Origin of the sequence: Streptomyces sp. NPDC058326, from assembly GCF_042879855.1 — a bacterium.
In the GTDB taxonomy this organism is placed as follows: domain Bacteria; phylum Actinomycetota; class Actinomycetes; order Streptomycetales; family Streptomycetaceae; genus Streptomyces.
Window position 1 is genome coordinate 1 of the sequence record NZ_JBHVZO010000010.1, and the last position, 112835, is coordinate 112835.

General features: G+C 73.4%; 95 protein-coding genes and 4 pseudogenes (1 of these 99 running past the window's edge). 40 read left to right on the top strand and 59 right to left on the bottom strand.

What is annotated here, in order from left to right; genetic code table 11:
- Together ACFVYX_RS19410 and ACFVYX_RS19415 are read right to left on the bottom strand one after the other, a co-directional pair.
- A pseudogene (locus tag ACFVYX_RS19410) lies at window positions 1–3145 on the bottom strand (hypothetical protein); the annotation flags it as partial.
- A gap of 291 nt (window positions 3146–3436) precedes the next feature.
- The gene (locus ACFVYX_RS19415; protein ID WP_389682610.1) at window positions 3437–7858 is read right to left on the bottom strand and encodes a HEAT repeat domain-containing protein; all 4422 of its coding nucleotides are present in this window, start codon (window positions 7856–7858) and stop codon (window positions 3437–3439) included.
- Window positions 7859–7931: 73 nt separating this feature from the next.
- On the opposite strand from ACFVYX_RS19415, the gene ACFVYX_RS19420 reads away from it, so the two are divergent.
- Window positions 7932–8270 (top strand): thioredoxin family protein, encoded by a 339-nt coding sequence (locus tag ACFVYX_RS19420; RefSeq protein WP_389682611.1) that lies wholly within the window; start codon window positions 7932–7934, stop codon window positions 8268–8270.
- A 58-nt stretch (window positions 8271–8328) separates the two neighbouring features.
- On the opposite strand, the gene ACFVYX_RS19425 is transcribed toward ACFVYX_RS19420, so the two are convergent.
- Window positions 8329–9240 carry an SDR family oxidoreductase gene (locus ACFVYX_RS19425; RefSeq protein WP_389682612.1) on the bottom strand — a complete coding sequence of 304 codons (912 nt, stop codon included), beginning with the start codon at window positions 9238–9240 and terminating at the stop codon, window positions 8329–8331.
- Entirely contained in the window at window positions 9237–10037 is an 801-nt protein-coding gene (locus tag ACFVYX_RS19430) for an SDR family oxidoreductase (RefSeq protein WP_389682613.1), read from the bottom strand. The genes ACFVYX_RS19425 and ACFVYX_RS19430 overlap by 4 nt, the downstream gene beginning before the upstream one ends.
- A 78-nt stretch (window positions 10038–10115) precedes the next feature.
- On the opposite strand from ACFVYX_RS19430, the gene ACFVYX_RS19435 reads away from it, so the two are divergent.
- Genes ACFVYX_RS19435 through ACFVYX_RS19450 form a run of 4 tightly spaced genes read left to right on the top strand, consistent with a single transcriptional unit; the run spans window position 10116 to window position 13622 of the window.
- On the top strand, window positions 10116–10931 hold the full coding sequence (locus tag ACFVYX_RS19435; RefSeq protein WP_389682614.1) for an enoyl-CoA hydratase family protein: 816 nt from the start codon (window positions 10116–10118) through the stop codon (window positions 10929–10931).
- A gap of 14 nt (window positions 10932–10945) precedes the next feature.
- Window positions 10946–11794: a CoA transferase subunit A gene (locus tag ACFVYX_RS19440; protein ID WP_389682850.1), complete on the top strand. Its 849-nt coding sequence runs from the start codon at window positions 10946–10948 to the stop codon at window positions 11792–11794.
- Window positions 11791–12561, top strand: coding sequence for a CoA-transferase subunit beta (locus tag ACFVYX_RS19445; RefSeq protein WP_389682615.1), 771 nt, complete (start codon window positions 11791–11793; stop codon window positions 12559–12561). Before ACFVYX_RS19440 ends, ACFVYX_RS19445 begins: the two co-directional genes overlap by 4 nt.
- Complete coding sequence (locus ACFVYX_RS19450) at window positions 12558–13622, top strand: NAD(P)H-dependent flavin oxidoreductase (RefSeq protein WP_389682616.1); 1065 nt, start codon at window positions 12558–12560, stop codon at window positions 13620–13622. Before ACFVYX_RS19445 ends, ACFVYX_RS19450 begins: the two co-directional genes overlap by 4 nt.
- Window positions 13623–13715: 93 nt before the next feature.
- On the opposite strand, the gene ACFVYX_RS19455 is transcribed toward ACFVYX_RS19450, so the two are convergent.
- From ACFVYX_RS19455 to ACFVYX_RS19470, 4 genes are read right to left on the bottom strand one after another with little or no spacing between them, the layout of a single operon-like run.
- The gene (locus ACFVYX_RS19455; RefSeq protein ID WP_389682617.1) at window positions 13716–14873 is read right to left on the bottom strand and encodes an acetyl-CoA C-acetyltransferase; all 1158 of its coding nucleotides are present in this window, start codon (window positions 14871–14873) and stop codon (window positions 13716–13718) included.
- Between the two features lie 28 nt (window positions 14874–14901).
- Window positions 14902–15501: a TetR/AcrR family transcriptional regulator gene (locus ACFVYX_RS19460; RefSeq protein WP_389682618.1), complete on the bottom strand. Its 600-nt coding sequence runs from the start codon at window positions 15499–15501 to the stop codon at window positions 14902–14904.
- Window positions 15498–16289, bottom strand: coding sequence for an SDR family oxidoreductase (locus tag ACFVYX_RS19465; protein WP_389682619.1), 792 nt, complete (start codon window positions 16287–16289; stop codon window positions 15498–15500). Before ACFVYX_RS19465 ends, ACFVYX_RS19460 begins: the two co-directional genes overlap by 4 nt.
- The gene (locus tag ACFVYX_RS19470) at window positions 16286–17452 is read right to left on the bottom strand and encodes an acyl-CoA dehydrogenase family protein (RefSeq protein ID WP_389682620.1); all 1167 of its coding nucleotides are present in this window, start codon (window positions 17450–17452) and stop codon (window positions 16286–16288) included. Before ACFVYX_RS19470 ends, ACFVYX_RS19465 begins: the two co-directional genes overlap by 4 nt.
- 45 nt (window positions 17453–17497) lie before the next feature.
- Here ACFVYX_RS19470 and ACFVYX_RS19475 point away from each other — a divergent pair, with 45 nt between their 5' ends.
- The 4 genes from ACFVYX_RS19475 to ACFVYX_RS19490 all read left to right on the top strand — a co-directional run bounded on the left by ACFVYX_RS19475 (window position 17498) and on the right by ACFVYX_RS19490 (window position 21682).
- Window positions 17498–18388: an enoyl-CoA hydratase gene (locus ACFVYX_RS19475; protein ID WP_389682622.1), complete on the top strand. Its 891-nt coding sequence runs from the start codon at window positions 17498–17500 to the stop codon at window positions 18386–18388.
- Window positions 18388–19557 carry an acyl-CoA dehydrogenase family protein gene (locus tag ACFVYX_RS19480; protein WP_389682623.1) on the top strand — a complete coding sequence of 390 codons (1170 nt, stop codon included), beginning with the start codon at window positions 18388–18390 and terminating at the stop codon, window positions 19555–19557. The genes ACFVYX_RS19475 and ACFVYX_RS19480 overlap by 1 nt, the downstream gene beginning before the upstream one ends.
- A complete protein-coding gene (locus ACFVYX_RS19485) occupies window positions 19557–20546 on the top strand; it encodes an acyl-CoA dehydrogenase family protein (RefSeq protein WP_389682851.1) in 990 nt (329 codons plus the stop codon). The genes ACFVYX_RS19480 and ACFVYX_RS19485 overlap by 1 nt, the downstream gene beginning before the upstream one ends.
- Before the next feature lie 62 nt (window positions 20547–20608).
- Window positions 20609–21682 (top strand): acyl-CoA dehydrogenase family protein, encoded by a 1074-nt coding sequence (locus ACFVYX_RS19490; RefSeq protein WP_389682624.1) that lies wholly within the window; start codon window positions 20609–20611, stop codon window positions 21680–21682.
- 156 nt (window positions 21683–21838) lie between these two features.
- Here ACFVYX_RS19490 and ACFVYX_RS19495 read toward each other — a convergent pair whose 3' ends face one another.
- The 8 genes and pseudogenes from ACFVYX_RS19495 to ACFVYX_RS19530 all read right to left on the bottom strand — a co-directional run.
- A complete protein-coding gene (locus ACFVYX_RS19495) occupies window positions 21839–23167 on the bottom strand; it encodes a peptide ligase PGM1-related protein (RefSeq protein WP_389682625.1) in 1329 nt (442 codons plus the stop codon).
- A gap of 243 nt (window positions 23168–23410) precedes the next feature.
- Window positions 23411–24958: a PP2C family protein-serine/threonine phosphatase gene (locus tag ACFVYX_RS19500; protein ID WP_389682626.1), complete on the bottom strand. Its 1548-nt coding sequence runs from the start codon at window positions 24956–24958 to the stop codon at window positions 23411–23413.
- A gap of 53 nt (window positions 24959–25011) precedes the next feature.
- Window positions 25012–26487 carry an aminotransferase class I/II-fold pyridoxal phosphate-dependent enzyme gene (locus tag ACFVYX_RS19505; RefSeq protein ID WP_389682627.1) on the bottom strand — a complete coding sequence of 492 codons (1476 nt, stop codon included), beginning with the start codon at window positions 26485–26487 and terminating at the stop codon, window positions 25012–25014.
- 143 nt (window positions 26488–26630) lie between these two features.
- Complete coding sequence (locus ACFVYX_RS19510; RefSeq protein WP_389682852.1) at window positions 26631–27425, bottom strand: metallophosphoesterase; 795 nt, start codon at window positions 27423–27425, stop codon at window positions 26631–26633.
- Between the two features lie 71 nt (window positions 27426–27496).
- Window positions 27497–27748 (bottom strand): BON domain-containing protein, encoded by a 252-nt coding sequence (locus tag ACFVYX_RS19515; protein WP_389682628.1) that lies wholly within the window; start codon window positions 27746–27748, stop codon window positions 27497–27499.
- Window positions 27749–27883: 135 nt separating this feature from the next.
- Window positions 27884–29287, bottom strand: a complete 1404-nt coding sequence (locus ACFVYX_RS19520; protein ID WP_389682629.1) for an FAD-dependent oxidoreductase — start codon at window positions 29285–29287, stop codon at window positions 27884–27886.
- 37 nt (window positions 29288–29324) lie between these two features.
- Complete coding sequence (locus ACFVYX_RS19525; protein ID WP_389682631.1) at window positions 29325–30002, bottom strand: HAD family hydrolase; 678 nt, start codon at window positions 30000–30002, stop codon at window positions 29325–29327.
- Window positions 30003–30270: 268 nt separating this feature from the next.
- Window positions 30271–30729 (bottom strand): annotated as a pseudogene (locus ACFVYX_RS19530) (SRPBCC family protein); the annotation flags it as partial.
- A 297-nt stretch (window positions 30730–31026) separates the two neighbouring features.
- Here ACFVYX_RS19530 and ACFVYX_RS19535 point away from each other — a divergent pair.
- From ACFVYX_RS19535 to ACFVYX_RS19550, 4 genes are all read left to right on the top strand, one after another.
- Window positions 31027–31752: a HemK2/MTQ2 family protein methyltransferase gene (locus ACFVYX_RS19535; RefSeq protein WP_389682632.1), complete on the top strand. Its 726-nt coding sequence runs from the start codon at window positions 31027–31029 to the stop codon at window positions 31750–31752.
- A 64-nt stretch (window positions 31753–31816) separates the two neighbouring features.
- Window positions 31817–32254, top strand: a complete 438-nt coding sequence (locus ACFVYX_RS19540; RefSeq protein WP_389682633.1) for a CDGSH iron-sulfur domain-containing protein — start codon at window positions 31817–31819, stop codon at window positions 32252–32254.
- Window positions 32251–33291: an iron-containing redox enzyme family protein gene (locus ACFVYX_RS19545; protein WP_389682634.1), complete on the top strand. Its 1041-nt coding sequence runs from the start codon at window positions 32251–32253 to the stop codon at window positions 33289–33291. The genes ACFVYX_RS19540 and ACFVYX_RS19545 overlap by 4 nt, the downstream gene beginning before the upstream one ends.
- A gap of 60 nt (window positions 33292–33351) precedes the next feature.
- Window positions 33352–33831 carry an Lrp/AsnC family transcriptional regulator gene (locus tag ACFVYX_RS19550; protein WP_389682635.1) on the top strand — a complete coding sequence of 160 codons (480 nt, stop codon included), beginning with the start codon at window positions 33352–33354 and terminating at the stop codon, window positions 33829–33831.
- A 170-nt stretch (window positions 33832–34001) separates the two neighbouring features.
- Here the strand turns inward: ACFVYX_RS19550 and ACFVYX_RS19555 are convergent, their stop codons facing one another.
- Window positions 34002–36062, bottom strand: coding sequence for a SpoIIE family protein phosphatase (locus ACFVYX_RS19555; RefSeq protein ID WP_389682636.1), 2061 nt, complete (start codon window positions 36060–36062; stop codon window positions 34002–34004).
- Between the two features lie 269 nt (window positions 36063–36331).
- Window positions 36332–37603, bottom strand: a complete 1272-nt coding sequence (locus ACFVYX_RS19560) for a Tm-1-like ATP-binding domain-containing protein (protein ID WP_389682637.1) — start codon at window positions 37601–37603, stop codon at window positions 36332–36334.
- A 346-nt stretch (window positions 37604–37949) separates the two neighbouring features.
- Between ACFVYX_RS19560 and ACFVYX_RS19565 the strand changes: the two genes are divergently transcribed.
- Together ACFVYX_RS19565 and ACFVYX_RS19570 are read left to right on the top strand one after the other, a co-directional pair.
- On the top strand, window positions 37950–38480 hold the full coding sequence (locus tag ACFVYX_RS19565) for a carboxymuconolactone decarboxylase family protein (protein ID WP_389682638.1): 531 nt from the start codon (window positions 37950–37952) through the stop codon (window positions 38478–38480).
- 304 nt (window positions 38481–38784) lie between these two features.
- Complete coding sequence (locus tag ACFVYX_RS19570) at window positions 38785–39894, top strand: ABC transporter substrate-binding protein (protein WP_389682639.1); 1110 nt, start codon at window positions 38785–38787, stop codon at window positions 39892–39894.
- Between the two features lie 165 nt (window positions 39895–40059).
- Here ACFVYX_RS19570 and ACFVYX_RS19575 read toward each other — a convergent pair whose 3' ends face one another.
- Window positions 40060–40656 carry an isochorismatase family protein gene (locus tag ACFVYX_RS19575; RefSeq protein ID WP_389682640.1) on the bottom strand — a complete coding sequence of 199 codons (597 nt, stop codon included), beginning with the start codon at window positions 40654–40656 and terminating at the stop codon, window positions 40060–40062.
- Window positions 40657–40764: 108 nt separating this feature from the next.
- Entirely contained in the window at window positions 40765–41394 is a 630-nt protein-coding gene (locus ACFVYX_RS19580) for a TetR/AcrR family transcriptional regulator (protein ID WP_389682641.1), read from the bottom strand.
- Between the two features lie 99 nt (window positions 41395–41493).
- Between ACFVYX_RS19580 and ACFVYX_RS19585 the strand changes: the two genes are divergently transcribed.
- The 3 genes and pseudogenes from ACFVYX_RS19585 to ACFVYX_RS19595 form a co-directional block, all read left to right on the top strand.
- The gene (locus ACFVYX_RS19585; protein ID WP_389682642.1) at window positions 41494–41904 is read left to right on the top strand and encodes a nuclear transport factor 2 family protein; all 411 of its coding nucleotides are present in this window, start codon (window positions 41494–41496) and stop codon (window positions 41902–41904) included.
- Entirely contained in the window at window positions 41901–42374 is a 474-nt protein-coding gene (locus ACFVYX_RS19590; protein WP_389682643.1) for an anthrone oxygenase family protein, read from the top strand. Before ACFVYX_RS19585 ends, ACFVYX_RS19590 begins: the two co-directional genes overlap by 4 nt.
- Before the next feature lie 617 nt (window positions 42375–42991).
- Window positions 42992–43135 (top strand): annotated as a pseudogene (locus tag ACFVYX_RS19595) (LuxR C-terminal-related transcriptional regulator); the annotation flags it as partial.
- Here the strand turns inward: ACFVYX_RS19595 and ACFVYX_RS19600 are convergent.
- A complete protein-coding gene (locus ACFVYX_RS19600) occupies window positions 43075–43536 on the bottom strand; it encodes an STAS domain-containing protein (protein WP_389682644.1) in 462 nt (153 codons plus the stop codon). The pseudogene ACFVYX_RS19595 and the gene ACFVYX_RS19600 sit on opposite strands and share 61 nt — an antisense overlap.
- A 124-nt stretch (window positions 43537–43660) precedes the next feature.
- Window positions 43661–44458 (bottom strand): SGNH/GDSL hydrolase family protein, encoded by a 798-nt coding sequence (locus ACFVYX_RS19605; RefSeq protein WP_389682645.1) that lies wholly within the window; start codon window positions 44456–44458, stop codon window positions 43661–43663.
- Window positions 44459–44566: 108 nt separating this feature from the next.
- Between ACFVYX_RS19605 and ACFVYX_RS19610 the strand changes: the two genes are divergently transcribed.
- Window positions 44567–44977 carry a nuclear transport factor 2 family protein gene (locus tag ACFVYX_RS19610; RefSeq protein WP_389682646.1) on the top strand — a complete coding sequence of 137 codons (411 nt, stop codon included), beginning with the start codon at window positions 44567–44569 and terminating at the stop codon, window positions 44975–44977.
- A 60-nt stretch (window positions 44978–45037) separates the two neighbouring features.
- On the opposite strand, the gene ACFVYX_RS19615 is transcribed toward ACFVYX_RS19610, so the two are convergent.
- Window positions 45038–46450, bottom strand: a complete 1413-nt coding sequence (locus tag ACFVYX_RS19615; protein WP_389682647.1) for an aminopeptidase P family protein — start codon at window positions 46448–46450, stop codon at window positions 45038–45040.
- A 148-nt stretch (window positions 46451–46598) separates the two neighbouring features.
- On the opposite strand from ACFVYX_RS19615, the gene ACFVYX_RS19620 reads away from it, so the two are divergent.
- Entirely contained in the window at window positions 46599–47582 is a 984-nt protein-coding gene (locus ACFVYX_RS19620) for a LuxR family transcriptional regulator (RefSeq protein ID WP_389682648.1), read from the top strand.
- On the opposite strand, the gene ACFVYX_RS19625 is transcribed toward ACFVYX_RS19620, so the two are convergent.
- Entirely contained in the window at window positions 47530–49677 is a 2148-nt protein-coding gene (locus tag ACFVYX_RS19625; protein WP_389682853.1) for a prolyl oligopeptidase family protein, read from the bottom strand. The genes ACFVYX_RS19620 and ACFVYX_RS19625 overlap by 53 nt on opposite strands.
- Before the next feature lie 16 nt (window positions 49678–49693).
- Window positions 49694–49984: pseudogene (locus ACFVYX_RS19630) on the bottom strand (iron chelate uptake ABC transporter family permease subunit); the annotation flags it as partial.
- Window positions 49985–50039: 55 nt separating this feature from the next.
- Between ACFVYX_RS19630 and ACFVYX_RS19635 the strand changes: the two are divergent.
- Window positions 50040–51164 carry an NAD(P)-binding domain-containing protein gene (locus ACFVYX_RS19635; protein ID WP_389682854.1) on the top strand — a complete coding sequence of 375 codons (1125 nt, stop codon included), beginning with the start codon at window positions 50040–50042 and terminating at the stop codon, window positions 51162–51164.
- Window positions 51165–51177: 13 nt separating this feature from the next.
- Here ACFVYX_RS19635 and mltG read toward each other — a convergent pair whose 3' ends face one another.
- Both mltG and ACFVYX_RS19645 read right to left on the bottom strand, forming a co-directional pair.
- Entirely contained in the window at window positions 51178–52077 is a 900-nt protein-coding gene (gene mltG / locus ACFVYX_RS19640; RefSeq protein WP_389682649.1) for an endolytic transglycosylase MltG, read from the bottom strand.
- Between the two features lie 299 nt (window positions 52078–52376).
- Window positions 52377–54245 (bottom strand): ABC transporter ATP-binding protein, encoded by a 1869-nt coding sequence (locus ACFVYX_RS19645; protein ID WP_389682650.1) that lies wholly within the window; start codon window positions 54243–54245, stop codon window positions 52377–52379.
- Window positions 54246–54331: 86 nt separating this feature from the next.
- Here ACFVYX_RS19645 and ACFVYX_RS19650 point away from each other — a divergent pair, with 86 nt between their 5' ends.
- The 3 genes from ACFVYX_RS19650 to ACFVYX_RS19660 all read left to right on the top strand — a co-directional run bounded on the left by ACFVYX_RS19650 (window position 54332) and on the right by ACFVYX_RS19660 (window position 59416).
- On the top strand, window positions 54332–54880 hold the full coding sequence (locus ACFVYX_RS19650) for a MarR family winged helix-turn-helix transcriptional regulator (RefSeq protein WP_389682651.1): 549 nt from the start codon (window positions 54332–54334) through the stop codon (window positions 54878–54880).
- A 39-nt stretch (window positions 54881–54919) separates the two neighbouring features.
- Window positions 54920–57844 carry an FAD-binding and (Fe-S)-binding domain-containing protein gene (locus ACFVYX_RS19655; protein ID WP_389682652.1) on the top strand — a complete coding sequence of 975 codons (2925 nt, stop codon included), beginning with the start codon at window positions 54920–54922 and terminating at the stop codon, window positions 57842–57844.
- A 159-nt stretch (window positions 57845–58003) separates the two neighbouring features.
- The gene (locus ACFVYX_RS19660; RefSeq protein ID WP_389682653.1) at window positions 58004–59416 is read left to right on the top strand and encodes a Gfo/Idh/MocA family protein; all 1413 of its coding nucleotides are present in this window, start codon (window positions 58004–58006) and stop codon (window positions 59414–59416) included.
- 47 nt (window positions 59417–59463) lie between these two features.
- Here ACFVYX_RS19660 and ACFVYX_RS19665 read toward each other — a convergent pair whose 3' ends face one another.
- On the bottom strand, window positions 59464–61071 hold the full coding sequence (locus tag ACFVYX_RS19665) for a peptide-N4-asparagine amidase (RefSeq protein ID WP_389682654.1): 1608 nt from the start codon (window positions 61069–61071) through the stop codon (window positions 59464–59466).
- Between the two features lie 205 nt (window positions 61072–61276).
- On the opposite strand from ACFVYX_RS19665, the gene ACFVYX_RS19670 reads away from it, so the two are divergent.
- Both ACFVYX_RS19670 and ACFVYX_RS19675 read left to right on the top strand, forming a co-directional pair.
- Window positions 61277–63097, top strand: coding sequence for an ABC transporter transmembrane domain-containing protein (locus ACFVYX_RS19670; RefSeq protein WP_389682655.1), 1821 nt, complete (start codon window positions 61277–61279; stop codon window positions 63095–63097).
- Window positions 63094–64875: an ABC transporter ATP-binding protein gene (locus tag ACFVYX_RS19675; RefSeq protein ID WP_389682656.1), complete on the top strand. Its 1782-nt coding sequence runs from the start codon at window positions 63094–63096 to the stop codon at window positions 64873–64875. Before ACFVYX_RS19670 ends, ACFVYX_RS19675 begins: the two co-directional genes overlap by 4 nt.
- Before the next feature lie 95 nt (window positions 64876–64970).
- Here ACFVYX_RS19675 and ACFVYX_RS19680 read toward each other — a convergent pair whose 3' ends face one another.
- The gene (locus ACFVYX_RS19680; RefSeq protein WP_389682657.1) at window positions 64971–65762 is read right to left on the bottom strand and encodes a metal-dependent hydrolase; all 792 of its coding nucleotides are present in this window, start codon (window positions 65760–65762) and stop codon (window positions 64971–64973) included.
- Window positions 65763–65893: 131 nt separating this feature from the next.
- Here ACFVYX_RS19680 and ACFVYX_RS19685 point away from each other — a divergent pair, with 131 nt between their 5' ends.
- Both ACFVYX_RS19685 and ACFVYX_RS19690 read left to right on the top strand, forming a co-directional pair.
- On the top strand, window positions 65894–68407 hold the full coding sequence (locus ACFVYX_RS19685) for a DEAD/DEAH box helicase (protein ID WP_389682658.1): 2514 nt from the start codon (window positions 65894–65896) through the stop codon (window positions 68405–68407).
- A 12-nt stretch (window positions 68408–68419) separates the two neighbouring features.
- Entirely contained in the window at window positions 68420–69283 is an 864-nt protein-coding gene (locus ACFVYX_RS19690) for an acyl-CoA thioesterase (protein WP_389682659.1), read from the top strand.
- 13 nt (window positions 69284–69296) lie between these two features.
- Here ACFVYX_RS19690 and ACFVYX_RS19695 read toward each other — a convergent pair whose 3' ends face one another.
- On the bottom strand, window positions 69297–70367 hold the full coding sequence (locus tag ACFVYX_RS19695; protein ID WP_389682660.1) for an RNA ligase (ATP): 1071 nt from the start codon (window positions 70365–70367) through the stop codon (window positions 69297–69299).
- 148 nt (window positions 70368–70515) lie between these two features.
- On the opposite strand from ACFVYX_RS19695, the gene ACFVYX_RS19700 reads away from it, so the two are divergent.
- Window positions 70516–71244, top strand: a complete 729-nt coding sequence (locus ACFVYX_RS19700; RefSeq protein WP_389682661.1) for a hypothetical protein — start codon at window positions 70516–70518, stop codon at window positions 71242–71244.
- A gap of 33 nt (window positions 71245–71277) precedes the next feature.
- Here the strand turns inward: ACFVYX_RS19700 and ACFVYX_RS19705 are convergent, their stop codons facing one another.
- On the bottom strand, window positions 71278–71505 hold the full coding sequence (locus ACFVYX_RS19705; protein ID WP_389682662.1) for a DUF6011 domain-containing protein: 228 nt from the start codon (window positions 71503–71505) through the stop codon (window positions 71278–71280).
- A gap of 36 nt (window positions 71506–71541) precedes the next feature.
- Here ACFVYX_RS19705 and ACFVYX_RS19710 point away from each other — a divergent pair, with 36 nt between their 5' ends.
- The 3 genes from ACFVYX_RS19710 (at window position 71542) to ACFVYX_RS19720 (ending at window position 74433) form a co-directional block, all read left to right on the top strand.
- Complete coding sequence (locus tag ACFVYX_RS19710; protein ID WP_389682663.1) at window positions 71542–72024, top strand: glutathione peroxidase; 483 nt, start codon at window positions 71542–71544, stop codon at window positions 72022–72024.
- Between the two features lie 73 nt (window positions 72025–72097).
- Complete coding sequence (locus ACFVYX_RS19715; RefSeq protein WP_389682855.1) at window positions 72098–72805, top strand: putative protein N(5)-glutamine methyltransferase; 708 nt, start codon at window positions 72098–72100, stop codon at window positions 72803–72805.
- A 260-nt stretch (window positions 72806–73065) separates the two neighbouring features.
- Entirely contained in the window at window positions 73066–74433 is a 1368-nt protein-coding gene (locus tag ACFVYX_RS19720; protein ID WP_389682664.1) for a PQQ-binding-like beta-propeller repeat protein, read from the top strand.
- Window positions 74434–74450: 17 nt separating this feature from the next.
- On the opposite strand, the gene ACFVYX_RS19725 is transcribed toward ACFVYX_RS19720, so the two are convergent.
- The 7 genes from ACFVYX_RS19725 to ACFVYX_RS19755 all read right to left on the bottom strand — a co-directional run bounded on the left by ACFVYX_RS19725 (window position 74451) and on the right by ACFVYX_RS19755 (window position 82832).
- Window positions 74451–75782 carry a cytochrome P450 gene (locus ACFVYX_RS19725; protein ID WP_389682665.1) on the bottom strand — a complete coding sequence of 444 codons (1332 nt, stop codon included), beginning with the start codon at window positions 75780–75782 and terminating at the stop codon, window positions 74451–74453.
- 153 nt (window positions 75783–75935) lie between these two features.
- Window positions 75936–77369 (bottom strand): MFS transporter, encoded by a 1434-nt coding sequence (locus ACFVYX_RS19730; RefSeq protein WP_389682666.1) that lies wholly within the window; start codon window positions 77367–77369, stop codon window positions 75936–75938.
- 60 nt (window positions 77370–77429) lie between these two features.
- A complete protein-coding gene (locus ACFVYX_RS19735; protein WP_389682667.1) occupies window positions 77430–78272 on the bottom strand; it encodes an SAM-dependent methyltransferase in 843 nt (280 codons plus the stop codon).
- A 56-nt stretch (window positions 78273–78328) separates the two neighbouring features.
- Entirely contained in the window at window positions 78329–79930 is a 1602-nt protein-coding gene (locus tag ACFVYX_RS19740) for a serine hydrolase domain-containing protein (protein ID WP_389682668.1), read from the bottom strand.
- 2 nt (window positions 79931–79932) lie between these two features.
- Window positions 79933–80958 carry an LLM class flavin-dependent oxidoreductase gene (locus tag ACFVYX_RS19745; protein ID WP_389682669.1) on the bottom strand — a complete coding sequence of 342 codons (1026 nt, stop codon included), beginning with the start codon at window positions 80956–80958 and terminating at the stop codon, window positions 79933–79935.
- A complete protein-coding gene (locus tag ACFVYX_RS19750; protein ID WP_389682670.1) occupies window positions 80955–81611 on the bottom strand; it encodes an HAD-IA family hydrolase in 657 nt (218 codons plus the stop codon). Before ACFVYX_RS19750 ends, ACFVYX_RS19745 begins: the two co-directional genes overlap by 4 nt.
- 54 nt (window positions 81612–81665) lie before the next feature.
- A complete protein-coding gene (locus ACFVYX_RS19755; RefSeq protein ID WP_389682671.1) occupies window positions 81666–82832 on the bottom strand; it encodes an aminotransferase class I/II-fold pyridoxal phosphate-dependent enzyme in 1167 nt (388 codons plus the stop codon).
- Between the two features lie 486 nt (window positions 82833–83318).
- On the opposite strand from ACFVYX_RS19755, the gene ACFVYX_RS19760 reads away from it, so the two are divergent.
- The 4 genes from ACFVYX_RS19760 to ACFVYX_RS19775 are packed head-to-tail and all read left to right on the top strand — an operon-like array spanning window position 83319 to window position 87042.
- Complete coding sequence (locus ACFVYX_RS19760) at window positions 83319–83771, top strand: phosphopantetheine-binding protein (RefSeq protein WP_389682856.1); 453 nt, start codon at window positions 83319–83321, stop codon at window positions 83769–83771.
- Between the two features lie 18 nt (window positions 83772–83789).
- Window positions 83790–85172: an alkaline phosphatase family protein gene (locus tag ACFVYX_RS19765; RefSeq protein ID WP_389682672.1), complete on the top strand. Its 1383-nt coding sequence runs from the start codon at window positions 83790–83792 to the stop codon at window positions 85170–85172.
- On the top strand, window positions 85169–85618 hold the full coding sequence (locus tag ACFVYX_RS19770; RefSeq protein WP_389682673.1) for a type II 3-dehydroquinate dehydratase: 450 nt from the start codon (window positions 85169–85171) through the stop codon (window positions 85616–85618). Before ACFVYX_RS19765 ends, ACFVYX_RS19770 begins: the two co-directional genes overlap by 4 nt.
- A 50-nt stretch (window positions 85619–85668) precedes the next feature.
- Window positions 85669–87042 (top strand): alkaline phosphatase family protein, encoded by a 1374-nt coding sequence (locus ACFVYX_RS19775; protein WP_389682674.1) that lies wholly within the window; start codon window positions 85669–85671, stop codon window positions 87040–87042.
- Window positions 87043–87062: 20 nt separating this feature from the next.
- Here ACFVYX_RS19775 and ACFVYX_RS19780 read toward each other — a convergent pair whose 3' ends face one another.
- The 12 genes from ACFVYX_RS19780 to ACFVYX_RS19835 all read right to left on the bottom strand — a co-directional run bounded on the left by ACFVYX_RS19780 (window position 87063) and on the right by ACFVYX_RS19835 (window position 98684).
- Entirely contained in the window at window positions 87063–88004 is a 942-nt protein-coding gene (locus tag ACFVYX_RS19780) for an ROK family protein (RefSeq protein WP_389682675.1), read from the bottom strand.
- Window positions 88005–88022: 18 nt separating this feature from the next.
- Entirely contained in the window at window positions 88023–88421 is a 399-nt protein-coding gene (locus ACFVYX_RS19785; protein ID WP_389682676.1) for a VOC family protein, read from the bottom strand.
- Window positions 88422–88483: 62 nt separating this feature from the next.
- Window positions 88484–88852 (bottom strand): MmcQ/YjbR family DNA-binding protein, encoded by a 369-nt coding sequence (locus tag ACFVYX_RS19790; RefSeq protein WP_389682677.1) that lies wholly within the window; start codon window positions 88850–88852, stop codon window positions 88484–88486.
- A 205-nt stretch (window positions 88853–89057) separates the two neighbouring features.
- Complete coding sequence (locus ACFVYX_RS19795; protein ID WP_389682678.1) at window positions 89058–89990, bottom strand: transglutaminase domain-containing protein; 933 nt, start codon at window positions 89988–89990, stop codon at window positions 89058–89060.
- Window positions 89991–90004: 14 nt separating this feature from the next.
- Window positions 90005–90376 carry a hypothetical protein gene (locus tag ACFVYX_RS19800; RefSeq protein WP_389682679.1) on the bottom strand — a complete coding sequence of 124 codons (372 nt, stop codon included), beginning with the start codon at window positions 90374–90376 and terminating at the stop codon, window positions 90005–90007.
- 26 nt (window positions 90377–90402) lie between these two features.
- Window positions 90403–91506 (bottom strand): LLM class flavin-dependent oxidoreductase, encoded by a 1104-nt coding sequence (locus ACFVYX_RS19805; protein WP_389682680.1) that lies wholly within the window; start codon window positions 91504–91506, stop codon window positions 90403–90405.
- Window positions 91503–92720 (bottom strand): Gfo/Idh/MocA family protein, encoded by a 1218-nt coding sequence (locus tag ACFVYX_RS19810; protein WP_389682681.1) that lies wholly within the window; start codon window positions 92718–92720, stop codon window positions 91503–91505. The genes ACFVYX_RS19805 and ACFVYX_RS19810 overlap by 4 nt, the downstream gene beginning before the upstream one ends.
- Entirely contained in the window at window positions 92720–93493 is a 774-nt protein-coding gene (locus tag ACFVYX_RS19815; protein WP_389682682.1) for an SDR family NAD(P)-dependent oxidoreductase, read from the bottom strand. Before ACFVYX_RS19815 ends, ACFVYX_RS19810 begins: the two co-directional genes overlap by 1 nt.
- Window positions 93493–95811: an AMP-binding protein gene (locus tag ACFVYX_RS19820; protein ID WP_389682683.1), complete on the bottom strand. Its 2319-nt coding sequence runs from the start codon at window positions 95809–95811 to the stop codon at window positions 93493–93495. Before ACFVYX_RS19820 ends, ACFVYX_RS19815 begins: the two co-directional genes overlap by 1 nt.
- Window positions 95804–96916 (bottom strand): radical SAM protein, encoded by a 1113-nt coding sequence (locus tag ACFVYX_RS19825; protein WP_389682684.1) that lies wholly within the window; start codon window positions 96914–96916, stop codon window positions 95804–95806. The genes ACFVYX_RS19820 and ACFVYX_RS19825 overlap by 8 nt, the downstream gene beginning before the upstream one ends.
- A gap of 92 nt (window positions 96917–97008) precedes the next feature.
- Window positions 97009–97752, bottom strand: a complete 744-nt coding sequence (locus ACFVYX_RS19830; protein ID WP_389682685.1) for a PIG-L deacetylase family protein — start codon at window positions 97750–97752, stop codon at window positions 97009–97011.
- A complete protein-coding gene (locus tag ACFVYX_RS19835) occupies window positions 97749–98684 on the bottom strand; it encodes a glycosyltransferase family 2 protein (RefSeq protein ID WP_389682686.1) in 936 nt (311 codons plus the stop codon). The genes ACFVYX_RS19830 and ACFVYX_RS19835 overlap by 4 nt, the downstream gene beginning before the upstream one ends.
- Before the next feature lie 497 nt (window positions 98685–99181).
- Here ACFVYX_RS19835 and ACFVYX_RS19840 point away from each other — a divergent pair, with 497 nt between their 5' ends.
- The 4 genes from ACFVYX_RS19840 to ACFVYX_RS19855 are packed head-to-tail and all read left to right on the top strand — an operon-like array spanning window position 99182 to window position 103989.
- On the top strand, window positions 99182–100726 hold the full coding sequence (locus tag ACFVYX_RS19840; RefSeq protein WP_389682687.1) for an alkaline phosphatase family protein: 1545 nt from the start codon (window positions 99182–99184) through the stop codon (window positions 100724–100726).
- A 29-nt stretch (window positions 100727–100755) separates the two neighbouring features.
- Window positions 100756–101034, top strand: a complete 279-nt coding sequence (locus ACFVYX_RS19845) for an acyl carrier protein (RefSeq protein WP_389682688.1) — start codon at window positions 100756–100758, stop codon at window positions 101032–101034.
- A 31-nt stretch (window positions 101035–101065) separates the two neighbouring features.
- Entirely contained in the window at window positions 101066–102907 is a 1842-nt protein-coding gene (locus tag ACFVYX_RS19850) for a B12-binding domain-containing radical SAM protein (protein WP_389682689.1), read from the top strand.
- The gene (locus ACFVYX_RS19855; protein ID WP_389682690.1) at window positions 102901–103989 is read left to right on the top strand and encodes a hypothetical protein; all 1089 of its coding nucleotides are present in this window, start codon (window positions 102901–102903) and stop codon (window positions 103987–103989) included. The genes ACFVYX_RS19850 and ACFVYX_RS19855 overlap by 7 nt, the downstream gene beginning before the upstream one ends.
- 66 nt (window positions 103990–104055) lie before the next feature.
- Here the strand turns inward: ACFVYX_RS19855 and ACFVYX_RS19860 are convergent, their stop codons facing one another.
- The 9 genes from ACFVYX_RS19860 to ACFVYX_RS19900 form a co-directional block, all read right to left on the bottom strand.
- Window positions 104056–104607, bottom strand: coding sequence for a hypothetical protein (locus tag ACFVYX_RS19860; RefSeq protein ID WP_389682691.1), 552 nt, complete (start codon window positions 104605–104607; stop codon window positions 104056–104058).
- Complete coding sequence (locus ACFVYX_RS19865) at window positions 104604–105368, bottom strand: phytanoyl-CoA dioxygenase family protein (protein ID WP_389682692.1); 765 nt, start codon at window positions 105366–105368, stop codon at window positions 104604–104606. Before ACFVYX_RS19865 ends, ACFVYX_RS19860 begins: the two co-directional genes overlap by 4 nt.
- 52 nt (window positions 105369–105420) lie before the next feature.
- A complete protein-coding gene (locus tag ACFVYX_RS19870; RefSeq protein ID WP_389682693.1) occupies window positions 105421–106260 on the bottom strand; it encodes an LLM class flavin-dependent oxidoreductase in 840 nt (279 codons plus the stop codon).
- The gene (locus tag ACFVYX_RS19875; RefSeq protein ID WP_389682694.1) at window positions 106257–107813 is read right to left on the bottom strand and encodes an aldehyde dehydrogenase family protein; all 1557 of its coding nucleotides are present in this window, start codon (window positions 107811–107813) and stop codon (window positions 106257–106259) included. Before ACFVYX_RS19875 ends, ACFVYX_RS19870 begins: the two co-directional genes overlap by 4 nt.
- A gap of 42 nt (window positions 107814–107855) precedes the next feature.
- Window positions 107856–108551, bottom strand: coding sequence for a 4'-phosphopantetheinyl transferase family protein (locus ACFVYX_RS19880; RefSeq protein WP_389682695.1), 696 nt, complete (start codon window positions 108549–108551; stop codon window positions 107856–107858).
- Window positions 108552–108583: 32 nt separating this feature from the next.
- Entirely contained in the window at window positions 108584–109792 is a 1209-nt protein-coding gene (locus ACFVYX_RS19885; protein WP_389682696.1) for a cytochrome P450, read from the bottom strand.
- Window positions 109789–111231, bottom strand: coding sequence for a hypothetical protein (locus ACFVYX_RS19890; RefSeq protein ID WP_389682697.1), 1443 nt, complete (start codon window positions 111229–111231; stop codon window positions 109789–109791). The genes ACFVYX_RS19885 and ACFVYX_RS19890 overlap by 4 nt, the downstream gene beginning before the upstream one ends.
- On the bottom strand, window positions 111228–111575 hold the full coding sequence (locus tag ACFVYX_RS19895; RefSeq protein ID WP_389682698.1) for a hypothetical protein: 348 nt from the start codon (window positions 111573–111575) through the stop codon (window positions 111228–111230). The genes ACFVYX_RS19890 and ACFVYX_RS19895 overlap by 4 nt, the downstream gene beginning before the upstream one ends.
- 64 nt (window positions 111576–111639) lie before the next feature.
- A protein-coding gene (locus ACFVYX_RS19900) for an alkaline phosphatase family protein (protein WP_389682699.1) crosses the window boundary here: on the bottom strand, window positions 111640–112835 show its 3' portion. The gene runs 145 nt beyond the window's last position; only the last 1196 of its 1341 coding nucleotides appear in the window; the start codon falls outside the window, past its right edge; the stop codon is at window positions 111640–111642.

Below are 112835 nucleotides of genomic sequence, written 5' to 3' on the forward strand. Positions count from 1 at the left end.
CGAGGCCCTTGCGGTAGTCGTCGACACAGGTCTGGCCGCAGGCGTCGAGGAGGATCTGCTCCTCGCGCTGGCCGAGCACGGGCCAGTTGCTCGCGCCGCCCTTGATGGGCGTGACGCCCTCGGCGAGCGCGTCCTGGTGCGCGGCCTCGTTCTTCTCGCGCTGTTCCTGCTCGGCCTTCTTCGCGGCCTCCTCGGCGGCGGAGCTGTTCCCCTCCGCGTCACCGGCCTTCGTCTCGGCGTCCTTGGCCTCCTGCTCCGCCTCGGCCGCCTTGCGGGCGGCCTCCGCGGCGGCCTCGGCCGACCGGCCGGCCTTCTCGTTCGCCTCCGCGGCGTGCCGCTCGGCGTCGGTCGCCTCGCGGTCGGCCTCGGCGGCGACACCGCTCGCCTCGTCGGCGGTGAGACGGGCGCTCGCGGCGTCGTTCCCCGCCTGCTGAGCGTGGCCGGCAGCGGCGTCGGACGCGGCCTTCGCGCCCTTCTGGGCTTCGGTGGCCTCCGTCGAGGACGCCTGGGCACGGGTCACCGCCTCGACGGCACGCACCGAATCACTCGCCGCGCGTGCGGCGGCCTCGGCGGCGAGCTTCGCATCCCCGGTCGCCTGCGCGGCCGTCTGCTGCGCGGACTCCGCGGCGGCTGCCGCCTCCGTCGCCTTCGCCTCGGCGGCGGCCGCCTGCTGCTCGGCCAGCGTCTTCGACGACTGACCGACAAGCACGGCGAACGCGGCCGAACTGTCCTTCTCCCGGTACGGGCTTCCCGCCGCCACGGCCTCGCTGGAGGCGGCGATCGCCTCCTTCGCGGCGTCACGGGCGGACAGCGCGGCCTGACCGGCGGCGTAGGCACGGCCGACGACCGTGGCGGCCGACTTCACCGCCTCGGCTGCACTGGCCCCCGCGGCGACGGACTCCTGCTCGGCCTTCTTGGCCAGAGTGGTGGCGTTCTCCGACGCCGTCGCGGCGTTGTCCGCGCGGAACGCCGCGTCCTGCGACGCGTCAAGCGCGGTCGCCGCCGCCACGTGCGCGGTGGACGCCGCACCGAGGGACGTACGGTACGCCGACCACGCGCTGCTCGCGCTCGCCTGAGCCCGCTCGGCGGCACCCTCCGCCGTGGTCGCGGCGGCGCGCGCCGAGACAGCGGCGGTGGTCGCCTGGTCAGCGGCGGTCTGCGCGGCAGTCGCCGCCGTGGCAGCCTGGTTGGCGGCCGCACGGGCGCTGGTGGCGGCCGTCCGCGTCTCGGCGGCGGCCTCGGTGCCCTCCGCCGCCGCGGCCGCGGCCTCCAGAGCGGCGGCACGGGCCGCGGTCGCCTGCTTCGCCCGCAGCGCGGCGATCGCCTCCTCCCGCGCGCTCTGCGCGGCCTTCGCCCGCTCGTCGGCGACCTTCCGCTTCGCCGACGCCTCAGCGGTCGCCGTCCCCGCGGACGTGTCGGCGTTCCTCGCCGTCATCTGCTGAGCGGTCGCGCGCTCCTCGGCCTCCTTCGCCTTGGTCCGCTCGGTGGCCGCCTTCGCCCGGGCGGCGACCGCGGTCGCCTGCTCCGCCTGCGCCTTGACCCGCTCGGCAGCGGCGGTCGCGGCGGCCGTCTTCGCCTTGTCCCGCTTCTGCTCCGCCGTCGTCCGCGCGGCCTTCGCCGTCGCAGCGCTCCCGGCAGCGGCCGTGGCGTTCGCCTCGGCACTGTCGGCAGCGGCCTTCGCCTGCGCGGCCGCCTCCTCCGCCGCGACCCGACGGAACTCGGTGTTGATCGCGTGCGACTCGGTCTGCGCCTTCGCGAGCAGCGCGTCCGCGTCGGCGACCGTCGCGTTGGCAGCGGCAAGGGCGGTCTCGGTCGCCTTCGCCGCGGCCGCGGTGGCGGCCGCGGAGGCACGGGTGACCTGGACCGACTGCTGCGCGTACATGAGGCCACGGCCGCGCGGGACGTGAGTCGTGTCGGCGACGGCCCAGGCCTCCTGCTGCGCGTTCGCCGCCGTCTGGGCGGCGGCCTTCGCCTTGGCGGCCTGCGACTTGGCCGAGACGACGAGGGCCGCCGCCTTGGTACGGGCCTGGGCAAGGTCGGCATCGGCCTTGTCGTAGAACGCCTGGTCCGGCTTCTCGAAGATCGTGTCCGGGTCGTTGGCGAGGTGGTCCAGCCAGAACTTGCGCCAGGTCAGGATCTGCTCGGCGAACCACGCCTGCCGGATGGCCTCGATCATGTCGTCGGTGGCGGCGCGGGTCGCCGCGGCGGCGTCCGCCTCCGCCTTGATGATCGTGGCGCGCTGGGCGGCCTGTCCGGCGTACTCCAGCTCCCACTCGATCATCGCGGTCATGACGGGGGCGTTGAGCATGCGCCGTGGATCGACCGGGTTCTGCCAGTCACAGCCGGCCCAGGCCTGCTTGAGGTCCTCGACCTCGACGCGGTACTCGGCGGAGTCCTTGGCGGGCGCCGTGGTGGCGTAACCGCCGCGCCGCAGATAGCTCGCGATGTCGCTGGACGTGGTGCCGCCGGAGTAGTCGTACCCGACCTCCCGCAGCATCCAGTCGGCGGCCATGTCGTGCCAGTCGTCCTTGCCGCGGTTCTCCTCGGTGACGGCCTTGGCGCGGGCGACGGCATCCGTACTGGCCTCGCTGTGGCTGTCCCAGCCGAGCGGGGAGGCCAGCTGGACCTGGGCGAGCGCGGTGAAGTAACTGACGTCCGCGCCGAACTGGGGCGCGTGCCACTCCATGTCGTCGCTGGGCCACGCCGATTCGCGGTAGGGCTTGTTGGCCTCGTCGAGCTCCTGGGTGCGCCGCGTGCCGGCTTCGCCGTGGGCGCTTCCCTCCTCCTTGTCGGCGTCGCCGGCCTGGCCCAGGGGGCCGTACCCGATCCAGCCCACGTCGCCGACGGTCTCGCGGAGCTGTTCCGCGGTGCCGGTCAGGCCCTCGATGGCCTTGGCCTTCATGGCGGGTCCGCCGACGTGCAGCGCCACACCGGTGAGACAGCGGTCGCGCCGCAGGTCCTGGCCGATGCTGTTGCGGGTGACGCCGGTGTCCTCTTCGGGCACCGGGTCGGCGAAGGCGGGGGCGGCCTGGATCACGCCGGCCAGTACGGCGGCGGCGGTCGCGAGCGCCGTCGCACTCGTGGCCCTGGTGAGAACCGACCGTATGCGACGCCGGCGTCTGCCGACGTCTCTGAACAATGACATGGTGTGCCCGACAATCTGTCGATCCATCGACAGGCTGTTCATGGGCATGCCAAGGCGGGCGGCTCACCGCTCAGGCCCCCGCGCCCAGTACGGCATGCGTCAGCGCGGCCGCCCCTCCCCATGAACCAGCGCCGCCGCTTACCCTGCGACGATGTCATGTGCGGGTCCGCACGTGAAGATCAAATAATCTTCACCAAGGCCCCACGGGGCGCCAGGAGCGGACAAAGCCATCCGCGAGTAGATCATCTTGTTACCCGGCGTAAGTCGACCCGTGGCGACGACCCGGCCCGTTCAAGTCAGTGACCGCCCAAGGCCGTTCTCCTCCTCCTGCTCCTGTTGCCGGATCCGGGTGAGCAGCGCTTCGTAGGCGGGCCGGCGGTCCGGTCGGGCGTGGGAGGCGGCTCGGCGCAGCGCGGGGACGGACGCCTGGCCGGCGTGCAGCAGGGCCGCCTCCGCCGACCGCCGCACCGTCACGTGCCCGTGGTCGAGGAGTGCGACGAGCGCGGGGACCGCCGACCGCCGGCGCGCCCGGGAAAGCACCCGGATCGCGCCGCGCACCACGTCGGGCTGCGCGTCGTCGAGCAGGATCTCGGTCAGCCGGAGGTGGGTGTCCCGGTCGAGCAGCGCGCGCGACGTGCGGTGCGCGTGCAGCCGTACGCCGGTGTCGCGATGCGTCAGCAACTCCCGCAGGGCTGCTTCGAGGTCCGTCCCGTCGAGGTCGGCGGGGTGCTCGGTCAGCCGGGCCAGGGCACGGCGGATCCGCCGGGGCTCGGCCGACCGCAGCAGGGCCGTCATCGCCTCGGCCGTGGGCGGGGCGGTGGCCGATGAGGTGCGCGGGTCCGGGAGCGGTGCGCGCTCACGGAGGGCGTGGAGCGCGGCCGCCTGCCGGTCGGCGTCTTCCGGGCCGCGCAGCGGCCCGTCGACGAGGACGAGCCCGGCTCCGGGGTGGCGCTCGTCGAGCCGGGTGAGCGCCGGTGTGCGCAGCAGGGGGCGGCCGGTGAGCAGATCGAGCAGCCCCGTCGCACCGGTGGCGATCCGGCCCTCCAGATGGCGGGCCAGCACGTCGGCGGGTACGCGCCGCAGGGCGGCCGAGGCGTCGGGCCGTACGGTCTTCGGCCCGTGCTCCCAGAGGCGCAGGAGGACAGGCAGCAGAGGCTCCAGCCGCCGGCCGTCGAGGCCCGCCGCGATCCGGGCGACACGGTCGGCACGCCTCCCGTCGCCGAGCAGGGCCTCCGGGGTGGCGTCCGCCAGCGCGAAGCCCAGCGCGGCCCGGAGCCCGGAGCCGTCGGGAATGTCCACCCGTCCGCGCAGGTACGCGTCGAGTACGGCGGCGCGTGTGTCCGGCTCCGGCCAGGTCAGCAGGGTGCGCGCTGCCGTGGTCCGGCTCTCCTGGACGTCGGAGTCCAGCATGGCGAGCAGGCGCGCGCGCTGCGCCCCGGACCGGGGCTGGTCCAGATCGGTGACCTGGATGCGGCGCGGCGCGGGCCCTGACCGGGCGGTCCGTGCGGTTTCCGCGAGCGTCCATGGCGGGGCGCCCAGGGGCTGAAGGTCTGTCATCCAGTCGACGAGCGCGGCGCGTACGTCCGGTGGCGCGTCGGCCTCGAGGTCGGTCAGCGCGGCGAGCAGTTCACGCGAGTCCGCCGCTGCGGGCCGCCTGCGGTAGGCGGTGAGCGCCTCCATGTCCCGTACGGCGGAGGCGAGTTCGGCGTGCCACGGCGGGCGGCCCTGGCGGGTTTCGACGCCGAACGTCGCGCGGAGCAGCCGTACGCGGGCGGCTTCCGGGTCGGGAGCCAGGGCGGTGGCCGTCAGTTCGCGGTCGAGGTCGGCGCGGACGACGACCGCGCCGGTGAGCCGGAGGAGGGGCAGGGTGGAGCGGCGGCCGGGCCGCCGGGGCGGCAGTGCGCGCACGGCGGCGGTGACCTGGGCGGAGACGGGTGGACGCAGGTGGGGTGCGACCGCTTCCAGGACCTCGATCAGGGCGTCCCTGCCCTCCGCCTCGGCCTCCGTCAGGCCGTCGAGGAGCACCGTGACGTGCCGGGTGAACGCGGCGCGTTCGTGCGGCGCCCACGGGCCGGGGCAGACTCCGGTGGTCAGCACGGCAAGCACCGCCCGGCGGGCGGGCGCCGAGGTGGCGGCGAGTTCGAGCCAGTCGGCGAGGTACGGCCGCAGGGCACGCAGCCGTACGACTCGCCGTTCCGCGCCCGGGCCGCCCGCGCCCGCGTGCCGGGCGAGGAGACGGAGGGCGGTGTCAGGGTCCCAGCCGTGTTCCGTCAGGCGGCGGAGGTCTGCTTCGTCCTGGTCCGGGCCGGGCCCTTCGGAGAGGGCGGCCAGGAGCCTGGCGCGGACGCTTCGGTCGGTCTGCCGGGCCGCCGTGGCGGTGATCGTGGCAGGCAGGGTGTCGCCGAGCAGGGCGCGGAGGGCGTCGAGGAGCAGGGCGCGCAGGCCCGGGTTGTCGTCGTGCCCGAGGCGGTGGAGCAGGTGCGGTACGGCCTGGGCCGTACCGGCGGTGGCGAGGGCGCGGGCCGCCGTCTTGCGGACGTTCATGACGGGGTGGCCGAGGCAGCGGGCGATCGTGTCCGACGACCATCGGGCCCCGGCGTCGCCGAGGGCGGCCAGGGTCTGGCGTACGGTCTGGGGGTCCCGGTCCTGGCCGGTCAGTGCGATCAGCGTCGCGGACACGGCCTCGACGCCGTCGCCCGTGGTGTCCCGTGCGAGCAGGGCGACGACGTGCTTGCGTACGTGACGGTCGGGGTGGCGCAGGAACCGGTGCAGCCGGGAGCGGATCCGCCGGTGCGGCGCGTGCGGCAGGTCGAGCAACACGCGGAGCAGGATCCGCTGTTCGCCCGCGGTGAGGTCAGGGCGGTCGAGCAGGTCGAGGGCCAGCTCCGCGGCGAGGGCCTGCCCTGCGGCCTCGGCGTCGGGGGCTTTCAGGAGGCAGACCGGTCGGATGCGGCCGCGTGCGTACAGCCGCCGTCCGAGGCCGCTCAACGCGTCCAGGACCTCCTGCGGCACGACCGGTTCCGCGTCGGGCACGGTCCCCGTCCCGCCGGGTTCCCAGGCCGCCGCGAGGTCATGGGCGATCCGCAGGAGCAGGTCGGCGAGGACGGGCAGGGTGCCGGGACTCCCGTACGCGGCGAGGCGGCACAGCGCGGCGACGGGCTGCTCCGGGTCCAGGCGGGCGGCGAGCAGGGCCAGTTCACGCTCGTCCGGACCGCCGAGGTCCGCGACCACCCGGGCGGGCAGCTCTCCGGCATCGACGCCGGCGAGCAGCCGCCGCCGTAGCTCCGGGTCCCGGGCGAGCAGCCAGACCAGTTCCAGGGCCCGGTGCCGCAGACCTCGCAGAGCTCCCTCGACGCACGCCGGCCCGGGAACGGCGGGGGCGGGGCCGGGGTGTGGCGCCGGGAGACCGACGGGTTCCCCGGTCCGTGGGGCGGTGGGCTCGGCGGGTCCGACCGGTTCCCCGGCTCGTGGGGCGGTGGGCTCGGCGGGTCCGACCGGTTCCCCGGCTCGTGGGGCGGTGGGCTCGGCGGGTGTGACGGCGTGGAGGCCGAGGGCCTCCGCCAGGACGTGGACGGTACGGTCGCCGCCGACCGCCTCAAGTGCGTCGAGCGCGTCGGCGGGCGCGTGCGGGAGGGCGGCGAGGACGGCGTCCTCGGTCTCCGGCGCCGACAGGTCGCGCAGGGCACGCAGGAACGGGCCCGGCGCGGACGCGAGCGGCAGGACGCGGGCGATCTCCGCGGCCACCGGCAGGCCCGCGACGCCCTGTGCGTCCAGGGCGACGAGCAGGTCGAGCCGGCGGGGCCAGCCGGGATCGTCGGGGGCGGTGCCGGCCAGCAGACGCAGTACCTCGCGCCGACCGGTGAAGAGGACCGTCGCCACGGTGCGGGCCGGGATCCGGTGGTCGGCGAGGGCGAGGGCGAGTACGGCCGGGACGTCCGTGTCGGTGACGAAGTGACCGCGGCGGTGCATCGCGCGCAGGCAGTCCACCGCCGGTCCGCCGAGCAGCAGCGGGTCCTGCCCGGCGAGCGCGAGGATGCCCGGCACGTCGTCCCGCGTCGCGGTCCCGCCGTACAGGGCGAGGGCCCGCCGCCGTACCCGTGGTGGCAGCTCCGGGTCCGCGGCCGTGTCCCGCAGCAGTGCGCCGTGCCCATGGGCGGCGGCCGTCGTGAGCGCGGCGTCGGCGGTGGCGCGTCCGAGGAGCCCGGTCAGCCGGGCGGCCGGGAGCGGTTCCACCGAGGCCCAGGGCTCGGCGAGTCCGGCGAGCGCGCCGGTCACCACGGTGTCGGCGGCCGACTCGAGCAGGCCGGTCAGCACCTCACGCACCAAGGCGGACCCGAGGACCCCCGCGCGCAGGCCGTCCCGGGCCAGCCGCAGCGCCTCGCCCTCAAGCACCGCGTCACCGGTGCCCGCGAGGGCTGCGACGAGCGCCGCCGGGTGCGCGCCGGCACGGGCGTCCGTGCCCCGTACGGCCTGGTAGAGCAGCTCTTCACGGTCCTCGCGCAGCAACGCGGCCGGATCCCGTACGAGCTCCGCCCGCAGCAGGGCGACCCGCACCGGCGGCACCAGCACCTCGGCAGGCCACTCACGCCACGAGGGCAGCGGCCCGCCCACGAGGGCGGCGTCGGCGAGGGCGAGCGCCGCCTCGGGGCTCGCGGGCACGTGGGGGCCGGCGGAGCCGGGGCGGGCCGGGGTCGCGGGCGGCGTCGGGGTCACCACAGGATCGTACGGCCATCCCCCGCGGGGGATGATGGGGCCGGAACGACGGAACACGAGGTCAGGAGCTTCCATGGCGAAGCGGGTCCACCAGCCCCGTGAGGACGCGGAATTCAGTTTCATCCTCGGGATGAGCGGAGTTCCGGTCCTCGCGTACTTCATCGGGACATGGCCCAAGGCGATCGAGAACTGCAGGGCGATGGACCTCGTCGTGGGGGACATCGCCGACGAGTACGCGAGCCGCCTGACGGTCGTCCGCGCCGACATCACGCGCTGTCCGGCCGCGACCGAGCGGTACGGGATCACCGGAGCCCCGTCCTGCGTCCTGCTGAAGGAAGGAGAGGCGGTGGCACACGGCACAGGGCCCATGACCACCGCCGAGGTAAGGGAGTTCGTGGACCGCCACCTCTGAGACGACGCGGGGGGCGCACGCACGCGGGGCCCGCACGGGGCCGCACGCACAGGGGGGCTCAGCGGGTCCCGTACGTCGGCTGCGGGGGCTCCGCGGCCGCGAGGAGTTTCCTGGTCGTCTCGCCCGCCTCCGTCGGGGTCCAGCGGGCTCCCTTGTCGGCCGTCGGCCCGGGTCGCCAGCCCTCCATGACGGTGATCCGCCCGGCCTCCGCCTCGAAGACCCGCCCCGTGACCCCGTCCGAGGCCGCGGAGCCCAGCCAGACGACGAGCGGGGAGACGTTCTCCGGAGCCATGGCGTCGAAGGCGGCGCCTCCGGGCGCGGCCATCGTCTCGGCGAAGGTCTGCTCGGTCATGCGGGTGCGGGCCGCGGGGGCGATGGCGTTGACCTGGACGCCGTACCGGGCGGTCTCGGCGGCCGCGACGAGGGTGAGGCCGACGATCCCGGCCTTGGCGGCGGCGTAGTTGCCCTGTCCGACGCTGCCGAGCAGGCCGGCCCCGGAGCTGGTGTTGACGACGCGCGCCTCGGGCGTGCGTCCGGCCTTCGCCTCGGCGCGCCAGTGCGCGGTGGCGTACTTCAGCGGCAGGAAGTGGCCCTTGAGGTGGACGCGCATGACGGCGTCCCAGTCCTCCTCTTCGAGGTTGACCAGCATGCGGTCGCGCAGGAAGCCGGCGTTGTTGACGAGGGTGTCGAGGCGGCCGAACGTGTCGAGGGCGACGGCGATCAGCGAGGCCGCGCCGCCGGCGGTGGCGATGTCACCGCCGTGGGCGACGGCCGTGCCGCCGGACGCCGTGATCTCGTCGACGACGCGCTGGGCGGGCCCCGCGCCCGCGCCGGTGCCGTCCAGGCCGACGCCGAGGTCGTTGACGACGACGTGGGCGCCCTCGGCGGCGAAGGCGAGCGCGTGGGCGCGGCCGAGGCCGCGGCCCGCTCCGGTGACGACGACGACGCGTCCGTCGCAGAGTCCGGTCATGGTGTGTTCCCTTCGCTGGGTGTGTGGTTGACGGTCGCGGCGTCGAGGAAGGCGGGGCGTTCCCCGCCGCCGTGCACGGGCAGGCTGGCGCCGCTGATGTACGCGGCGCGGTCGGAGGCGAGGAAGACGCAGGCGTCGCCGACGTCGGCGGGCTCGGCGAGCCGGCCGAGCGGCACGGTGCGGCCGACGGCGGCGATGCCGTCCTCGTCGCCGTAGTGCAGCGGGGACAGCTCGGTGCGCACCATGCCGAGGACGAGCGTGTTGACCCGTACCTTCGGCGCCCATTCCACCGCCATGGACCGGGCGAGGTTGTCCAGGCCCGCCTTGGCCGCTCCGTACGCCGCGCTGCCCGGTGAGGGGCGGGTGCCGCTGACGCTGCCGATCATGATGATCGTCCCTCCCCCGCTCTGGTGGCGCATCACCTCGTACGCGGCGAGGGAGGTGGTCAGGGGGGCGAGGAGGTTCAGCTCGACGACCCGGGCCTGCTGCCGGGCTCCGCCGTCGCGGAGCATCCGGAAGGGGGTGCCGCCGGCGTTGTTGACCAGGAGGTCGAGCCTTCCGTGGTCGGCGCGTACCCGGTCGAAGAGGTCCGTGACCGCCGCCGGTTCGCGCAGGTCGACGGGGAGGAAGCGTGCGGTGCGGCCGGCTGCCTCGGCGGGCTCGTCCGGGGCTCTTCGCGCGCAGGTCACGACCTCCGCGCCGGCTTCGAGCAGGGCCCTGGTGATTCCGGCGCCGACGCCCCGCGTACCGCCGGTGACGACGGCGACGGATCCCGACAGATCGGTGATGACTGCCAATGGACACCTCCCGCAGCGTGCGAACCGCTGCTATGTTCCGCCTAACAAACGTTTGGTGGAAAGGTAGCTGATCTGCTCATGGGTGTCTCCACCTCCGCCCCCGACGAGGGCGTCGCCGTCGTCACCGTCGACTTCCCCCCGGTCAACGCCCTCCCCGTGCGCGGCTGGTACGACCTGGCCGCCGCGGTTCGCGCCGCGGGGTCCGACCCCCGGGTGCGCTGCGTCGTGCTCACCGCAGCGGGCCGCGGCTTCAACGCCGGCGTCGACATCAAGGAGATCCGGCGCACGGCCGGGCACGAGGCCCTCCTGGGCGCCAACCGCGGCTGCTACGAGGCGTTCGCCGCGGTCTACGACTGCGAGGTGCCGGTCGTCGCCGCCGTGCACGGCTTCTGTCTCGGCGGCGGAATCGGCCTCGTCGGGAACGCCGACGCCATCGTCGCCTCCGACGACGCGACCTTCGGCCTGCCCGAACTGGACCGCGGCGCGCTCGGCGCGGCCACCCACCTCGCCCGGCTGGTCCCCCAGCAGCTGATGCGGACCCTCTACTACACCTCGCGCACCGTCACCGCCCGGGAACTGCACCGGCACGGCTCGGTGTGGCGGGTCGTCCCGCGCGGGGAACTGGCGGCCGCGGCCCTCGGACTGGCCCGGGAGATCGCAGCCAAGGACGGACAGCTGATCCGGCTCGCCAAGGCCGCGATCAACGGCATCGACCCGGTGGACGTCCGCCGGAGCTACCGCTTCGAGCAGGGCTTCACCTTCGAGGCCAACCTCAGCGGCGTCGCTGACCGGGTCCGCGACACGTTCGGCGCCGCGAACGAGGCCGTCGACAAGGACGACACCGCCGGCGGCGGGAACGACGCCTTGGACGAGGACAAGGAGCAGCAGTCGTGAGCAAGGACAAGACGATGACCGCCGAGGAGGTCGTGGGCCGCCTCCGGAGCGGGATGACCATCGGCATCGGCGGCTGGGGCTCCCGGCGCAAGCCGATGGCCCTGGTCCGGGCGCTGCTGCGGTCGGACCTCACCGGTCTGACCGTGGTCTCGTACGGCGGCCCGGACGTCGGACTGCTCGCCGCCGCCGGGAAGATCCGCAAGCTGGTCGCGGCCTTCGCCACCCTCGACTCGGTCCCCCTGGAACCCCACTTCGTCGCGGCCCGGCAGCGCGGCGCCTTCGAACTGGTGGAGCTCGACGAGGCGATGGTCATGTGGGGCCTGACCGCCGCCGTGCACCGGCTGCCCTTCATGCCCATCAGGGCCGGGCTCGCCTCGGACGTCATGACCGTCAACCCGTCCCTCCGGACCGTGACGTCCCCGTACGACGACCGTGAGGAGCTCGTCGCCGTCCCCGCCCTCCGGCTGGACGCCGCGCTGGTCCACCTCAACCGCGCCGACGCCCACGGCAACGGCCAGTACCTCGGCCCCGACCCGTACTTCGACGACCTGTTCTGCGAGGCCGCCGACACCGCGTACGTCTCCTGCGAGCGGATCGTGGAGACCTCGGAGCTGCTCAAGGACGCGGGACCGCAGTCCCTCCTGGTCAAGCGCGCGTTCGTCGACGGTGTCGTCGAGACCCCGAACGGCGCGCACTTCACCTCCTGCGCCCCCGACCACGACCGGGACGAGGCGTTCCAGCGCGCCTACGTCCGGGCGGCCCGCGACCCGGACGCCTGGCGGGCCTTCACCACACGGTTCCTCTCCGGCGACGAGGACGCGTACCAGGCCGCGGTGGCGGCCTTCCACGAGGAGGAAGCATGAGCGGCACCCGTACGAGCGAGGCGACGCGCGCCGAGTACTGCGTGGTGGCCTGCGCCGAGGCGTGGCGCGGCGCGGGCGAGGTCCTGGCCAGTCCGATGGGCACCGTCCCGATGATCGGCGCCCGGCTCGCCCGGCTCACCTTCTCCCCCGACCTGCTGCTCACCGACGGCGAGGCACTCCTCATCGACGACGTGCCGGCGGTCGGCGCCGCGCCCCGGGTGGTGGAGGGCTGGCTGCCGTACCGGCAGCATCTGGCCCTGGTCGCCACCGGACGGCGGCACGTCATGATGGGCGCGAGCCAGCTCGACCGGTACGGCAACCAGAACATCAGCTGCGTCGGCGACTGGGCACGTCCCAGGCGTCAGCTCCTCGGCGTGCGGGGCGCACCCGTCAACACCCTCAACAACCCGACCAGTTACTGGGTCCCCAAGCATTCGACGAGGGTCTTCGTCGAGCGGGTCGACATGGTCTGCGGGGTGGGACACGACCGGGCCGCCGCGGCCGGCCCCTCCGCGACCCGCTACCACCGCCTGCCCGACGTCATCAGCGACCTGGGCGTCTTCGACTTCGAGACCCCGGACCGCGGCATGCGGCTGCGCTCGCTGCACCCCGGCGTCACGGTCGCACAGGTCACGGAGGCCACCGGCTTCGCGCTCACCGTCCCCGAGGAGGTGCCGTTCACCCGCGAGCCCACCCCCGAGGAACTCCGGCTGATCCGCGAGGAGATCGACCCGCGGGGGCTGCGCGACCGCGAGGTCCCGTCATGAGCGACCCCACGATCGCCACCCCGCTCACCGAACTGGTCGGGGTCCGGCATCCCGTCGTGCAGACCGGCATGGGGTGGGTGGCCGGCCCCCGCCTGGTCTCGGCGACCGCGAACGCGGGCGCGCTCGGCATCCTCGCCTCGGCGACGATGACCGTCGAGCAGCTCCGCTCAGCCGTCCGCGAGGTCAGATCCCGTACCGACGCGCCCTTCGGCGTGAACCTGCGCGCGGACGCCGGGGACGCGGCCGAACGCGTACGGATCATCATCGACGAGGGCGTCGGGGTCGCCTCCTTCGCGCTCGCCCCGTCCCGCGAGCTGATCGCGCGGCTCAAGGACGCCGGCGTCGTCGTCATCCCCTCCGTCGGAGCCAGACGGCACGCCGAGAAGGTCGCCGCGTGGGGCGCCGACGCGGTCATCGTCCAGGGCGGCGAGGGCGGCGGCCACACCGGGAGCGTCGCCACCACCGTCCTGCTCCCGCAGGTCGTGGACGCCGTCGACATCCCCGTCGTCGCCGCCGGCGGCTTCCACGACGGACGCGGCCTGGTCGCGGCCCTGGCGTACGGCGCGGCCGGGGTCGCCATGGGCACCCGCTTCCTGCTCACCTCCGACAGCACGGTCCCCGACACGGTGAAGGCCCGCTACCTGGCCGCGGCGGTCGGCGACGTCACCGTCACCACGAAGGTGGACGGACTGCCGCACCGGATGCTCCGCACCGAGCTCGTCGACGCGCTCGAACGCTCGGGCCGGGCCGCCTCGCTGGTACGGGCCGTCCGGCACGCCGCCGCGTTCCGGCACGAGACCGGCATGAGCTGGGCGCGCATGGTCCGCGACGGCCTGGCGATGAGACACGGCAAGGAGCTGACCTGGAGCCAGGTCCTGCTGGCCGCCAACACCCCCATGCTGCTCAAGGCGTCCCTGGTCGAGGGCCGCACCGATCTCGGCGTGATGGCCGCCGGACAGGTCGCGGGGCTCATCGACGACCTGCCGTCCTGCGCCGAACTGGTCGGCCGTGTCATGGCCGAGGCGCGGGCCACGCTCGACGCGCTGCCCGCCACGGGCTGACCGGCCGTCCGCCACGGGGCCGGCCGGCCCGTACCCCGTACCTCTCCAGGCCTCCCTCTCATCCCCTGCGGAGTCGAACCACGCGTGCCCGCGTCACAGCCGCTCGATGATCGTCACGTTCGCCTGGCCACCGCCCTCGCACATCGTCTGCAGGCCGTAGCGGCCGCCCGTGCGCTCGAGTTCGTGGAGCAGGGTGGTCGCGAGCTTCGTGCCGGTCGCGCCGAGCGGGTGGCCCAGGGCGATGGCGCCGCCGTTGACGTTCACCTTCTCCGGGTCGGCGCCGGTCTCCTTGAGCCAGGCCAGGACGACCGGTGCGAACGCCTCGTTGATCTCCACCAGGTCGATGTCGTCGATCGTCATCCCGGCCTTCTTCAGCGCGTACGCCGTGGCCGGGATCGGGGCGGACAGCATGCGGATCGGGTCCTCGCCCCGTACGGACAGGTGGTGGACCCGGGCTCGCGGTGTCAGACCGTGCTCGCGTACGGCACGCTCCGAGGCGAGCAGCATCGCCGAGGCGCCGTCGGAGACCTGCGAGGAGACCGCCGCGGTCAGTCGGCCGCCCTCCACCAGGGGGCGCAGGGCGGCCATCTTCTCCAGGGTGGTGTCGCGGCGCGGGCCCTCGTCGGTGGTCACCTCCCCGTACGGCACGATCTCGCGGTCGAAGCGGCCCTCGTCGATGGCCCGGAGCGCCCGCTGGTGCGAGCGCAGGGCGAACTCCTCCATGTCGCGGCGGGAGACGTCCCACTTGCTCGCGATGAGTTCGGCACCGTGGAACTGGTTGACCGGCTGGTCGCCGTACCGGGCCCGCCAGCCCTCGGAGCCGGCGTACGGGCCGTCGGTGAGGCCGAGGGGCACGGCGGCCTGGCGGCCGGCGAAGGCGATGGGGACCTGGGACATGTTCTGGACGCCGCCCGCGACGACCAGGTCCTGGGTGCCGGAGAGGACTCCCTGCGCGGCGAAGTGCAGGGCCTGCTGGGAGGAGCCGCACTGCCGGTCCACGGTCACACCGGGAACCTCCTCGGGGAGTCCGGCGGCCAGCCAGCAGGTGCGGGCTATGTCACCGGCCTGCGGGCCGACGGTGTCGAGGCAGCCGAGGACGACGTCCTCGACGGCGGCCGGGTCGACGCCCGAGCGTTCCATCAGCGCCTTCAGCACGTGCGCTCCGAGGTCGGCCGGATGGACGGCGGAGAGGCCGCCGTTCCGCCTGCCGACCGGGGTACGTACCGCGTCCACGATGTATGCCTCGGCCATGGCCACTCCTTCTTCGATGTCCACGATGTCATGTCTTGTACGGGTGTCGAAAGGCGATGCCCTCCAGGACCATGGACAGGTACTGGCGGGCGATCTCCTCGGGGCTGTGCCGGCCGCCCGGCCGGTACCAGGACGCGGCGACCCAGACGGTGTCGCGGACGAAGCGGTAGGTGAGCCGGACGTCGAGATCGGCGCGGAAGACCCCGGCCGCGACACCCCGCTCCAGGGTCCCCAGCCAGGCCTTCTCGAAGTTGCGCTGCGAGTCGGCGAGGTAGCCGAAGCGGGGCTGGTCGGTGAGGTGCCGGGACTCCTTCTGGTAGATGGCGACGGCGGCGCGGTGCCGGTCGATCTCGCGGAAGGACTCGGTGACGAGGGCCTCGATGGTCTCGCGGGGCCCGAGGCCGGCGGCGAGGACGGCGTCGTACCCCTGCCAGAGCTCGTCGAGGAAGGTGGAGAGGATCTCGTCCAGCATCGACTCCTTGGAGTCGAAGTGGTAGTAGAGGCTGCCGGCGAGCATCCCGGCGGCGTCCGCGATCTTGCGGACGGTGGTGGCGTCGTACCCCTCGGCGGCGAACACCTCGGCGGCCGCGCCGAGGAGTTCGCGGCGCCGCTCGGGCGCGGCTCTCACGGGTGTTGACTGCTGACGGAGAGGACCTCCCCCGTCAGGTACGAGGAGTAGCCGCTGGCGAGGAACACGATCACGTTGGCGATCTCCCACGGCTCGGCGTGGCGTCCGAACGCCTCGCGGGAGGTCAGCTCCTCCAGGAGTTCGGCGCTGGTGACCTTCGCCAGGTGCGGGTGCATGGCCAGGCTGGGGGAGACGGCGTTGACCCGCACTCCGTACGCGGCGGCCTCCAGGGCGGCGCAGCGGGTGAGTGCCATGACGCCGGCCTTGGCGGCGGCGTAGTGGGCCTGGCCCTTCTGGGCCCGCCAGCCGATCACCGAGGCGTTGTTGACGACGACGCCTCCGGCGCCCGCGGCCCTCATCCGGCGCAGGGCGGCGCGGGTGCAGCGGAAGGTGCCGTTGAGGGTGACGTCGAGGACCTTGTCCCACTGTTCGTCGGTCATGTCGACCAGGTCGGCGGTGCCGCCGAGGCCCGCGTTGTTGACGACGATGTCGAGGCGTCCGTGGCTCTCCACGGCGAGGTCGAGCAGCGCCGCGACCTGTGCCTCGTCGGTGACGTCGCAGGGCAGGGCGGTGACGCGGTCCGCGCCGAACTCGGCGGCGAGCTCCGCCTCGGACTCCTTGAGTCTGCGGGCGTGCGCGTCGGAGACGACGACACGGGCGCCTTCCTCCAGGAGGCGTCTGGCGGTCGCGCCGCCGATGCCGGCGCCCGCGGCGGCGGTGACGACGGCGCCGCGCCCGGCGAGCAGCTGATGGCCGGGCACGTAGGGGGGTGGTGGCGTGCCGGTCACGGGCGGGCCTCCTTGGGCAGGCCGAGGACGCGCTCGGCGATGATGTTCCGCTGGATCTCGTCGGAACCGGCGTAGATGGTGTCGGAGCGGGAGAAGAGGAACAGCCGCTGCCAGTCGGTGAGGTCGTACGGCTCGCCGGCGGCCAGCATTCCGTCGGCGCCGCAGACGTCCATGGCGAGCTCGCCGAGCTCCCGGTGCCAGGTGGCCCAGAAGATCTTCCCGATGGACGCCTCGGGGCCCGGTGCGCCGGCCGCGACTCCGTCGAGCATGCGCAGGGCGTTGAACCGTATGGTCTCCAGACCGATCCAGGCGCGGGCGAGACGGTCGCGGATCAGCGGGTCCGCGGCGGCGCCGTTGCGCTTGGCGAGCGCGATGACGGCCTCCAGTTCGCGGCGGAAGCCGACCTGCTGGCCGAGGGTGGACACGCCCCGCTCGAAGCCGAGGGTGGCCATGGCCACCTGCCAGCCCTCGCCGGGCGCGCCGACGAGGTGGGAGGCGTGGGTGCGGGCCCGGTCGAAGAACACCTCGTTGAACTCGGAGGTTCCGGTCAGCTGGACGATCGGCCGGATCTCCACACCGGGCTGGTTCAGGGGGACGAGGAGGTAGGACAGGCCCCGGTGGCGGGTCGATCCGGGCTCGGTGCGGGCGACCACGAAGCACCAGTCGGCCTCGTGGGCGAGTGACGTCCACACCTTCTGTCCTGTGACCACCCAGGTGTCTCCGTCGCGCTCGGCCCGGGTCCGTACGTTGGCCAGGTCGGAGCCGGCGTCCGGCTCCGAGTAGCCCTGGCACCAGAGTTCTTCGACGGCGACGACCGGCGGGAGGAAGCGCTCGCGCTGTTCCGGGGTGCCGAAGGCGATGAGGGTGGGGCCGAGGAGTTGTTCGCCGATGTGGTTGACGCGGGCGGGGGCGTCGGCGAGGGCGTACTCCTCATGGAAGGCGACCTGTTGTTCGAGGGTCGCGCCCCGTCCGCCGTACTCCTTCGGCCAGCCGACGCAGGTCCATCCGGCGGCTGCCATGTGCCGTTCCCAGGCGAGGCGTTCGGGGTGGGCCTCGTGTTCCCTTCCGGGTCCGCCGCGTCCGCGCAGGGCGGCGAACTCGCCGGTGAGGTGGGACCTCAGCCAGCCGCGGACCTCTCTGCGGAACTCCTCGACGTCGCTCATGGCCGTACGTTAACCTACCAAACACTTGTTAGGGAAGGAGGGCGGATGTCCGCTGCCCGCACCGCGTCCACAGGGCCCGTCCGATACGAACGCCTCGGCCCCGTGGCCGTGGTCACCATGGACCGGCCCGACTACCGCAACGCCCAGAACTCCGCGATGACCTACGCACTCGACCAGGCCTTCTACCGCGCGGCCGACGACGACGAGGTCAAGGTCGTCGTGCTCGCCGGAGCGGGGAAGCACTTCTCCGCCGGCCACGACATCGGCACCCCCGAGCGGGACGCCCACCTGCCGTTCGACCGCAGGGCGGGACTCTGGTGGGACCACTCCGACAAGGCAGGAGCGGAGAGCCGCTTCGCCCGCGAGTCCGAGGTCTACCTCGGCATGTGCCGGAGATGGCGCGAGCTGCCCAAGCCGATGATCGCCTCGGTCCAGGGCGCCTGCGTCGCCGGCGGTCTCATGCTCGCCTGGGTGTGCGACCTCATCGTCGCCGCCGAGGACGCGTTCTTCGCCGACCCGGTGGTCCGCATGGGCATCCCCGGCGTCGAGTACTTCGCCCACCCGTGGGTGATGCCCCCGCGGATCGCCAAGGAGTTCCTGTACACCGGCGACCGGATGACCGCCCGGCGCGCCCACGAGGTCGGCATGGTCAACCGGGTCGTCCCCGCCGGGGAACTCACCGCACGGACCATGGAGCTGGCGGAGCGGATCGCCGAGATGCCCCGCATGGGCCTCGCCCTGACCAAGCGCGCCGTCAACCAGGCCGAGGACCTGCAGGGCCTGCACACCGGCATGGACTCGGTCTTCGGGCTGCACCACCTCGCGCACGCCCACAACGCCGAGACCTCCCCCGACCCGCTCGGCGGCATGGACATCCGCGCGATGCGGCGGCGTTCCGGAGGGCGACCCCCCGAGCCCCGGGAGGCGGGCGCCTGATGGACCTCGACTTCTCCGCGGCGGACGACGCCTTCCGGGCCGGGGCCCGCGCCTGGCTCACTGCCCACGTACCCGCGAACCCCCTGCCCTCCCTGGAGACGGAGGAGGGCTTCACGGCCCACCGGGAGTGGGAGCGGACCCTGTCCGCCGACCGCTGGTCGGCGGTCTCCTGGCCCGGGGAGTACGGCGGCCGCGACAGCTCGATCCTCCAGTGGCTGATCTTCGAGGAGGAGTACTACGCGGCCGGCGCCCCCGGCCGGGTCAGCCAGAACGGCATCAACCTGCTCGCCCCCACCCTCTTCGAGCACGGCACCGACGAGCAGCGCGCCCGCGTCCTCCCCGCCATGGCGAGCGGCGAGATCATCTGGGCCCAGGCGTGGTCCGAGCCCGAGTCCGGCTCCGACCTCGCCTCGCTGCGCTCCACGGCCGTACGGGCCGACGGCGGCTGGCGCCTGAACGGGCAGAAGACCTGGTCGTCCCGGGCCGCCTTCGCCGACCGCGCCTTCGGCCTCTTCCGCAGCGACCCCGACGCCGGAAAGCCGCACCAGGGCCTGACGTACCTGATGTTCCCGCTGGACGCCGACGGGGTGACCGTACGGCCCATCGGGCGGCTCGACGGAAAGCCCGCCTTCGCCGAACTCTTCCTCGACGACGTCCTCGTGCCCGACGAGGACGTGATCGGCGCACCCGGGGAGGGCTGGCGGGTCGCGATGAGCACCGCGGGCAACGAGCGGGGCCTGACGCTGCGCAGCCCCGGCCGGTTCACGGCGGCCGCCGGGCGGCTGACCGCGCTGTGGCGGGAGAGCGCCGATCCCGCCGACACCGCCCTGCGCGACCGGGTCGCCGACGCCGTCATCGGCGCCCGCGCCTACCGCCTGTTCGCCTACGCGGCCGCCTCACGCATCGCCGCGGGCGGCGCCGTCGGCGCCGAGTCCAGCCTCAACAAGGTCTTCTGGTCCGAACTCGACATCGCCCTCCACGAGACGGCCCTCGACCTGCTCGGACCGTACGGCGAACTCTCCGACGAGGCCACCGACGCTCCCGCGCACGGCAGTTGGGCCGAGGGCCACACCTTCTCCCTCGCCGGACCCGTCTACGCCGGCACCAACGAGATCCAGCGCGACATCATCGCCGAGCGGCTGCTCGGCCTCCCGAAGGGACGCCGGTGATGCGGTTCCTCCTCGACGACGAACAGCGGGAGTTCGCCCGCTCCCTCGACGCGATGCTCACGGCGGCCGACACCCCGGCGGCCGCACGGGCCTGGGCGGCGGGAGACACCGCGCCCGGCCGTGCGCTCTGGTCACGGCTCGCCGAAGCGGGGCTCTTCGCCCTCGCCGTACCGGAGCGGCACGACGGCCTCGGCCCCTCGCCGGTCGAACTCGCCGTCGCCTTCACCGAGCTGGGCCGCCATGCCGCCCCCGGCCCCCTGGTGGAGACGGTCGCCGCCGCCGCTCTCCTCGACCGTCTGGGCGAGGAGGAGACCGCCGCCGCATGGCTGCCGCGGATCGCCTCCGGCACGTCGGTCCTCTCCCTCTGCGTACCGGCCGCCGGAGGCCCCTACGCCCTGGACGCGGCCGCCGCCGACGCCGTACTCGTCGTCGAGGGCGACACCGTACGCCTGGCGGACACGACCGGCCCGGTCCAGCCGTCGGCCGACCCCGCGCGCCGCCTGGCCCGCCCCCTCGGCGGAACCGTCCTGGCGCGGGGCCCCGCGGTCGTCGCCGCCGCCGCGCACGCCACCGAGGTCGCGGCCCTGGCCACCGCCGCCCAGTCCCTCGGCCTCGGCCGCGCCCTGCTCGGCCGGACCGTCGCGTACGTCGGGCAGCGCACCCAGTTCGGCGTCGCCGTCGGCTCGTTCCAGGCGGTGAAACACCGCCTGGCCGACACGCTCATCGCCCTGGAGTTCGCCCAGCCCCTGCTCCACGCGGCCGCCCTGGCCCTGGCGGCGGGGACCGGCAGCGGCTCCGCCGACGTCGCGGCGGCGAAGGCCGCGGCGGGCGAGGCCGCGTACGCCGCCGCCCGCACGGCCCTGCAGCTCCACGGCGCCGTCGGCTACACGGAGGAACTCGACCTGGCCCTGTGGATCCGCAAGGCCCGTCCGCTCCGCGACGCCTGGGGCACCCCCGCCGTCTGCCGCGCCCGCGTCCTCGCGCCGTGACCGTGGACCGGGAGCCGCCGGAGGAGGACCTGTGTCCGCCCGAGACCGAAGGGAGCAGAGGCATGAGGCTGACGGAGGAACAGGAGGAACTGCGGTCCGCCGTACGGGCGGTGCTCGGACGCCACACGGCGGAGACGGCCTGGCGGCCGCTGACCGCGCAGATCGGCGTCGCGGGACTCGCCGTCCCGGAGGAGTACGGCGGCGCGGGCTGCGGGGCCGGGGAGGTCCATGTCGTGATGGAGGAGCTGGGGCGTGTGCTGAGCCCCGTCCCCTATCTCGGCTCCGCGGTGCTCGTGGTGCGGGCGCTGCTCGCCTCGGGCGACGGGACGGCGTGCGCGCGGCTGCTGCCGGAACTGGCCTCGGGGGCCCTCGTGGGGGCCCTGGCGTGGGCCGAGCGCGGCTCCTGGGACCCGTCGGCCGTACGGGCCGAGGCCGCCCCCGGGCCCGGCGGGCGGTGGCGGATCACCGGCGTCAAGGACCACGTCCTGGACGGCGCCGGAGCCGAGGTCCTGCTGGTGGCCGCTCGCACGGCAGCGGGGGTCTCCCTCTTCGAGGTCCCCGGGGACGGCGCGGGCGTGGACCGCGGGGCGACCGTCACGATGGACGTCACACGCGCGCAGGCCCGCGTGACGCTCAGGGGGGCGGAGGGCCGGCTCGTCGGAGCCGACGGGGACGGCGACCGGGTGCTGCGGCGGGTACTGGACCTGGCCTGCGCGGCGCTCGCCGCCGAACAGGTCGGCGCCGCCGCGCGCTGCCTCGAACGCACGGTCGCCTACGCCGGGGAGCGTGTGCAGTTCGGCCGGCCCATCGGCTCCTTCCAGGCCGTCAAGCACCGGCTCGCGGACGCGTACGTGCGGGTGGAGTCGGCGCGCTCGGCCGCGCTCGGCGCGTCCCTCGCGGCCGCCGCGGACTCACCGGAGCTGCCCCGGCTCGCGGCCGCCGCGAAGTCGGCCTGCTCGGAGGCGTTCTCGGCGGTGGCGGGCGAGATGATCCAGCTGCACGGCGGCATCGGCATCACCTGGGAGCACGACGCGCACCGCTACTTCAAACGCGCGCACGGCTCGTCCCAGCTCTTCGGCCCCCCGTCCTGGCACCGCGACCGACTGGCCGCCGCTCTCGGCCTGACCACGGCGTGACCTGGGCCCGACCACGGCGGGACGGGGGTACGGCGAGCGGTTCAAGCGGGGGAACCCGGGCAGCCGCCGACGATGAACGCCTCCGGGCCCGCCGTCGCCCGGGACACCCGGTCCGAGCCCCACGCCGTGGAATCCGCCCTCCGGTGACGACGGCTCTCACCGGGTACGTGGCGCCCAGCGGGACCGCAGCAGCTCCTCGTACCGCGCCACGCCGGCACGGCTGTCCGCGATCACCGCGTAACGCCAGGTCAGACCGTCCGGCGGCGGCCCGGCGTACAGGACAACGCCTTCTCCCCTCGCGGGGTCGAACGCGATCCGGCCGACGCGCAGCCGCTCCACGGCCTCGCCGAAGGAGCACACCGCGGGTGCCCGCAGCCTGCCCGTCGCCCAGCACGGCCCGCCCGGGCGGTCTCCGCTCCCCGCCCCGGCGGTGAGGCGGGCCACCATCGCCTGCGGGGTGGTCGTCGCCGTACGCCGCACATTGCTCTCGCCCGCGAAGACCTCGCCGTCCGCCGACACCATCGCGTCGACGCTGAACGGCCCCGCGTACCCGTGATCCGCGAGGAAGCGGCCCAGCGCGCACCCCCACGACACGAGCGTCGCGCCGACATCCGCCGCGGGGCTGCCGGCGGGAGACGGGGGTGAGGCCAGGGGTGACAGGTAGCCCGTGAAGCAGCCCTCCACCGTTCTCATCTCGCCGCTGAACAGCGGCCTCGGCCCGGCGGGCCCCGTCTCCATCTGGATGCTCACCGACCGCGCCACCTCGATCCGCTCCTCGACCACCCACAGACCGTCCGCCCCTCCCACGGAGGGGAGTCCCTCCCCGTCCCACGGGCCGGCCTCCGACGGGAGGAAGAGCAGACCGTGGCCCCCCGCCGACCGGTCGGGCTTGACCACGACCTGTCCGTGCGAGCCGAGCAGCTCCCTGACGGCGGGCCCCACCCCGGCGCGCCGGCGGACGCGGCCGTCGGGCAGCCGCATGCCGAGGGCCCCGGCCACCCGCCGGAACCCGGCCTTCGTGTTGAGCAGCCGGGTCACCTCGAGCGCGGCCCCGGCCGCCTCCGCGGAGGCGTACGGCGCCACGGGGACGCCCAGCCCGCGCGCCAGACCGACCGCCGCGCCGTCCAGGGCGGTCGGGAGGACCGCGGCCACGGCGCGGCCCGCGGACGCCCCGCGCACCGCCTCGGCGGCCACCCGGTGCGGGGACGGTACGCCCGCCGACACGAAGGCCCCGGGCAGGTGGACCACCGTCACCGATTCCCGGGGAACGCCGGTCAGGGCACAGGCGTACTCCAGGAACGCCTCGCCGACCGGCACCGGAGTCACCAGGACGTCCCCCGGACGCAGCAGCCACACCTCCCGGGGAGCCTGCTCCGCCCAGGCCCCGAGCACCTCGCGCTCGTCCAGGTCCACCGCGAGGTCGGAGACGAGGTTCGCGTAGAGAACCTGGATCCCGCACGGGCCGGACGGATCCGCGTGTGTCACTCGCCGCTCCTCTCGTGTCGTCGGCGGCCGCGTCCACCCGGCACGCCGGAGCCCGCGCGCCCCGGCGTCGGGGACGCACCGGGCCGCGTCCATGGACGGGCCGCCTCCTTCGTACGAACCGGTCGAACTGTTCCGGGCGCATGCCCTGGCCTCGGCCGTCCGTACGGAGGCCCGGACTTCTGGATACCAGTTCCGCGAGGAGGCCGCTGCGGTGCTGAGCGCCCGCCGCGCGGCCGGAACCGTTCAGACGCTGATGTGCATCACGCAGATGTCGTCGCGCCGGGTGTCGGGGTCGACGAGGGACTCCAGGACGCCGTCGAGGAAGCGGCCGCCGCCGCTGTGCCCGGTCGCCGCACGGGCCAGCCGGGCCAGACCGTCGTCGAGGAGCTGCCCGGGCGCCTCGACGAGGCCGTCGGTGAAGAAGAGCAGCTGGTCGCCGGGGAGCAGGCGGACGGTCGACGAGGCGTAGCGCGCCGAGGGCGTGGCGCCGAGGAGGACACCCTTGGGCGAGGGCAGATAGCGGGCTTCCCCTTCGCGGAGCAGCAGGGGCGGCAGATGGCCGGCCTGCACCCAGGTGAGGAGTTCCGCGGCGGGCTCGTACCGGGCCATGATCACCGTGGCGGTGTTGAAGGCCCGCTCCGCGCTGTGCCACAGGAGCGTGTTGAGGCGGGCGAGGATCGAGGCGAGCGGCGTCCCGGTGATCGCCATGCCCTTGGCGGTGAAGCGCAGCTGGGCCATCGTGGCCACGGCGTCGAGCCCGTGACCTGCGACGTCACCGACGACGAGCAGCGCGCTGCCGTCGGGGAGTTCGATGGCGCTGTACCAGTCGCCTCCGACGTTGATGCCCTCCTGGTGGGGCTGGTACGCGACGTCGACGGTGAGGCCGGCCAGGCGCAGCGACTGCTGGGGAAGCGGCAGCAGGGCGTGCTGGAGCCGGGCGGCGAGGGCGCGCTCGGCCGCGAGTCTGCCCTGCTGTGCCAGGGCGGTCCGCTCGTGGCCGATGAGGCGCTCCTCGGCGAGGGCCCAGGCGGTGACGTCCTGGAAGAAGCCGTGGACCTCGACCGGGGTGCCGTGGACGTCCGCCTCGGCCTCGGCGACGAACCGGACGTGCCGGACCCCGCCGTCGCCCGTGGTGGTGCGGAAGGTGTGGTCGATGGGCTGCCCGTCCCCGAGGAGGCGCCGGACGCCGTCGGCCAGGGCGTCGGCGCACCCGGCGGCGGCGTGGCCGGGCAGTTCGTCCAGGGTCAGCGGGCCGAGGGACGGGTCCCGGCCGACGACGCCGTAGACCTGCTCCGACCAGGTGACGGTGGACCGGACGAGGTCCCAGTTCGCCCAGCCCATGTTGCCCAGGCGCTGCATCATCTCCAGTCGGCGCTGCTCGCGCTCCCCGCTGTCGAGACGTACCCAGGAGACGATCAGACCGCCCGCGGAGGCCGCCGCCCGGACGGCGAACCGGGAACGGCGGGGAACCCCGGCGAGCGTCTCCTCGCACTCGAACGGCTCGCCGTCGTACCGGGACCGGCTCTCCAGGGCGTGGAGGTACCCCTGCCACAGGTCCGTGCCCCGCACGGCGGGGTACGTCTCGAGGACGCGGAGTCCCACGAGTTCCCTGCCCCTGCGGCCCCCGATGTCCAGCGCGTCGGGCGAGGCCGCCGCGATCCGGAGGTCCACGACATCGCCGCCGGCCCTGCGGACCGGCACGAGGAAGACCGCCGCGCCGGGGAGGCCGTCGAGGATCTCCTGGACGGTGGACGCCGCGGGGGCGGGGGCTCGCGCTCCTTCGGCCGTCATGGGATGAGCATGCCACGGATGGGGGACGGCCTCGCGGACGGTTCTCCGCGCGTTCACCCGGTCGCCCCCGTGCGCGCCACCACGCGGAGCGTGCGGAGGGAGGCGTCGGCCGCGTCCGGGATGAGCATCCCGTGGTCGACGCCGCTGCGCAGGTAGTCCACGACCTCCGCGGTGATGACCTCGCCCGGTGCGATCACGGGCACGCCGGGCGGGTACGGGGTGATCAGCTCGGCCGCGACACGGCCGGCGGCCCGCTCCGCCGGTACGTGGTCCGCCTCCGCGAAGAACGCGTCGCGCGGCAGCATCGCCTGCTCCAGTTCGAGCGCCGGCGGGTCGGGCAGGCGCACGGGCGGTTGCCGCTCCATGGATCCGGCGCCCTCGACGAGGGCCCGCAGCGCGGCCAGCAGGGTCTCCTCGGTCTCGTCGTCGTCGGCGTGTGTGAGGGACGCGCTGATGCGGCAGGTGTCCGAGCTGCCGACGTCGACGTGCCGGTGCGCCCGCAGCCATTCGGCCGCCTGCATACCGCTGACGCCGAGCTCGCGCACGTCGATGACGATCTTCAGCGGGTCGAGGTCGGCGGCGAGCCCCGCCGTGACGACCTCGCGGTCCATCAGCCGCAGGCCGGGCAGGTCGCGGACGGCGGCGCGGACCCGCCGGGCGCGGTGCAGTGCCGCGTCGAGGAGTTCGTGGCCGTGCTCGGCCATCTGCCGGCGCCAGCCGTCGAGCGTGGCGTAGACGAGGCTGGAGGCGCTGGTGGTGGCGAGGAGGTCCTCGCGCTGCTTGAGCACCTCCGGCGACACCCGGTCGTACTGCAGGTGGAAGACCGAGCTCTGCTCGATCGCCCCGCCCATCTTGTGGACGCTGGTGACGACCAGGTCCGCCTCATGCGTCATGCCCCAGGACGGCAGGGCCGGGTGGAAGGGCAGGTGGGCGCCCCAGGCCTCGTCGACGATGAGGGGCACGTCGGCGTCGTGGCAGACCTGTGCCACGCCCTGGATGTCCGCGCAGGTGCCCCAGTCCGTGGGGGTGATGAGCAGCATGCCCTTGGCGTCGGGGTGTTCCTTGAGCTTGCGGCGTACGTCGTCCGGCTCCGGGGGGTGGGCGAGGTGACGTTCCGCGTCGAACTTCGGGTGCACCCAGATGGGCTCGACGCCGTTGATGACGACGGCCGAGATCACGGACTTGTGCGCGTTGCGGGAGAGCAGCAGTTTCTCGCCGGGGCCCGCGACGGCGAGCATGGCCGTCTTGACGGAGAGGGAGCTGCCGCAGGTGGAGAAGAAGGCCTGCTCGGCACCGACCGCGTCGGCCATCAGTTCCTGGGCCTGACTGAGTACTCCCTGGGACTCCCGCCGGTCGTCCAGTCCGTTGAGCAGGAGGACGTCGGACCGGAACACGTCGAGGCCGACGACCTCCGCCACCCGGGGGTCGGCCCCGCGCCCCTGCTTGTGGCCCGGTGGTCCGTACACCACGTCGTTCCGTCGGCGGAACTCCTGCAGGGCCTCCAGTACCGGGGCACGTGACTGGTCCATCGTTCCTCCCATGGCCGTACGGCGCGGGTTCGAGGCCGTCCACGGGGTGGATGCGGCCGTTCGGGTTCTCCCCGCGTCTTGCCCGTCGCCGCCTCCGGAAACGTATGCGGCCTCCGCCTCGGCGGTCGGCGGCGGTCGGCGCGTCAGCCCGGCGTACGCGCCGCCCCGGCCGCCTCGGACGTCGGGCCGGTGTGGTCGGGGCCGGGCGCGGTCCGGGTGAGCGGCAGGTGGTAGAGGGCGAACGCCCTGCGGATGACGGGCTGCGCGACGTTCCTGACGCGTACCCCCGCGGCCGTCATGCCGTGCTCCGTTCCCAGGTGGGCGTGGCCGTGCACGGCCAGGTCGGCGCCGGACTCGTCGATGGCCTCGGCGAGGAGGTAGCTGCCGAGGAAGGGGTAGATCTCCACGGGTTCGCCGGCGAGCGTGTCGGGCACGGGCGCGAAGTGGGTGAGGGCGATCCGCGCCCCGCAGCCGTCGGTGGACAGCTCGGTGAGGGCCCTGCGCAGGCCGTCGGCGCCCCGCCGGGTGGCGAGGACGAAGTCCTTCATCTCGCGTTCGCCGAACTCACCGGCGCTGCGGCCCGCGAAGCCGCCGCAGAAGCCCTTCGTCCCCGCGATGCCCACGTGTCCCCCGGCCACCGGCAGGACCACGCTCTCGCCCTCCAGGACGGTGACGCCGGCGTCGCTGAGGACGCGCGCGACGTCCGTCTCCTGCTCGGAGTGGTAGTCGTGGTTGCCGAGCACGGCGACCACGGGGACGCCCAGGTCGCGTACCTCCTCCGCGACGACCTCCGCCTCGGCGACCGTGCCGTGGCGGGTGAGGTCCCCGGCGAGGAGGAGGACGTCCGCGCACTGGGGCAGGGTCTCGAAGGAGGGACGCAGCAGGCCCCGGCAGTCCGGGCCCAGATGGATGTCCCCCACCGCGGCCACCCGGACCACGGCGCCGTCCTGCTTGCCGGGGGAGGCGACGACGGGGGACGTCACGGCGGGCGAGGTCACGGCGGGGGTGGTCACAGCAGCTCCTCGGGTCGGTCCGGGGGATCCGCGCAGGCGACCTGGAGGTCCGCGCGGACGGGGATGTCGGCGAGCTCCGCCTCGGCGATCCGGAGGATCTCGTCACGGCGGTCGGCCGTGGGGACGGTGCCGGTCAGGAGGACGACCGCGCCACGCACCTCGATCCGCACCCCGAGCTCGGCCACTTCCTCGCGCGCGAGCCTGTCTCTCAGCCGGGCGATCCGGTACTCGCTCTCTCCGGTGCTCATGGTGTCGCTCCGTCCTTGTCCCCGGTGCTCATCCTGTGTCGCTCCATCCTCGTCCCGGGTGCTCGTCGTGTCGCTCCGGCCGTGTCCCGGCCGCTCGTCGTGTCCGTCCCTCCGGCCCGTGTCCGTGCGGCGCTCTCACATGGTGAGGGGGCGGGTGGCCGGCCCCTGGAGCACCTTGCCGTCGTGGGCGAAGCGGGAGCCGTGGCAGGGGCACTCCCATGTCTGCTCGGCCTCGTTGAATCCCAGCTCGCATCCCATGTGCGTACAGCGCCGGCCGGTCCGCAGTCCCGCCACGAAGTGGCGGGCCACGGTGGACTGGTGCCGTGCCACCCCGGGGAGATCTCGGGCGGGCAGCCGACGCCGGGGGTCGACGAGCTCCATCCAGGCCGGGCGCGGTGCGCCGGTCAGATGCGCGGTGAGCAGCCGGCCGGCGGCCACGCCGTTGCTGAGCCCCCATCCGCCGAAGCCGGTGGCGACGAAGAGGTGTTCGGTGTCGGGGTGTTCGTGGCCGATGCAGGGCACTCCGTCGGCGGTGTGGACGTCCTGGGCCGCCCACCGGTGGACGGTCGGCGCCTCGGCGAATCCCGGGAGCCGGGCACGCGCCCAGTCCTCCAGGCGGGCGTACCGCGCGCGTACGCCCCCGCTGCCCGGCTCGAAGCTCTCGCCCGCGACGATCAGCAGCCGTCTGCCCTCTCCCAGGGGCGCGGTACGGACCGACCGGGTGCCGTGGTCGGAGGTCAGGTACATCCCGTCGGGGGCGTGGCGTTCCTCGACGGGAGCGGCGACGACGAGTTCACGGCGGAGGGAGAGCCGCATCAGGAGGGTGAGGTGGCAGCGGAGCGGGAAGTGGGTGGCGAGGACGACGTCGCGGGCGTGGACCGTGATGCCGCCCTTCACCGTGAGACGGCAGTCGGTGCCTTCGTGGACGCCGGTGACGCGGGTGTTCTCGTGGACGCGGCCGCCGTGCGCGAGAAGGTCGTCGGCGAGGCCGAGGAGGAACCGGCGGGGGTGGAACTGCAGTTGGTCCTCGACGCGGACGGCGGCCGCCACGGCGTACGGAAGTCCCGTGTCGGTCACCGTGGTGGCCCGCAGGCCCGCTGCCGAGGCGGCCGCCGTCTCGGCCCTGACGTCGCCCGCCTTTCCCTCGTCGAGGGTGTACGTGTACGCGGGGCGGCGTTCGATCTCCGCGTCGACGCCCAGTTCCTCACAGATCCGTACGACGTCGCGCAGGGCGTTCTCCTGGGCGTCGGCGTACAGGGCCGCCGCCTCCGCGCCCTGGCGGCGGCGGAGCCGTTCGTAACACATCCCGTGCAGGGAGGTCAGCTTGCCCGTGGTGTGTCCGGTCACCCCGGCGGCGATCCGCCCGGCTTCCAGCACCACCACCTCACGTCCTGCGCGTGCCAGCTCGCGGGCGGTGCACAGGCCCGCGATGCCCGCGCCCACCACGACCACGTCGGCACGGAGGTCACGGTCCAGCGGTGGATGGATGCCGCCGGGCGGTGCCGACTCCATCCAGTACGAGTTCCGGTCTCCGCGCATGATCGCTCCTCTCGGCGGCGGTCGGCCGGTCCGGCGTCTACCCGGAGCCGTCCTGCCCAGTCGCGAACGGGCCGCTGCCGAGGTGGGCGAGGAGGTCCGCCGCGTCGTCGTACACGGCGACGGCGCCCGCCTCCGTCAGGTCCTGCCGCGGGACCCCGCCGCAGAGCAGAGCCACAGGGCGCACGCCGGCGCGGCGCGCCGCCTTCATGTCCCACACGCTGTCGCCGACGAACACGGCCCCCTCGGCGGCCCCTCCCACGAGGGAGAGCGCGTGCTCGATCGGGTCGGGGGCGGGTTTGCCCTCCTCGACGTCGTCGGACGTGGCGGTGGCCGTGATGGCGTCGTCCGCGTCGAGGGCTCCGCGCAGCGCGGCGAGCTCCCGGTCCTTGGCCGAGGTCACGAGGACGACTTTCCAGCCGCTCCCCGCGAGCTTCCGCAGCAGGTCCGCCGCGCCGTCGAAGGCGAGGAGCCGCTCGAAGTACGTCCCGTACAGGGCATCGTGGGCTCCGCTGAGACGGCCGTCCCGCGACCGGTCACGGCCGGCGCCGAGCAGGTGTTCCAGGAGGTCCTCCCCCGGCAGGCCGATCGCGCGGTGGATGGCGTGCGTGGGGACGTGGTGTCCGTCCTGACGCAGGGCCTCCCACCAGGCGACGACATGCAGGTGGTTGGAGTCGACGAGGGTGCCGTCGACGTCGAAGAGCGCGACGCGGTCCATGTCCGGAGCTCCCTTCGGGGGCCGGAGCCGTCGGGTCGGTCAGCGGGGCCGGCAGACGGGTCGGTCAGAGGCGGTCGATGGAGCCGGGCTCGTCCGGCCCGGGCGGGAGCGGCCAGGACTCCCGAACGCCCCCGGTCGTCCCCGTGGTTCCCGGGGTTCCGGGCGTTCCGGTGCCGGTCGTCGTCCCGGGTTCCTGCCGGACCGGTCCCGGACCCTCGCGCAGGGGGCTCTGTCCGATGGCAGCGCCCGTGTCGGTTCCGGCGTCGGCGTCGGCGGGGCGGACCCGGCCGCGCCAGCCGCCCGTCTCACCGCCCTGCTCCTCGATGAACCCCTTGAACCGCTGCAGGTCACCCTTCACCCGACGGTCGAGGACGCCCATCATGTCGCCGGCCTTCTCCACCATGCCCTCCGGCTCCACGTCCATCGCCAGCCGCACCCGCGTGTGCTCCGCGTCCAGCGGCTGGAAGCTCACCACACCCTTCTGACGTGTCTCCCCCGCCACCGTCCGCCACGAGATCCGCTCGTCGGGAAGCTGGTCCACGATCTCGGTGTCGAACTCGCGCCGGACCCCCGCCACCTTCGTCCGCCAGTGACAGTGCCGGTCGTCGACCTGACGCACGTCCTCCACACCCTCCATGAACCGCGGGAACTCCTCGAACTGCGTCCACTGGTTGTACGCCGTCCGCAGCGGCACATCCACGTCGATGGTCTGCTCGACCCTGCTCATCGCCCTGCCTCCAGAAAGTCGTCATGGCACTGTGCGGTCGATCCGCGCGTACCCGACGACGCTCACGTCATGCGTGCCCGCCCCGTGGGCGGCCTTCGCCGCCCGCTGTCGGGGGCCCGAACTCGGCGTGCTGGGTGCCCAGGGCGAAGCCAGCTTCTCTCCGGGGCGGCGCGCCGAGGCCGCGCACAAGGGCGGACACCGGCGTCGACGAACACCGGCACGGCGCGGGCCCGGCATGGCGGGGCGGCCGGGGGGTACTCGCGGACCGAACCGACCTGAGGAGTGAGGAGTCTGGTGATGAGGACAGTGACGACGGACCGCCGGGAAGGACTCGCGCCGGTGGACGACGGCGCGGCACGGGAGACGCACGTCCCCCGGATGTGCCGTCTCCCCGGCGTGTACGCGCCCCAGGCGGACACCGGCCTGCTCGCGGCCCACGTACGCCGTGAGACCCTCCGGCCGGGAGCGCGTTCGCTCGATCTGTGTACGGGGACCGGCGCCCTCGCCGTCGTCGCCGCCCGGCACGGCGCGCGGGCCACCGCCGTCGACATCTCACGGTGCGCGATCACCGCCGCGCGCCTCAACGCCGCGCTCCACCGCTGCCGGATCCGGGTGCTGCGCGGCGACCTGGACGCGCCGATTCCCCACGAGCGCTTCGACCTGGTCACCGTGAACCCGCCGTACGTGCCCTGCGAGGACGTGGAGGTGCCCGCCCATGGCGCGCGGAGGAGCTGGGACGCCGGGACCGACGGCCGGCTGCTCCTCGACCGGGTCTGTTCCCGCGCGCCGCGGCTCCTGACGCCCTCGGGCGTGCTGCTCCTCGTCCAGTCGTCGCTCTCCGGCGTCGACGCCACTCTGGAGGCGCTCGGGCGGCGCGGTCTCACGGCGCGGGTCGTGGAGCGTCGTACGGAGGAGTTCGGTCCGGTGATGTCGGCCCGTTCGGACTGGTTCGCGGCCCGGGGGCTGATCGCCCCGGGCGCGCGCACCGAGGAGCTGGTGGTGATCCGCGCGTGCCGGCCGTGATTGGGAAGCGGTGCTCCGGGCATTCGCGCGATGTCAGTGACGTCCATCCGATGGGTGGTGTGTGATGTCTGCTTCCCCGGACGGGAACACCCCGCGGCCGAGGACCCGGGACATGGAGGCCGCCGAACCGCGGCAGGACGGGCGGGACTCCGGCACGGGCCCCGGAATCGCCAGGACCCGCACGACGCCCCCTCGTGTCCAGCCCCTGACCGAAGGGCCGCTGCTCCTGGAAGGGCCGGCGGACATCGTCATGCCGGACGGCTCCGTGGTCCACTGCGACCGTCCCGTCCTGGCGCTCTGCACCTGCCGGCGGAGTCTGCGGGCTCCGTTCTGCGACACCAGCCACCGCCCGCGCCTCAGGCGCGGCCCCCGCGGGACCACGGCGCGAGCGCCGCGCCCACCGGCCGCCGACGCGGACGGAGCGGCGACGGACGGAGCGGACGGCCCGGCGGCGGGGGCCGAGGAGGCGGACGGCCCGGCCGAGGAGGCCAGGACGCCATGACCGTCGTTCACCCGCTCACGCGGACCGCGCCCGCCCTCCCCGAAGCGCGCGGCGCGGTGTCGTACGCCGTACGGGGGCGCCTGCTCGGGGGTGGCGCGGGGCAGCTGCCCGGCGAGTCGGAGATCGCGCGCTGCGCCCCGTACGGGGAGGATCTGCAGCTGGCGCTCCACCTCTGCTACGAGCAGCACTACCAGGGCTTCGAAGGGGTGCCGGAGACGCTCGAATGGGACGCCGGCCTGCTCGGCGTACGGGCCCTCCTCGAGCACCGCTTCGAGAGCGCGCTGCGGCACGACTGCCGCGACCGTCCCGACCTGGACGAAGCCCTCGCCGCCCTCCTGATGGAGCCCGCCGAGGCCACCGGTGTCTCGCACTTCCTGCTGTCCGAGGGGGAGCCGTGGCAGCTGCGTGAGCACGCGGCGCTGCGTTCCGTGTCCCAGCTCCGGGAGGCCGACCCGCACCTCTGGATCGTGCCCCGGCTGCGGGGGCGCGCCAAGGCGGCGATGGTGGCGATCGCGTACGACGAGTACGGCTGCGGGCGGGCGGAACGGATGCACGCCGGGCTCTACGCGGACCTCATGGCCGGTCTGGGGCTCGACCCCTCGTACGGGCACTACGTGGACATGGCGGGGGCGGAGACCCTCGCGGCCTCGAACGTGATGTCGCTGTTCGGCCTGCACCGGAGGCTGCGCGGGGCGCTCGTGGGGCACTTCGCCGTCCTGGAGATCACCTCGTCACCCGCCGCCTCGCGGCTCGCCGCGGCCATGCGCAGGACCGGGGCCGGACCGGCCGCGGAGCGGTACTACGACGAGCACGTGGAGGCGGACGCCGTCCATGAGCAGGTGGTGCGCCGGGACGTGATCAGCGGTCTCCTCGACGACGAACCGGAGCTCGCTCCCGAGATCTCCTTCGGCATCGCCGCGACCTGTCTGCTCGACGACCGGTTCGGCAGTCGTCTCGTGGACGTCTGGTCGCGGGGCGACAGCGCGCTGCGCACACCCACCCACGGAGACGTGGAGAGGGTTCTGTACCAGAATTGACCGTTCCGGCCCCGGGTCGGCGGCCGGAGACGAGTCCGAGCCCCAGGAGGACGGCGCAGCATGGCGGTGGACGAGCTCGACACGCGGATCCTGCGGCTGCTCATCGAGCAGCCGCGGACGAGCGTACGGGAGTACGCGCGCATCCTGGCGGTGGCGCGGGGCACCGTGCAGGCCAGGATCGACCGTCTGGAAAGGGACGGGGTCATCACCGCGACCGGGCCCGTCCTCTCCCCCGCCGCGCTGGGTCACCCGGTGCTCGCCTTCGTGCACATCGAGGTCACCCAGGGGCATCTGGACGAGGTCGGTGACGCGCTCGCGACCGTCCCCGAGATCGTGGAGGCCTTCTCCATCACCGGCGGCGGCGATCTGCTGACCCGGGTGGTGGCCAGGGACGCCGGGCACCTGGAGGACGTCATCCAGCGCCTGATCCAGTTGCCCGGGGTGGTCCGCACCCGCACCGAGATCGCGCTGCGGGAGCGGGTGGCGCACCGGCTGCTGCCGCTGGTCGAGGCGGTGGGCCGCCGGGCCGGCTCGGTCTGAGGGCGGGCGGCGAGGGCGAGGCGGGCGCTATTCGGGGGCGGCCGGGGCGGCCCTGTGGCAGGGTGCGAACGCCCTGTGCCCCTCTCCAGTGACCTGGAGTCCCCCCGTGGCGGTACCCGCACGGCTCGTCCCCCTGCTCGACCAGTTCGACTTGCGTCCGGCGGGGTGAGTCAGCGGGTGGTACGGGCGAGCAGTATCGCCACGTCGTCCGGCGCGGGTCCTGAGAGGAGCTGCCCCAGGATCTCGTCGCACAGCGTGTCCAGGGGACGGTCGAGGTGCCGGAGCGCCCTGCCGAGCTGACGCATCCCCTCGTCGAGGTCGCGGTCGCGGGCCTCGATGAGACCGTCCGTGTACAGCACGAGCAGCCCGCCGGGAGGCAGGAAGACCTCCTCCGTGCCGAAGTCGTGGGCGCCGGTGCCCAGCGGTGTTCCCGGCGGTCCGTCGAGGAAGGTGATGGTGCCGCCCGGGGTGGCCACGGCAGGCGGCGGATGGCCGGCGCGGGCGATGACCCAGCCGCCGGTGGCCGGGTCGTGGACGGCGTAGACACAGGTCGCCATCGTGTCCTCGCCGAGGTCGGCCACGACGGCGTCGAGGGAGCTGAGCATCCGCGTCGGCGGGATGTCGTGGCGGGCCAGGGTCCGTACCGCCGTGCGCAGCTGGCCCATGACGGCCGCCGCGTGGATGCCGTGCCCCATGACGTCGCCGATGACGAGGCCCGTCCTGCCGCCGGGCAGGGCGATGGCGTCGAACCAGTCGCCGCCGACGTCGTGGGCGCTGGCGGGCAGGTAGCGGCCGGTGAGTTCGAGACCGGTGACGGTGGGCAGCGCGCTGTTGGTGAGGCTCCGCTGAAGGGTGAGGGCGGCCTCCCGCTGGTTGGTGTAGAGCCGGGCGTTGTCGATGTTGAGGGCGGCGCGGGCCACGACCTCGTCGATGAGGACACAGTCCTGCGCGTCGAAGGGCTCGCGGGTCCGCAGCCGGGTCACCGTCACCGCGCCGAGCACCTTGCCGCGGGCCACCAGCGGGACGAGCCGCGCCGACCCTATGCGGGTGGCGAGGTACGTGCGGAGCGCCTCGGTCCGCGGATCGGTGAAGAGCGCCGGGATGTCGGAGGTGTAGAGGTCGGTGGGCCGCCCGCGGGCCACGACCTGCTCGTACACGGAGTCGAGCGGGATCTGGAAGGTCTGCCCGGGGGCGAGCAGGGACGTCGGGGCCGTGGGGTCGGGGAAGCGGGCCGCGAGCCGTCGCAGCACCCCGCGGGTGGAGGCGGCCGGATCGTCCGGTTCGAGGACGGACTCCAGCATCTGGACGTCCGCCGAGTCGGCGAGCTGCGGAACGAGGAAACGTACCGCCTCCTCCGCCGTCTGGTTCAGGTCCAGGGTGGTGCCGATCCGGGCCCCGGCCTCGGCGAGCAGGGCGAAGCGGTGACGGGCCAGCTCGACCTCGCTGTGCGCCTCCTGGCTCTCGGTGATGTCGACGAGCGAGGCGATGAGCCCCAGGGACCGCCGGTCCTTGCGGTCGATCAGCGGGGCGTACGAGCAGGACCAGATGTGGTCGCGGTCGGGGTCGGCGGGCGTACGGCCGACCCGGCGGGCGTCGACGACGGCGTGCCCGCTCTCCAGGACCTGCCGCATCAGGGCTTCCAGCGAGTCGGCGTTGACACCGGGCACGACCTCGGTGAGGCGGCGGCCCACGTGCCCGGCCGCCGTCACCCCGTTCATCCGCGCCAGGGCGTCGTTGACCCGCAGGAACCGCAGGTCGGTGCCGAGCAGGGCGAGACCGATCGGCGACTGGGTGAAGAGGCTCTCCATCGCCGCGAGGTTCTCCCGCATGCGCAGGACCTCGGAGGTCTCCACCGCGATGAGCATCGCCCCCGGCCGGCCGTCCGGGTCGGTGGCCGGCACGATCCACATCTCCATGGCGATCGTGTGGCCGTCCCGATGGCGTACGGGGAGCGTGCCGACCATGGTCTCCCCGGCCTGCACGCGGTGGGTGAGCCGGTCGGCGAGTTCCCGGTTGGCGTCCGGAACGAGAAGCGGCGTGGCGAGCCGTCCGAGGACGTGCTCGGGGCGGTGACCGAGGAGGTCCTGCGCGGCGAGCGACCACTCGACGATGTGACCGGCGGCGTCCTCCCGCCACAGGGCGATCGGCAGCAGCTCCCGGAGCACGCCCGCGTCCCCGACGGCCGCCCGGGGCGGCTGCGGAACCCTGCTCGACGACTGGTGAGTCTCCAACGCATCGACCTACGCATCGGCCCGGCCCCGGGGGGCGCATTCCCTGTCGAATCACCCTAGCCGAGGACCGGACGGCGGGCGCTGCGCAGTGCGGCCGTTCGATTCATGGGTGGCGGCGGTGCGGGGGTGCGTGGGCGACGGCGGTGCGTGGGCGCGGGGGTGCGGGGGCGACGGCGGCGCGGCGGTGCGGGGGCGTGAACGTTCGTGGGCGGCTGCGGGCGGCGGGGCGCGCCGCCCTCGGTGTCCTCGCCGACGCCCCACGCCCGCTCTCAGTTGTACGGCACGCCACCGACAGCGGCGCTCCGCGGGCGTCGTTCGATCAGCTGGTGGAGGCGGTCGGCCATGGCGACCGCGAAGACGGGGTCGTTGACGTGGGCGTCGAGTTCATGGACCCGGACCTCGCCGCCCCGGACGGCGGCGCGCAGGGCGTCGAGCCCGGCCCGGTCCGCCTCCGGGTCCGCGAACGGCCCGTCCTCCGCGTCCAGGGCGGAGACGCCGCGCAGCGGCCAGAAGACCTCGGCGGGGCCGCGCGCGGTACGGAGCTTGCGGCCCATGCCGGTGCCGAGTTCGGCCATCTCGCGCGCGGAGGTCCGCATCAGGGTCACCGTCGCGTCGTGGACGAGCAGCCGCCGCTCGGCGAACCGCTCGGGAACGGTCGCCGCCGGACCGAAGTTGACCATGTCGAGGGCACCGGGGGCGACGACCTGCGGAATGCCGAGAGCACCGGCGGCGGTGAGCCGGGACGGGCCCGCGCTGAGGACCCCGCCGACGAGTTCGTCGGCGAGTTCGGTGGTGGTGAGGTCGAGGACGCCGTCGAGCATGCCGTCCCTGGCGAGTTTCTCGACGGCCCGGCCGCCCGCGCCGGTGGCGTGGAAGACGAGGACCTCGTAGCCGAGTTCGGCGAGCCGGGCGCGGGCCGTGTCGACGGCGGGGGTCGTCACGCCGAACATGGTGGCCGCCACGACCGGTCGTCCCCGGCCCGCCGGCGCGTCGTGGTTGCGCTCATGGCGGCGGGCCATTCCGGAGGCCGCCGCGGCCGCGTTGCCGAGAACCTGGCACGAGACGGAGTTGAGCCCGGAGATGTCGACGACGCTGTACATCAGCGTGAGGTCGCTGCTGTCGACGTACGGGGAGACGTCGCCGCCCGCCATGGTGCTGACGAGGAGCTTCGGTACGCCGATGGGCAGAACGCGCATGGCCTGCGCGGCGGCGAGGGTGGAGCCGCCGGTGCCGGCGGCGGCGAGCACGGCGTGCAGCCTTCCCTCGCGGTAGAGGTCGGCGACGATCCGGCTGAGGCCCTGCGCCATCACGGCGAGGGCCGCGCCCCGGTCCCCGGCGGCCCGCAGACTCGCCAGGTCGTGGCCGGCGGCCCGTGCGACGACGTCGGCGGTGACGTCGGCCACCGGCGTGTGGGCGGGCGGCGGCAGGATCCCGGTGTCGACGAGGAGGACGTCACTGCCGTACTCCCTGAGCCGCTCCCGCAGCCAGGCGTACTCCTCCCCCTTGGTGTCCAGCGTGCCGATCAGCACGACGGTCGCCATGCCCTCACCCCTCTCCCGCTTCCGCCTCCCGGACCCGCCGTTGTCGATCCTCCGTCGGGTGACCTGCGGCGACAACGACCAGTCAGGCCGGATCGGCCCGCGTCGTGGCGCAGAAGGGTGCCCCGGCCCGAATTGCCTCGCCCCGCGGATGCCCTGGTACCGGCAGGAGCGGTCGCCGCGGCGCGTACCGACGCCGGTCCGTCGTGAACCGGCGGTGCCCCGGCGGGCGGTGGGGCCGGAAAGGGCACGCGCTCGTGGCAGGTCGACGCCCCCGGCGGGCGGTGCTGCGGGAATCTTCTCCACCCTCCCGCCGTTATACCCCCCACGGGTATGTCGAGGAGGGTTCATGACCACGAGAAGACTGACGGCGCTCAGCCCCGAGCAGGCACCTGGGCGGGCCGGCGAGTTGTTGACCGACATCGTCGAACGGCACGGCTCCGCCGGTGAGATGGTGTCGACGATGGCGCACTCGCCGGCGCTGCTCGACGGGTATCTGAGCCTGTCCCGGGCGATGAAGCGGGTGAAGATCCCCCGCCCCCTGAGCGAGAAGCTGTCGCTCGCGGTCCAGGAGTGGATCGGCTGCGGCACCTGCCGCGAGGCGCACCGCGCGGCCGGACGGGCGGCGGGCCTGAGCGAGGTCGACATCGAACTCGCCCTCCAGGGCACGTCGATCGATCCGCGCGAGGCGGCCCTGATCGGCCTGGCGGTCCGGGTCCTCGCCGAACCCGGCGCCCTGTCCGACGAAGACGTCGCCGAGGTGCGCGGGCACGGCTGGAGCGACCGCGTGATCGCGGAGGTGGTGGGCGTGGTCGCGCTCAACCTGCTGACGGGCGCGTTCAACCTGCTCGCGGGGATCCAGCCGGAAGGGGAGGACTGACGGCCTCTGGGCACAGGGGGGTTGTGGGCGGCCTGGCCCGCCGTGACGCCGGGGAAGCGGAACGCCGGGCCGCGCCGGGCCACCGGGCCGCCGGGCCGCAAGACCCCCAAGCCCCCAAGCCCCCAAGCCCCCAGGAGAGGAAAATCGGTTGCCCTCCGGCGAGGGTGGTGGTTCCAATGACGGGCACGGTGTCCAGGGCGCGCCCGCCCGGCGGGGCGTGACGCACTCGAACCACCTGCCCCGGCCGCCGGCACGCGATCCCGGCGGGCGGCGACCGCTTCGTCCCAGGGAGAGACGCCACCCGATGAACACGTCACCATCGCCGTCCGGAGCGCGGAACACGGACGGTTCGCCCGTCCGCGTGGGCGCTCTCGTCCCGCTGACGCGGCCCGGCTGGGTCGAGGCTGGCCGGCATCTCCTCGCCGGACTCGAGCTGGCCGTGAGCGAGGTCAACAGCACCGGTGGGATCGCAGGCCGGCCCCTGGAGCTGCTGGTCAGGGACACCGCGGCCGACCCCGAGCGGGCCGGGGCGGCCGTGGAGGAACTCGCCGGCCTGGGTGTGGCCGCGGTGGCCGGCGAGTACCACAGCGTCGTCGCCCGCGCCGCCGCCGCCCGGGCCGACGCCCTCGGCGTGCCGTTCCTCTGCTCCTCCGCGGTCCTCGACGCGCTCACCGACGGACCCGCGGAGTGGGTCGCGCGTGTCGCCCCGGCGCAGTCCCACGGCTGGCGGCTCTACGGGGACTTCCTCCTCTGCGCCGGCCGGCACCGGATCGCGGTGGTGACCCAGCCGAGCGTCTACTGGGCGTCCGGGACCCGTATCCTGCGGGACCATCTCGCCGCCCACGGCGGCACCGTGGTCGAGCTCGACGCGAGCGCGTCCACCCCCGAGGCCCTGTGCGACGCGCTCGTCGGCCACGGCGTGACCGCGCTCCTCCTGCTGGTCGGCCATCCGGAGCCGGCGGTCCCGATCGTCAGGGCCGTCCGGGGCGACGGGCGGCTCGCGGACATCCTGATCGGCGCTCCGGCGGGGCAGCCGGAGTTCCCCGGCTGGGCGGCCGCGTTGGGCGAGGAGGGGGCGGGGATCCCGTTCCTGCGCTATCTGCCCGAGCGCCTCGGTCCGCTCGGCGAGCGCGTCGGGAAGGAGCTTCGCGAGCGGCTGGGCGAAGAGCCCTCCTTCGTCGCCTTCGAGGGCTGGGACTCCGTCACCGTCCTCGCCGAGGCGCTGCGTTCCCACGGCACGGACCGGGCGGCCGTCGCCGCGTCCTGGCCGGGCGTGGCGGTCGAGGGCACCCGTGGCCCGATCCGGTTCTCCCGTCCGCCGGGCACCGGCGTGTGGCAGTGGGCGTGGGCACCGGTCCAGGTCGTCGACCGGGACCCGGCGGAACCCGGCAGCTTCCGGGTCCTCCACGCCTAGGGGGTGTCTTGTCGACCTCACCGGACCCGACGGGAATGGTCAGACACGCCGAAGGCCCTGGACGTCGACCTCACCGGACCCACCGGAGTGACACGGGTCCGGTTCGCCCCCACCTCATAGCGGTCGACCGAGGAGGATCCACCTGGCCGGCGGGACGCGAAGGCGTCAGCGCCCGCGCGGGGCCGTGAACGTGACGTCGGCGGCGGGCACGGTGGTCTCCGCGTCGCTGCCGAGGGCGTACGCCGCGACGCGGGAGACCGTGGCGGCGGGTATCGTCTCGCTGATCCCGGGCACGGCCGGGACGTCCTGGGTCGCGTGGGCGTCGTGCGGCACGACGACGCGGTAGCCGCGGTCGAGGGCCGTGCGGGCCGTCGCCTGGACGCACATCTCGGACATCACGCCGCAGACGGCGACCGCCCGCACCCCCGCGCCGGTGAGCACGTCGCCGAGCGGGGTGTCCCGGAAGCCGTCGTCGCGGGGCTTGCGGATGACGACTTCCGCGGGTCCCGGCTCGACGGGGTGGTGAAGTTCCCAGCCGGGCGTGTGGGGTTCGTCCTCCGCGCCGGGCGGTCCGTCGTTCTGGAGGTGGACGACGAGCGCCCCGGCCTGACGGGCCCGCGCGATCAGGCCGGTCGTACGGTCGACGAGCCGGGCGGCTCCGGGCACGGCGCCGGCACCGGTGACGAAGGCCGACTGCACGTCCACGACGATGAGGGCGTCCACGGGCTGCGGGTGCGGGGCGGCCCCGGCGTGCTGGTCCATCCCGCCATCATCACGCCCACCCGCCCCTGCCGCCACGGGATTTCACCGGGAGGGTACGGGGCCGGGCACGGGGGCGGGCACGGGGGGCGATCCAGCGGCCAGGTCGCCTCAGTGCGCCGTGTCGCGGCCCCCGGCGCCCAGGAGGGCGAGCGTCGCGGCCCGCAGCCACTTGGCCGCCTCCCGCACGGACAGGCGGCCGGCCCCGACCTCGTCGCCGGCCGCGTGACCGAGGGCGATGACCGCGGCCACCAGCCAGGGGGCGGGAGGCGCGGGGTCGAACTCGCCCGACCTCTGGCCCTGTTCGATCAGCCGGGTGAGCCGCGCCGCGACGGGCTCGTGCCGGACCTCGTCGGCGGAGGGTCCGTTTCCGGTGCGGGCGCTCCCTGTCTGGAGGAGCACGGGGTTGCGTGCGAAGAGACGCCAGCCGATCTCCTGGAGCCGCAGCAGGGAGTCAAGGGCGGTGCCACCGTCCTCCTCGGCCTCGTCCATCGCGGCCATGGCCCGGTCCGTGATCCGGTCGGCGACGGCATCGAGGAGCGCGTCGCGGCTGCCGAAGTGCGCGTAGACGGTCTGTCGGGTCACGCCTGCCGCGGTGGCGATGGCGGCCATTCCCGCGTCGGGCCTCCCGGCGAGCAGCCGTACCGCCGCGTCGAGCACCGCTGCCCTGCTGCGCTCGGCGTCGGCGCGACGGCGGGGCCGGGCGGGGGACGGCTCGCCAGGGCTCTCGAAAGCAGTCAACTCTTACACCCTTGTCAGAAATGGTCACCTCGCTATACCTTACATCCCTGTAAGAGATAGGCGATGGTCGCAGCCTCCCCCCTTCCTGGCAGGAGCACGGTGAACCCCCTCCGCACCAAACCCCCCGGGCAGTTCGTCTCCGAATTCTTCACCACCCTCACCGAAGCCGTGGTGCACGGCTCCGAGGACCCCTCCGAGCTGATGTCCCGGTATTTCACCCCCGACGTCGTACAGGTCGCCGACGGTGTGGTCCTTGACCGGGACCGCCTCCTCGCCCACCTCCGGCCCGTACGCAGGAACGTGCGGACGTTCAGGTGCGAGGTGCACGAGGCGCTGGCGGACGGCGGCCGGATCGCGGCCCGCTTCACGATTCACGCCGGGATGCGCAAGGGCGGGCAGGTCTCCACCCGGGTGCACATGTTCGCCGAGTTCGCCCCCGACGGCCGGCTGCGGCGAGCCGAGCAGCTCACCCGGCCCGTCACCGCCGAACCGGAGGAGGACGAGCGGTGAACCGCCTGCACGTACGACTCCTCCTGGGCCTGGCCCTGTTGTCCACCGGCGCCCTCGCCGGCGCCTTCGGCTACGGGGCGGCCAACCTCGTCCCCACCTTCGACGCCGTGCCGCTCGAGATGAGGCTGTCCTTCCACAGCCGGCTGATGCGGATGAACGGCATCACCATGCAGGGAGCCATGGCCGCGTCGGCACTCAGCGCCCTCGCCCTCGCCGCCGTGACCCCCGGCTCCTCCCGGTGGCTGGCCGGCGGCGCCGGACTCCTCGCCGTCACCTCCTTCCTGATCACCCGCCTCGGCAACGTCCCCATCAACGGCCGCATCAAGGAGTGGGCGGTCACCTCGGCCCCCGCCGACCACGCCGAGATCCTGGCGCGCTGGGAGGCGTTCAACCAGGCCCGCACGGCGGCCGCGTTCGCCGCCTTCGCCCTGCTGATCCTCCTCGCCGTACGCCGGGACGACCCCGCGTGAACCGGGGGGGGCTCCGTCCCGAAGCATGCGCCTCGGAGGCCTCCGCGGCGCCCCGGATCAGCGACCACCTCCTGCACCGGGTGCTGATCGGCGTGGCCCACCCCGCGCGGCGCCACACACCGGCGCGACGGGCCGGACCGACGGCCGGGCACGGGGACGGGGCCTGACCGACGGCGCGGGCGGGACACCCTGCCGTGCGCTACTCGCCCCTGAGGGCCCGGGCCGTGGCGGTGCGGGCCGCCCAGCCCGCCGGGAGCGGGGCGCCGGCCGACGCTCGACGTGCCGGCCTCGGTGACGCCGGTCTCGGCCCCGAGCCGGGACACCGCGGTGTCGAGCCGCTGGGCGTATCGCGCCGGGTCCGTGCCGGGCGTCACCGTGACGGCGAACTCCGCCGGCAGGTAGCGGGCTCGCAGCGCGGCGACGGACGCCGTTCCCGTGCGCAGGGCCATGCCGTCGTCGCCCAGGTCGAAGACCTCGGCCGACGATCCGCACGGGGACCGTGCGTCCCTCTTCGGAGAGGGTGGTCGTGTCCCCCACGCGGGCGCCCGTGGTGCGCGGGAACCGGGACGCCGCGACAGCCTCCCCGGTGGCACGGAACCAGCGGCCGGAGACCATCGAGCGAGGCGACGGTGAAGTCGCATGTCGCCCGTATTCTGTCGAAGCTCCGGCTGCGCGACCGGGCCCAGGCTGTGATCGCCGCCTACGAGACGGGTCTGATCACGCCGGGATCGGAGCGGCGGGGGTCCGCCGGCCCGGGCTGACGCACGAACCCGTCCGCCGGAGCGAGCCGGGGCTCGTCGGCCCCGTCCGGCCATGGCACCGGCCCGTGCGCCGGGCCGGCCTCGGGACGCAGGAGGTCTCCGAGCGCGGTCAGTCGGATGAGACGGAGGATCCAGGGCTGGTCGCAGACGAGCCTCCAGCGCGCACCGCGCTGTTGTACGCGCCCGGCGCAGTGCGCGAGGAGGCCGAGCCCGGTGGCGTCGCAGAAGGTGAGGCACCGGATGTCGACGGTGAGGTCGTCGGACTCCCTGACGAGGGCGTCGAGCTCGGGCCGCAGGTGCCGTACGAGGACGAGGTCGAGCTCGCCCCGGAGGGCCGCGACGGTGAGACCACCGGTCGATTCGACGACGAGATACGGGTCATGACGGGGGATCAGCTGCATCGGACGCTCCACAGGGCGGCTCCATGTGTCGCTTCGAGCGTGGCCGTCCCGCTGCCGGGAGGGACGTTTCGCCTCGGCCGCTGTCACCTGAATCGGTGAATGTGCGGGCCGCTCGGTCCCGCTCTCACGCCCGGACGTCGTCCAGGGGTGCGAGACGGGGGCGCTTGGCGGTGCGGCCGTCGCCCGAGGAGTGGCCGCGCAGACGGCGGGCGATCCAGGGGCCGAGGAAGTCGGCGGCCCACCGCAGTTCGGCGGCGCCGGTGCGCCATCCGGCGGGCGGCGGGGTGGCGGGGGCGGGCAGGGGATGGGTCCAGGAGTCGTCGCTGCCGGGCAGCGCGAGGGCGTGGGCGACGGCGGCGGCGATGCGCCGGTGGCCGAGGGGGCCGGCGTGCAGGCGGTCCGTGCTCCACAGCCGGGGGTCGGTGACGACGGCGTGGTGGCCCGTCTCGGCGACGAGGACACCGTGGCGGTGCGCGGCCTCGCGGATGCGGTGGTTGAGGGCGGTGACCCGGTGGCTTACGGGCCGGGCGAGCGGGGTGACGCGGGCGACGTCGGGGAAGGTGAGGGTGGCGACGCGGGTTCCCCGGGCGGTGAGCGCGGCGAACATCGCCTCCAGGTGGCCGGCGACCTCGTCGGCGTCGAAGCGGGGCCGCAGCAGGTCGTTGACGCCGGCCACCACCGTCGCCAGGTCGGGCCGCAGGGCAAGGGCGGGGCCGAGTTGTCCGGCGTGGACCTGGCCGGCGAGGCGGCCCCGGACGGCGAGGTTGGCGTACAGCAGGCCGGGGTTGTGGCGGGCGAGCTCCTGGGCGAGCCGGTCGGCCCAGCCGCGCACGCCTGTCACGTCGTCACCGTCGCCGACGCCTTCGGTGTGACTGTCGCCGAGTGCCACGTAACGGGAGAAGGGGACGTGTGCGCCGGTCATGGCAGGACCTCGGTTCGTTGGGGGCGCGACGGTGGAGGGGTGGACAAGGCCACGACGCCACCCTAACCTCCGAATCACCTATTCAACGAATTGACTAGAGGTGATCTCGTGCACCCGTTCCGCAAGGCCGTCGAGAACCGCGACGAGACCGCCATCGAGGCGCTCCTGGCCGAGGACGTCGTCTTCACCAGCCCGGTCGCCTTCAAGCCCCACCAGGGCAGGGCGATCACCGCGGCGATCCTGCGCGGGGTGATGCGGGTCTTCGAGGACTTCACCTACGTCCGTGAGATCGCGAACCCCGACGGCCGCGACCACGCCTTCGTCTTCACCGCGACCGTCGACGGCCGGCAGATCCATGGCTGCGACTTCCTCCACTTCGACGAGGAGGGAAAGATCGACGACTTCACCGTCATGGTCCGCCCGCTCTCGGCCGCGCAGGCCCTCGCCGCGGCCATGGGAGCCCAGTTCGACCGGATCGCCCGCGAGGCGGCGGGGGCCGGAGAGACCGCCGCTCCTTGACCGACACCGGAGGCCCGGGCTCGGCCGTGAGCCCGGGCCCCGCCGGAGCGGCCGGGGCGGTCAGCCCGCGAAGCGCGCCATCCAGGCCTCGACCTCGGACGAGGAGCGCGGCAGGCCCGCCGAGAGGTTCTCGTGGCCGTCGTCGGTGACGACCAGGTCGTCCTCGATGCGGACGCCGATGCCGCGCCACTCCTCGGGCACGGTCAGGTCGTCCGGCTGGAAGTACAGCCCCGGCTCGACGGTGAGCACCATGCCCGGTTCGAGGACGCCGTCGACGTGCTCCTCGGTGCGCGAGTGGGCGCAGTCGTGGACGTCGAGGCCGAGCATGTGCCCGGTGCCGGCCATGGTGAAGCGGCGCTGGAGGCCGAGGGCGTACGCGCGGTCGACGGGGCCCTCGATGAAGCCCCACTCGACGAGCCTCGCCGTCAGATGACGCTGGGACGCCTCGTGGAAGTCGCGGAACGGGGCGCCCGGCTTCACCGCGGCCATGCCGGCCTCCTGGGCCTCGTACACCGCGTCGTACACCTGGCGCTGGACGGGTGTGAAGGTGCCGCTGACGGGGAGGGTGCGGGTCACGTCGGCGGTGTAGAGGGAGCGGGCCTCCACGCCGGCGTCGAGAAGCAGCAGCTCTCCGGGCCTGACCGGGCCGTCGTTGTCCGTCCAGTGCATGATGGTGGCGTGGTCGCCGGCGGCGCAGATGGTGCCGTAGCCGACGTCGTTGCCCTCCAGGCGGGCCCTGCGGAAGAAGGTGCCCTCGATCCACCGCTCGGACGAGGCGATCGCCCGGGAGAGTTCGCCGACGCAGTCGGTGAAGCCGCGCACGGTGGAGTCGACGGCCTTGCGCATCTCGCCGAGCTCCCAGGCGTCCTTGACGAGCCGGAGTCCGCTGAGCACCTCCTCCAGCTCGTCGTCGCGCTCCTCGTCGGTGGTGACGGCGGCTTCGAGGGCCGGGTCGTGGCCGCGGACGATCCGGGTCGGCACGCCGGAGCCGGCGGCCAGGTCCTCGGCGGCGGTGCGGACGTCACGGCAGGGCAGCCCGAGGACCCGGGCCGCCTCCGCGAGGGAGCGGCGGCGGCCCATCCACAGCTCGGCCGTGCCGCCCGTCCAGAACTCGTCGTCGTCCCGGCTGTCGCGGGGCAGCTGGTAGCAGTAGGCGTCGTGGCCGCCGTCGGGGCGGGGTTCGAGGACGAGGGCGCCGTCGCGCGCCTGGTCCCCCGTCATGTGGACGTAACCCGAGTACGGGCGGAAGGGGTAGGTGTCGTCGTTGGAGCGGGTCTTGAGGTTGCCGGAGGGGACCACGAGGCGCTCGCCGGGGAAGCGGGCGGAGAGCGCGGCGCGGCGGCGGGCCGCGTACGGGGCCTGCTCGTCGGGTTCGAGTCCGTGCCGCTCGGTGTCCGCCCACCCCGTCCTCATCAGCGCGGAGAGTTCCTCGGAGACTCCTCCGTAGAGGCCGTTCTTGCGACCCTTCGCCACGTCCTGCTCCTTCTTCCGGGTCAGTCACTCGTCCGCCGGTGGCCCGGCGTCTCCCGGAAAGTACTCCTCAGGGGCCACCCCGGGTGCCCGGATCGGCCACTGGCACGGATCGGCCACTCCGGCGGGGTCGGGGTCGATAATGCGGTGCATGGAGAACGACAAGCTCAGCGCGGCCCTTCGGGTTCTGGGGATCGGCGAGGAGGCCGTACGGGTCTATCTGAAGCTCCTGGAGCGGGCTCCCGCGCCGCTGAGCGCGATCGCCTCGGCGGCCGGTCTCGAGGGCGCGGCGTTCTCGGCGGCGTACGGCGAGCTGATCGACTCGGGTCTGGCGAGCGCCGCCGAGGAGGTCGGGGACGTGGCGGCGCCCGTCCCCCCGGCCGCGGGTCTTGAGATCCTCGGCCGGCACCGGGCCGCCGAGATCGACGAGTCCCGCATCACCGTCGGGGGCGCGTTCGAGTCGTTCCGGCGCCGGCGGTTCGCCGCGTACGACGACCGTCTCGTGGAGGTGGTCACGGGGGACGCGATCGGTCTCCGGATGCGGCAGGCCTGGGCAAGTGCCCGTGAGCAGATCCGGCAGTTCGACTCGCCGCCGTACTTCCCCCTCGACGGCGCGACCGACGACGCGCTGGCCACCCTGGCCCGCGGGGTGACCCAGCGCGTCGTGTACTCGCGGGAGTCGCTGGAGCATCCGGGGCAGCTCGAGAACTCCATCGAGCCCTGCATCGAGGCGGGCGAGCAGGCGAGGGTCCTGCCGTCGGTGCCGGTCAAACTGGTGATCATCGACGACGCCTACGCGCTCGTCTCCCTCTCGATCCAGGAGACGGACGTGTACAACACGATGCTGGTCGTGCAGCCGTGCGGGCTGCTCTCCGCGCTGGTGGCGCTGTTCGAGCAGGCATGGCAGAACGCGCTGCCGTTCCACGGCCGTTCGCCGCGGCCCGCCGGGCTGCCGCCGGCGGACCGGCGGCTGCTCCGTCTCCTGGCGGCGGGCGCCGCCGACGAGGTCATCGCCCGGGAGCTCGGCGTCAGCCGCCGCACCTTCTTCCGCCGGGTGCAGGTCCTGATGGCCCGGCTCGGTGCTACGAGCCGGTTCCAGATGGCCTTGCAGGCCCAGCGCTCGGGCTGGCTGTGACGCTCGCGCCGACGGGGCCGGCCGGGGCCGGCACCTCCGCGACGGCCGGGACGGGGGCCGTCTCGGCGGGGTGCGCGGTGCGGGTCAGCTGCTGCCACAGATAGGTGTGGACGAGCGCGCTGTTGTGGGCGGCCTGTTCGTTGTCGCCGGCGCCCGCGTGGCCGCCTCCGGTGCTCTCGTGGAACAGGACCCGGTGGCCGAGCTCCCGCAGCCGTGCCGCGGTCTTGCGGGCGTGGCCGGGGTGGACGCGGTCGTCGCGGGTCGATGTCATCAGGAGGACCGGCGGGTAGTCCCGGTCCGCCGCGAGCCGGTGGTACGGGGAGATCGCGTCCAGGTGGGGGCGGTCGGCCGCGTCGTCCGGGTCGCCGTACTCCGCGATCCAGGACGCGCCCGCGAGGAGCTTGTGGAAGCGGGTCATGTCGAGGAGCGGCACCTGGGCGACGATCGCGCCGAACAGCTCGGGGCGGCGGGTGAGCATCGCGCCCATGAGCAGTCCGCCGTTGCTTCCTCCCTTGGCGCCGAGCATGGCGGGGGTGGTGATGCCGCGTGCGACGAGGTCCTCGGCGACGGCGGCGAAGTCCTCGAAGGCCCGGGGCCGTCGCGCGCCGAGCGCGGCCTGGTGCCAGTCCGGGCCGTACTCGCCGCCGCCGCGGATGTTCGCGATGACGTAGGTGCCGCCGCGCTCCAGCCACGCCCGGCCGGTCACCGCGGTGTAGGAGGGCGTGAGGGAGACCTCGAAGCCGCCGTAGCCGTAGAGCAGGGTGGGGCCGGGGCCGCCGGCGGTGCGGTCGGGGCCGATGACGAAGTACGGCACGCGGGTGCCGTCGTGTGAGGTCGCGAAGTGCTGGGCGACGGTGAGCCCGGCGGAGTCGAAGCGGTGCGGGGCCTGCTTGAGCACCTCCGAACCGGCGCCGATCCGACCCAGACGGAGGGTGGAGGGCTGCAGGAATCCCGACACGTCGAGGACGTACTCGTCGGAGACGTCCGGGTCGGTGTCGACGACGCTGACGGCGGACAGCTCGGGGACCCCGGCGAGCGGCTCGCGCGCCCACCCGCCGTCGCCCGGGGTGAGGACCTCGATCCGGGTGCTGACGTCCCGCATGATCTCCAGGATCAGGTGGTTGCGGGTCCAGCTGTGCCCGGCGAGGGCGGTCCGCCGGTCCGGTGTGAAGAGCACCTCGTGGGTGCGGTCGCCCGCGAGGAAGGCGTCGAAACCGAACGCGAGGAGCGAGCCCGTCGGCCGGCCGAGCCACTCGGACTTCAGGGTGACGATCAGGTACTGCCGGTGGGCGTAGGCGAGGGCGTCGTCGGGGACGTCGATCCGCGCGCGCGTGCCGTCGGGCCGCAGGAGGTACGTCTCGCTCCGGAAGAAGTCCGGCGAACGCCCGACGAACTCCCGCTGGAAGCCCGGCGTGTGGTCCCGGTACCCCCAGGCCGCCACGTCTCCCCGCTCGGCCTCGAAGACGAGCTCGGCGTCCTCCACCGGTGTCCCGCGCCGCCACCTGCGGACGGTGCGCGGATATCCGGAGTCGGTCAGCGAGCCGGGGCCGAGATCCGTACCGACGAGGACGGTGTCGGCGTCGACCCAGCCGATCCGCGTCTTCGCCTCGGGCAGCCGGAAGCCGTCGTCGACGAACGTCCGTGTCTCCAGGTCGAATTCACGGACCACGACGGCGTCTCCGCCGTCCCGTGAGAGCCGTACGAGAGCCCGGTCGTACTCCGGGCGCCGTACCCGCGCCCCGTCCCACACCCACTTCTCGCCCTCGGCGGCCGCCAGCGCGTCGACGTCGAGCAGGACCTCCCACTCGGGCTCGTCCTGCCGGTAGAGCTCCGGGGTCGTACGCCGCCACACGCCGCGCACATGCTCGGCGTCCCGCCAGAAGTTGTAGAGGTACGCGCCGCGCCGCGCGGTGTACGGGATCCGGTCGGAGGCGTCGAGGACCTCCCGCAGACGCGCCTTCAGCGCCCCGAACCCGGCGTCCCCGGCCACCGCTCGCGCCGTCTCGGCGTTCCGCTCGCCCACCCAGGCGAGGGCTGCCTCGCCCGAGATCTCTTCCAACCACAGGTACGGATCATCATCGCTCACGCCTCGTATTGTGCAGGCAGCGACGTCACCCCATGAACGGTCCGACGTCCTGCCCCCGGCTGCGGACGAGCAGATACAGGAAGTACGGCGTGCCGATCACCGCGGTCATCGGACCCGCCCCGAGCTGGGCCGGTGCGATCACGGTCCGGCCGATCAGGTCTGCGGTGCGGACGAGGACCGCGCCGAGGAGCACCGCGACGGGAACCACGCGGGCGTGCCGCCGGCCGACGAGGGCGCGGGCCGCGTGCGGTGCGACGGGTCCGAGCAGCCGCGGGGTGTCCTCGTCGAGCGAGACCAGGTCGAGTTGGTCGCGGCGAGGTCACGGGAAGATCCGCGCACCTCCCGGAGTTGGTAGAACCGTGAACGATTTCATGGTGGAAGAGGCCGCGGCGGACCGGCAGCCCGTCACGCCGGTGGACGTCGTCGTCATCGGCGCCGGGCAGGCGGGCCTCTCGGCCGCCTTCCATCTGCGCCGCGCCGGTCTGGAGCCGGACCGGGACTTCGTCGTCCTCGACCACGCCCCCCGGCCCGGCGGCGCCTGGCAGTTCCGGTGGCCCTCGCTCACGTACGGCAAGGTCCACGGGATGTACGCGCTGCCCGGCATGGAGCTGACCGGCGCCGACCCCGCGCGCCCCTCGTCCGAGGTGATCGGCGCGTACTTCGACACGTACGAGCGCACCTTCGACCTGCGGATCCACCGCCCCGTCGACGTCACCGCCGTCCGCGAGGGCGACGGCGGCCGGCTCCTGGTCGAGACCTCCGAGGGCAAGTACACCACCCGCGCCCTGATCAACGCCACGGGCACCTGGGACCGGCCCTTCTGGCCGCGCTACCCCGGCCAGGAGACGTTCGGGGGCCGCCAGCTGCACACCGCCGGATACCCCGGCCCGGCGGAGTTCGCGGGCAAGAGGGTCCTCGTCGTCGGTGGCGGCGCCTCCGGTACCCAGCACCTCATGGAGATCGCGGACGTCGCCACCGAGACCTTCTGGGTGACCCGGCGCGAGCCCGTCTTCCGCGAGGGCCCCTTCGGGGAGGCGGAGGGCCGGGCGGCCGTCGCGCTCGTGGAGGAGCGGGTGCGGCGCGGGCTGCCCCCGCAGAGCGTCGTCTCGGTCACCGGCCTCCCCGTCAACGACGCGATCCGCTCGGCACGCGCGCGGGGGGTCCTGGACCGCCTGCCGATGTTCGACCGGATCACCCCGACCGGCGTGGCCTGGGACGACGGCCGGAGCATCGACGTGGACGTGATCCTCTGGGCGACGGGCTTCCGCGCGGCGATCGACCACCTGACCCCGCTGAAGCTGCGCGAGCCGGGCGGCGGGATCCGGGTCGAGGGGACGCGCGCGGTCCGGGACGAACGCGTCCACCTCGTCGGCTACGGCCCCTCGGCCTCGACGATCGGCGCCAACCGGGCCGGCCGGTCGGCCGTCTCCGGCATCCGGCGCCTCCTGAGCGGCGCCCCCGCCGACACCCCGGCCCTCGCCTCTCGGCCCGGGTGAACCGACGTCGGGCTCAGCCCTTCGCCGCGCCCCGGTTCGCGTTGAACTCGGCCACGTTCGCCCGGTGGGCCGCGTAGTCGGCCGTGAAGCGCGTGTCTCCCGGGGCCACCGTGACGAAGTAGAGCCAGTCGCCGTCCGCCGGCCGGATCACCGCGTCCAGGGCCTGGTCCCCGGGGTTGCCGATGGGCGTCGGCGGCAGGCCCTTGCGCTCGTACGTGTTGTACGGACTCTCCGTCCGGGTGTCCTCGTACGTGGTGTCCACGGTGCTGCGGTCCAGCGCGTAGTTGAGCGTCGAGTCCATCTGGAGCGCCATATTCCGGTCGAGCCGGTTGTGGACGACCCGGGCGACCTTCGCCATGTCCTCCGGGTTGTCCGCCTCGGCCTGCACGATGCTGGCCGCGATCACCGTCTCGTACACGCTGAGTCCGCGCGCCTTGGCCCCCTCGGCGATCCGCGCGGTACCGAAACGTTTGCTCGCCGTGTCGACCATGAAGCGCAGCAGCCCGTCCGGGGTGGTGGCCGAGAGCACCGGATAGGTGGCGGGGAAGAGATAGCCCTCGGGGTTGCCGCCGGCCGCCGCGGGCAGCGGAAGGGCGGTCCCGGGCGCGGTCGCGGTCCGCCGCGCGGTGCCCTCGGGCAGGCCGAGCGCCCGGTCGACAGCGGTGTAGACCTGACCGGCCCGCCAGCCCTCGGGGACGAGCAGCGCCCGGGGCTGTTCGACGGCGGGTCCGTCACGGGTCAGGAGCAGCGGGACGGTGATCCCGGCGGCCACGACGAGGACCGCTCCGAGGACCAGTGCCATCCTGCCGCGCCGGGTCAGCCGGGGGCGGTGGGAGGGCCCGGGCGGCCGGGGAAGGGACAGGCGTCGGCGGCGGCGCGGGGGTGCGTACGGTGACGGCGGCCGGTACGTCATGGCCGCACGCTAACCCGGCCCGTACGGGAATCCGGGGAACCCGCGCACGCGGCGGCGCCGCCGGTCCCCTGGGACGGGGAACCGACGGCGCCGGGCACTGCGATCGTCAGACGAGCCATCCCAGGAAGTGGAAGACGCCGGCGAGCAGATCGGTGATGACGTTCATGGTGGTGCTTCTCCTCGTACAGGTACATCAGTGGGACTGCTGTGGGACTGCGCGGTCACGGTCTGCAGCCCGCCGAACGCGCACCGCAATCTTCTGACGGCGTACGGGAGTTGAGCAACGATTCCCGGCACGATCACACGTTCTGGGGAACAACCGCTCCCACGTTCGCCTGTTCGGCCGGGCCGGTGCCGCTCACGGCGCCGCGGGCGTCCCGGCGGACGAGCTCCGCGTACCGCCCGTCCCGCGCGAGCAGTTCCTCGTGCGTGCCGCGCTCCGTGATCCGCCCCGCGTCCAGGACGATGATCTGGTCGGCGTCGCGGACGGTCGAGAGCCGGTGGGCGATGGTGATCGTGGTGCGGCCGGCGGAGAGCGCGTCGATCGCCTGCTGCACCGCCTGCTCGGTGCGGGTGTCGAGGGCGCTGGTCGCCTCGTCGAGGATCAGTACGGGCGGGTCGCGGAGGATGGTTCGGGCGATGGCCAGGCGCTGCTTCTCGCCGCCCGAGAAGCGGTAGCCGCGCTCGCCGACCAGGGTGTCGTACCCCTCGGGGAGCGAGGCGATGTGCTCGTGGATCTGGGCGGCGCGGGCGGCGGCCTCGATCTCCTCGTCGGTGGCGTCCGGCTTGGCGAAGCGGAGGTTGTCGGCGACGGAGGCATGGAAGAGGTACGTCTCCTGGGAGACCACGCCGACCGCGCGGGCGAGGGTGTCGAAGTCCAGGTCGCGCACGTCGACGCCGTCGAGGGTGACGCGGCCGCCGGTGACGTCGTAGAGGCGCGGCACGAGGTAGCTGAGGGTCGACTTGCCGGAGCCGGTGGGGCCGACGACGGCCAGGCTGCCCCCGGCGGGGACGGTCAGGTCGATGGCGTCCAGGGTCGGGCGGCCGGTGCCCTGCGGGTCGTAGCGGAACTCGACCCGCTCGAAGGCGACCTCGCCCCTGACCTCGTGGAGCCGGACCGGCTCCGCGGGCTCGGTGATGTCCACGGGCAGGTCGAGGTACTCGAAGATGCGCTGGAAGAGCGCGAGGGACGTCTGCATCTGCACACCGGTGGAGAGCAGGCTGACGGCGGGCCGGAACAGGCCCTGCTGGAGCGAGACGAAGGCGACGAGCGTGCCGAGCGAGATCTCGGTCCCGCCCGAGCCGACCGCGATGCCGGCGGCCCAGTAGATCAGGGCGGGCATGGCGGCCATGACGATGCCGATGGTGGACATCCGCCAGCGTCCGGCCATGGAGGAGCGCACTTCGAGGTCGACGAGGCGCTCGGACTCCTCGGCGAAGGACTTGGTCAGCGAGTCGGCGCGGCCCATGGTGCGGCCGAGCAGGATGCCGCTGACGGAGAGGGACTCGGTGACGGTCGCGGCCATGGCGGCCATCTGCTTCTGGCGCTGGGTGGTGATCCGCTTGCGCTCGCGGCCGACGCGCCGGCTGATCCAGACGAAGACGGGCAGCAGGAGCAGCGAGACGACGGTGAGGCGCCAGTCGAGGGCGAGCATGGCGACGATGGTCGCGACGACGGCGGTGAGGTTGGAGACGAGGGAGGTGGCCGTCGAGGTCACGGTGGCCTGCATGCCGCCGATGTCGTTGGCGATCCGGGACTGGACCTCGCCGGTGCGGGTGCGGGTGAAGAAGGCCAGCGGCATCCGCTGGAGCTGCTCGTAGACCCCGGTGCGCAGGTCGTGCATGACGCGCTGGCCGACGGTCGTGGAGATCAGGGTCTGGAGCACGCCGAAGACGCTGGTCAGCACGGCGGTGGCGATCATGCCGAGGGCGAGCAGGCTGAGCAGCCCGGTGCGGCCCTGCGGGATCGCGGTGTCCAGGATCTCCTTGAGCAGGAAGGGTGAGGCGACCGAGACGAGCGAGGCGGCGCCGACCAGGAGGCCGACGACGACCAGGCGGGCCCGGTAGGGGCGGAAGAGTCCCAGGATGCGCCGCAGCTGCGCGGGCTCCTTCGGCTGGTCGGAGTCGCGGGGCGGGGGCGTCCATTCGGACTGGTCGTGGGGGCGCATGGGCTCCTTCGAGGTTCGGGGTCGGAAAGACCTTAGCTCATTGTTACCTATACTCACAATGAACTACATCCTGATATTGTTTCCGTATGACCACCTCCGACCCGCTGACCAGCACCGACCCGACGGCGGGCGCCGACGCACCGACCGGGACCCACCCGCCGGGGGCCGACGCGGCGAACGGCGCACACCCGCCGGCCGGTGCCGACGCCGACGGGCTCCTCGCCGAGCAGCTCCTCCGCCTCACCCGGCGGCTGCACCGCATCCAGAAGCGCCACCTGGAGCCGGTCGGCATCACCCCCGCCCAGTCCAGGCTGCTGCGCACGGTCGCGCACTTCGGGGAGCCGCCCAGGATGGCCGACCTCGCGGCCCGCCTCGAGGTGGTCCCGCGTGCCGTGACCAGTCTCGTCGACGGTCTTGAGGCCGTCGACCGGGTCCGCAGGGCGCCCGACCCGAGCAACCGCCGGGTCGTACGGATCGAGCTCACCGACGCGGGCCGCGCCACGCTGCGCGAGCTGCGCAGCGCGCGCCGGGCGGCCGCAGAGGACATCCTTGCTCCATTGACCGCCGCACAGCGCGAGGTGCTCGGAGGTCTGCTGACCGCCCTGGTCGACCCAGGTCCCGAAGGCGGCTGCTGACCCCACGGGCGCGGGGACGCGCCGAAGGGGAGCCGTGACATGCCGCTGTTCGAGCCGAACCCGCAGGCCCTTCGCCCCGCGACGAAGCGGAGTCCGGCCCCGGACCGAGTCCCGGAGCTCCTGTCGCGGGGCACGCCACGGCGGCTGCGCGAGGAGCTCACCGAGTTCCTCGGCCCGGAGAAGGTCCTGTCGAGGATCGCCGACCTCGTCCGGTACGCCTCGGACGCCAGCCCCTACCGGTTCGTCCCGCAGGTCGTCGTGGTCGCCGAGGACATCGACGACATCTCCACGGTCCTGTCGTACGCGCACGGCAAGGGCCGCGAGGTCGTCTTCCGGGCCGCCGGGACCAGCCTCAACGGGCAGGCGCAGGGCGAGGACATCCTGGTCGACGTGCGCCGTCACTGGGCGGGCGTCGAGGTCCTCGACGGCGGCGCGCGCGCCCGGATCCGCCCCGGCACCACCGTCGTGCGCGCCAATGCCGCGCTGGCCCCCTACGGGCGGGTCCTCGGCCCCGATCCGGCCAGCGCCGTCGCCTGCACGATCGGCGGGGTCGTCGCCAACAACGCCTCCGGCATGACGGCCGGGACGACCCGGAACTCGTACCGGACGGTCTCCTCGCTCACCTTCGTGCTGCCGAGCGGCACCGTCGTCGACACGGCGGACCCGGACGCCGACGAGCAGCTGGCGCGCGCCGAGCCGAGACTCTGCGCGGAGCTGCTCGCCATCAAGGCGGAGATCGAGGCGGACGCCGCGCTGACCGCCCGGATCCGGGCCAAGTACGCCATCAAGAACACCAACGGCTACCGGCTGGACGCCTTCCTCGACGGCGACACCCCGGTGCGGATCCTGCGGGGCCTGATGGTCGGCTCCGAGGGCACCTTCGGATTCATCGCGGAGGTCGTCTTCGACACGCTGCCGCTGGACCGCGCGGTGTCCACGGCGCTGCTCTTCTTCCCCTCGCTGCCGGCGGCGGCCGCCGCCGTGCCCCTCTTCAACGAGGCCGGCGCCCTGGCCGTCGAGCTGATGGACGGCAACACGCTGCGGGCCTCGGTGAGCGTGACGGGCGTGCCGGCGGACTGGGCGGGGCTGCCCCGGGAGACGGCGGCGCTCCTGGTCGAGTTCCGGGCGCCGGACGCGACGGCGCTCGCCGCGTACGAGCGGGCGGCGGAGGAGGTCCTCGCCGGGCTCGGCCTGGTCGCCCCGGTGGCCTCCGTGGAGAACGCGTTCACCCGCGACCCGAAGAGGATCTCCGGGTACTGGAAGGCCCGCAAGGCGTTCGTGACGGCCGTCGGCGGCTCGCGCCCCGCGGGGACGACCCTGATCACCGAGGACTTCGCCGTGCCGCCGTTCCGGCTCGCGGAGGCCTGCGCCGCACTGCTCGACCTCCAGTCCCGGCACGGCTTCGACACGGCCGTGGCCGGGCACGCCGCGCACGGCAACCTCCACTTCCTCCTCGCCTTCGATGCCGCCGATCCCTCCGACGTCGAGCGGTACGCGCGGTTCATGGACGAGTTCTGCAAGCTGACCGTGGAACGCTTCGACGGCTCCCTGAAGGCCGAGCACGCCACCGGCCGCAACATCGCGCCCTTCCTGGAACTCGAGTGGGGCACGAAGGCGACCGACCTGATGTGGCGGACGAAAGAGGCCCTGGATCCCGACGGGGTGCTCGCCCCGCGGATCGTCCTGGACCGCGACCCGCACGCCCATCTGCGCGGCCTCAAGACGATCCCCTCCGTGGAACGGATCGCCGATCCCTGCATCGAGTGCGGCTTCTGCGAACCGACCTGTCCCAGCCAGGACCTGACGACCACTCCGCGCCAGCGGATCGTGCTGCGCAGGGAGATGATGCGGCAGAACGAGGGCTCCCCGGTCGAGACAGAGCTTCTGGCGGCGTACGGCTACGACGCCGTCGACACCTGCGCCGGTGACTCCACCTGCGGACTCGCCTGCCCGGTCGGGATCGACACGGGCGCGCTCATGAGGGAGTTCCGGCACGAGCGCCACTCGCCGCGCGAGGAACGGATCGCCGCCCTGGCCGCCCGGAACTTCCGGGCGGTGGAGGCCTCCGCACGGCTCGCGGTCGCCGCGGCGGACCGGATCGGCGACCGGGTCCTCGGTTCGGTGACGGGTCTGGCCCGGCGGGCGTTCAGCAGCGACCTGGTGCCGGAGTGGCTGCCGGAGATCCCGGGCGCGGCGGCCCGGCGGCTGCCCCGCACCCACCGCCCGGCGGCGGCCGCCGTCTACTACCCGGCCTGCGTGAACCGGATCTTCGGCGATCCGGACGACGGCCCGGGGCCCTCGCTCCCCGAGGCGGTGGTCGCGGTGTCGGCGCGGGCGGGGAGGCCGGTGTGGATCCCGGACGACGTGGCCGGTACGTGCTGCGCGACGATCTGGCACTCCAAGGGGTACGCGCGGGGGAACGAGGTGATGGCGAACCGGATCGTGGAGGCGGCCTGGGGGTGGACGGCGGGCGGGACGCTGCCGCTGGTGGTGGACGCCTCCTCGTGCACGCTCGGCATCGCGCACGAGGTGGTGCCGTATCTGACGGCGGACAACCGGGCGCTGCACGCGGAGATGACGGTGCTCGACTCGCTGGTGTGGGCGGCGGACGAACTCCTCCCGCGGCTCGACGTGCGCCGCCGCGTCGGCTCCGCCGTGGTGCATCCGACGTGCTCGATGCGGCACCTCGGCGACGAGGACAGGCTGACGGCGCTCGCCGGGGCCTGCGCGGAGGAGGTCGTCGTCCCCGCCGACGCGGGCTGCTGCGCCTTCGCGGGCGACCGGGGCATGCTGCACCCGGAGCTGACGGCCTCGGCCACCGCCCGTGAGGCGGCCGAGGTGACGGCCCGGTCCTTCGACGCGCATCTCTCGGCCAACCGGATGTGCGAGATCGGGATGGACCGGGCGACGGGCCGCAGCTACGGATCGGTGCTCATCGCCCTGGAGCGCGCCACGCGCCCCTGACCGCCCCTCGGACTCGCCGGGCGGGCCCCACGCCGAACGGCGCGGGGGCCTTCGCACGTTCGGGTGACGGAGCGTGTTCCGTGCCGCTCCACGCGAGCCCCGGAACAGTACAGTCCGATCATCCGTCGGGACGGCCGTGCACTCGGTCCGGGAGGTTCCATGAACGAGCAGACGCCGCACACCCCGAGCCGCCGTCAGGTCCTCGGCACCGCAGCGGCGGCCGGAGCCGGTCTCGGTGTCGGCGCCGCCCTCGGCACTCCGTCCGCCCAGGCCGCCGGGCCGGCCGCCGCCACGCCCGCCGGGACCGCGGCCGCGCCGAAGCGTCGCGGCGCCACCATGGCCGGCGTCCCCTTCGAGCGCCGCTCCACCGTCCGCGTCGGCATCATCGGGTTCGGGAACCGGGGCGCCGCCATGATCGGGCACTTCCTCTCCCTCCCCGGGGTCCGGGTGACGGCCGTCTGCGACCCGGTGCGCGACAAGGCCGAACGGGCGGCCGCGAAGACCGTCGCCGCCGGGCAGCCCGCGCCCGCCCTGTACACGAACGGCGAGAACGACTACGAGAAGCTCTGCACCCGTTCGGACGTCGACCTCGTGTACGTGGCCACCCCCTGGGAGACCCACTTCGCGATCGCCAGGGCGGCGATGCTCAACGGCAAGCACGCCGGCGTGGAGTGCCCGGTCGCGATGCGGCTCGACGAGCTGTGGGAGCTGGTCGACCTGTCGGAGCAGACCCGCCGCCACTGCATGCAGTTGGAGAACTGCTGCTACGGCCGGAACGAGCTGCGGGTCCTCCGGATGGCGCACGCCGGCAAGTTCGGCCGGCTCCTGCACGGCGCGGGGGCGTACAACCACGACCTGCGGGGGCTGATGTTCTCCCCGACGTACTACGAGGGTCCCTGGCGCCGGCTCTGGCACACGCGTCTGAAGGGGGACCTCTACCCCAACCACGGCTTCGGTCCCGTCGCCTCCTACATGGACGTCAACCGGGGCGACCGGGCCGTGAGCATCAGCAGTCTGGGCACGCCCGCGCTGGGTCTCGCCGAGTACCGCGAGGAGAACATGCCGCCCGGCGACCCCAGCTGGAAGGAGTCGTACACCGGGAGCGACCGGACGATCAGTCTGATCCGGACGGCCAAGGGCCGGGTGATCCGCCTCGAACACGACGTCTCCACCCCGCACCCGTACAGCCGGATCAACAGTCTGGGCGGTACACGGGGTGTCTTCGAGGACTTCCCCGCCCGGATCTACCTCGAGCCGGACCACAAGGACGACGAGTGGGGGGACTTCTCGGCGTACGCGGCCGAGTTCGACCACTGGCTCTGGAAGGAACACGCCAACCCGCCCGGCGCCCACGGCGGCATGGACTATCTGATGATCTACCGGCTGACGCAGTGCATGCGGCTCGGACTCGTGCCGGACTTCGACGTGTACGACGCCGCCACCTGGACGGCTCCGCTGCCGTTGAGCGACGCCTCGATCAGGGCCGACGGCGCCCCGCAGGAGATCCCCGACTTCACGCGCGGCGAGTGGACCGCGGCCCGCGCGGGCCTGGACTCGGTGAAGCCCGCCTGAGGGTACGGTGCCCGGCCCCTGGGTGCGGGGGCCGGGCACCGTCGTGTTCAGCAGCGCCGCAGGTCCTCGGTGACGGTGCCCTGGACGGTCGTCACACTCCGGTCGTGGCAGCCGTCGGAGCCGTACAGCCGGTAGCGCTCGTTCGTGGTGGCGACCGCGTGCCGCTGGTCGCGCGGGACGCCGGTGGTGTACGTGGCGTCTCCGGTGTACGTGTCGTCGAGCCGCGACCAGGAGAGGCGCCGTCCGTCGCGCACGACGCTCGTGTCGGCACGGTCCCCGAGGGTGAGGACCGTGCGCAGCCGGTCGCCCGCGCCGAGCGTCGTCTCACCGTCCATCGTGTACGTCCGGTCGGCGCGCGCGACGGTCCGGCCGGTGGTGACGGTCTCCCGGTCGGTCCAGCGCGCGGTGAAGGCGTCCGGGTTCTCCCCCTCGCCCCAGCGGTGGACGGAGGTGTGCGCCACGGAGCGGGTGACGGTGGTGTCGACCCGGCCGTGCGAGGTGTTCAGATGGCCGGCGACGGTGAGCCGGTGGTCCGCCTCCGTGTCCAGGCGGTGCGGCGAACCCGCCGTGTGGCGGCTGGAGTTGCGCGGCGCGGTCTCCTCGTGGCGGTCGAGTCCGCCGGTGACGACCCGGTTTCCCTCGTCCTGCCAGAGCAGCACGTTGGTGGGGGTGGACCAGCCGGTCTGCCCGGCCGGGACACCGGCGACCGTGACCTCGACCCGGTGGGCACGGCCGTCGTTGAGGACGGCGGCGAAGGGCGTCAGGTCGTAGACGATCGGCTGGACGTCGAAGGCGCGCGGCCCGGGGGTCACGTACCAGAGGAAGGGGTTGGACCAGCCGCCGGTCCAGACCGTGGGGAAGGGCGCGGCGATGCCGGCGAGGCGGCCGTCGACGGAGACGCGGACCTCGCGGTGCGGGCCCTCGGCCGCCCGGCAGGAGTAGGGGGCGGCGTCGGGGACGGAGAGGTACCAGTACTCCTCGCAGCCGCCGCCGGAGCCGGTGGCGTACACCTCGGCGAGGACGCGTTCGGTGTTGCGCGGGGTGGTCAGGGCGGCGCCGGTCAGGGGGATCACCCGGTCGGGCGTACCGGCGGCGGGCTTCACACGGCCCTGGGCGGTGTGGAAGGTGAGGGTGACACGGACGTCGATGACGCCGGTGTACGTCTCGTTCACGACATTGCCGATGAGCATCTCGACGGCCCCGGGGCGGCTGAGGGTGTCGCGGTAGCGCGTGACGTCCTTCTCGACGGACCAGGTGATGCCGTCGGGCGAGGGCTGGGGCGTGGAGGTGCGGAAGATCTCCACGCCGCCGACGGTGAGGTGGCCGAGGCGGTCGTACTGGCGTCCCTTCACCTTGCCTTCGAGGCGCAGGACGACCTTGTTCCAGCGGGTGCCGCACTCCTTCGGGGGAACGTAACTCCCCTGGTAGGGGGTGAAGTCGCGGAACTGCGCGGCGGCGAGGGTCACCTCGCAGCTGCGGGTGCCGGGGGTCTCGACGGGCGGGGCGGCGGTGACCGGGTCGTGCCAGTCGCTGGTGAACTCGGCCGGGGGCGTCGGGCCGCTCGGACCGTCGGCGGCGGCCGGATGGGCGGTGAGCAGGGCGCCGGCGGCCAGCACCAGACCGCTGAGCATGCTCATGATCTTGAGTGATCTCATGGGGCGGAAGTGAAGCGTGGTCAGCCCCGCGCGGTCCAGAGGACGATGAGCGGACATGGCGCGATCTGTTCCGTCATGGGGAAAATCGATTGCCGCCCGGCGGGGAAAAAGCGAACCTTGCACGGTTTCCCCCGCCGCCGGACTCCAGCAGCCGCACATCCCGGCGCGCGTTCCCCCAGACGAGACCCGGAGATCCTGGGACGCCATGCAGATTCGAGATCTACCCCACGCCGACCCAGGGGTCCCCGACGTCCGCTCGGGCACCCGGTTCCTCGTCTGGCTCGGCCGACAACAGCTCGGCGGGCAGGTGAGGTCCATGCTCTGGGGACTCCTCCACCACCTGGGCATCGCCGGCCTTCCGTTCGGCGTCGGCATCGCCGTGCAGGCGGTCGTGGACCGCGACGGCGGGCGGCTCGCGTTCGCCGGGGCGCTGCTCCTGGTCTTCGGAGCCGCGATCACCGTGGGTGACGTGATGCTGCACCGCACCGCCGTCACCAACTGGATCACGGCCTCGGCCCGGGTCCAGCAGCTCCTCTCCCGCAAGACCGCCGAGCTGGGCTCCCTCCTGACCCGGCGGGTCGCCGCGGGCGAGGTCGTCGCCGTCTCCACCGGCGACGTCGAGAAGATCGGCTGGTTCGTCGAGGCCCTGTCGCGGTTCGCCGCCGGCGCCTTCGTCCTGGTCCTCATCTGCGCCGGCCTCATCGTCTACGAACCCTCCCTCGGCGTCGTGGTGGCCGTCGGCGTCCCCCTCCTCGCGCTGTCCGTGCTGCCGCTCCTCCCCCGCGCGACGCGCCGGGCGGACATCCAGCGCGAGAAGGCGGGCAAGGCCACCGAACTGGCCTCCGACACCGTCGCCGGGCTCCGGGTGCTGCGCGGCATCGGCGGCGAGGAGCTGTTCCTCGGCCGCTACCGCGCCGCCTCCCAGGAGGTCCGCAAGGCGGCCGTGCGCAGCGCCCGCATGTGGGCGCTGATCTCCGCGACGCAGGTCGTACTGCCCGGCATCCTGCTCATCGTCGTGGTGGCGTACGGGGCGCGGCTCGCGCTCGACGGACGGATCACGGTCGGCGCGCTGGTCACCGTGTACAGCGCTGTCGCCCTCACGTACCACCCGCTGCGGAACTTCGAGGAGATCGCCATGGCCTTCTCCTTCTCCCGTCCGTCCGCGAAACGGGCCACGCGGGTGCTCACCCTGACCCGTACGGTCACCACCGCCGCGGGCGAAGGGGAGCACAAGGCGACCGGGGACCTGTACGACCCGCTGACCGGACTGCGCGCACCGGCCGGCCTCTTCACCGCGGTCGTCTGCGGCGACCCGGATGTCGCCGGGCGGCTCGCGGACCGGCTCGGCGGCCACCCGGCCGAGCCGGGCGAGGACCACACCTCGGTCCTGCTCGGCGGGGTGCCGCTCGACGAACTGCCGCTGGGGGACGCCCGTACGGCCGTCCTCGTCCAGGACAAGGACCCGGTCCTGCTCTCGGGCACGCTCCAGGAGCTGCTCGACGTGCCCCGCTCCGGCGAGGTGCTCCCCGGGCAGGCCCTGGCCGCCGCCCGGTGCGAGGACGTCCTCGACGCGCTGGCGCAGGCCTCCGTGGACACCGGCGGCGACCCGATGCGCACCCGGATCACCGAGCGGGGCCGGTCGCTCTCCGGTGGCCAGCGGCAGCGGCTGGCACTCGCCCGGTCGCTCGTGACCGACCCGGAGGTGCTCGTCCTCGACGAGCCCACCTCGGCGGTCGACGCCCACACCGAGGCCCGGGTCGCGGCCGGCGTGAGCGAGCTGCGCGCGGGCAGGACCACCGTGGTCCTCGCCTCCTCACCGCTGCTCCTGGACCGCGCCGACCGGGTCGTCCTGGTCCACGAGGGCCAGGCGGTCGCCGTCGGCACCCATCGCGAGCTGCTCGCCCGCGAGCCCCGCTACCGGGCGGTCGTCACCCGTGAGACCGACGAGGAACTCAGCCCGGCGGCCCCCCGCCTCGGCGACATCGAAACGGACGAGCTCGAAGCACTGGAAGGGGAGACGGCATGATCGGCCTGGCGCCTCCGGAGTACGACCCGGCGGCCCCGACGACGGCGACCACGCTGCCCGTCGCCGGCACCGCGACCGTCCGCGCCTACGCGGGTGCGCTGCTGCGCCGCCACCGGCGAGCGTTCGCGCTGCTCATCGGGGTGAACGCGGTCGCCGTGGTCGCCTCGATGGCCGGCCCGTACCTGCTGGGTTCGGTGGTGGACACACTGGCCTCGGGAGCGCGCGAGCTCCCGCTGGAGCGTACGGTCGCGCTGTTCGCGGCCGCCCTGCTCGTGCAGACCTTCTTCGTGCGGCTCGTCCGGCTGCGCGGGGCGATGCTCGGCGAGGAGATGCTGGCCGACCTGCGGGAGGACTTCCTCGTCCGCGCGGTCGGCCTGCCGCCCGGCGTGCTCGAACGGGCCGGTACGGGCGATCTGCTCTCCCGGATCACCACGGACGTCGACCGGCTCGCCAACGCGATGCGCGAGGCAGTGCCCCAGCTGGCCATCGGCGTCGTGTGGGCGGGGCTGCTGCTCGGCGGGCTCGCGGTGACGGCGCCGCCGCTCGCGCTCGCCGCGCTGCTCGCGGCGCCGCTGCTGATCGTCGGCGGCCGCTGGTACTTCAAGCGGGCGCCCTCGGCGTACCGCTCGGAGTCCGCAGGGTACGCGGCGGTGGCCGGCGCCCTCGCCGAGACGGTCGACGCGGGCCGTACGGTCGAGGCGCACCGCCTCGGCGAGCGCCGGATCGCCCTGTCGGACCGGCGCATCTCCGAGTGGGTCGCGTGGGAGAGGTACACGCTCTTCCTGCGCTCCGTGCTCTTCCCCGTCGTCAACCTCACCCATGTGACGGTGCTCTGTTCCGTGCTCCTGCTCGGCGGGGTGTTCGTGCTGCGGGGCTGGATCGACGTGGGCCAGCTGACGACGGGCGCGCTGCTCGCGCAGATGCTGGTGGACCCGATCGGGATCGTGCTCCGCTGGTACGACGAGCTCCAGGTCGCCCAGGTGTCGCTGGCCCGGCTTGTCGGCGTCCGGGAGATCGAGCCGGAGGCGGGTGACGCGGAGGTGCGGCCGGAGGGCCGGGCCGTCCGCGCGGACGAGGTGCGGTTCGGTTACCGCGAGGGCGTCGACGTGCTGCACGAGGTCTCCCTCAGGGTGACGCCCGGCACCCGGATCGCCCTGGTGGGTCCGTCCGGCGCGGGCAAGTCCACCCTCGGCCGGCTGCTCGCGGGCGTCTACGCCCCGCGGACCGGCTCGGTCACCCTCGGTGCCGCCGAACTGGCGCGGATGCCCGCCGAGCGGGTCCGTGAGCACGTCGCCCTGGTGAACCAGGAGCACCACGTGTTCGTGGGCACGCTCCGTGACAACCTGCTCCTGGCCAGGGCGGGCGCGTCGGACACCGAGCTGTGGGCAGCGCTGACGGCGGTGGACGCGGAGGTCTGGGCCCGGGGCCTCGGCGAGGGCCTGGACACCGAGGTCGGCTCGGGCGGGACCTCGCTGTCCCCCGCACAGGCCCAGCAGATCGCCCTCGCCCGCCTGGTCCTCGCGGACCCGCACACGCTGGTCCTGGACGAGGCGACCTCGCTGCTCGACCCGCGGGCGGCCCGGCACCTGGAGCGCTCCCTCGGCCGTGTCCTGGACGGCCGCACGGTGGTGGCCATCGCGCACCGGCTGCACACCGCGCACGACGCCGATCTGATCGCGGTGGTCGAGTCCGGGCGGATCAGCGAGCTCGGCAGCCACAGCGAACTGGTCGCGGCGGACGGCGCGTACGCGGCGCTCTGGCGGTCCTGGCACGGCTGACACACGGCGGAAGGGGCCGCACCGGATGTGTCCGGTGCGGCCCCTTCCGCGTACCCGCCGCCGCTGCGAGCCCGGCGTGATCCAAAAGACGGGCCCTAGATGAAGCCGAGCGCCGAGGCTCCGCCGGCGCCGCCCAGGAGCATGAAGGCGGGCATCAGGACCTTGAGCTCGACCCAGCTGCCGGCCCGGAAGCGCATGGCCTTCGGCGGGCCGATCGGGTACCAGCGCTTCCGGCCGACCGGGATGGGCCACAGGATCGGGCAGCCGGAGACCGTCAGCGCATCGCCGATGTCGTGGACGAGGGCACCGAGGACGATCGGAAGGCCGAGCCACAGGTACTCCTGGCCGGGCCCGGTGAAGAACCAGTCCGATCCGTTGCCGGGCTTGTCGAGGACGCCCGCCAGGATCCAGGCGCTGGTGGCGCCGAGCAGCCACACCAGGACGTCGCTGGACATCCGGGCGGCCCGCCACAGCAGGCCTTCCACGGCGAGCACCACATGGACGAAGAGGATGGCGAGCACCGCCCAGCGGCCGCCGGTGATCGCCGCGACGGAGGCGCCGCCGCCGATCAGGACCGCCCAGAGCCAGGTGTGGGTGAGGGTCCGGTGACCGCCGGACCTGCGGGGGTCGGCGGAGGAGCGGGTCGCCTTGTAGACGGCGTACGACAGCTTGTCGACGATCTCGCACAGGCCCTTGGAGACGGGTCCGAAGGCGCGGGAGATGGTCGCGGACTTGTGGTCGAGGTCGGGGGCGAGGGCGGCGCCCGCGCAGATGAGGGCGCCGACGACGAGAACCGGCCAGGGCATCGGGCGGTCGAAGGCCGCCGCGGCCGCGCCGACCCCCAGCCAGGCCGCTGCTCCGGACAGCGAATGCGCCGGTCCCATCATGGTTGGTCCGCCCCGTTTCTCCCCTGCCGGCGCTCAGTTGACGACCGGTCGACGGACGAGCCTATCCTCCGTGATCTTCGCTCCTGATGACCGGTTCCCTCATCCGAGCGGAATCCAGGCAAGATGGGGGTGTGACCCTTATCGATCAGCTGCCGCCGACCGCCGACCCCGATGCCCTCTTCGAGGCCTTCTCCTCCTGGGCCGAGGACCGGGGCATCACGCTCTACCCGGCCCAGGAAGAGGCGCTGATCGAGGTCGTCTCCGGGGCCAACGTGATCTTGTCCACACCCACCGGATCGGGAAAGTCGCTCGTCGCGGCCGGGGCGCACTTCACGGCGCTCGCCAATGACCAGGTGACCTTCTACACCGCGCCGATCAAGGCCCTGGTGTCGGAGAAGTTCTTCGAGCTGTGCAAGCTCTTCGGCACCGAGAACGTCGGCATGCTGACCGGTGACGCCTCCGTGAACGCGGACGCCCCGGTGATCTGCTGCACGGCGGAGGTCCTCGCGTCGATCGCGCTGCGGGACGGGAAGTACGCGGACATCGGCCAGGTCGTGATGGACGAGTTCCACTTCTACGCCGAGCAGGACCGCGGCTGGGCCTGGCAGATCCCGCTGCTCGAACTGCCCCAGGCACAGTTCGTGCTCATGTCGGCGACGCTCGGCGACATGTCGATGTTCGAGAAGGACCTGACCCGGCGCACGGGCCGGCCGACCTCGGTGGTCCGCTCGGCGACCCGGCCGGTGCCGCTCTCGTACGAGTACCGGCTGACGCCCATCACGGACACGCTGACCGAGCTCCTGGAGACCAGGCAGGCGCCCGTCTACATCGTGCACTTCACCCAGGCGCAGGCCGTGGAGCGCGCGCAGTCGCTGATGAGCATCAACATGTGCACGCGCGAGGAGAAGGACAAGATCGCCGAGCTGATCGGCAACTTCCGCTTCACCACCAAGTTCGGCCAGAACCTCTCGCGTTACGTCCGCCACGGCATCGGCGTGCACCACGCCGGCATGCTGCCCAAGTACCGCCGTCTCGTGGAGAAGCTGGCCCAGGCGGGCCTCCTCAAGGTGATCTGCGGGACGGACACGCTCGGCGTCGGCGTGAACGTGCCGATCCGTACGGTGCTCTTCACGGCCCTGACGAAGTACGACGGCAACCGGGTCCGCACCCTGCGCGCGCGTGAGTTCCACCAGATCGCGGGCCGGGCCGGACGGGCCGGCTTCGACACGGCCGGCCTCGTCGTCGCCCAGGCCCCCGAGCACGTCATCGAGAACGAGAAGGCGCTCGCGAAGGCCGGCGACGATCCGAAGAAGCGCCGCAAGGTGGTCCGCAAGAAGGCACCGGAGGGCTTCGTCGCCTGGAGCGACACCACCTTCGAGAAGCTGATCGCCGCCGATCCGGAGCCGCTGACCTCCCGCTTCAAGGTCACCAACATCATGCTGCTCTCGGTGATCGCCCGCCCGGGCAACGCCTTCGAGGCGATGCGCACGCTCCTCGAGGACAACCACGAGCCGCGCAAGGCCCAGCTGCGGCACATCCGCCGGGCCATCGCGATCTACCGCTCGCTCCTCGACGGCGGGGTCGTGGAGCAGCTGCCCGAGCCGGACGCCGAGGGCCGCACGATCCGGCTCACGGTCGACCTCCAGCAGGACTTCGCGCTCAACCAGCCGCTGTCGACGTTCGCGCTCGCCGCCTTCGACCTGCTGGACCCGGAGTCCCCCTCGTACGCCCTGGACATGGTCTCCGTCGTCGAGTCGACGCTCGACGACCCGCGCCAGATCCTCGCCGCCATGCAGAACAAGGCGCGCGGCGAGGCCGTCGGGCAGATGAAGGCCGACGGCGTCGAGTACGAGGAGCGGATGGAGCGGCTCCAGGACATCTCGTACCCGAAGCCGCTGGAGGAGCTGCTCTGGCACGCGTACAACGTCTACCGGAAGTCGCACCCGTGGGTCGGCGACCACCCCGTGTCACCGAAGTCGGTCATCCGTGACATGTACGAACGGGCGCTGACCTTCACCGAGTTCACCTCCTGGTACGAGCTGGCGCGGACCGAGGGCATCGTCCTGCGGTACCTGGCGAGCGCGTACAAGGCGCTCGACCACACCATCCCGGACGACCTGAAGACCGAGGACCTGGAGGACCTGATCGCCTGGCTGGGCGAGATGGTGCGCCAGGTCGACTCCTCGCTGCTCGACGAGTGGGAGCAGCTGGCCAATCCCGAGGTCCAGACGGCCGAGGAGGCGCAGGAGAAGGCCGACCAGGTCAAGCCGGTCACGGCCAACGCCCGCGCCTTCCGGGTCCTGGTGCGCAACGCGATGTTCCGGCGGGTGGAACTGGCCGCCCTCGACAACGTGGCCGCGCTCGGCGAGCTCGACGCCGAGTCCGGCTGGGACGCGGACGCGTGGGGCGACGCGATGGACGCGTACTGGGACGAGTACGACGACCTCGGCACGGGCCCGGACGCACGCGGCCCGAAGCTGCTCTCCATCGAGGAGGACGCGGCGCACGGCCTGTGGCGCGTCCGGCAGACCTTCGCCGACCCGAACGGCGACCATGACTGGGGCATCAGCGCGGAGGTGGATCTCGCGGCCTCCGACGAGGAGGGCCGCGCGATCGTCCGTGTCACGTCCGTCGGACAGCTGTAAAGGAGTGCACAGGTGACAAGTCCCGCCGAGAGGCTCGTCGATCTGCTCGACCTGGAGCGGATCGAGGTCGACATCTTCCGCGGGCTCAGCCCGCAGGAGTCGCTGCAACGGGTCTTCGGCGGGCAGGTCGCCGGGCAGGCCCTGGTCGCGGCCGGCCGCACCACCGAGGGCGACCGGCCGGTGCACTCGCTGCACGCCTACTTCCTGCGGCCGGGGCGGCCGGGCGTACCGATCGTGTACCAGGTGGAGCGGGTGCGGGACGGGCGCTCGTTCACGACCCGCCGGGTGACGGCCGTCCAGCAGGGGCGGACGATCTTCAACCTGACCGCCTCCTTCCACAAGCCGGAGGAGGCGGGCTTCGAGCACCAGTTGCCGCCGAGGCATCTGACCGACCCGGAGACCCTGCCCAACCTGGCGGACGAGATCCGCGAACACCTGGGCGCCCTGCCGGAGGCGCTTGAGCGGATGGCCCGCCGCCAGCCCTTCGACATCCGGTACGTGGACCGGCTGCGCTGGACCAAGGAGGAGGTCACCGACGCGGACCCGCGCAGCGCGGTGTGGATGCGGGCCGTCGGTCCGCTGGGCGACGACCCGCTGGTCCACACCTGCGCCCTGACGTACGCCTCGGACATGACGCTCCTGGACGCGGTCCGTATCCCCATCGAACCGCTCTGGGGCCCGCGGGGCTTCGACATGGCGTCGCTCGACCACGCCATGTGGTTCCACCGGCCGTTCCGCGCGGACGAGTGGTTCCTGTACGACCAGGAGTCCCCCATCGCCACGGGCGGCCGTGGACTGGCCCGGGGCAGGATCTACGACCGCGAGGGGCGGCTCCTGGTGTCGGTGGTCCAGGAGGGCCTTTTCCGCAAGCTGTAGACCCCGCCCCCCGTCACTCGTACTCGGTGCCGCCCTTGCGGGTCAGATAGGCCGGGCTGACCGCCTTGGCGATGGCCCGGCCGCCGACGACCGGGCTGTACCGCTCGGTCGCCGTCCGGATGACGACGCCCTCCCGCAGATGCGTCTCCCGGCCGGACACGGTCTCCCGGCCGCTCGCGTGCGCGAGGACGGTGTCCAGGTCGTACGGTCCCGAGTACAGCCGCGGTACGAGCGGGACGTCACCGGCCTCCACGACCTCCGCCGGGTCCAGCCAGTGGACCTGCCCGTCGATGTCGGCCGACACGTCGAACAGCGCGAACCCGACCGTGCCGCCCCGGCCGTCGGCGCCGTACGCGAGGTCCTGCACCCCGGCGCCGTACACCTCGCCGAAGAGGCCGACGCGCCGGGCGCCGAGCCGCTTCGCGAGCCGCTCGGCGACGGCGGGCAGCCCGTGGCCGTGGACGGCGCGCCAGTACAGGTTGCGCGGGTCCTCCTTGAGGGCGAGGCCCTTGGCCCCGTACCCCTTGGAGGAGACCTGGACCCGCCCCTCCTCCGCGTGCAGCGTCAGCAGACAGGCCGTGCCGTGGAGCTTCTCCGTCAGGACGACGGGCTCACCGGGCTCGAAGACGTCCGGGTAGCGGTGGAGGTTCTCGATGTCGACCCAGGGCAGCAGGTCGGGCGCGGACTCGACGTCGCCGTCCATGGTCGTGGGGACCGGCGGCGCCCACTTGGTGATCCCCAGGGTCTCCGCGAAGTCCGTCCGCTCGGCGGCCGCCCGGGTCAGGTCGGTGTCGGCGAGCGCCGCCGGCCTGCACACGATGCCCTGGGACAGCTCCCCGCGCAGCCGGACCGCCTTGACCCGGTCCGACTGCTTCCCGGCGAGCCGACCGGTCAGTCCGAGCTCGTCGACGAGGGCGGCGGGCAGGACCGCCTGCTCCGGGATGTAGAGGGCGGCGTCGCCGGTCCGGTAGGCGCCCTTGGCGACGACGGCCCGGTAGAGGCCGACCTGGGCCAGTTCCAGGGCGTCGGCGTCGGGGTGGGGATGGACGGTCAGGACTTCGGCGGTGACGCGCAGGGTCGACATGGTCAGGACTCCGGTCGCTCGGGTTTCGGTCTCATCCCGCCCACCCTGCCGGTGCGGAAATGTGCTGGCCCACCGTTTTTGACGGCTGCTAACGTCGATCTCTTCGTGCGGCGCACCGCGTCGGCGGAGTCCCGTCAGGACACACACCATGCCCTCTCCCCCGCTCACCGCCGCGCTCCGCCAAATCGACGCCGTCTTCGGCGGCATGACGGCACCCTCCGAGGGATGCCTCCACTGCTACGGCGCCGGGGAGCTGGCGCTGCTCGCGGTGGAGCGTGCCCGGCTCGGCGACGACCTGGTGCGGATACTGATGCACGAGGTCCCCTCCCATTTCACGGATCATCCGGCGGTGGTACGGCGGCTGTTGCCCGAGTTCTTCTCCTTCGTCGCGCACGGGCGGTTCTCCGGGATGGCGTACCTGCCCACCGGACTGGGCCGAACGGCCTGGCGGGAGTGGCCCGCCGAGCAGGCGGCGGCGATCGAGGGCTTCCTCGGCGTGTGGTGGCGGGAGACCCTGGCCGACCCCGGGCCGGTGTACGGGGTACAGGCCGTCTGGGAGCTGTGCGCCGACATCCACGGCTCGGTGACCCCGCTGCTCGACGCCTGGGACTCGGCGCCCCGGGGCGGTTCCGAGGACCGGCACCTGGCCGGGCGCGCGGAGCACTGGCTCGACGATCTCCTCCAGGACGACGTGTCCCTCGTGGTGCCCTGGGGCTCCGAGCCGCTCGCCGAGCTCCAGGAGTGGCTCGTCACCCGGGCCGTGCGCCGGCTCGACGGGCAGGTCGATCCGCTGCTCCTGGCGAAGATCGGCCTGCTATCCCTCGGACCGGAGGAGCGGTGGGTGGCGTACGCGGAGCTGGTCGCCTCAGCCGACTGAGGCGTCCGTGCCACGTACGCGGAGCCGGTCGCCTCAGCCGGCCGGCGCGTCCAGGCCCGGCAGGGTGTCCTGTTCGACCTCGTGGCGGCGGGTGCGGATGTCCGGCGCGGGCGGGTGCAGTTTGGCGTCGCAGGTCGGCCCGAGCCCGGTCCTGCGGGAGTCCGCGCCGGTCAGGGGCCGGCCGCAGAGGCGGCAGCGGACCGGGCGCGGCCCTTCCTCCTGCACGGCGCCGATCGCGATTGCCAGCGGTTCGTCTCCCATGTTGTGATCAAACCCTATTTCCACGAGGAGCACTCCATGAGCCTGTACGACATTCCGCTGAAGACCCTGACCGGTGATCCGGTCTCCCTCGCCGACTACCGGGACCGCGCGGTCCTCGTGGTGAACGTCGCCTCCAAGTGCGGCCTGACCCCGCAGTACGCCGGCCTGGAGCGGCTGCAGAAGGAGTACGGCGAGCGTGGCTTCACCGTGCTCGGCGTCCCCTGCAACCAGTTCGGGGGCCAGGAGCCTGGCAGCGCCGAGGAGATCCAGACCTTCTGTTCGGCGACGTACGGGGTGTCCTTCCCGCTCCTGGAGAAGACGGACGTCAACGGCGAAGGCCGCCACCCGCTCTACGCGGAGCTGGTGAAGGTCGCCGACGCCGAGGGCGAGGCCGGTGACGTGCAGTGGAACTTCGAGAAGTTCCTGATCGGCCGCGACGGCCGGGTCACCCGCTTCCGTCCGCGTACCGAGCCGGACGCCCCCGAGGTCGTCGCGGCGATCGAGGTGCAGCTTGTCTGACGCGGGGACCGGCACGAGCGTCGTCGAGCGGCTGCGGGCCGCGGGCTGCGTCTTCGCCGAGGAGGAGGCCGAGATGCTGCTCGCGGCGGCGGCCGGCCCGGGCGATCTCGACCTGATGGTCGAGCGGCGGGCCGCGGGCCTGCCGCTGGAACACATCGTGGGCTGGGCCGAGTTCGCCGGCCTGCGGATCGAGGTGGACGGCGGGGTGTTCGTACCCCGGCGGCGTACGGAGTTCCTGGTCGGCCACGCGGTGGAGCTCGCGCGGCCCGGTGCGGTCTGCGTCGACCTGTGCTGCGGCTCCGGCGCGGCGGGCGCCGTGCTGCTCGACCGGGTCGGGGGCGCGGAGGTGCACGCCGCGGACATCGAGCCGGCGGCGGTGCGCTGCGCCCGGCGGAACGTCGAGCCGCGCGGCGGCCGGGTGTACGAGGGCGACCTGTTCGCTCCGCTGCCGTCCGAACTGCGGGGCCGGGTCGAGATCCTGGTCGCGAACGTGCCGTACGTTCCGACCGAGGAGATCGGGCTGCTGCCGCCGGAGGCCCGGGACCACGAGCCGCACGTCACGCTCGACGGTGGCGCGGACGGTCTGGACGTGCTGCGCCGGGTGGCCGCCGAGGCGCCGGAGTGGCTGGCGCCGGGCGGGCACCTCCTCATGGAGACGAGCGAGCGGCAGGCCGAACTGGCCGTGGCGGCCGTCAGCAAGGTCTCGGACGGCCTGCTCGTCCCCGAGGTGATCACCTCCGACGAGTGGTGGGCGACGGTCGTGGTCGCGACCCGGCGCTAGGGCCTGTCTGACAATTCGCGCCGGATCAGGCCGGGTCGTTCGGTGCGTGCGATCGGCGTGCGGCCGGGACGCCCTCGTAGCGGAGCTACTTGGGCGTTTCGGCCGTGCGGCGAGCGCGCGTGCCGGGCGGGCCGGACCCGGCGGGAATTGTCAGACAGGCCCTAGGCGCACCCGGGGCGGCCTTGTGCGCGCGGTGTGTCGATCAGGTGTGCCTTACCCTGTCGGGGCTTCGACCGTTCGAGCCAAGGGTGGGGATCCGCATGGCGACGCGCACGACCGACGACACGGAACCAGGGCGAGAGCGGTGGCTGCCGGGCCGTCGGGGGGCGGGGCGAAGGCTCCGCCCGCTGCTCGCGGCCGTCACGGCGCTGCTCATCGTCGGTCTCGCCACGAGCTGCTCCGCCCCGGGCGGCTCGCTGCGCGTCGTCTGGGAGGCTCCGGTGGACAACGGCGCCAGGGACTACGGCAATGGGGCCTGGCTGGTCGGCGACACGCTCGTCCGCAGCCGGTACGACGCGGTCACCGCCTTCGGCGCGAGGACGGGCGAGGGGCGGTGGGAGTACGCGCCCCCCGGGCAGGAGCACATCTGCGCCGTCAGCCGCCGCACGGCCGGCTCCGTCGTCCTGATCGCCCGGGGAAGCGTGATGGACGAGGGCTGCACGACCGTCGCCGCTCTCGACCTCACGACCGGCCGCGAACGGTGGCACACGCCCCGCACCCCCGGGGGAAACCTGACCGAGACGTTCACGGACATGGTCGCCGTCGGCGGCGGGATCGCCGTCCTGCGGGACGCCGACGACATGTGGACCATCGACGACGACCTGTGGACCCCCGACGCCCGGCCCGCCGTCGCCGGAACGAAGGCCCTGCGCGCCTTCGACCTGCGGACCGGTGCCCCGCGCTGGACGGCCGCCGTCCCTGAGGGCTGTGTGCCCGAGCAGGTCGCCGCCGGGGAGCGGCGGGTCGTCGCCGTACTCGCCTGTGGCCGCACCGAACTGCGGCTCGCCGCTTTCGACCCGGCCGACGGCGGGCAGCGGTGGACCGCGCCCCTCGGCGGCCGGACGCCGCCGGCACCGGACGGGCAGGTGACCCTGCTGTCGGCCGAGCCGGCGGTCGTGCAGATCGGTGGAACGACGGAGGGCGGGCAGGGCGCCTTCCTCCTCTTCGGCGAGGACGGGAAGGCGGCCGGCCGGATCGAGACCACCGGCGGATACGGAACCATCCAGGCGCATACACCGGCCCTCGTGGCCGTCGTGGACGGGCGGCTCTACGCCGGGGCCGAGATCAGGGAGCGCAAGGCGTACCGGGACCGGGTGGTCGCCTTCGACCTCGCGAGCGGCAGCCAGGTCTGGCTGGAGGACGTGGCCGTCGCGGGCGGTCTGCGCGCCCTCGACGTGGCCGGTGGCCGGGTGACCGTCCTCGCGGACCGCGGCCGACGGCAGGGCGGCCACGACGAACTGGTGGTGCTCGACGCGGCCACCGGTGACGAGAAGGAGAGCATCGACACGGGGATCGACGTGGACCAGGGGAAGGGTGAGCTGGCGGGCGTGCGCGTGTACCAGGATCTGGTCGTCGCCGTGCGGTGGGACTGGGGCGTGCGCCCCTTCTCGGCGTACGTGCGCGAGTGACGGCTCAGACACCCCCCTTAGGGCTTCGTCGTCCTCGGGGTGAGGCGGCAGCGGGCCGGGCCCGCTGCCTGGAGGGTGATCGCCGGGGTGACCGGCACCTCGGTGTCGACCGCCTCGAAGCCGTACCGCTGGAGGACCATCGCCAGGGCGATGACCGACTCCAGCATCGAGAAGTGCTGGCCTATGCAGGCGCGCGGACCGCCGCCGAAGGGGAACCAGGCGTACCGGGGGCGGGCGGCCTCCGCCTCGGGCGTGAAGCGGTCGGGGTCGAAGCGCTCCGCGTCCTCCCAGTAGTCGGGGTGACGGTGGGTCACCCAGGGGGCGACGATGACGTCGGCGCCCGCGGGGATGGTGACCCCGCCGATCTCGGTGGTCGCGACGGCGCGTCGTCCGATGACCGGAGCCGCGGGGAAGAGCCGCATGGCCTCCTTGAGGACCTGGGTGACGTAGAGCAGCGCGTCGAGGTCCGCGGCGCCGGGGGTACGGCCGGCGAGGACCCGGTCCACCTCCTCGTGGGCCTTCTTCTGCTCCTCCGGGTGGAGGGCGAGGAGGTGGAGGGCGAAACCGAGGGAGGTGGCGGTGGTCTCGTGGCCGGCGAGCAGGAAGACGAGGACCTGCTCGCGCAGTTCGGTCGCGTCGAAGCTGCCGTCCTCGGCGCTCTCGGCCTCGGCGAGGAGGGTGAGGAGGTCGTCGCCCTCGCCGGGGGCCCGGCCGGAGGCCCGCCGTTCGGCGATGATGCGGTCGCAGACCTGGTAGAGCGCCTCGTGGACGGCGGCGGCCCTGCGGTTGCCGGGGGTGGGCCAGTCGCGGGGGACGTTGACCGGGGAGTAGCCGCGGCGCAGGACGTAGGCGCCGAGTTCGGGGAAGCTGCGCTCGACGATCTCGACGGCGGCGTCGACGTCGGTGCCGAAGAGGATGCGGGCGACGGCGCGCAGGGCGAGGCGGGCCATCTCCTGGAGGACGTCGACGGATTCGGCTGCGCCGTCCCGCCATTCGCCGGTGAGGGTGGTGACCTCGGCGGCGACGGCCGAGGCGTAGCCGTCGACGCGGCGGCGGGTGAAGAGGGGCTGGACGAGCCGGCGCTGGCGGAGGTAGTCCTCGTCCTGGCTGGTGAGCAGGCCGTTGCCGAAGGACTCGCGGACCTCCTGGTAGAAGCGGTTGTCCTTGCGGAAGTTGGCGGATTCCCCGGCGAGGACCTGCTGCGCGCCGTCCGCGGAGAAGACCCCGTAGACGACGGCGCGGATCCCGGGTGGTCCCGCGGTGATGCGTACGACGTCACCGTGCTCGCGGCGGGCGCGGAGGAAGGTGCCCAGGGAGTCGTTCTTGAGGTCGAACATCGTACGCATCATCGAGGTACTCCCGGATCTAGGCTTCCCCATCTGCGTCTTCGCAGGCCGAGGCACGTTTTCTCACCCTGCGACGAGTCGCATGCCCGGGCTCTCGCGCGGGACGTCCGGCGACGGCCCCAGCGAGGGCGTCCCCACCGGGGCCGAGTGGAGTGGTCACGGGGCCGCCGTGCTTCGCGGCGACCGGGGCAGCAGCACGATCAGCGCCATGCTCAGCATAATGGCCACCCCGGACCCGAAGAAGGCGTGCGCATAGCCCGAGGTCAGTGCCTCCGGGCCGGTTTCGCCCCGATCGGTGCGGCCCGCGGCGAAGGACGACAGGACGGACAACCCGAGTGCACCGCCCATGGTGCGCGAGGTGTTGACGAGACCGGCCACGGCGCCCGACTGTTCCAGGGGAACCCCCGCGGTGGCGAAGACCGACTGGACGGTCATCATCACGCCGGCACCGAAGGAGAACGCGATGCCGGGGCCGAGCAGGGTGACCAGGAAGCTGCCGTCGGCCTCCATGGTCGCCTGCCAGAAGAAGCCCGCCGCCGTCAGCACACTGGCGAGCGCGAGGAGCGTGCGTCCGCCGACCCAGCGCATCATCCGGGGCGCGAGCTGGGCGGAGAGGACGACGGCGAGGGTATGCGGCAGCAGCGCGAGCCCGGTCTCCATGGCCGAGTACTTCAGCACGTTCTGCATGTAGAGCGACAGGAAGAACCACATCGCGTAGAGGGCCATGCCGCTGACGAGCGTGATGACGTTGGCCACGGAAACCGACCGCACGCGGAAGATCCCGAGCGGGACCAGCGGCTCCGGCGCGCTGCGCTCCACGCCGAAGAACGCCGCCAGCGCGGCGACGCCGAGGAACAGGAACGACAGGGCCCGCGCCGATCCCCAGCCGTGCGACTCCGTCTGGGAGATGCCGTAGGCCACGCTGCCCGCGCCGAGCGTCGCCAGGACGGCTCCGGGAACGTCGAGCCGGCGCCGGACCGCCTTACCCGTCCGGCTCTCCGCGAGCCACAGCGCCGACGCCACGATCACCGTCAGCCCCAGCGGAACGTTGATCAGCAGGACCCAGCGCCAGGAGAGGAAGTCGGTGAGTACGCCCCCGATGAGTCCACCGGCCGCGCCGCCGCCCGTTCCCACAGCCGTCCAGATCGCGATCGCGCGGACGCGTCCTGCGCCCTCCGCGAAGGTCGTGGTGAGGATCGCGAGGGTGGCGGGCGACAGCACGGCCGCGCCGAGGCCCTGCAACGCGCGGGCCACGATCAGCATCCACGACGAGGTCGCCAGCCCGCCCATCAGGCTGGCCGCGGTGAAGATCCCGAGCCCGACGAGATACACGCCCTTGCGGCCGAACAGGTCGGAGGCCCGGCCGCCGAACAACAGGAATCCGGCGAAGGTGATCACATACGCGTTGACCACCCATTGCAGGCTTCCCTCACCGATGTCGAGCCCGGCGCGGATGGACGGCAACGCGACGTTGATAACCGAGATGTCGAGGACGACGACGAACTGTCCTACGCACGCGGCGAATACGGCGATCCACGCGGATCCGCCCCGGCGTAAGTCGGCCCGGACGGAGTCCACTTCGGAAGTCATGTGTGACATGACCCGCCATTGTGCCGGTGGTTCGCGGGCCGACGGTCACATCGCGCCATCTCAGCGGCCGGGTCGCACGGCCACGACGAGGAGATGGCCGAACTCCTCGACGTCCGTCATGTCGGCCGGATCGAACTGCTCCACCAGTTCGCCGCCGTAATCGGCCGCGAGCTGCCGCGCGGAGCCGTTGATGCGCGCGGACAGCTCGATGAAGGTACGGCGCAGGGTGGGTCCACTGATGTCGGTCAGCTCGTCGAACCACAGTCCGGCCTGGCGCAGCAGGGGCGGGTAGTCCTCCGCCTGGACCATCGTCATCATGAACTCGCGCAGATACCGCTCGACGGCGGGCCGCCCCGCGTCGGGGATCGGTGCGCGTTCGAAGAAGTCGGTGAGCACGAGCCGTCCGCCCGGCCGGAGCACCCGGGCGACCTGACGCAGGACGCGGGCCCGGTCGGGCATGTGGATGATGGACTCCAGGGCGATGACGGCATCGAAGGAGCCGGCGGCGAACGGCAGGTCCATCGCGTCGGCCCGTTCGAACCGGACCCGGTCCGTCAGATCGCGGTCGGCGGCCAGCACCGTGGCCCGCTCGACCTGCTTGTGACTGATGGAGATGCCGGTGACGTCCGCGCCCGTGCGGTCGGCGATGCGGAGGGCGGGGCGGCCCGTACCGCAGCCGAGATCGAGCACCCGGGAGCCGGGGCCGACGCGCAGACGGTCCGTCATCAGGTCGGTCAGCCGGTCGGTGGCCTCCGCCAGAGGCACGGGGCTGTCCGGGGCGTCCCAGTACCCGAAGTGCAGATTCTCGCCCAGCGTGGCACTGCCGAGGTCGGTGTAGCGGTCATAGAGCCGGCCGACCTCGTCGGGGACGGGCAGGGTGGGCGGAGCGGGCTGCTGTGCCATGGGACGCCTCTCTGTTCTGCGGAGTTCGGGTCGGTCGGGGCTGGACTTCGGTGGACTCAGGTCAGACGGAGGTCCTGGTAGACGGCGTCGGCGATCCGGAGGATGCGCTCACGGTGCCGCTCGTGCTCCACCTTGCCGTTCAGATGGACGGCTACGGTGAGCCGGGCCTCCGGGTCGGCGAAGACGACCGCGGTCCACAACCCGTCGTGGCCGAAGGCGCGCGGCGAGGCATGACGCGAGAAGCTCGTGTACTCGGGGCCGAGCGAACGGCATTCGAGACGGAATCCGAAACCCCAGTCGGCGTTTCCGTACCGGTCGGTCAATCCGGTGCGATGGCGGGCGGTGAGCGCGGCCGCGGTCGTCGGCGCCAGGACGCGTCCGCCGGGGGCGCTTCCGCCGTCCAGCACCATCTCGAACAGGCGACCGAGATCGCTGAGGGGGCCTCGGGTGTTCACTCCGGGGACGCAGCGCGTGGTGGCGCCGCGCGTCGACCAGAAGTAGGTGGGCTGCGGTACGTCACCGAGGTTGGACACGTGGATGAGCGGGAGCCGGTCGCCGTACGCCGCGTACTCCTCGGCGGTCAGACACACCCGGGTGTCGTCCATGCCGCAGGGGCGCAGGATCTGCTGCTCGACGTAGTCGACGTAGTCACGGCCGTCGATGGCGGGCAGGAGACGGGCCAGTACGAACCAGGCCCACCACTGGCTGTAGGCGATGCCGGGCCGGTCTCCGGGACGGCGGGCCGGGACCGGCACGTCGAGGGCGCGCCGCAGCCGTTCCGCGTCGGGGCCCGTCACGACACCGTGCAGCGGGTCCAGGCCGGTGGCCAACGGGCCGGTGTGGCAGAGCAGTTCCATCGCGGTGATGCGGGACTTGCCGTGGGTGCCGAACTCGGGCAGGTACTCGGCGACCGGTCGGTAGGGGTCGAAGTCGCCGGCCTCCCACAGGCGGCCGAGAGCGACCGAAAGCAGTGGTTTGGCACAGCAGTACCACAGGGGTGCGGACCGCGCGGTCATGGCGACGCCGGGCCGGGCCGAACCGAGGCCGACGTCCGCCAGGACCTTGCCGTCCTGGGACACGTAGAACTGCGCTCCCGGGGTGGACGTGCCCACCTCGCGGCCCAGCTCCCGCAGAGCGTCGGGCAAGGTGTCCCCGGCCCGGAGCAAGGCCTCCCGGTCGGCCTGGGCCGTGCCGGCCTCAGGGGTCTCGGTCTCCGGCTCGGACTCGGCCCACGACAGGTGCCCGGGCGGTGGGGCGGTCGCGGCGCGCAGGGCGGCGACATGGCCGCTGCGGTCGCGCTGCAGCGCCGCGTCGATGAAGAACAGCAGGCTGAAGTTGCCGGTGATCGTGACGTCACCCGCTTCCAGCAGCTCCGCGCGTGGCCGCGCGGCGCCGAGCAGGAGCGTGTGAGCGGCGGCGTACGGCAGGGTGATCAGCAGAGCGGGTGGCTCGCCGGCCGCCGGTGTGACCGCGAGCCGGCCGGCCTCCAGGTCGACGTACACGTCGACCGCGGCATGGACGCCGGGAGGCGGGTCGGTGACCGTCAGACGGAGAGCGACGGTGCTGCGCCGGCCCCGGTCGGGTGCGGGAGCCAACCCGGCGGCCAGGAAGAGCCAGGCGTCCGACAGGTAGCCGGCGGTCGCGGTGGGCGTCGCCATGTCTACGCCTCCCCGGTGTCCGTACCGGGGGCGGACGCCTGGACGCGCGGAGCGACCTCTTCGACGACCCGGCGCAGACTCCCGGTCTCCGGGTAGTCGCGGAACCACAGGACGAACTCCTCCACCCCGGCGGCGGCGTAGCGCCCGGCGCGTTCGATGAGCTGTTCGACGGTCCCGTACAGGCTGCGCCGGGCCAGCAGGTCGGGGTGGTGACTCCAGAACGCCACCACATGCGGGGTGGACAGCCATCGGTCCCGGCTCACCCGGTCCTCGAAGACCCGGCACTCGGCGAGGACCGCGTGGCGGGTCCGGGCCGGGTCCAGGCCGAGCTTCTCCCGCCGCACGCCGAACCCGGCGACGGCGTGCGCCACTTCACCGGGTTCGCCCTGCCACTGGACGGCGGCGCACTCGCGGACCGCGGCCTCCGGCAGCAGGTCGGCGACGTCGGGGAGGGCCGCGTTCGCCCGGACCACCAGGGGCAGCCGGGTGTGGACCGGGACGGGTACCGCGTGGGCGCCGGCGAGGGTGACGGTTTCCCCGTCGAGGGTGGTACGGACGCCGGACCACAGGGCCCGCAGCGCCTCGATCGTCTCGGCGAGCGCGGGCCCGGTGCCGCTTCCGGGGCCGGCGGTGCCCGCGGCGACGTGTTCCGTCAGCTGTGGGACGGTGGACAGTCCCAGAGTGAAGCGGCCGCCGGAGATGATGTCGGCGCCCGCCGCCCGCTTCGCGAGCAGGAGGGCGTTGCGGTGGGGCGGGGTCGGGCTGAGCAGTCCCAGGCCGATGCCGGGGACGGTGGCGGCGAGGGCGCCGAGTGCCGTCCAGCTCTCGGTCACCGGTTGTGGTTCTCGGCGCGGCCGCGTGTCCGTGCGGTCCTCGAGCCACAGCGTGTCGTATCCCAGGGTGCGGGCCAGCTCGGCGGTCTCCGTCAGGGTCCGCCAGGCGTCGGTCCCGGAGAGCCCGGCCAGTTCGAGGTGGGTGCCCTGCGGGGCGACAAGGCTCCAGCGCGGGCGTGCGGCCCCCGTGCTCATCGGTCGGCCCCGCCGGGGACGAGCGCCAGCAGGTCGACGGGGTCCTTCAGTACGAAGTCGGGGCGCTCCGCGCGCAGTGGATCCGCTTCGGTCTCCCCCCACAGCGCTGCGGCGGTGGCCGTCCCGGCCGCCCGGCCGCTCTGGATGTCGATGACGGCGTCCCCGACCATCACAGCGTCCTCGGGACCGGCGCCGAGCCGGCGCAGCGCCTCTCGGACGATGTCGGGGGCGGGCTTGGGCCGCGGCACCTCGTCGCTGCCCACGACCGTGTCAAGGAGGGGAAGCAGGCCCACCACCTCCAGGACGGTGCGCGCCCGCGCCCCGGACTTGCCGGTGGCGATGCCCGTGCGAATGCCGGATTCCCGCAGCCGTTTCAACAGCAGGGGGACGTCCGGGTACACCTCGACCTCGGCGACGAGCCGGTGGCTGGCCTCGACGAAGGGCCGCTCCATCCGCAGGGGCAGCCCCATCAGGCGCATGATGTCCGGAAAATATCGTCCTTGATGGGTGCGGTACTCGTCGAAGGGCGGCTCTCCCTCGCCCACGACCTCCCGGTAGGCGGCGGCGAAGGCCTGGCGCATGACCGCGAAGCTGTCGATGAGCACCCCGTCCAGGTCGAAGACCACCGTGGCGAACTCACGCTGAACCGTCATCTGCTCTCCTTTCCCTGCCGGACCTCACTCGGGCGTCCCCCTGTGCGGGGCGGCTCAAGGGCCGGCCACGACCTCGGCGAACACCTCGGCGAGCCGGTCGACGGTGGCCGGGTCGGCGAGCAGTACCCGGTGGTGCAGCCACACGCAGTCGCCGCCGATCTCCTCGGCGACCGGGCAGCGCTTGCCGATCTCGTCGGCGTCGCCGGAGTACGGGCCCTGCCAGTAGCCGGACGTGCGGTAGACGGGAGGGAAGCCGACGAACGCGGGGATGCCGTGCCCGTTCAGCGCGTCCACCACGGCGGTACGGCGCTCGGGCGTCACCCCGGGAAGCCGCACCATGGCCATGTAGTGCGACTTCACGTCACAGCGGTCGTCCCGGCCCTGCGGCACCACACCGGGGATCCGTGCGAGCGCCGCCTCCAGTTGGCGGGAGCGCTGCTCGCGTACGGCGATCTGCGCCTCCAGGCGCGTCAGTTGCGCCCGCAGAACGGCCGCCGAGAACTCGTTCAGGCGGTAGTTGGATCCCTGGGTGAGGTGGGCGTAGACGCGGTCGCCGGGCGGGCGCCCGCAACCGTGCCGCAGATACGCCTGGCGATGGCTCTCCTCGTCCGGCAGCAGCAGGGCGCCGCCCTCGCCGGCCGTCATCAGCTTGCCGTTCTGGAAACTGAACGCCGCCATCGAACCGAACTCGCCCATCCGGCGGCCCCGCCAGCGCGCCGCGTGCGCGTGCGCCGCGTCCTGGAGGACGGCGACCCCGGCCGCCCCGGCGAGCTCCGCCAGTGCGTCGAGGTCCGCGACCTGACCCGCCATGTGCACCGGCATGACGGCCTTGGTGCGCGGGGTGATGAGCCGTGCGGTGGCATCGATGTCGAGACAGTAGGTCTCGGGATGCACGTCGGCGGGCACCGGGACCGCGCCGAGCCGCTGGACGGCGAGCGAGGAGGCGATGAAGGTGAACGCGGGCACGATGACCTCGTCGCCGGGGCCCACGCCGAGGACGGACAGCGCCAGTTCGAGCGCGTGGGTGCCGTTGGTGGTGGCGATGGCGTACGGCGCCCCGTGCAGCTCGGCGAACTCGCGCTCGAAGCTGTCGACTTCGCTGCCGCCGTTGCGCCACCACCCCTCCTGGTCCAAGGCGCGTAACAGGCCTTCGCGTTCCTCTGCACCGGCTTGGGGCCACGCGGGGAACGTCAGGGTGGGCTGAGCCGGAGGGGATGCCATGAACGGGCCTCTCATCGTCTCGGTCGGTGTGCGGCGCGCGGTACGGCGACGACTCCCTGGGCCGCTGCCTGTCCGGCGGCGGCGTACGAAGCGCTGGCCGAAGAGCGAGTCCGTCGGTCGCGGCGACGGGGCGGGGCCTCGGGGCGGCGCTCTGACGAGGGATTCCGGGGCTGGAACGCCCCGGCCGAGCTGCGCTGACGAAAACGGGCAGACTGTGAAGGGCGAGCTGGGTCGCCCGGCGATCCAAATCCTGCAAGCTCCACCGAACCGCGTCAACACCACGACGGAGAGCGCACGGCCGCCGCGGTACGCACGGTTGCTTTTCTGCCAGCCTCGAACCGCCGGTACCCGGCCGGGACATCGGTGTACACCGCGCCGGGGCGGGTATTCTCCGCCTTCTTGCCCGCGCCGGAGGAATGGCCAGAACGCGCACCTCAACCGAAAGGTCATTCCGCCTATCGTGGTGCCCCGCCGACAAGACCGACGATGCCCCGGTCACATTCCCGTGCCGCGCGATCGCGTTTCCTCGCAGGCCGGCGGTCTTTCCGGCCCCGTCCACGGCCCGCGCCGAGGGCTCTGTCCGCGCTGACTTCCCCTCCCGCTCTCCCGCTGACCGCCGGCCCCGCACCGCCGCTCGTACGGTTCACGTTTCCGCTGAAAGGACGCTCTGCCGTGGAAGAGATAAAGGCTCGGTTACGCAGGTTGCTCGTGGACTCACTGGAACTCTCCGTCGAACCGTCCGACGTCCCCGACCACGGACTCGTACAGGCGCTGGGACTGGATTCGATCAACACGATCGAGTTCCTGATCTGGGTCGAGAGTGAATTCGGGGTGGAGATCGCCGACGAGGACCTCTCGATCAAGATGATCGACGACCTCGACCTGCTCGGCGCCTACGTCAAGGACCGCATGGACCGCACCGGCACGCCCACCGCCTGACGAACGGAGACAGCAGACATGGCCGAGCGCGCCCTGATCATCGGGATCGACGGAATGCCACGCACCCTGCTGACCGCGCTCGCGGCGGAAGGCGTCCTGCCCCGCATCGGCGGGCTGCTCGCCGAGGGACACTGCGCGGAGCTGCGGGCTCCGGTGCCGGAGATCAGCTCCACTTCCTGGGCCACCTTCCTCACCGGAACCAACCCCGGCCAGCACGGCATCTTCGGCTTCACCGACCTCATGCCCGACGCGGGCTACCGGATGCACTTCCCGAACCTGGCACATCTGCGCCAACCGCCGTTGTGGGCGCTGACCGCCGCGGCGGGCCGGCGTACGGTGTGCCTCAACGTCCCCGGCACCTATCCCGCCCCGGCCGCCGACTGCGTCGTGGTCTCCGGATTCGTGGCCCCCCGGATGGAACAGGCGGTCACCCCAGCCAGGCTGCTTCCCGTGCTGCGCGACTTCGGCTACGAGCTGGACGTCGAGGTCGGCGACGTGGCGAAGGACCCCGAAGGGTTCCTCGGCCGGGCGGCGCGGGCCCTGCGGGCGCGCACCGACGCCATGGAGCACCTGCTCACGCACGAGCCGTGGGACCTGGGCGTGGCGGTCATCACCGAGACCGACCGGGTGCACCACTTCCTGTGGCGGGCCGTGGCCGACCCCGCCGACCCTCTGCACGGGGCTGTGAGGGACTTCTACCGGCTGGTCGACTCCTGTGTCGGCCGGCTCGTCGACCTGTGCCGGGACGACGACGAGCTCTTCCTCGTCAGCGACCACGGCTTCGGCCCGGTCGACCGGCAGTTCTACGTCAACTCCTGGCTGAGGGAGGCCGGTTACCTGGCCCCACTGAGCGCCGCGCCCACACTCGCGGCCGGCCTCGATGCCCGTACCCAGGCCTTCGCCCTCGATCCCGCGCGGATCTACCTGCACCGCGAGAAGCGGTTCGCGGGCGGCGGGCTCACCGACTCCGAGGCGGAGGCCCTGGCCGAGGAGATCGCCGCCGAACTGTCCGCGCTGCGCAGTGACGGGGAGCGGGTCGGTGCCGAGGTGGACGGTCCCCTGCTCATCTCGCGGGTGTACCGGTCCGAGGAACTGTACGACGGTCCGCTGGTGGATCATTCGGCGGACCTGCTGGCGCTGCCCGCGCCGGGCGTACAGCTGCGCGGCGGCTGGGAGGGCACGGCCCTGCTGCGCTCCGACACGCTGACCGGCACCCACACCAGGGAGGACGCCGTGTTCTACCGGCGGGGAGCCCAGGGGCCGCCGGAGGCCGCCGGGGTGTCCCCTGAGCCGTTCGACATGGTGGACGTGGCGCCGACCGTGCTCGCCTCGATCGGCATCCGGCCGCTGGGTCTCGACGGCAGGGTCGTCCTCGGCGCCGGTGAGGGGGTACGCGAATGAGCCATGTTCTGTTGCTCAACGGTCCCAACCTCGGCACGCTCGGCACCCGCCAGCCGGAGATCTACGGCACCACCACCCCGGCCCGGATCGAGGCCGAGGTGGCCGAGGAGATCGCCGCCCGGGGCTGGCGGCTGGTCGCCGAACAGCGCAACGGCGAAGGCGAGTTGATCGATCTGCTCCAGCAGCACGGCGACGCGGCCGGCGCGCTGGTGAACCCCGGGGCGCTGATGATCGCCGGCTGGGGTCTGCGGGACGCGCTGGCCGACTTCGCCCCGCCCTGGATCGAGGTGCACCTGACCAACGTCTGGGCGCGCGAGAGCTTCCGGCACACGTCCGTCACCGCCCCGCTCGCCGCGGGCGTGGTCATGGGCATGGGCGCCTTCGGCTACCGCCTCGCCGCCCGGGCCCTCACCCAGCTCGTGCCCCTGGGGGACAAGCCGGACTGACCCCCGAAGAGCCCGCCCCCGACCCCCGTACCCCAGAGAGGGAGCAATCCATGCCCCAGCCCGGCAGGGTGGCCGTCATCGGACTCGACTCGGCGACACCGCAGTTCATGTTCGACCGGTTCGCCGAGGACATGCCCGTGCTCAGTGCCTTGCGGCAGCGCTCGCTGTGGGGCCCGATGCGCAGCGTCGACCCGCCCATCACCATGCCGGCCTGGTCGTGCATGATGTCCGGCCGAACGCCGGGCGAACTGGGGGTGTACGGCTTCCGGGACCGTGCGGCCCACGACTACGGCCCGCTCGCCTTCGCCACCTCCCGCAGCATCAAGGCGCCGCGGATCTGGGACGAGATGACGGCCGCGGGCCGGGACAGCGTGGTTCTGGGCGTGCCCGGCACCTATCCGACGACCCCGATCCGCGGCGCGATGGTCTCCTGCTTCCTGGCCCCCTCGGTCCGCGCCGAATACACCTCGCCGCCCGCGCTGCGCGACGAGCTGGAGAAGCTGACCGGCGGCTACTCGCTCGACGTGGAGAACTTCCGCTCGCCCGAGCTCGACCGGGTCTCCCAGCAGATCTTCGATCTCACCGAGCAGCGCTTCAAGGTGGCCCGGCATCTGGCCGCCACCCAGGACTGGGAGTTCTTCTCCTTCGTCGACATGGGCCCGGACCGGCTGCACCACGGCTTCTGGAAGTACTGCGACCCGGAGCATCCCCGCCACGAACCGGGCAACCCCTACGAGAGCCTGTTCCGCGACTACTACCGCGCGTTGGACCGGCACATCGGCGAGTTCCTGGAGTGCCTGCCGGAGAACACCTCCGTCCTGGTGGTCTCCGATCACGGGGCGCAGCCCATGGTCGGAGGGCTGTTCATCAACGAGTGGCTGCGGCAGGAGGGGCTGCTCGTCCTGGCGAAGGAACCGGACGGGCCGACGCCGATGGCTCAGGCGCACGTCGACTGGAAACGGACCACGGCGTGGGCGGAAGGCGGCTATTACGGCCGAATCTTCCTCAACGTGGAGGGCCGCGAGCCCGAGGGCATCGTGCCGGCGCGGGAGTACGACGACACCCTGGACCGGATCGCCGGCGCGCTGGAGCGGCTGCCCGACGACCGGGGTGAGCCGATGGGCACCCGGGCCCTGCGCCCCGAACAGCTCTACCCGGAGGTCAACGGCATCGCCCCGGACCTGCTGGTCTACGTGGGCAACCTGCGCTGGCGCGCGCTGGCCACCCTGGGCATGGGCCAGGGGCTGTACACCACCGAGAACGACACGGGCCCGGACCACGCCAACCACGGCGACACCGGCATCTTCCTGCTCGACTCGCCCGGCGTGACCCCGGGTCCGGCCGACGGCCTGTCGCTGTACGACGTGGCGCCCGCGCTACGGGAGCTGCTGGGGCTGCCGGGAGGCGGACGGCTGCCCGGGTGAGCCGGGGAGACGTGGGCGCGTCATGACGACGGCCGGTCGGCCCGGGAGCCGGCCGGCCGCGCCATGCCTCCCGTACGGGCCAGCAGAACGGCTCCGTGCAGGGAGGCGTCGGCGCCGTGGGCGGCGCGGCGGATCACGGGAGGGACGACGCCGGGACGGGTGAGCCGCTGGGTCTCCGCACGGGTCCGGCCGAGCAGGCCCGGTGTTCCGTGACCGAATCCACCGCCTATGCGGATCTCGCGACACTGCAGGAGTTCACCGAGGTTGACGGCCGTGACCGCCAGGGCCGCCGCCGTCTGCCGCAGCGGCCCGGTGGCCCAGGGGCGGTCCTCGGCGAGACCGGTACGGAAGGCCGCCGCGTCCACCGGGGCGCCCCGCAGGGCGGCGGCCCGGAGCAGGGTCGCCGTACCGGAGGCCACGGCCTGGAGGCAGCCGGTGCGCCCGCAGACGCAAGCGGCGCCGCCGGGATCGATCAGCATGTGACCGATCTCGGCGGCGCCGCCGGACGGGCCGGTGTGCAGCCGCCCACCGAGGACGATGCCGCCGCCCACGCCGGTGCCCAGGCCGAGATAGGCCAGGTCGGGCACGCCGGTACGGGCGGCTTCCGCGAGGGCGGCCAGGTTTCCGTCGTCCTCCCAGACCACGGGGACCTCCGGCAGCACCCGTTCCAGCACCGCGTCGAGGCGCAGCGCGGTCCAGCTGGGCCGGGAGGGCCAGGCGGTGATCCTGCCCTCCCGTACCGTGGCCGGCAGTGCGAGGCCGGCCGCCCGTATGCCGGCGAGCCCGCCGAGGCGGGCGTCCGCCGCGATCCGGGACACCGCGGAGGCGAGCGTGTCGAGATCGGCGTCGGCGTCGCCGTCCCGGGGCCAGGAGAACCGGAGCCGGACCGGATCCGCGGAGTCGGGCCGCTCCAGGAGCAGCGCGACCTTCGTGCCACCGATGTCGATCCCGAGGTACGGCACGGACCGGCTCCTCCGGTGTCAGTCGGCCAGCGGTGCGAACAGGTCGATCGCGGTGCCGTCGGGGTCGAGGACGAGGGCGTAGCGCTGCTGCCAGACGGCGTTCCAGGGCGCGAGGTGGCCCACGTAGCCCGCGTCGACCAGTTCGGCGTACTTCGCGTCGACGGCCTGCGCGTCGGGGAGCTCGAAGGCGATGGCGAACCGGTGGCTGCCGGTGGGCGGCTGCCAGTCGGGGTCGTAGCTGCGAACCGTCTCCACGGTGTCCCAGGCGAGCCGCACCCCGCCGGGCAGTACGGCTTCCACGTGCGGCTGCGAGTCGGCCTCGGCGGGGATGTCCAGCCCGAGGCGGCGGTAGAACGCCAGGGCCTTGGCCATGTCGTCGACGACGATTCCGAAGAGGGACAGCTGAGGGACTGCCATGAGGTGTGCTCTTTCCTTGTGTTGTCGGACAGGCCGGGAGTACGCGCGGGCCGATCGGTCGGTCAGCCCCGCTGGAGCCGCAGGCGCTCGCGCACCGCCTTCGGCAGGCCGGCCACCACGCGCTCGTAGGAGTGCTCCACCATCTCGCGCAGTTCGGGCGCCGGGACGGTGGAATCGAGCAGAACCGTGTTCCAGTGCCGCTTGTTGACGTGGTAGCCGGGCTCCACCGCCGGGTACTGGTCGCGCAGGTGAAGTGCGAGGTCGGGCTCGCACTTCAGGGTGATCTGCGCGGTGCCCCCCTGCGTGGCGTCCTGAAGGATCGCGAACACCTTGCCCTCGACCTTGAACACCGTCGCGCCGGGGCCGAAGGCCTCGTCGTCCGTGGTGCTCGGCAGCTCGAGCGCGAAGTCGGACAGTTCTCGAGGGGTCACGTCCGTCCTCTCGTCGTGGAGGGGTCGGCGACGTGCTGGGACGCACGCGGCCGGCGGAGTCCCGCGCTCCGGTGGTGTCCGCCAGCCTAGGCCGTCCCTCCGGCGGTCGCGGCCAACGTTCCCGCGATCGGCACACGATGGCCGAAAAGGGTCGACGTCGTGCGGAAACGCCCCGCGCCGCCGGGCGGCGACGTACCCGGTCCGCTCAGTCGGTCCGTTCCGTCGGGAGTGACACCTGGGCCCAGATGCCTTCGTGGCTCACCACCTTGGTGAAGCGGTCGGTGAGGCGGTGGAAGAGGGCACCGGGGGTGCTGTCGGGCGGGAACGCGCCGGGGCCGAGTCCGCCCCACTGGTTCAGCGCCCTGGCCAGCAGCGGGTCGACCGGTACCCAGACCCCGTCGACGAGGAACTCCGCCCAGCAGTGCGGGGTGGAGTACGGGGCGGCCACCAGGAGACCGAAGGAGAACCGGCTCCGCAGGCCGCGCCGGCCGCCCTCGTGGACCAGCCAGGCCGCGGCGCCCCCGCAGTCGGACATCCGGGTGCGCCACATGAACTCCGGGTCCCAGCGCACCGCCTCGGGCAGCAGGAAGAACCCGACCTCTTCCACCTCCTGGAGCAACCCCCGTAGATCGGAAGGAAGTTCGGGCCAGACGCGGGTGGCGGGAACCGGATGCATCTCGCCCAGACGGGCCTCCTCCGCGGGCCCCTCGACCAGGCGCCGCCGGCCGCCGAGCAGCACCCCGTACCGGCACGTGCCGGGATGGCCGGGGGCGGGGCAGGCGGAGACCACCTCCACGCGGTGGCCCGGTGCCTGGTCGAGTGCTGTCTGCCAGGCCTTCGCCCACGAGCGCATGGAGCGGCTCTGCACCGAGAGCCGGCCCAGGTGCAGGGCCGCGTTGCCGAGGTCGTAGGCGTCGTAGAGCCGTGCGTCACCGACGCCGATGTGCGGGACGCCGGCGGCGGTGAGCGCGGCCAGGAGTTCGGGGCGGATGCCGTGCACGCGGCGGGCCTGGGCCGACGTGACCGAGAAGCGGCGCTGCCGGTCGGGCACCTGGCGCAGGCGACGCACCAGGTCGTCGATGTGCTCCGGCGCGGGGAGCCGCCGCTCACGCGGCTCGCTGCTGACGGGTGTCACCATGGGCCGGCCCCGGTTCAGTCGATGTAGCCGAGGGCTTCGAGACGGCGGGCCACCTCGTCCTCCTCGGCGGGGCTGTAGGGCGCGGCGGATTCCGGTGGCAGCCCGTGCCGTTCCAGCTCCCGCAGGAGGCGGTCAAGCGGATCGGCCTCGCCGGGAGGGACGACGATCGGTTCGGCGTCACGTGGCCCGCCCGCCAGCTCGACGGCGAGGGCCGTGGCGCCGGGCCCGAGGGCGGCGCGCAGTTCGGCGGGCACCGCCGGGCCGGTCAGCACGGTCGCGCGGGCGCCGCGCTGCGCGACGGCGTCGGCGAGGCGCCGGCCGAGTGCCTGGCGGGCGGCGGTGTCGCCGTCCGCGAATCCGATCAGGACGCCGTCGCGTTCGGTCATGGAGCTCAAGGCTGGATCCCTGGGGTTCAGGAGACGGCGACGGTGGACTCGGCCGTCTCGGGCGGCTGGTACGGGGAGAACGCGGCCAACTGCGGCATGACGTCCCGGGCGAACAGCTCCATGGAGCCGATCGCCTCGTCACCGGTGATGTCACCGAAGACGAACTCTCCGAAGAGGGTGTTGAAGTGGCCTTCGCGGGCGGCCGCCGCGATGCGGTCGGCGACGGTGCGCGGCGATCCGACGAAGATCAGGTTATGGTCCATGAGGAACCGGAAGTCATGGCAGCCCGCGAGGATGTCGGCGGTGCTGAGGCCGCTCGCCGGGGCGGGCCGGTCGGCGGAACGGCGCACCGAGCCGTAGCGCAGGGTCTCGACGAAGGTGCGGGTCGCCTGCTGCGCCGCCCGCGCCTCGGCCTCGGCATCCGTCTCCGCCACGTGTACGAGGCTCCAGTAGCCGATGTTCGGCACGCCAGGCCGGCCGGCCTGGCGCCACCAGTCGACGTAGTGGCGGTAGACGACACCCATGGCTGTCCGCGGCACGATCATGGTCGAGCAGGTGTGGCCACCGGTCTTCGCGAGGTGGCGCAGGGTCGCGCGGTCCGTGGTGGGGATCCACAGCGGCGGGTGGGGACTCTGCACGGCACCGAACGACAGGGTGATGTCGCGCAGTTGGTGCACGGGCCCGTCGAAGTCGAAGGCGCCCTTGCTCGTGAACGCGGTGCGCAGCAGGTCGGCGCACTCCCGGGTGCGCTCCTTGCGGTGGGCGAAATCGGCGCCGAAGGGCCTGAACGGCTGGTCGCTGACCCCGGAGGCGAGACCCACCTCCAGTCGGCCGCCGAGGAGCTGGTCGAGCGTGGCGGCTTCCTCCACGATGTGCAGCGGGTGGTGCAGCGGCGGCACCCACCCCATCGGGCCGACCCGGATGCGCTCGGTGCGCAGCGCCGCTCCGGTGCAGAACACCGCGGGCGAGGACATCCAGCTCTCCTCGGGGGTGCAGTGGTGCTCGACCGAGAAGGCGTAGTCGAAGCCGAGCCGGTCCGCCGCCTCGACCTCCTGCCACAGTTCCTCGTACCGCCGGCGGACGGTGAGGTTCTCCCGTCCCCACACATGGGTGAAGTACGCGAATTTCATGGGGTCCTCCGGGTCTGGGAGCGGACGGGTTCCGGGGATTCCCGGGGTTCCGGGGAAGGGGCGGGGCCGGCGGCCGCTCCGTAGATCCGGTCGACGCAGGAGGCGATGACGCCGATCTCGGCGAGCGAGCCGCCGTCCGCGCCGGTCGTCCCCTCGGCACCGGTGAGCCGCCGGGCCAGGTGCTCGACGAGGCGTTCGTACTCGATGCCGACGGGTTCGTCGGGCAGCGGCACCTCGGTGCGCTCGCCGCGCCGCAGCACGGTCAGCGAGGAGCGCGGGACGCGGTGCGGGCTGAAGCCGAAGGTGCCGCGCAGAACGGCGACGCCCTTGGTGCCCTCGACGGTGAGCGTGGTGCTGTCCACCGCCTGGTGCGAGGCCCAGCGCGCCTCGACGGAGACGGCGACGCCGGTGTCGGTGAGCAGGAATCCGCGCGCGGTGTCCTCCACCAGGTCGGCTGCCGTGCGGGTGGGGGTGGCGCCCTCGTGGCTGCGCCGGCTCCAGTCGGCGGTGGCGCCGGCGTCCTCGAGCCAGTCGCCGGAGACGGCGCCCAGGGCGGCCGTCACCCCGGGCCGCCCCAGCAGGTCGAGGCCGACGTCCAGCAGGTGCCAGCCGAGGTCGAGCAGGGCGCCGCCACCGGCCCGTCGGCGGTCGGTGAACCAGCCGTCACGCTGCGGGATTCCGGACGCCCGGGTCCAGTCGAGGCCCAGGGCGCGCAGATCGCCGAGTGAGGGCAGCAGTTCGGCCAGGGCCCGCACGTCGGCGCGGTGCCGGGCCGCGCTGCCCGCGTACACGCCGGCGCCGCTCCGGGCGGCCTCGGCCAGGGCACGCGCCTCGGCGGCGGTGCGGCAGACCGGCTTCTCCACGTACACCGGGACGCCGCGCGCCAGCAGGGCGCGGGCCACGGGCACATGGAGGTCGTTGGGCAGGGCGACGACCGCGAGGTCCAGGTCCAGGCCGGCGAGCTCGTCCGGGCTCGTGCCGACGAAGACCTCGCGTCCGGGCGGCGCCAGAGCTCGGGCGGCGGCCGGGTCGGCGTCCACGAGTGCCGTCACCTCGAACGCGGGGTGTGCCTCAAGCAGGGGCACCCAGATCGTGCGGGAGACCCAGCCCGCGCCGAGGACGGCGGTGCGCAGGGGCCGCGCACCGGACGCGCCGGGCCGCGAAGGCGTGGTGACCGCGCCGGGGTGGGAGGGTGTGCGGGCCGCGCCGGACATCAGAAGCGTGCACCGCCGTCCACGACCAGGGTGTTGCCGTTCACGTACGAGGCCGCCGGGGAGAGCAGGAACGAGACCGCCGCGGCGACCTCCTCCGGTTCGCCCAGCCGTCCGGCGCCGATGAACTGCAGGACGAGGTCGCGTTCCTCGGGCGAGAAGTCCATGACTTCGGCCCGGATGGCGCCGGGTGCCACCACGTTGACGGTGATGCCGTGTTTGCCGACCTCTCCGGCCAGCGAGGCGGCCCACGGCTGCAGGGCGCCCTTGGTCGCCGCGTACGCGCTGTGGCCGGGCAGGCCGCTGGTGCCGGCCCGGGAGCCGAACAGCACGATGCGGCCGTACCGGGCTCGCATCATCGGCTTCAGGCAGGCCTTGGCGAGGTTGACCGAGCCGGCCAGGTTGACGTCGATCAGTTCGGCGAGGGTGTCGGCGTCGGTGGCCATGGCGAGGCGCCGGGTGCGCAGGCCGGCCGCGGCGACCAGGCCGTCGATCCGGCCGAACCGGTCGAGGGCGGCCGAGGCGAGCCGGGCCGGGCCGTCCGGCGCCGACAGGTCGGCCCGGACGGGGACGAGTGTGCCACCGGCCTCTTCGACCTGGGCGGCGAGCTTGCCCATCCGGTCCTCGCCGCTGTGGTATCCGGCGACCACGCTCGCGCCGAGTTCGGCCAGGTGGCGGGCGCAGGCGCCGCCGATGCTCCCGGACGCTCCGGAGACCACGACGACTCGGCCGCGCTGACCCATGGATTCGACGGTACGGACGATGGGTTCACCCATCAGTCGGCCTCCTTGGCTAGGACGAGATGGCAGGGGGAGCCTTCGAGGTGCAGATCACGGACGAGGTCCGCGCCCGCCTCGGTCAGACCGGCGGTGAGCGCCGCGACGCTGGGCCAGTGGGTGCCGCCGTGGGTGAGCCAGTCCAGCGCCAGTTCGGCGCCTTCGCCCGGCTCGCCGTCCGCGGTGCCGGAGGGCAGGAAGACGTCGTCGACCAGCAGTCGGCCGCCGGGCTTCAGGGTCCTCAGCAGCGGCGCGAGGCAGGCTCCGCCGGCGGGATCGTGGATGCCGTTCGCGACGACACAGCCGTCGGCGTCGCCGGACGGCAGCTCCGGGCCGGTGGTGATCCGGCCTTCGGCGACGGCCGCGCGCACCGGTTCGCTCGGCGGACCCGCGAGCCGGCCGGTCTGCCAGAGATGGCCGGTGGCCGTGGGGTCGGCGGACAGGAGCCGCTCCAGGTAGCGGCCGGGTCCGGCGGTGATCTCCACCAGCCGGGTGCCGGGGTGCGTGCGGAGCAGCCGCAGCCCGAGGGTGGTGCGGGCGCGGGCGGACGGGCCGCTCATGGCGTTCTGGTACAGCCGCGTCAGCTCGGGGTCCCGCGACCGCTGTTCGAACGGCCGGTGCGCTACGCCGGTACGTGCCACGGCGGCCAGCGCCTCCCGGCTCACCAGATCGCGGGAGAGCCGCTCCTCCAGCTCCACGAAGGCCGTGAGTTCCTCCACGGGAAGGGCGGGGCCGCCCGGCTCCGGTCCGGTCGAGACCAGTCCGAGGGCCGCCGCCGTGTCGAGGAGCAGCTCAAGGGCTCGGGTGTCGCAGCCGATCTCCGCGTTGATGTCCGTCAGGTCCGCGCCCCGGGCCAGGGCGGCCAGGGCGCCCAGGTCGTGGAGGGCGAAGAGCAGCTCGGACGCCTTGTAGGCGCGGGCGGCCGCCAGCGCGCGCGGGGTGAGGCGGTAACGGACCGGGGCGGCGGCCTTTCCGACGGAGGTCCTCGGCAGGGCGGTGCGCAGCACGAAGGTGTCGGGGACCTTGTGGGGGGCGAGGTGCCGGGCGGCGTGGGCGCGCAGCGCCTCCGTGTCGGTTCCGTCGTCGGTGACGACGACCTCGGCGACGAGTCCGTCCTCTCCTTCGTGGGACCCGCGGCGGGCGGCGACCCTCGCGTCACGCACGCCGGCGTGGGCCCGCAGCACCGATTCGATCTCCAGCGGTGCCACCCAGCGGGCGCCTCGCCGCACGGCGGTGCCCTCACGGCCGAGGATGCGCAGGAGGCCCTGCTCGCGCACGGCCAGGTCCCCGGTGTCGTGCCAGTCGGGCAGCGCGTCGGTGCGGATCTGGAGGATGCCGGGGCCGTCCGGGGTCTCCGCGCGGGTGGTGCGGTCCAGGACGCGGATGTCGACGCCGGGCAGGGGGGTGCCCGCGGACAGCGGAGGCAGGCCGGGCGGGCCGGTGAGGACCGCGCCGAGTTCGGTGGAGCCGTAGTTGCGGGCGAGCCCCACCCCGTAGGCCTCGCGGAACAGCTCGTCGAGCGGGCCGTCCACCGGTCCCGCGCCCACCATGGCGATCCTCAGCCGGGGTGCGGGCGGGGCCGCGCCGGACCCGGCGCGGGCGGCGCGCAACCGCTGCCTGGTCGCGAGCAGCCGCGCCGTGGTGGGCACCAGGGCGACGGCGGTGGCCCCGGCGGCGAGTTCGCGGGCCGCCTCGCCGAGTGCGGTGGGCGGCACGGGCCTGAGGGCGGCCCCCGCGAGCAGCCCGCCGCACATCCAGCCGAGGGCGTAGGCGTGCGAGAGCGGTACGGGCAGGAGCAGGACGTCCTGGGCGGTGAGGCCGACGCCGTCGCGGTAGCGGCGGGCCTCGGACAGCCAGCCGGCCTCGGGGCGCCAGACGAGACGGGGGGCGCCCGTGGAGCCCGAGGTGGGCAGGAGGACGCCGGGGCCGTCGCTCGCGGGGGTGCCCGGGGTGCCGTCGAGCAGGGGCGGGCCGCCGGGCCGGGCCGCGGCGGTCAGGATCCGGCCGCCGCCGGCCTGCCCCAGCAGTCTGCGCACCTCGGCGTCGGGGGTGTCGGGTGTCACGGGCAGCGCGCGGGCGCCGGCGGCGAGCAGGCCCAGGAAGTGCGCGATCCAGTCGGGTCCGTTGGGGAGCCGGAGCACCACCGCCTCGCCCTCGGCGCCCTGGTCCTTGAGGGCGTCGGCGATCCGGCGCGCCTCGGCCGACAGCTCGGCCGCGGTGCGGCCGGGCAGGACACCGGTGTCCGGGGCCAGCCGCCCGACGGCGTCCATGAGGGTGTCCGCCGTCCCGCCCCGGGCCCGCGCGGGGTCCTCAGACATCGGCGCTCGCCAGGTAGTCGGCCTTGGCGCGCTCGATCATGCCGCGGATCCGGGGCGGCGCGTAGGTGGGGGCGGCGCACAGCTCGTCGAGCGTGATCTCGTCCTCGAAGTACATGGAGAGCGTGTCCCAGGGGGTGAAGCAGCCGTGGCAGGCGCCCAGCCGCGGCTTGGGTGCGAGGAGGGCCTGGTAGAGGCCGCTGGTGCCGAGCCGGTCCAGGAGGTTCTCGACCTCGTCTCCGAGGAGGTTGCCCATGTCGGAGAACCAGATGTTGGGGCAGGGGGTGACGACGCCGTCGCTGAAGCTGGAGACGACCAGCCGGGGCAGATGGCAGCGGAAGGTGCGCTTGCCGACGTGGTAGAAGCTCAGCAGCCGGTCGAAGTAGGCGCGTGGCGGCAGCACGCCGCTGAACTCGTCGTACCGCTCGACGAGTTCCTCGATGTGGGCGATCTGGTCGCGCCGGACCGCGAACTCCTCGACGTCCGGGCCTCGGACCGGGAAGGGGAAGAAGGTGGGAGGGGTGTCGAAGGCGGCGAGCCAGCCGGCGAACTCGGACAGCTCGGCGACACTGCGGTCGTTGAGGACTCCGTAGATCTCCACGGGCAGGCCGGAGTCGAGGATCCGTCCGACGGCCCGGACGACCTTGGCGTGCAGCGACTCCGACTGCACGCGGTAGCTGTTGCCCGCGTAGAGGTGGCTGTCCAGCGAGACCTGGAGGACGACGTTGCCCCAGGAGCGCATGCGGGCGAGGTGCTCCTCGGTGACGAGGACGCCGTTGGTCTGGATGACGAGGACCTCGTACCGGGAGGACTGCTCCTCCAGGAAGTCCATGATGCCGCGAACCAGGAAGATCTCACCGCCCGTGACCTTCAGCAGCGGCAGGTTGAACCGTTCGCCGAGCCGGTCGGCGACGGTGTTGATGCGCCGGCCGAGTCCCGAGTCCGGGGAGTAGTCGTCGCGCTTCGGCGGGTCGAAGATGAGCTTGAGCGAGTGGCCTTCCTTGAGGTTGCTCTGCCCGGTCAGGCAGTAGGTGCAACCGAGGTTGCAGGAGTCCTCGTTGATGACCAGGTCGTTGCCGATGAGCGGGAGCGGGCCGAGGGGAGACATCTGCGGGTCCTTTCACGGTCGTCCGACGGGGCACGCGTGGCGCGTGGTCGTACGCGGGGCCGGGCACCCCGACCGGCGGGGGGGCCGCGTCGCTAGGGGGTGTCCGGATCGGTGCGCAGCCAGTACCTGTCGGCATACGGCGTCCCCGCCTCCGCTCCATGGGCGCGGACGCGGGCGAGGAGCGCCCGGCGGAGTCCGTCCGCGCCACCGAAGAGGGCCTCGGCCTGGCTGGTGTAGTGCAGGGCGGCGGCCAGCCAGCGTTCGACCTCGGCTCCGGTGAGGGGCCGGCGGCGGACGGAAAGCCCGTCGTGGTCCCGGCCGCGCAGCGGATAGGGGAAGTCCTCGTACCAGGCGGTGCCGGGCGCGGCCAGGTGCTCCACGGCGGCCCGGGTCAGCACGTGGTCGACGTGCCGGCCGGCCGCCAGCGGGCCGTGCACCTTGGCGCCGGGCGGGCACAGCGGGCGCAGGGCGTCCAGGATCGCGCGGGGCAGACCGTCGTCGTCCGGGTGGGGGGCGGCGAAGATCCGGGGCCCCGAGCGGTAGCGGTAGCGGCCGTCCGTGGTGCGCAGCGCGGCGTCGGTGAAGCCGAGCGAGACGTGTCCGACGCCGAGTTCGCCGAGTGCGGCCCGGTCCTCACGGCGACGTACCGCGGGGTGCGCGACCCGCCGCCAGCCGTCGGCCGCGCCGGTCGCGGACGGGCTGTCGAAGACCGTGACCACCGTGACCGGTGCCTCCTGCGCGGCCCACCGGGCGAGCCTGCCGCCGAGGGACCACACCGCGTCGTCCGGGTGCGGAGAGACCACCACGTGGACGCGGGCCGCCCGCCGCGCGCTCATCGGGTGCCGGTCGGCCGGGCCCGGGTCGCCTCGGCCCGGACGGCGGCCACATAGCGGTCCGGGGTCCCGTCGGGGCCGAGCAGGGCGGGCAGGGCGCGCACGGCCGGCAGGGGGTGCAGCAGCGCGAAACGCTCCATGTTCCGTCCGTGCTGGTGCCAGCGGCCGGGACGGGCGTGGCTGAGGTGGATGCCGTACGCCTCGGGTACCAGGGCGCGCCGCAGCCCCGCGCCGCGCAGCCGCACACCGAACTCGATGTCCTCGCAGCCCCAGTCACGTCCGAAGCCCTCGTCGAAGCCGCCCACGGAGCGCCAGACTTGCTTCTCCACCGCCGAGTTGGCGCCGACGAAGCCCAGCCAGTCGGCGACGTCGGGCAGCGTCCCCGCGTCCATCGCCTCGACGGCGCGTTCCAGGGCGTTCGCCATGGTGCGGCGCAGTGGATCCCGGCCGCGGGCGTCCGCCGTGGTGGTCAGTTCGGCGGCGATCCGCTGGATCTCGGCCGGGTCCGCGCCCTCCAGCGAGGTCAGCAGCCGTTCGGCCGTGGGGAGTTCACGCATCCGGCCGTGCAGGAAGACGCCGGGCCGGGCGGCGTCGGCGTAGGCCCGCAGGAAGCCGGGTCCGACCAGGACGTCGGCGTCGAGGAAGACCACCCAGGCGGCCTCGGCCTCTTGGGCACCGGCGTTGCGGACGGCCGCTCGCCCCCGTCCGGGGCCGGGGACCGAGCGCAGGGGCAACCGGTCGCGCGCCTCGGCCAGGATCCCGGCGAGAGCCGTGCGGTCCTCGGGCGCGTTGTCGTCGACGACGATCACCTCATGGGCGGGTGCGTCGGTCTGGGCGGCGAGGCAGGCGAGTGTGGCGCGCAGCCGGAGGTGGTCGCCCCGGGTGGGGACCACCACGGCGAGGCTGGCGGGAGGGGACGGCACGGGCGGGGACATGCATCGGCCTTTCCGTCGACGGGGAGTCGGCACCGCTCGGCCGGCATGATCCAAAAGACAGGCCCTAGGGCCTGTCGCGCTTCGGAGCGCGGGAAATCGGCAGAGGGGAGAGACGGGATGGCGCCGGGCCATCCGCGAATGGCCCCTCGGAAGGCTCCACCGACCACGCCGGGGAAGTCAACCGGGCAGGGTCTGATTTCGGAAAGACCGCCTGATCGAAATAGGCCCGCGGCCGCCGTTCCGATCATGTGCGGCGATTCGTTTTGGTCACAACGGGGGCGCCCGTAGATCCGATTCCCCTGCGGCCGGACGAAGGGCGCCCCAGGCGTCTGGGGTGGAACGGAACCCATGACCCCGTACGGATGGATCGGCGCGCACGGCTGCCCGTTCCTCGATTTTCGGTCAACGTTCCCAGGGCAAGGCCTTTCACATAATGACGGATTGCTTCAGTGTTACGGTCAAGTCCATTCACCAGCGCCATAGCTGGAGGCAATGACGTGCCACCCTCGCCGCTCGCCCTCGTCATCGGTATCGACGGGGGGACGTTCGATCTCATCGACCCCTTGGTGGAGCGCGGGCTGCTCCCCCACATCGGAAGCCTTCTGACCGCTTCGGCCAGCAGCAGGACCACCTGCACCTGGCCGGCTCACACCGCTCCCGGCTGGTCCACCTTCGTCAGTGCGGCGGACCCCGGTAACCACGGCATCTACCAGTTCTACGACACCCAGGACCCCGGATACGGCGCCCGGATCACCCAGGCGGCCGACCTGGGGCGGTCCTCGGCCTGGGACTGGCTGGCCGCGCAGTCCTACACCCTCGGGCTGGTCAACATACCGATGTCCCACCCGCCGGCGGACCTGCCCGGCTACCAGATCACCTGGCCGCTGGAGCGCACCCTGCGGCACTGCCGCCCCGATTCCCTGCTGCGTGAACTCGCCACGGCCAGAGCGCACTTCCAGTCCGACCTCGCCACCATGTTCCATGGCGACATGGGCTATCTGGACGAGGCCGAGCGCAATGTCGAGGCCCGGATCCGGTCCGTCCGGCATCTGATGACCACCCGGCCCACGGACGTCGTCATGGTCGTCCTCACCGAGGCCGACCGGGTCGGACACCACTACTGGCACTACGAGGACACGGCGCACCCCCGGCACGAGGGCGCACCCGCGGAAAGCGGCTGGGAGCGGGCCCTCACCCGGGTCTACCAGGCACTGGACACCGCCGTGGGCGAGCTGCTCGCCCTGGTGGACGAGGACACCGTGGTGACGCTCGTCTCCGACCACGGCCTGGGCCGCGGCCGGTACGCGTTCTCCGTGCACCAGGCCCTGGAAGAGGCGGGGCTGCTCGCCACCGAGCCCGGTGACGGGCCCGCCGACTCCGCCGCGAGCTGGTTCGCGGACGGCGGGCGCCGGGTGGACTTCGCCCGGACCGCCGTCTACATGCCGGTCCCCGGCTCCTACGGCCTCAACCTCAACATGAAGGCCCGGCAGACCCGGGGCACGGTCGCCCCGCGGGACCGGGACCGGGTCGCGGCGGAGGTGACCGACCTGCTCGGCGGGATGAAGGGCCCCACCGGGGACCCGGTGTTCCGGGCGGTCCTGCCCCGGCAGGAGGCGTACCCGGGAGGCAACGTCGAGCGCGCCCCCGACCTGCTGCTGGTCCCGGCGGACGAGTCCGTGCTTCCGGTCACCTCCCTGACCGGCACGCTGTGGACTCCCAGCGCCCAGACCGGACTCCACCGGAACGAGGGCATCTGGGCCCAGCGCTCGCCACGCGTCCGGCCGGGCCGGCTGCCCGGCACCATCCCGCTGACCGACGCGATGCCCACGCTGCTCGCGGACCTCGGGGCCGCCTGGCCGGAGGACGTCGACGGCCGGCCGCGCGTCGAGGTGTTCACCGAGGACGTACCCGTCCCCGGACCGGACCGGCGCCTGGTCCTGCCGGAAGCCGTCGCGGCCGCGTCCGGCCCGGCGGAGGCGGCCGAGGGCCCCGGCGAGGACGACTACACCAGCAGCCGGCTGCGGGAGATGGGCTACCTGTGACCGATCACCGACACGAAGGGATCCCCGACATGGCGCCAGAGGAGACGAAGGTCCGGCTGCGCAAGGTGCTCGTCGACTCGCTCGAACTGTCCATCGGGCCGTCCGAGGTTCCGGACAAGGGGCTCGTGCAGACACTGGGGCTGGATTCGATCAACACCATCGAATTCCTGATCTGGGTCGAGAGCGAGTTCGGCGTGGAGATCGCCGACGAGGACCTCTCGATCAAGCTGATCGACGACCTCGACCTGCTCGCCGAGTACGTCGACAGCCGGATCCCGAAGGACGAGCCCGCCGGCGAGCGGGCCTGACCGCCCGGACCCCCGCCTTCTTGGAGAGCCGATGATTCAGGACGTCACCCTCGAAACGCGCGGCACCCGCCGGAAACCGGGAGAGTTCGTACTCTCCCTGGACCCCCGCATCACCGATCCGGCCTCGTTCAAGGTCAGCTTCCTCATCCTGCTCGACGGCGACCTCGTGATGTCGCCGGAGCACCTGGGCGTCGCCTACATGGTCAGCGCCCTGCGGCACGTCGGCTTCTCCGCCGAGATCCGGGAGGTGGAGCACGGCGACGAGCACCACGCGGCGGTGGTCGCCCATCTGCGGGAGTACCAGCCGGATCTGGTCTGCTTCACGCTGATGAGCCTCAACGTGACCAGTTGCGTCAATCTCTGCCGCCAGCTGCGCGAGGCCCTGCCGGACACCCCGATCGCCTGCGGCGGCCCGGCCGGGACGTTCGCCGGGCAGGACGTGCTGCGCAACAACCCGTACGCGGACATCGTCGCCGTCGGCGAGGGCGAACCCACCGTCCTCGACCTCGCCCAGCGCCTCTACCTGAAGGAGCCGCTGACCGACTGCCCCGGCATCTGCTACCGGGACGAGGAGGGCGGCATCCGCCAGAATCCCGCCCGGCCCCTCATCCACGACCTGGAAGTACTGCCGTTCCCCGCCCGGGACCAGCTCAGCCAGCACGGCGACAAACTGGAGTACATACGGGTCAGCACCAGTCGTGGCTGCGTCGCCAACTGCGCCTTCTGCTCGGCACCCCACCTGAAGAACCGGGTGCAGGCCGGCAAGGCCTGGCGCGGGCGCGGGCCGGAGCAGATCGTCGAGGAGGTCGCGCAGATCGTCGAGCGGCACAACTTCCGCACCTTCGACTTCGTGGACTCCACCTTCGAGGACCCCGACGGCGGCCGGGTCGGCAAGAAGCGCGTCGCCGCCATCGCCCAGGGCATTCTCGACCGGGGCCTGGACATCTACTACAACGTCTGCATGCGGGCCGAGAACTGGCACGACACCCCGGAGGACCACGCGCTGCTCGACCTGCTCACCGCCTCCGGCCTGGAGAAGGTGAACGTCGGCATCGAGGCCGGCACGGCCGAGGAACTCCTGCTGTGGGAGAAGCGCGCCACGGTCGAGGACAACGTCACCATCATCCGTATGCTGCGCGAGCACGGCATCTATCTGGCGATGGGCTTCATCCCGTTCCATCCGTACACCACCGTGGACTCCCTGACGGCCAACGCCCGGTTCCTCCGGGACAACGCCGGGCACAACCTGCGCCGGATGACCGAGCGGCTGGAGATCTACCCGGGGACGGCGATCGTGAGCCGCCTGGACTCCGACGGCCTGCTCGACCGCAGCTACCGCGACAATCTCGACCCGTACGGCTACTCCTTCGCGGACGAGAAGGTCGGACTGCTGGCCAAGCACTTCGCGCGGCTCTACAACAACGAGGACTACCACCGGCGCGGGGTCATCACGGAGCAGTCCGCGGTCTTCGAGTTCGAGACGTACAACGTGGTCATGCAGACCTTCATCTCCCGGCTGCAGCGCCGCTTCCGCGAACTGCCCGGGGTGGACGAGGTGATGGAGGCGTTCAAGGAGTACGTGCACGCCGTCCGCCAGGAGATGGGGCAGTTCAACTACGCCTTCTTCATGGCGAACCTCGACGCGGTGCTGAACGACTCGCTGGACTCGGGCGAGCAGGAACGCCAGGTCGTGGAGGTCGAGCGGTACTTCCGCGACCGTCTGGGCCAACTGCGCTCGGAGCAGCTGCGGGTGGGCAAGCGGCTCACCCGTCTCGGGGCCCGGGTGTCCGAGATCAGCTCCACGCTGCCGCCCGTCCGTCCGGGCGGCCTGCCGCGCACGTACACCGGCGAAGGCACGGGCGCCACATGGTGAACGGGCCGGGAGGGGGCGAGGTCGCGGTCTGCAGCCTGAGCAGTCGGGAACTGGTGGAACCCCTCTCCCGGCTTCCCGGTGTGGCGCTGGCGGGCACGCTGATGACGGCCAACCTCGGCATCGAGGAGCTGGTGCGCACGCTCGCGCGCCGGCCCTCGATCCGGGGGCTGGTCGTCTGCGGCCGGGACTCGCCGCGCTTCCTCGCCGGACAGAGCCTGATCGCCCTCTTCCGGAACGGGGTCGACCCCGAACTGCGGAGGATCGTCGGAGCCGCGGGCCATCTGCCACTGCTCCGTTCCGTCCCGCTGCACGAGGTCGAACGGCTGCGGGCCCGGGTGGAGGTCGTGGACGCCCGCGGGGAGGGCGATCCGCTGGCGCTCGGCGAGATCGTTCGGCAGCTCAGGGGACGCGTCCGCGCCGCACGGCCACCGGTCCCCGGCGGCGGGGCCGCCGCGGACGGCGCGCCCGGCCCGGTACCGGGCTTCCGCCGGATACGGGCGGGGGGCAGGCGCGTCGGACTGAGCCAGGTCCTGGAAGGGTTCGTGGTCATCAGCCTGGACCGGCGGGCCCGGCGGATCGTCCTGCGCCACTACGACGACGCCCTGACGCCCCGGCACGAGATGACCGGTGTCCGGGCGGAGTCCATGCTGCTGGGGCTCCTGCGGGCCGGGGTGATCACCGACCCCTCCCACGCCGGATACCTCGGCGGCGAGCTGACCAAGGCCGAGACCGCTCTGCGCCTCGGCCTCTCCTACGTGCAGGACGTCCCGCTGCGCGCCCCCGGCCGCACCGGGGACGTCCTGCTGCCGGCCCACGAGCGAGAGGAGAGTCCGGCCGTGACCGACGAATCGCCCGGCCTGCCGACCATGACCGAGTTCGTGACCGCCGTCGTGACGGGGCTCGGGCTGGAGAGCACGGACCTCGCCCCGGATCTTCCCCTGGGCACGCAGGTCTCCGTGGAGTCCGTACGCATGATCGAACTGGCCATCCTCCTGGAGGAGGAACTGGGCCTGGACCTCCCGCCCGACCTGGACCTCCGCACGTGCAGCCCGCAGGAGCTGTACGGGATCCTGACGGCCTGACGGCCCCACGGCCCGGCCCGGGCAGCGCCCCTCCGTCTCCGGCGCCCGCGAGGGCGCCGGAGTCCGTCACGCCGGCCAGATGCGCAGTTCCTCCTTGATGAGCCGGGCCGTGACCGGCAGGTCCCGGTCCTGGGCCCAGGCGTCCGGGCCGATCAGACGTACGGTGAAGCCGTCCGGCGAGAGCCGCTGCCAGACCTCCACGGTCCGTGCGTCCGGCTCGGCCGCGAGGAGCGTGACCGGGCACGGCAGAGGAGCTCCGGACCCCGGCTCCGCGTCTCCGGCGAGGCGCGCCCGCCCCGGGCCGAACAGCACCCGGGCCGGTGGGGTCCCGGCCGCCTGCGCCGCCCGCACCGCGTGGACCACGGCAGCGGGCAGGGTCTCGTCCTCCGGGCCGCCGGCCGCCACGGCGAGCAGCGCCCAGGGCAGGCTCCCGGCCGTCCCGGAGGCGGGCGGGAGGGGTTCTCCCGGGCCGGCGGGCAGCACCACGGCCTCCGGCATCAGCACCGGCCGCAGCAGGGACGCGAGGGCGTCGCCCCGTTCCAGCACCACCAGCCGCAGCACCGGATCCGGGCCCGGTGCCCGGAGGAACCGGCCGGCGTCCATGGCCTCCGTGCTCACTCCAGACCGTCCGCGAGTCCGAGGGCGAAGTAGTTCTCGAAGCCCAGCAGCCGCCGCATCCGCGCGTCGCTGCGCTCGACGACCTCCGGCTTCAGCCCGGCGAAGAAGTTCTGCTGCTGCCGCACGTAGCCGCGGCAGTAGTAGTTCAGGATGCCGTGCCGGGGCCGGTCGGTGACGTTCGCGCCGGTCTGGTGCCACAGCCGCCCGTCGAAGATCATGACGCTGCCCGCCGGGGCGCGGGCCGCGATCGTCTCCACGTCCCCCTCGCCGCGGTCGTAGTCCGGCTGCCGGCCGAGCAGATGGCTACCCGGGACCAGCCGCGTGGCTCCGTTGTCCTCCGTGAAGTCGTCCAGCATCCACATACTGTTGGCGACGAGCGCGTACGGCGGCCATGGAGGCCGGGCGAAAGTCTGGTCCGCGTGGATGTTCATGGAAGCCCCGCCGGGACCGGCGATGTTCGCGTGGGTGCTTGACAGCAGGAAGTTGAAGCCGAGCACCTCCTCCATCAGCTCCAGGACCACGGGGTCCCGCACACTTCGCTCGAATTCCTCGCCCTTGTTGAGCAGGCTGAAAACCCTTTGGTTTCCGCCGTCGTAGAGAAAGGCTCCGCCGTCTTCCCGTTCCTGCCTCGCCACATCGACGAGGCGTTTCCTGAGTTTTCTGAACTCGGTCTCGGAAACCGGGCATTCGAGGAGGCAGTAGCCGTATTCCTGAAGGTCTTCCGCAGCTTTGAGCCTATTGCTCGTCAGATTGGCAGACATAAGCAGGAATTTATCAGCGGTGCGGAACTCAGGGAAGACGCTCCGGTCGAATTCAGGACAGCAGGACCTCGGCGAGCCGGTCCACCTGCGTCAGCCGTGCCGCGGTCGGATGGAAGATCACCTCGTCGAATCCCGCGGCGGACAGCCGGTCCACCTGTTCCCTCACGTCCTCGGGTGTGCGCGGGGTCTTCGCGACGAAGGATTCGGCTTCTTCCCCGAGCACCCCGAAGTAGCGGCGGACGAATGCGGCGGCCTCCTCGGCCACGTCCTCGCCGAGCCAGAACCTGGAGAGCGCGACGAGGCGGGGCCGTCCCGCCCGGCCCGCGCGGCCCCAGGCGGCGCGGACCTCCTCGGCCCAGGGCGCCACCCGCTCGGGCTCAAGTCCGGGCGCGGTCCATCCGTCGGCCCACCGCACGGCCCGGCGCACGGCGGCCCGGCTCAACCCCCCGACGAGCAACGCCGGGACCGGGGCCGGCAGTTCGCCGGTGTCGCCCTTCGTACGGAGCCGCGCGAGTTCGGCGAGCTGGGAGTCGAACACGGCAGCCCGTCCCGCGAAGTCCCGTCCGGCTGCCTCGAAGTCGTCGGCGCGCACCCCGGGCCCGAGGCCGAGCGTGAGCCGGCCCCGCGACAGGGAGGCGACGGTGGCGGCCTCCTTGACGAGCACCGGCACGGTGGTCAGGGGAGCGACGAGGATGTTGGTGGACAGTGCGATGCGCGAGGTTGCCCCGGCCGCGGCGGCCAGCACGGCGAGCGGTTCGTGGCCGGGGTAGCAGAGCCGGTGGGTCGCGGCGACGGACGAGAAGCCGCACTCCTCGGCCCGGACCGCCCAGCGGATCTGGAGTGCGCCGGAGGCGCCGGGGACGGTGTTGGGCAACGCGATGCCGATCTTCATGGCGTGCTCCGCGGGAGGGAAGCGGCCTGCGGCCGTTCGGAACCGAGCAGGTGGTAAGGGGTCGGGGCGAGGCCGGGGGGTCCGTCGGTGCTGTCGACGACGACCTGGCGGCGGCGGTAGCCGTCGAGCTCGTTGGTCACCCGGTCCCAGGCTGTTTCGGCCGGGACTCCCTCGTCGGGCGGCAGATCGACGTCGACCAGCCGGTAGTCGTTCACCCACACCCGTTCGGCCCTCAGGGCGTCGGCGACCGTACGGGCGTGCCCGGCGTCCGCCGACCAGACGCCGGCGCTCAGCCCGTACCGGGTGGCGTTGGCGATGCGGACGGCGTCGGCGTCGTCCCGCGCCCGCAGCACGGACAGCACGGGGCCGAAGATCTCCTCCTGAGCCACGGTGTCCCCGGGCGACACGTCCGCGAGCACGGTCGGCAGGAAGTAGGCACCCGGGTCCAGTCCTTCGGCCAGCTCCCCCGGCTCGGGCATCCGGCCGCCGCACACCAGCCGCGCGCCCTCGGCCAGCCCTCGCCCGGTGAAGTGCCCGGCGGTGCGGGCCTGGTTGCGGGAGACCAGCGGGCCGAGGTCCGTGTCCGGATCCAGCGGGTCGCCGAGGCGCAGGGCGCCGGCCCGGTCCCGTACCCGGTCGACGAACTCGTCGTACACGTCGGTGTGCACCACGGCCCGCGAACCGGCCATGCACACCTGGCCGTTGTGGAGGAAGACGCCCCAGCTCACACCGGCGGCCGCCCGGTCGAGGTCGGCATCGGCGAGGACCACGTTGGGCGATTTGCCGCCGAGGTCCAGCCGGGTGCTCACCCCGCTCCCGGCGGCCCCGTCGCGCACGCTCTCCCCCACGGCGTCCGAACCGGTGAACGCCACGAGGTCGACGCCGGGGGCCCTCACCAGACTGTCGCCCGTGGTGCCGCCGGGACCGGTGACGACGTTGACGACACCGGGCGGCAGACCGCACTCGTGCATGAGCCGGACCAGCTCCAGGGCCGTGACCGAGGTGAACGACGCCGGTTTGACCACGCAGGTGTTGCCCGCGGCGATGGCGGGGGCGATGCGCCAGGCCGCCAGCAGCAGCGGCAGGTTCCACGGCACGATCGCGGCGACCACGCCCAGCGGGTGCCAGCGCAGATAGTGCGGCCCCGGGTCTCCGGCGGTGCCGGGACGGCCGAGGCGTTCCGGCAGCCGCTCGGCCCACCAGGCGCTCCAGGCGAACGCGGCGCGGGCTCCGGGGACGTCGGCGCCGAGGGCCTTGCGCAGGGTGGTGCCGTTGTCGCGGACCTCCAGTTCGGCGAGGCGGCCGGCCCCGGCGGCGATCCGGTCGGCGATCCGGCGGAGCACCACGGCGCGTTCGCCGGGTGTCATACGGGGCCAGGGGCCGCGATCGAAGGCGCGGCGGGCCGCCGCCACCGCCGTCCCGACGTCCGCCGGGCCGCACCGTGGCACATCGGCGAGGTGCCGGCGCGTGGCCGGTTCGAACGTGCGGAAGACCGCGCCGTCCCGGGCCGGGGCCGGGGCGCCGTCCACGTACCTCGGGAAGTCCTCTGCCATCTGCCTCCTCCTCCGTCTGTTCGGTCCACGCGTCCGGTGCGGTCAGGGAACGGCCGGACGCCCTTCGAGCAGTTCGGTGACGCTCATCCGCCGGACGGTCAGTCCGCCGGGGCGGGCGCCCCGGGGCAGGGCGACGGCAGCCCGGTAGGGGGCGGGCACGCCGGCCGGCTCCCATACCCGCCACAGCTGCCCGTCCGGGCCGGGTACGGCCGCCGGGCTAGGGTCCTCAAGGCGCACGGGGGTCCGCATGCCCTCCCGCAGCCGCCCGCCCCAGGCTTTGACACAGGCCTCCTTGCGCACCCACAGCCGGAAGAAGAGGTCCCAGGCCTCCTGTCCGGCGCGGGCCCCGACGGCGTGGGCCTCGTCGGCGGGGAAGTACCGGGCTGCGATCCGCGCGGCGGGGACCCGCCGTACCCGTTCGACATCGGCGCCGACCGGTTCGCCCCGGGTCACGGCGAGCAGGACCAGGCCCTCCGTGTGCGAGAGGTTGAAGGCCGGGCCCCAGCCGCGCGCGGCGCCGGCCAGTTCGGGCTTCCCGTTCTCCTGCCGGGTGAAGCGGAGGGCCCGTGGGGCCTCTCCGGTGAGGTCGCCCAGGCACCGGCGCAGCACGGCCTGGCTGAGGGCGAACGCGTCCTGGTCCGCCGGCGACCTGAGCTGTGCCATGCGCTCGCGCTCGGCCGCGGGCAGCATCAGCCGCGCGGCGCGCACCACCCGGTCCGGGGTGCGGGCGGTGGGCACGCACCACAGCGTCAGGGGGCCGGCGTGCCCGGTCACGGGGCCGTGCCGAGCCGTACCGGAAGTGTGGCCACGCCGAGCGGGAGCAGTTCGGAGGTGTGCTTCACATCGCCCGGCTCGACCGCCAGCTCGATGTGTGGATGGGCGGCGAGCAGGGCGCCGATGCCGGCCGCGTGCTCGACCAGGACCAGGTCGGTGGCGGGGCACCGATGGGGCCCGGCGCCGAAGGCGAGCGCGGTCGTCCTCGGCCGTTCGATGTCGAGTTCGCCGGGCCGGTCGAGGACGCGCGGATCCCGGCAGGCGGCCGAGACGAGGGGGAGCACCGCGGCCCCGGCCGGGATGCGCACCCCGGAGAGTTCGACGTCCTCGGTGACCGTCCGCAGGAGACCGTCGTTGCTGGACGGGTAGAACCTCAGCAGCTCGGCCACGGCGCCGGGGATCAGCTCCGGCCTGCGCACCAGCCGGTCCCGGACGCCGGTGTCGGCCAGCACGGCGAACAGGTGGCGGGCGAGCAGGTCGCGCACCCCGACGAAGCCGGAGATCACCAGACCGTGGAGCAGGACGATCCGCTCCTGGTCGGTCAGTTTCCCGCCCTCGGCATCCGGTTCGTCCAGGCCGAGCAGCACACCCGCCACATCGTCGCCGTCGCGTGACCGGCGCTCGTCGAGGAGGCCGGTGAACGCCGTCGCCAGGCGGGTCCGGCTCGCCTCCTGTTCCGGTCCTTCGGCACCGCCGGACAGCAGCAGGGTCTGCACGTCACCGGTGATCTCCGGCCACCGGTCGCCGTCGAAGCCCAGCAGCTCGCAGACGACCCGGCCGGCGAAGGGAGCGGTGTAGTCGGCCACCAGGTCGACGGGGCCCGGGGCGTCCCGGAGGGACGCGGCGAGGCGCCGGGCGGTCTCCTCGACGCGGGGCCGTCGGCGCGCCGTTCGCTCGGCGGAGAAGGCCGCGGCCACGGGGTTGCGGAAGGCGGTGTGCCGGGGCGGGTCGAGGTCCACGATCCCCGTGCCCTGGCTCCGCCCGAAGCCGGTGCCCGGCAGGGCCGCGGCCCCGGCCCTGCTGAACACGGGATCGGTCAGGACGGTCCGGACGTCGGCGTCCCGGGTGACGAGCCAGATGGCGGTCCCGTCGGCGAGCCGGACCCGGGAGACCGGTTCCTGGGTGAGCAGCCGCGCGTACTGCGGGGGCACGGTGCCGCCGGGGCCCGCGGGATAGGGGAAGACCTCGTCCGTGGCGCGGCTCACCGGCTCGTCCGCAGCGGATAGCGGGGGGTGGCGCGCACCACGGATGGTTCCACCGGCACGAAGGGGAAGTCCTGGGCCAGCACCTGGTTGTCCAGCTGGTGTTCCACCACGATGGTGCCGGCGCCGTAGTCCTCCGCGATCTGCTCGACGTCCTCGGCCGTGACGAGCCCGTCCGGGCGGCCCAGCAGCTCGGCCACCCCACGGGCGGGCGCGAGGAGTTCGAGGGCGAAGCCGCGGGCCAGGTGCTGGCGGTGGGTGTGCGCGGCCACGATGAGGAAGTCGGGATCGTTGTCGCAGATGAAGTGGCAGAGGGCGCGGGCCTGGAGGAAACGGCGGGGCCGCTCGGTGAAGCGCCGGCTGGAGACGAGCACCGGACCCCGGGCCCCCTCACGGCGGCCGAAGGCCACCAGCCCCCGATCGACGTACGGCGTCTGCTCGGTGACGTGGGTGAGCAGCGCGTCCGTCTCGAACCGCTCGGTGTCCGCCACTCCCGACCAGGCGCGGACCCGGCGGGCGAGTTCGTAGCCCAGGTGCCAGGCGTTGTCGAGGCGGCTCGGGTGGAAGAACTTCTCGCGGACGTCGGCGCAGAGCTCGCGGAGTTCGGCGATGGCGGGGTCGGCCGGGCGACCGGCCGGTGCGGTGCCCGCGACCGTACGGGCGCGTTCGAGCCAGCCGAGCTGGTCGGCGAGGCGGTCGGGGCGCACGCCGTTGAGGAAGTCGAAGGCATGGAGCTCGGGCAGCTCTCGTACGACCCGCCGGATGTCGTCGGCGTAGGGCGCGGCCTCGGTGTAGGGGTCCAGGCCGAGCCGGGCCGCGGCGCGGCAGAAGGCGGCCTCGTCCTCGCCGGTGCCGCGCAGCGCGGTCCACTCCCGCTGGAGCGGGGTCTCCCTGAAGCCCCACTCGGCCAGCCGGGCGACGACGGCGTCGACGAGGCCGCGCAAGGTCTCGGTGAGCGCCTCGGAGCCGACGACGAGGTTGCCGCGCGCGAGGTAGCGGGGGCCGGGCCGGGGGTCGGGGCCGACGTCCGGTATCCACACGATCCGGGTCTGGCGCCCCTCGGGCACGAACAGCACGTCGGGCCAGCGGAATCCGTCGCAGGCGGCCCGCATGACGTGCCGTCGTGACCGCTGCCACCAGGAGCCGCGCTGGTCGCCGACGCCGTTCTTGTAGGCGAAGCGCAGCTGGGAGATCTGGGTGCCGGGGCGGGCGTCGGCCGTCAGGGACCACCAGTTGAAGGCGATCCACTCGGCGAGCGGGTACAGCGAGCCGGTCGTGTAGGGCCGGACGGTGCCGGTGGCCGGGTCCTCCACGGTGGTCAGCGGGGTCAGGGTACCGATGCCCATCTCCACGTCGGCCCAGGTCACGGTCCGCTCGTCACGGGCGTCCGTGGGGGGATCCTGCCATTTCCAGACGAGCGACAACTCGGGCAGCGTGCTCATGCGAGTCCCTCCGGCCATTCGCTCGGGTGCAGGACGTAGCCGGTGTAGCGGCCCGGGACCTGGTCCGTGAGCCGGAACTCCCGGACGACGTCGCCGGTGCGGTACCAGGCGTAGCGGGGGAAGTCGCGCTCCCAGGGCCCGCCGAGGAGCCCCTCGGTGAGCGCGGCGCGCAGGAGTTCTTCCGGGGCGCGGCCGGCGGGCACCGGGGGGAGGGTGTCGGCCGAGCCCGGATCCCACGCGACGTACGCCGCTCCGCGGGCCAGCGCCTCCCGGTCGACTCCGGCCGGGGGTTCGGTCACGGTCCGGCGGCGTTCGCGCCGTTCGGGTGGTCGTATGTCGGACATGCTGGGACCTCCAGGGGAAGTGGGCGGGACGACGGTCGGCCGGGTGGCGGAGGGTCTCCCTGGGTCAGCGGGCGGCGCCCAGCGGGCGGCCCGGCCAGTCGGCCGGGACGGCACGGCCGTGGAGCGTGGCGACGGTGGCCGGGATGTCGACCGGGGCGGCGGCGGTGCCGTCGGTGTGCCCCGGGGCGAATCCGGGGCCGAGCCCGGCCCAGTAGGACTCTCTGCGGTGCCAGCCGCTCTGCCAGGTCCGGTGGACGTGGTCGGCCCACCGGGGGTCGCCCAGCGGGAGGTAGCGCCAGTCCGCCGGTTCGAGGATCAGGTCGGGCGCCCCCGCCGTCGCCGCCCCGGGGTACACCTCCTCGCGGGTCCGCACCGCGGCGAAGTACGGCCGTCCGGTGCGGGGGTTGACGGTGTCCAGCAGCACGCCGCTGACCTCGTCGCGGACCCGCTCGTACTCGCTCTGGTCGACCGTGCCGTTCTTGTACCGGTCGCGGACGTTGATGTTGATGCCGTGGGTGCCCTGGACCGCCTCGAACGCGCGGGTGCCGGACCAGTCGACGCGCCCTTCGGCGCCGGTGGCGAGGAGGCCGGCCTCGGCCAGGTGGTCGTTGATCGAGCAGTAGGCGCGCAGCGGCCCGAAGCCGATCTCGGAGAAGGCCAGGACGTCGGTGTGGTCGTCCGCGACCGCGAGAGCGTCCTGGATCACCTGGTCGCAGGTGCGGTACGCGGCGAACACCGCGCTGTCGCCGTCGTGTTCGGGGCCGTGGTCCAGTTCCTGCCAGTAGATGTGCGAGGTGCGGTCGATGCTGGTCAGGTTGACGATGACGATGTCGGACTCGGGCAGCAGCGCGAGGGCGGCCCTGCCGCGCTGGCGATCGGCCTCAAGGAGCCGTGGCAGCAGTTGCCCGCGTGGCTGGCCGGTCCAGAAGATCGAGACGTCGTGCACGGGGCGGATGCCCTGCTTCGCCAGTCGCCGCTGCAGGTCCCGCGGGTGGCAGGCGTGCAGGGTGGCGTGCATCGGATAGCTGATCAGCGCGCCGTCCATCGATTCGATCGGGTGGGTACCGAACAGCCCGATACTGGCGAACCGAAGCCCGGTGAACGCCTCGTGATGCCACAGCAGCGGATGGCGACGGTCCTGGGAGCCGAGGACCCTCGGGGAGTACTCGGGGTCGTGGCAGCTCCAGTACGAGAAGAAGCCGTGGTCGGCGGCGCGTCTGCCGGTGAGCACGCTGAGCAGACCGGGTGGCTCGTAGGGGG

Bases quoted from the DNA above. Each gene is read 5' to 3' on its own strand.
- ACFVYX_RS19420 (WP_389682611.1), top strand. From the start codon at position 7,932: ATGGCGAAGCGGGTCCACCAGCCCCGTGAGGACGCGGAATTCAGTTTC.
- ACFVYX_RS19425 (WP_389682612.1), bottom strand. From the start codon at position 9,240: ATGACCGGACTCTGCGACGGACGCGTCGTCGTCGTCACCGGAGCGGGC.
- ACFVYX_RS19435 (WP_389682614.1), top strand. From the start codon at position 10,116: ATGGGTGTCTCCACCTCCGCCCCCGACGAGGGCGTCGCCGTCGTCACC.
- ACFVYX_RS19440 (WP_389682850.1), top strand. From the start codon at position 10,946: ATGACCGCCGAGGAGGTCGTGGGCCGCCTCCGGAGCGGGATGACCATC.
- ACFVYX_RS19445 (WP_389682615.1), top strand. From the start codon at position 11,791: ATGAGCGGCACCCGTACGAGCGAGGCGACGCGCGCCGAGTACTGCGTG.
- ACFVYX_RS19450 (WP_389682616.1), top strand. From the start codon at position 12,558: ATGAGCGACCCCACGATCGCCACCCCGCTCACCGAACTGGTCGGGGTC.
- ACFVYX_RS19455 (WP_389682617.1), bottom strand. From the start codon at position 14,873: ATGGCCGAGGCATACATCGTGGACGCGGTACGTACCCCGGTCGGCAGG.
- ACFVYX_RS19470 (WP_389682620.1), bottom strand. From the start codon at position 17,452: ATGAGCGACGTCGAGGAGTTCCGCAGAGAGGTCCGCGGCTGGCTGAGG.
- ACFVYX_RS19475 (WP_389682622.1), top strand. From the start codon at position 17,498: ATGTCCGCTGCCCGCACCGCGTCCACAGGGCCCGTCCGATACGAACGC.
- ACFVYX_RS19480 (WP_389682623.1), top strand. From the start codon at position 18,388: ATGGACCTCGACTTCTCCGCGGCGGACGACGCCTTCCGGGCCGGGGCC.
- ACFVYX_RS19485 (WP_389682851.1), top strand. From the start codon at position 19,557: ATGCGGTTCCTCCTCGACGACGAACAGCGGGAGTTCGCCCGCTCCCTC.
- ACFVYX_RS19490 (WP_389682624.1), top strand. From the start codon at position 20,609: ATGAGGCTGACGGAGGAACAGGAGGAACTGCGGTCCGCCGTACGGGCG.
- ACFVYX_RS19500 (WP_389682626.1), bottom strand. From the start codon at position 24,958: ATGACGGCCGAAGGAGCGCGAGCCCCCGCCCCCGCGGCGTCCACCGTC.
- ACFVYX_RS19505 (WP_389682627.1), bottom strand. From the start codon at position 26,487: ATGGACCAGTCACGTGCCCCGGTACTGGAGGCCCTGCAGGAGTTCCGC.
- ACFVYX_RS19515 (WP_389682628.1), bottom strand. From the start codon at position 27,748: ATGAGCACCGGAGAGAGCGAGTACCGGATCGCCCGGCTGAGAGACAGG.
- ACFVYX_RS19520 (WP_389682629.1), bottom strand. From the start codon at position 29,287: ATGCGCGGAGACCGGAACTCGTACTGGATGGAGTCGGCACCGCCCGGC.
- ACFVYX_RS19525 (WP_389682631.1), bottom strand. From the start codon at position 30,002: ATGGACCGCGTCGCGCTCTTCGACGTCGACGGCACCCTCGTCGACTCC.
- ACFVYX_RS19535 (WP_389682632.1), top strand. From the start codon at position 31,027: ATGAGGACAGTGACGACGGACCGCCGGGAAGGACTCGCGCCGGTGGAC.
- ACFVYX_RS19540 (WP_389682633.1), top strand. From the start codon at position 31,817: ATGTCTGCTTCCCCGGACGGGAACACCCCGCGGCCGAGGACCCGGGAC.
- ACFVYX_RS19545 (WP_389682634.1), top strand. From the start codon at position 32,251: ATGACCGTCGTTCACCCGCTCACGCGGACCGCGCCCGCCCTCCCCGAA.
- ACFVYX_RS19550 (WP_389682635.1), top strand. From the start codon at position 33,352: ATGGCGGTGGACGAGCTCGACACGCGGATCCTGCGGCTGCTCATCGAG.
- ACFVYX_RS19560 (WP_389682637.1), bottom strand. From the start codon at position 37,603: ATGGCGACCGTCGTGCTGATCGGCACGCTGGACACCAAGGGGGAGGAG.
- ACFVYX_RS19565 (WP_389682638.1), top strand. From the start codon at position 37,950: ATGACCACGAGAAGACTGACGGCGCTCAGCCCCGAGCAGGCACCTGGG.
- ACFVYX_RS19570 (WP_389682639.1), top strand. From the start codon at position 38,785: ATGAACACGTCACCATCGCCGTCCGGAGCGCGGAACACGGACGGTTCG.
- ACFVYX_RS19575 (WP_389682640.1), bottom strand. From the start codon at position 40,656: ATGGACCAGCACGCCGGGGCCGCCCCGCACCCGCAGCCCGTGGACGCC.
- ACFVYX_RS19600 (WP_389682644.1), bottom strand. From the start codon at position 43,536: ATGCAGCTGATCCCCCGTCATGACCCGTATCTCGTCGTCGAATCGACC.
- ACFVYX_RS19605 (WP_389682645.1), bottom strand. From the start codon at position 44,458: ATGACCGGCGCACACGTCCCCTTCTCCCGTTACGTGGCACTCGGCGAC.
- ACFVYX_RS19620 (WP_389682648.1), top strand. From the start codon at position 46,599: ATGGAGAACGACAAGCTCAGCGCGGCCCTTCGGGTTCTGGGGATCGGC.
- ACFVYX_RS19635 (WP_389682854.1), top strand. From the start codon at position 50,040: ATGGTGGAAGAGGCCGCGGCGGACCGGCAGCCCGTCACGCCGGTGGAC.
- mltG (WP_389682649.1), bottom strand. From the start codon at position 52,077: ATGACGTACCGGCCGCCGTCACCGTACGCACCCCCGCGCCGCCGCCGA.
- ACFVYX_RS19645 (WP_389682650.1), bottom strand. From the start codon at position 54,245: ATGCGCCCCCACGACCAGTCCGAATGGACGCCCCCGCCCCGCGACTCC.
- ACFVYX_RS19650 (WP_389682651.1), top strand. From the start codon at position 54,332: ATGACCACCTCCGACCCGCTGACCAGCACCGACCCGACGGCGGGCGCC.
- ACFVYX_RS19655 (WP_389682652.1), top strand. From the start codon at position 54,920: ATGCCGCTGTTCGAGCCGAACCCGCAGGCCCTTCGCCCCGCGACGAAG.
- ACFVYX_RS19660 (WP_389682653.1), top strand. From the start codon at position 58,004: ATGAACGAGCAGACGCCGCACACCCCGAGCCGCCGTCAGGTCCTCGGC.
- ACFVYX_RS19665 (WP_389682654.1), bottom strand. From the start codon at position 61,071: ATGAGATCACTCAAGATCATGAGCATGCTCAGCGGTCTGGTGCTGGCC.
- ACFVYX_RS19670 (WP_389682655.1), top strand. From the start codon at position 61,277: ATGCAGATTCGAGATCTACCCCACGCCGACCCAGGGGTCCCCGACGTC.
- ACFVYX_RS19675 (WP_389682656.1), top strand. From the start codon at position 63,094: ATGATCGGCCTGGCGCCTCCGGAGTACGACCCGGCGGCCCCGACGACG.
- ACFVYX_RS19680 (WP_389682657.1), bottom strand. From the start codon at position 65,762: ATGATGGGACCGGCGCATTCGCTGTCCGGAGCAGCGGCCTGGCTGGGG.
- ACFVYX_RS19695 (WP_389682660.1), bottom strand. From the start codon at position 70,367: ATGTCGACCCTGCGCGTCACCGCCGAAGTCCTGACCGTCCATCCCCAC.
- ACFVYX_RS19700 (WP_389682661.1), top strand. From the start codon at position 70,516: ATGCCCTCTCCCCCGCTCACCGCCGCGCTCCGCCAAATCGACGCCGTC.
- ACFVYX_RS19705 (WP_389682662.1), bottom strand. From the start codon at position 71,505: ATGGGAGACGAACCGCTGGCAATCGCGATCGGCGCCGTGCAGGAGGAA.
- ACFVYX_RS19710 (WP_389682663.1), top strand. From the start codon at position 71,542: ATGAGCCTGTACGACATTCCGCTGAAGACCCTGACCGGTGATCCGGTC.
- ACFVYX_RS19715 (WP_389682855.1), top strand. From the start codon at position 72,098: ATGCTGCTCGCGGCGGCGGCCGGCCCGGGCGATCTCGACCTGATGGTC.
- ACFVYX_RS19720 (WP_389682664.1), top strand. From the start codon at position 73,066: ATGGCGACGCGCACGACCGACGACACGGAACCAGGGCGAGAGCGGTGG.
- ACFVYX_RS19725 (WP_389682665.1), bottom strand. From the start codon at position 75,782: ATGATGCGTACGATGTTCGACCTCAAGAACGACTCCCTGGGCACCTTC.
- ACFVYX_RS19730 (WP_389682666.1), bottom strand. From the start codon at position 77,369: ATGACTTCCGAAGTGGACTCCGTCCGGGCCGACTTACGCCGGGGCGGA.
- ACFVYX_RS19735 (WP_389682667.1), bottom strand. From the start codon at position 78,272: ATGGCACAGCAGCCCGCTCCGCCCACCCTGCCCGTCCCCGACGAGGTC.
- ACFVYX_RS19740 (WP_389682668.1), bottom strand. From the start codon at position 79,930: ATGGCGACGCCCACCGCGACCGCCGGCTACCTGTCGGACGCCTGGCTC.
- ACFVYX_RS19745 (WP_389682669.1), bottom strand. From the start codon at position 80,958: ATGAGCACGGGGGCCGCACGCCCGCGCTGGAGCCTTGTCGCCCCGCAG.
- ACFVYX_RS19750 (WP_389682670.1), bottom strand. From the start codon at position 81,611: ATGACGGTTCAGCGTGAGTTCGCCACGGTGGTCTTCGACCTGGACGGG.
- ACFVYX_RS19755 (WP_389682671.1), bottom strand. From the start codon at position 82,832: ATGGCATCCCCTCCGGCTCAGCCCACCCTGACGTTCCCCGCGTGGCCC.
- ACFVYX_RS19760 (WP_389682856.1), top strand. From the start codon at position 83,319: ATGCCCCGGTCACATTCCCGTGCCGCGCGATCGCGTTTCCTCGCAGGC.
- ACFVYX_RS19765 (WP_389682672.1), top strand. From the start codon at position 83,790: ATGGCCGAGCGCGCCCTGATCATCGGGATCGACGGAATGCCACGCACC.
- ACFVYX_RS19770 (WP_389682673.1), top strand. From the start codon at position 85,169: ATGAGCCATGTTCTGTTGCTCAACGGTCCCAACCTCGGCACGCTCGGC.
- ACFVYX_RS19775 (WP_389682674.1), top strand. From the start codon at position 85,669: ATGCCCCAGCCCGGCAGGGTGGCCGTCATCGGACTCGACTCGGCGACA.
- ACFVYX_RS19785 (WP_389682676.1), bottom strand. From the start codon at position 88,421: ATGGCAGTCCCTCAGCTGTCCCTCTTCGGAATCGTCGTCGACGACATG.
- ACFVYX_RS19795 (WP_389682678.1), bottom strand. From the start codon at position 89,990: ATGGTGACACCCGTCAGCAGCGAGCCGCGTGAGCGGCGGCTCCCCGCG.
- ACFVYX_RS19800 (WP_389682679.1), bottom strand. From the start codon at position 90,376: ATGACCGAACGCGACGGCGTCCTGATCGGATTCGCGGACGGCGACACC.
- ACFVYX_RS19805 (WP_389682680.1), bottom strand. From the start codon at position 91,506: ATGAAATTCGCGTACTTCACCCATGTGTGGGGACGGGAGAACCTCACC.
- ACFVYX_RS19810 (WP_389682681.1), bottom strand. From the start codon at position 92,720: ATGTCCGGCGCGGCCCGCACACCCTCCCACCCCGGCGCGGTCACCACG.
- ACFVYX_RS19815 (WP_389682682.1), bottom strand. From the start codon at position 93,493: ATGGGTGAACCCATCGTCCGTACCGTCGAATCCATGGGTCAGCGCGGC.
- ACFVYX_RS19820 (WP_389682683.1), bottom strand. From the start codon at position 95,811: ATGTCTGAGGACCCCGCGCGGGCCCGGGGCGGGACGGCGGACACCCTC.
- ACFVYX_RS19825 (WP_389682684.1), bottom strand. From the start codon at position 96,916: ATGTCTCCCCTCGGCCCGCTCCCGCTCATCGGCAACGACCTGGTCATC.
- ACFVYX_RS19830 (WP_389682685.1), bottom strand. From the start codon at position 97,752: ATGAGCGCGCGGCGGGCGGCCCGCGTCCACGTGGTGGTCTCTCCGCAC.
- ACFVYX_RS19835 (WP_389682686.1), bottom strand. From the start codon at position 98,684: ATGTCCCCGCCCGTGCCGTCCCCTCCCGCCAGCCTCGCCGTGGTGGTC.
- ACFVYX_RS19845 (WP_389682688.1), top strand. From the start codon at position 100,756: ATGGCGCCAGAGGAGACGAAGGTCCGGCTGCGCAAGGTGCTCGTCGAC.
- ACFVYX_RS19850 (WP_389682689.1), top strand. From the start codon at position 101,066: ATGATTCAGGACGTCACCCTCGAAACGCGCGGCACCCGCCGGAAACCG.
- ACFVYX_RS19855 (WP_389682690.1), top strand. From the start codon at position 102,901: ATGGTGAACGGGCCGGGAGGGGGCGAGGTCGCGGTCTGCAGCCTGAGC.
- ACFVYX_RS19865 (WP_389682692.1), bottom strand. From the start codon at position 105,368: ATGTCTGCCAATCTGACGAGCAATAGGCTCAAAGCTGCGGAAGACCTT.
- ACFVYX_RS19870 (WP_389682693.1), bottom strand. From the start codon at position 106,260: ATGAAGATCGGCATCGCGTTGCCCAACACCGTCCCCGGCGCCTCCGGC.
- ACFVYX_RS19875 (WP_389682694.1), bottom strand. From the start codon at position 107,813: ATGGCAGAGGACTTCCCGAGGTACGTGGACGGCGCCCCGGCCCCGGCC.
- ACFVYX_RS19890 (WP_389682697.1), bottom strand. From the start codon at position 111,231: ATGAGCACGCTGCCCGAGTTGTCGCTCGTCTGGAAATGGCAGGATCCC.
- ACFVYX_RS19895 (WP_389682698.1), bottom strand. From the start codon at position 111,575: ATGTCCGACATACGACCACCCGAACGGCGCGAACGCCGCCGGACCGTG.